Origin of the sequence: Streptomyces sp. NPDC021115 (assembly GCF_044333065.1) — a bacterium.
Classification (GTDB): domain Bacteria; phylum Actinomycetota; class Actinomycetes; order Streptomycetales; family Streptomycetaceae; genus Streptomyces.
Genome location: NZ_JBIRQF010000008.1, coordinates 223691 through 334929, shown reverse-complemented (window position 1 = coordinate 334929; position 111239 = coordinate 223691). Strand labels below are relative to the sequence as shown.

Sequence of the window (111239 nt, the reverse complement as noted above, 5' to 3'; positions counted from 1 at the left end):
TGCCGCTCCCATGGCATCGACCCGGTCACCGAGCCGATCCCGGTGGCCCCCGCCGCGCACTACGCCAGCGGCGGGGTGTGGACGGACCTGCGGGGGCGCACGACCGTCCCGGGTCTGTACGCGTGCGGCGAGACGGCCTGTACGGGCGTCCACGGCGCCAACCGGCTCGCCTCCAACTCGCTGCTGGAGGGCCTGGTCTTCGCCGAGCGCATCGCGGCCGACATCGCCGACCGGCCCTCCCCGCCGGAGCCCGCGCCCCCGCGCACGGCCCCCACTCCCGCACCAGGGCCCCTGCTCGCGCCCGAGGCGCGGCTCGCCGTCCAGCGCGTCATGACCACCGGCGCCGGGGTCCTCCGCTCCGCGACAAGCCTCGCCCGCGCCGCCGCGCAGCTGGACCGCGTCCGGGACGACGCCGTCGAGACGCTGCGCCGCAACGGCAAGACGGCCGAGCCCGGCGTCGAGAGCTGGGAGGCGACGAACCTCCTCCTCGTCGCCCGGGTCCTGGTGGCCGCCGCGCTCCGGCGCGAGGAGACCCGCGGCTGCCACTGGCGGGAGGACCGCCCCGACCGGGACGACGCGGCGTGGCGGCGGCACCTCCTGGTCACCCTCGCCCCCGACGGCTCGCTCGACGTCCGTACGACGGACTCCGCGGCGTTCCCCTCACCCACCACCCCACCCGAGACGGAGTCCCACCCGTGAGCAGCACCTCCGACGACCGCCAGCAGAGCCCCCCACGGCCCGTGGACCTTCCGCTGCTCCAGATCGGCGTCCCGGGCGGCGGCGAGGGCGGTGGCTGCGGCAGCGCCTGCGGCTGCGGCAGTGACGACGACGGCGCGTACGGGCTCGACCCGATGGAGTGCGGCCTCGACCCCGATCTGGCCCAGCTGCTGGCCGATGCCGGGCTCGACCCCGTCCAGGTCGAGGACATCGCGCACATGGCGATCGAGGAGGACCTCGACCAGGGCGTGGACGTGACGACCGTCGCGACCGTCCCCGAGGACGCCTTCGCCACCGGCGACTTCACGGCCCGTGAGGCGGGCACCGTGGCCGGGCTGCGGATCGCGGAGGCGATCCTGTCCGTCGTCTGTACGGACGAGTTCGAGGTCGAGCGGCACGTGGAGGACGGCGACCGGGTCGAGCCCGGCCAGAAGCTGCTGACCGTCCGCACGCGCACCCGCGACCTGCTCACCGGCGAGCGCAGCGCGCTCAACCTGCTGTGCCGTCTCTCCGGCATCGCGACCGCGACCCGCGCCTGGGCGGACGTGCTGGAGGGCACGAAGACGAAGGTCCGCGACACCCGTAAGACGACGCCGGGGCTGCGCGCCCTGGAGAAGTACGCGGTGCGCTGCGGCGGGGGAGTCAACCACCGCATGTCGCTGTCGGACGCGGCGCTCGTCAAGGACAACCACGTGGTCGCGGCGGGCGGCGTGGCGGAGGCGTTCGGCGCCGTCCGGGCCGAGTTCCCCGACCTGCCGATCGAAGTGGAGGTCGACACCCTCGACCAGATCCCGCCGGTCCTGGCGGCGGGCGCGGATCTGATCCTGCTGGACAACTTCACCCCGGAGCGCACCCGGGAGGCGGTCGGCCTGGTCGCGGGCCGGGCCGCGCTGGAGTCCTCGGGCCGCCTGACGCTCGCCAACGCCCGCGCGTACGCCGACACGGGCGTCGACTACCTGGCGGTCGGCGCGCTCACCCACTCGTCCCCGATCCTCGACATCGGCCTGGACCTGCGCGAGACGGGGTGACCGAGCGATGCTGCTGACCATCGGCCCGCCCGTCGCCCCGCCCACCACCCCAGAACTCGTCCTCTGCCGTGAGTCCGACCGGAGGCGGTGTCGCCCATGCTGCTGACCATCGATGTGGGAAACACCCACACCGTCCTCGGCCTCTTCGACGGCGAGGAGATCGTCGAGCACTGGCGGATCTCCACCGACGCCCGCCGCACCGCCGACGAACTGGCCGTCCTGCTCCAGGGCCTGATGGGGATGCATCCGCTGCTCGGCGAGGAGCTGGGCGACGGCATCGAGGGCATCTCCATCTGCTCCACCGTCCCCTCCGTCCTGCACGAGCTGCGCGAGGTCACCCGCCGCTACTACGGCGATGTGCCGTCCGTCCTGGTCGAGCCGGGCGTGAAGACCGGTGTGCCGATCCTCATGGACAACCCGAAGGAGGTCGGCGCCGACCGGATCATCAACGCCCTGGCGGCCGTCGAGCTGTACGAGGGCCCGTGTGTGGTCGTCGACTTCGGCACCGCGACGACGTTCGACGCGGTCAGCACGCGCGGTGAGTACGTGGGCGGGGTGATCGCGCCCGGTATCGAGATCTCGGTCGAGGCGCTGGGCGTCCGCGGTGCGCAGCTGCGCAAGATCGAGCTGGCCCGCCCGCGCAGCGTGATCGGGAAGAACACCGTGGAGGCCATGCAGTCCGGCATCCTCTACGGCTTCGCGGGCCAGGTCGACGGGATCGTCCGGCGCATGGCGCGTGAGCTGGCGAAGGACCCCGAGGAGGTGACGGTGATCGCCACCGGCGGTCTGGCCCCGATGGTGCTGGGCGAGGCATCGGTGATCGACGAGCACGAGCCCTGGCTCACCCTGATCGGCCTGCGGCTGGTCTACGAGCGCAACGTCGCGCGCGGCTGAGCGGCGCCGGGCGGTGCCGAGCGGGCCGTTCTCGTACTGATCGGGCCGTTCGGCGGCCGATCACGCCGAAAACACCGTTCACCTGCGAACTCGGCGCTATTGGCGGCATTACGAAACGAATTCCGCGCGCTCTTCCGCGCCCTGTTCATCACCCTGTTCATCGTCCCGTTCTTCGCGCCGGTCTTTCGACAGGGCGGCGGTGAGGCCACTCCAGCGACTGCCGAGCCGCAGTCGAGGAATGCCGTCCCGTCGAATTCGGGATCGACAAGCGGAACCCGCCCGGCCGCGGCTCGCCCCCCCCCGGGTGGGACTCCGGAGCGGCGGCGACCCCGCGCCCCGGCTCCCACCGCCGAATGGCCGCCCCCGCAACGCGCCGCACCGCCCGCCGCTCAGCGAAATTTGTCCGCTTAGCACTTAAAGTCCTCCCATGCCCACGCCCTATGGATCCCGCGGCGGAATGGCGTTCAGTGCGGATGAGCTGCGTGTGCTCCGACGCGCCCTCGCCATCGCCCTTCAACCCGAACCCGTCACTCCCCCCGGCCCCCTCGGCCCGGACCGGGCGGAGGAGGTCCAGGACTGTTTCCGGCTCGCCGAGGCCGTGGACGAGGCGGTCCGCGAGGGCGGGCGGCTGCGAGCGTTCCTGCTCGACGAGCTGGCCCGCTACCGCGCCGCTCTCCCCGGCGCCGCCGTCGGCTATCTGGGGCAGCTCGAGGGCGCCCTGGCCGCCGGTTACGAGCCGCTTCCGGAGGACCTGGCCGCGCTCCGCACGCTGTGCCGGGCCACCGTGTCGGACGGCGAGGCGACGCGCCGCCGCGCGCTGCTGAGCCACTGCGAGCGCCTGGCCGAGCGCTGCGTACGCGCCCGGCTCGCGACGCGCGCCGTGGCGGCCGCCCCGCCGCGTCCCCGCCCCGTGGAGGCCCGGCTGCGCGCCCTCCCGGGCGGCGTGCGGGCCGGAGCGGGGGCGGTCGCGGCCGGGCCGGTGCTGAAGGACGAGGAGCCGAAGCAGGAGCCGCGCAAGAAGCCCACTCCCGCCCCCGACCGCGGCGACCGCGAGGAGCCGAAGCGGCGTGAGCCGGGGCGTGGCACCCCGCGCCCGCAGCGGCCCGTGCCGACGCCCGCGGAGGTCTTCCCGCCCAAGCGCCGCCGCCCCTCCCCGCCGCCGGATGAGGAGTCCCGGCTCGGCCCGGGCGCCCGCCGCGGCGTCAGGCCCGGTGCCGGGCCCGGCGCGGGGGCCGACGCGGGCGCCGCGTAATCTGGGGGCATCGAGCAAAAGGAGGCCGATAGGGATGGATTACGTCTCCGCGCTGGTACCGCCCCTGGTGATGGCCGTGGCCTTCACCTTTCTGATCGTCACGATGATCAAGAGCCAGGGCGGCGCCAACAAGGCGAAGGAGGACCACCTCGTGGACGCGGCGCTCGCCCGAGCCGAGGCGGACCGCACGGCGTCGGCCGGTCAGGCACCGGGCCGCGACGCGACCTGACCCCCGGCCCCACGCCTTCACCCGCACGCCCCGGGATGCCACCCGCATCCCGGGGCGTGCGGCCTTTCGCCGTGCCCATCCCCCGACATTCGGTACATCTCCCACTATTATTCACATGTGCCTCGGCCATTGGGAGAGCTGGAAGACGCGGTCATGACGCGGGTGTGGAAGTGGAACCGCCCGGTCACGGTCCGAGAAGTCCTGGAAGACCTTCAGCGAGAACGCTCGATCGCCTACACGACGGTCATGACCGTAATGGACAACCTCCATCACAAGGGCTGGCTCCGCAGGGAGGTCCAAGGCCGCGCCTATCGATATGCCGCGGTCTCCACCCGGGCCGCCTACTCGGCCGCACTGATGAACGAAGCGTGGTCGACCAGTGACAACCCGGCAGCCGCTCTCGTCGCGTTCTTCGGGATGATGTCCGAAGAGCAGCGAGATGCACTGCGGGATGCCATGCGCGTCGCACAACTCGGCGAGCCCGGAGAGAGCGCCGGTGAGAACCCCGGTGAGTCGGGGGGATGAGCCGGGGCGATAGCGTCCGGCCATGTCCTCTGCACTATCAAAAGTAGTCACCGTCCGCCGCGCCCGGACCGGCGATGTACGGGCCGTGCGCCGGCTCATCGACTCCTACGTGGGCGATCGCATCCTGCTCGACAAAGCCACGGTGACCCTTTACGAGGACATCCAGGAGTTCTGGGTCGCGGAGCGGGACGAGGACGCTGAGGTCATTGGCTGCGGCGCACTCCACGTCATGTGGGAAGACCTCGCCGAGGTTCGTACTCTCGCGGTGGATCCCGCCCACAAGGGGAGTGGTGTAGGCCACCTGGTGCTCGACAAGCTGTTGCAGACGGCGCGCTGGCTCGGCGTCCGGCGCATTTTCTGCCTCACCTTCGAAGTCGACTTCTTCGTCAAGCACGGCTTCGTGGAGATCGGCGAGACGCCGGTCGACGGGGATGTCTACAGCGAGCTGCTGCGTTCCTATGACGAGGGCGTCGCCGAGTTCCTGGGTCTCGAACGGGTGAAGCCGAACACCCTTGGCAACAGCCGGATGCTTCTGCAACTGTGATCGCGGTGCCTATGTCCGAATCGCGCCCCTATCACATAGCTCCGGAACAGAGGGTTCCATCAGCCTTCCCGCTTGGTCGATCGGCCGAACCTTCCCGGAGGGTTTGTGTTTTTCCGGGAAAAGCGGTTTCCTATTCTCCCGTAGTGTAATTACCTGGGGGTGAGACATCAGCGGCTAACGCCGCACCCCCGAGCCCCCCGTTTTCCCTGAAAGGAACCCCATGGCACAGAAGGTTCAGGTCCTTCTTGTCGACGACCTCGACGGCGGCGAGGCGGACGAGACCGTGACGTTCGCGCTGGACGGCAAGAGCTACGAGATCGACCTCAACACGACCAACGCGGACAAGCTCCGGGATGCCCTGGAGCCGTTCACCAAGGGTGGCCGTCGCACCGGTGGCCGGGCTTCCGGTGGCCGTGGCAAGGCGCGCGCCGCGTCGGGCAGCGGTCAGGACACCGCGAAGATCCGCGCCTGGGCCAAGGAGAACGGCTACGAGGTCAACGACCGCGGCCGTGTTCCGGCGACCGTTCGTGAGGCGTACGAGAAGGCCAACGGCTGACCGCGTCACCCTTCCCCGGCCCGCCGCTGCCTGGGCAGTGGCCGGGCGCGCAGCAACCGGGCTCGGTGGCACTCCGTGGCCGCCGCACCCACGAGCCGCACGAGGTCGGGGGCGCCCCCATCGTCCCCGAAGCCGGTGACCGGCAGCGTCGGCTCCACCCCGCCCCCCGGCTCGGGAGGCCGCAGCCATACGGCGGCCTCCTGCGGGCACCGTCGGACGGATGTCCCTGGCGCCGCGGGTCCTCCGGGCGGAGGCCACGAGGCGGAGGGGCACGGAGCGGTGATCCGGCCGCCGGCGCCGAGTGCGGTCAGGTCCAGCGGAATCCCGCCCCACTCCAGCCAGTCGAGCAGCCCCGGCAGCTCGTCGGCGCCGCCCGCGGCCACCAGCAGCCGCATCCAGGGGCCCTCCACCGCGACCGGACCGGTCCGCGGTACGCGTCGCAGCAGCGCGAAACCGGCGGCGACCGGCAGCTCCAGTACGTCGAATGCCACCCCCGTGAGCAGTTCGACGGGACCGCTGCCGGTCGTCGGCCAGCTCAGCTCCCGCTCGTACCACCGCGCGCACTCCTGTGCGCCCCGCTCCCGCGGGCACGGTCCGGGGGCCGGGCGGTCCTCTGAGCGGCCGGACGGCGCCGCGGCGGTGGAGATCATGCCCAGAGAAACTGTCTCCCTCCCCGAAGGTTACGTCCCGTGCGCGGTCGACCGCGTGCTGTGAGCGTCCGGGGGCGTGCAGGGGTGGTGAACGGGCGCAAGGTTGTTCGCCCGTAGCGGAGGGAACCGGCCCGCCCGGCATGGAGTGTCCGTGCGTGCGGGTAAGACATCCCTAGTGGGAGGGACGGTCCGCGTGTCGGGAGAAAGGGGCGTTCGCCATCGGCGTACTGACGGTGGGCGTATATGCCTGGCCTGCGGGAACATCGTCTCGCACCATCGGGTTGGAGCAGTTGTCGGCTGTTCGGGCAGGAGGCCATCTGCTGTGTGCCCCGTGAGACTGGGGTCGATCCGGACGGTTGTCGGCAGTTGGAATGAGCTGTCCCGGGTTGCGGGACTAGCATGCGGAAGGACAGGGAGGGGATCGTCCCCGATCTTTCTGACCGCTCTGAGGAGCGATTAACGATGTTCGAGAGGTTCACCGACCGCGCGCGGCGGGTTGTCGTCCTGGCTCAGGAAGAAGCCCGGATGCTCAACCACAACTACATCGGCACCGAACACATTCTCCTGGGCCTGATCCACGAGGGTGAGGGTGTCGCCGCTAAGGCCCTGGAGAGCCTCGGGATTTCGCTCGAGGCGGTCCGCCAGCAGGTGGAGGAGATCATCGGCCAGGGCCAGCAGGCCCCGTCCGGGCACATCCCCTTCACCCCCCGTGCCAAGAAGGTCCTGGAGCTGTCGCTCCGCGAGGCCCTTCAGCTCGGCCACAACTACATCGGTACGGAGCACATCCTGCTCGGCCTGATCCGCGAGGGCGAGGGTGTCGCCGCCCAGGTCCTCGTGAAGCTGGGCGCCGATCTGAACCGGGTGCGGCAGCAGGTCATCCAGCTGCTCTCCGGCTACCAGGGCAAGGAAGCCGCCACGGCCGGCGGCCCGGCGGAGGGCACTCCCTCCACCTCGCTCGTCCTGGACCAGTTCGGCCGCAACCTCACGCAGGCCGCCCGCGAATCCAAGCTCGACCCGGTCATCGGGCGCGAGAAGGAGATCGAGCGGGTCATGCAGGTGCTTTCGCGCCGCACCAAGAACAACCCGGTCCTCATCGGCGAGCCCGGCGTCGGCAAGACGGCGGTCGTCGAGGGGCTGGCGCAGGCCATCGTCAAGGGCGAGGTGCCCGAGACCCTCAAGGACAAGCACCTCTACACCCTGGACCTGGGCGCCCTGGTCGCCGGTTCCCGGTACCGCGGTGACTTCGAGGAGCGCCTGAAGAAGGTCCTCAAGGAGATCCGCACCCGCGGCGACATCATCCTGTTCATCGACGAGCTCCACACCCTGGTGGGTGCGGGCGCCGCCGAGGGCGCGATCGACGCCGCGAGCATCCTCAAGCCGATGCTGGCGCGGGGCGAGCTCCAGACCATCGGCGCGACGACGCTCGACGAGTACCGCAAGTACCTGGAGAAGGACGCGGCCCTCGAGCGCCGCTTCCAGCCCATCCAGGTCGCCGAGCCGTCGCTGCCGCACACCATCGAGATCCTCAAGGGTCTGCGGGACCGGTACGAGGCGCACCACCGCGTCTCGATCACGGACTCGGCCCTGGTCGCGGCCGCCACCCTGGCCGACCGCTACATCTCGGACCGCTTCCTGCCGGACAAGGCGATCGACCTGATCGACGAGGCCGGTTCCCGGATGCGGATCCGCCGGATGACCGCGCCGCCGGACCTGCGCGAGTTCGACGAGAAGATCGCCGACGTGCGCCGGGAGAAGGAGTCCGCGATCGACTCGCAGGACTTCGAGATGGCCGCGGGCCTGCGCGACAAGGAGAAGCAGCTCCTGGCCGCGAAGGCGAAGCGGGAGAAGGAGTGGAAGGCCGGCGACATGGATGTCGTCGCCGAGGTCGACGAGGAGCTGATCGCCGAGGTCCTGGCCACGGCCACCGGCATCCCGGTCTTCAAGCTCACCGAGGAGGAGTCCTCCCGGCTGCTGCGCATGGAGGACGAGCTGCACAAGCGCGTCATCGGCCAGAAGGACGCCATCAAGGCGCTCTCGCAGGCCATCCGGCGCACGCGTGCGGGCCTCAAGGACCCGAAGCGCCCCGGCGGCTCCTTCATCTTCGCGGGCCCGTCCGGTGTCGGTAAGACCGAGCTGAGCAAGACTCTCGCCGAGTTCCTCTTCGGCGACGAGGACGCGATGATCTCGCTCGACATGTCGGAGTTCAGCGAGAAGCACACCGTCTCGCGGCTCTTCGGCTCCCCGCCCGGATACGTGGGCTACGAGGAGGGCGGCCAGCTCACCGAGAAGGTGCGCCGCAAGCCGTTCTCCGTGGTCCTCTTCGACGAGGTCGAGAAGGCCCACCCGGACATCTTCAACTCGCTGCTGCAGATCCTGGAGGACGGTCGGCTGACCGACTCCCAGGGCCGGGTCGTGGACTTCAAGAACACGGTCATCATCATGACCACCAACCTCGGCACCCGGGACATCTCCAAGGGCTTCAACCTGGGCTTCGCCGCCCAGGGCGATGTGAAGACCGGCTACGAGCGGATGAAGGCCAAGGTCAACGAGGAGCTGAAGCAGCACTTCCGCCCCGAGTTCCTGAACCGTGTCGACGACACCGTCGTCTTCCACCAGCTCACCGAGGAAGACATCATCCAGATCGTCGACCTCATGATCACCAAGGTGGACGAGCGGCTCAAGGACCGCGACATGGGCATCGAGCTCAGCGGTGACGCCAAGAAGCTGCTCGCCAAGCGGGGATACGACCCCGTGCTGGGTGCCCGGCCGCTGCGCCGGACCATTCAGCGGGAAATCGAGGACGTGCTCTCGGAGAAGATTCTCTTCGGCGAGCTGCGTCCGGGCCACATCGTGGTCGTGGACGTCGAGGGCGAGGGTGAAGAGAAGAAGTTCACCTTCCGCGGCGAGGAGAAGTCGGCGCTGCCGGACACCCCGCCGATCGAATCCGCCGCCGGTGGAGGCCCGAACCTGAGCAAGGACGCATAAGCGTCACCTTGTGAGCGGCTGAGGGGCCGCTGGACCGTATCGCACGGTCCGGCGGCCCCTTTTGCTGTGCTCACGGGTCCGCGGGCCTTCCCGGCCCCTCTGCGGCCCTTTCGAAAGGCTCGGGCAAAACTGGGCGGCGTTTCCCTTTCCGGGATAGCGCGTCCCGCCGGGGAGCCTTTGAGGGCGACGGCCCGCCGGGAGAGGGGGGAGAACGGGCGGCCCGTCGCAGGGCCGACCCTATGGCCGGGCGCTGAGGGATCGCTTATGGCGGGCTGAGTTCGGCGGTGGGCGGGGCGGTGGCGAAAAGGGGAGGCGTCGGGGCGAAGAGCCGGGGTAGCGTTCCCCGCATGGACTCATTCCTTCAGATCTACGGCTGACACGCCGCTCCCTCCGGCGCACCGGCGAGACCGCCGCTGCGCCGGTTCGCCGTGTCCCTTTCGCCGCAGACCTGAATCGAGTGATCTCTCATGTCACGATCTCGCACGCCTCGCCGCCGTGCCCATATCGCGATGGTCGGCATCCCCGCCATCAGCCATACGCTCCCCAGCCTGGAAATCATCCGGGAGCTGGTGGCGCGCGGTCACCGCGTGACGTACGCCAACGATTCCCATCTGGCCGACGTCATCTCGCCGACCGGTGCCGAGCTGGTCCCGTACGACTCGACCCTGCCCGTCGCCGACAACGACTGGCCCGAGGACCCCGTCGCCGCGATGACCGTCTTCCTGGACGACGCGATCCAGGCGCTGCCGCAGCTGCGCGCCGCGTACGACGACGACCCCGCCGACCTCTACCTGTACGACATCGGCGGGTACGCCGGGCGGGCCCTCGCCGAGGCGCAGGGGCGCCCGGCGGTGCAGCTCTCGCCGTCCTTCGTCGGGTGGAAGGGCTACGAGCAGGAGGTGGCGGCGCAGATCATGGCGCTGCCGGGGGCCGACGCGTACCAGGCGAAGTTCGCCGCGTGGCTGTCCGGCTGCGGGGCGGTCACCACCGATGTGAACGCCTTCTGCGGGCCGCCCGGGCGGGCCGTCGCCCTGATCCCCCGGGCCATGCAGCCGAACGCCGACCGGGTGGACGAGGAGGTGGTGACGTTCGTCGGGCCCTGCCTCGGCGACCGCGCGGACCAGGGCGGCTGGGAGCGCCCAGCGGAGGCCGAGAAGGTGCTGCTGGTCTCCCTGGGCTCGGCCTACACCCGGCAGCCCGGCTTCTACCGGGAATGCCTGGCCGCCTTCGGCGATCTGCCCGGATGGCATGTGGTGCTCCAGATCGGCCGCTACGTCGACCCGGCGGAGCTGGGGGAGATCCCGGCCCATGTCGAGGTGCACCGGTGGGTGCCGCAGCTGGCGATCCTGGAGCAGGCCGACGCGTTCGTCACCCACGCGGGGATGGGCGGCAGCGGCGAGGGCCTGTACTGCGGGCTGCCCATGATCGCCGTACCGCAGGGCGCCGAGCAGCCGATGAACGCCGACCGGCTGGTCGAACTGGGCGTGGCCCGCCGCGTCGACACGGCGGACGCGACCGCCGAGGTGCTGCGCGCCGCGCTGCTCGACCTGACCACGGACGCGGAGGTGGCCCGGCGGGCCGCCGAGCTGCGGGCACAGGTGCGGGCCGAGGGCGGCACGGCGCGGGCCGCGGATCTGATCGAGGAGATGATCGGGGAGATGCTGGGCTGAGGCCCTGGGACACGCCTGTGGCCCGGCCTTCGGGCCGGGCCACAGGCGCGGGGTCACTTCACGGCGGGGTCACTTCACGAGGGTGATGCGGTCCGCCTTCGGCGGATCCAGGGGCTTGGACGCCGACGAGTGCGCCCCCAGGTAGGCGTTCAGCGCCTCCAGGTCGGAGGCGCCGACGAGCTTGTTCTTGCCGTCCTTGAAGACGGGGAAGCCGTCGCCGCCGCCCGCGAGGAATTCGTTCATCGCGACGCGGTAGGTCCTGGCGGGATCGATCGGCTCACCGTTCAGCTTCACCGAGTCGGTGACGATCCGGTCCTTGCCGGACTTGGTCAGATCGAGGGTGTAGGTCAGGCCCTCGGAGACCTGGAGGATCTTGGGGGATGCCTCGTTGGAGCCGCTGACCTGCTGCTGGAGCGCGGTGATGAGCTGGGCTCCGGTCAGGTCGAGGACGTTCATCATGTTGGTGAAGGGCTGCACGGTGAACGCCTCGCCGTACGTCACGACCCCGTCGCCCTCGCTGCCGGACGCCTTGTAGGCGAGGTCGGAGCGGATGCCGCCGGGGTTCATCAGGGCGATCTGGGCGCCGCCCTTGCCGTCCGGGGCGAGCGCTTCGCGCTGGGCGTCGGTGATGACGTCGCCCAGCGGGGTCTCGTACGTCGCCGCGCCGCGCCCGTTGATGTCGGCGGAGACATAGCCGACGGGCTTGCTCGCGATGGGGGCGGCGAGCTTGTTCCAGCGGCCGATGAGGGAGGTCATGTCGGCGGCCTTGGACCGGTCGCGGTCCACGACGTGGTTCGCCGCGTGGGCGCCCTTCACCGTGGTGCGCACGATGTCGTCGGTGCGGCGGTCGTAGGTGAGGGTGGTGTCGGTGTAGAGGCGGCCGAAGGAGGCGGCGGAGGTGACGGTGCGCGGGGTGCCGGACGGGTCCGGGATCGTGCACGCGTACGCCTGGTGGGTGTGGCCGGTGACCAGGGCGTCGACCTTCGGGGTGATGTTCTTGGCGATGTCGACGATCGGGCCCGAGATGCCCTTGCCCGCGCCGCCGTTGTCGCAGTCGGCGTTGTACGCGGCGGAGGCGGGCAGCCCGCCCTCGTGGATGAGGGCGACGATCGACTTCACGCCCTTGCGCTGGAGCTCCTTGGCGTACTTGTTGATCGTCTCGACCTCGTCGTGGAACTCCAGGCCCTTGACGCCCTCGGCGGTGACGACGTCGGGCGTGCCCTCCAGGGTGACGCCGATGAAGCCGACCTTCACGCCCTTGTGGCGCCAGACGGTGTACGGCTTGAGGATCGGCTTGCCGGTCTTCTCGTCGGTGACGTTGGCGGCGAGATACGGGAAGTCGGCGCCGCGGAAGGTCTTGCCCTTCTCGTAGCAGCCTTCCTCGGGGTGGCAGCCGCCGTTCTGCATGCGCGTCAGCTCGGCGCGCCCCTCGTCGAACTCGTGGTTGCCGACGGAGGTGACGTCGAGGTCGAGCTTGTTGAGGGCTTCGATGGTCGGCTCGTCGTGGAAGAGGCCGGACATCAGCGGGCTCGCGCCGATCATGTCGCCGCCCGCGGCGGTGACGGAGTACTCGTGGCCCTTGCGGGCCTGGCGGAGCGCGGTGGCGAGGTATTCGGCGCCGCCCGCGGGGATGGTCTTCGTCGTGCCGTCCGGCTGGGCCTCGGTGACCGTCCCGGAGGAGCCCTGCGGGGGCTCCAGGTTGCCGTGCAGGTCGTTGAAGGACAGCAGCTGTACGTCGACGGTGCGGCCGGGCCGGTGCCGCTGGGCGTCGGCCCCCGCCGGGTTCGCGGCGGACAGTACCCCGGCAGCGGTGGCCAGCACGGCGACCGCCGTGGCCAACCGGCGTGCCGCCCCGCGCCGCCCAAGTCTCGCTGACATGTCGTCCCCTTGTGTGCCCCGTGGTGAGTGGTGGGCGGAAGCTTACGGTCAACGCGCGTAGCGGGGCAGGGGGATGGAGGTTACGAGCTGGTTGCCGGTGGTCGACTCCCGTACCCGAAGTTCCCGCCGGTGACGATCGGTCAGCCGGGTGACCCGCCGGGGACGGGGAGTCCGGCGGCTTGCCGGACAAGGGGGCGGTCGTAGGCTCGGTCCCATGGATGACGTGGTGAACGAAACGCCTGGTGCACGCCGGATCGAGGTGCTGGAGGAGCTGGCCCCCGACGTGGTGGAGGACGTGCTGCGGCTGATCGCCGAGTCCGCGCGCGCCGACGGGCAGCAGGCGGTGTCCGAGCAGGGGCGGCTCCAGCTGCGGGGGCGCCGGGAGGGGGTGCGCCATCTGGTGCTGCGCGAGCCCAGCGGGGAACTGGTCGGCTACGCACAGCTGGAGGACACCGACCCGGTGGAGGCCCCGGCCGCCGAGCTGGTGGTGCGTCCGGCGCACCGCGGCCGCGGGCACGGCCGCGCGCTGGGCGTGACGCTGCTGAGGGAGTCCGGGAAGCGGCTGCGGGTGTGGGCGCACGGCGGGCACGCCTCGGCGCGCCATCTGGCGCAGGTGCTGGGGCTGACCCTGTTCCGTGAGCTGCGGCAGATGCGGCGCCCGCTGGGGTCGCCGGACGAGCTGGGCATCCCGGAGCCCACGCTGCCGGAGGGCGTGACCGTACGGGCCTTCCGCCCGGGCGAGGACGACGCCGCCTGGCTGGCCGCGAACGCCGCCGCCTTCGCCCACCACCCTGAGCAGGGCTCGCTGACCCAGCGCGACCTGGACGACCGCAAGGGCGAGGTGTGGTTCGACCCCGCCGGGTTCTTCCTGGCCGAGCGCGCGGGCGAGATCGTCGGCTTCCACTGGACGAAGGAGCACGCCGAGGAGCGGCTGGGCGAGGTGTACGTGGTGGGGGTGCGGCCGGACGCGCAGGGCGGCGGCCTGGGCCGGGCGCTGACCGCGATCGGGCTGCGGCACCTGGCCGCGCGGGGGCTGCCGACCGCGATGCTGTACGTCGACGCGGACAATTTCGCCGCCGTGTCCGTCTACGACCGGCTCGGCTTCGTCACGCACGAGACGGATCTGATGTATCGCACCGAGACCTGAGGGCAGGGGGTACCCGGCGGGGGCCTACGGGAGGGGCGCCCGGGGCGGTCGGGACTCCTGCGGGTCGAGTCCCGATTTCCCAAACGCCATGTCTCCGTTACCGACGGTTCAATCTCGGTTGCAAGCATCACTGAATGCAGCCCGCTGTGCCCGATCCCTCGAACCGGAGGCTCCGTGCCGCTCCCGCGCCGCGTTCCGCCACGCCGCGTTCCGTCGCGGCGCGGAACAATGAGGTCATGAACGAGTCCAGCGGTCAGGCACCGGTCCACGTCCCGCAGCCCCAGCCCCAGCCGTCGGTCGGGTCCATCGCGGCGCACCGTCCGCACGCGGTCGCCTCCGCGCCCGTGCGGGCGCTGGATCCCGATCTGGACGCCGATCCGGACACGTACGAGGATGAGGGCGCCGGCACGGACCTGAGCGGTGCCGAGCTGCCCCAGAACCGGTTCCTGGACCGTGAGCGCAGCTGGCTGGCGTTCAACGAGCGGGTGCTGGAGCTGGCCGAGGACCCGGCGACCCCGCTGCTGGAGCGGGCGAACTTCCTCGCGATCTTCGCCAGCAACCTGGACGAGTTCTTCATGGTGCGGGTCGCGGGGCTCAAGCGGCGCATCGCGACCGGCGTGGCCACCCGCTCCGCCTCCGGGCTCCAGCCCCGGGAGGTGCTGGAGCTGATCTGGACCCGGTCCCGCGAGCTCATGGCCCGGCACGCCGCCTGCTACCAGCAGGACGTGGCCCCGGCGCTCGCGGAGGAGGGCATCCATCTGATCCGCTGGGCGGACCTCACGGAGAAGGAGCAGTCCCGCCTCTTCACCCTGTTCCGCCAGCAGATCTTCCCGGTGCTGACGCCGCTCGCGGTGGACCCGGCGCATCCGTTCCCGTACATCTCGGGTCTCTCGCTGAACCTCGCCGTGGTGGTCCGCAACCCGGTCAGCGGCCATGACCACTTCGCGCGGGTGAAGGTTCCGCCGCTGCTCTCCCGGTTCCTGGAGGCCTCCCCGCACCGGTACGTCCCGCTGGAGGACGTGATCGCGGCGCATCTGGAGGAGCTGTTCCCCGGCATGGAGGTGCTCGCGCACCACATGTTCCGGGTGACCCGCAACGAGGATCTGGAGGTCGAGGAGGACGACGCGGAGAACCTGCTCCAGGCGCTGGAGAAGGAGCTGCTGCGGCGCCGCTTCGGGCCTCCGGTGCGGCTGGAGGTCGAGGAGTCGATCGACCCGTACGTCCTCGATCTGCTCGTCCGCGAGCTGAAGGTCTCCGACGCCGAGGTGTATCCGCTGCCCGGCCCGCTCGACCTCACCGCGCTGTTCGACATAGCCGCGTCCGACCGGCCCGAGCTGAAGTACCCGAAGTTCGTCGCGGGCACCCATCGCGATCTGGCCGAGGTGGAGTCCGCCTCCGCGCCCGACATCTTCGCCGCGCTGCGCGAGCGCGATGTGCTGCTGCACCACCCGTACGACTCGTTCTCGACCTCCGTCCAGGCGTTCCTGGAGCAGGCCGCCGCCGACCCGGACGTCCTCGCGATCAAGCAGACGCTGTACCGGACGTCCGGCAAGTCGCCGATCGTCGACGCGCTCATCGACGCCGCCGAGTCCGGCAAGCAGGTGCTGGTGCTGGTCGAGATCAAGGCCAGGTTCGACGAGCAGGCCAACATCAAGTGGGCGCGCAAGCTGGAGGAGGCCGGGTGCCATGTGGTCTACGGCCTGGTCGGGCTGAAGACCCACTGCAAGCTGTCCCTGGTGGTCCGCCAGGAGGGCGACACGCTGCGCCGCTACGCCCACGTCGGCACCGGCAACTACCACCCCAAGACGGCCCGGCTGTACGAGGACCTGGGGCTGCTCACCGCCGACCCCAAGGTCGGCGCGGACCTCTCCGACCTGTTCAACCGGCTCAGCGGCTACTCGCGGCGCGAGAACTACCGGCGGCTGCTCGTCGCCCCCAGATCGCTGCGCGACGGGCTCGTCACCCGCATCAACAAGGAGATCACCCACCACCGGGCCGGGCGGCCCGCCTCCGTGCGGATCAAGGTCAACTCGATGGTGGACGAGGCCGTCGTCGACGCCCTCTACCGGGCGTCCCAGGCCGGGGTGCCGGTCGACATCTGGGTGCGCGGCATCTGCGCGCTGCGGCCGGGCGTCGAGGGGCTGTCGGAGAACATCCGGGTCCGCTCCATCCTGGGCCGGTTCCTCGAACACTCGCGCGTCTTCGCGTTCGGGAACGGCGGCGAGCCGGAGGTGTGGCTCGGCAGCGCCGACATGATGCACCGCAATCTGGACCGCCGCATCGAGGCGCTGGTGCGGGTCACGGACCCCGCCCACCGCGCCTCGCTCAACCGTCTGCTGGAGACCGGCATGTCCGATTCCACCTCCTCCTGGCACCTGGGCCCGGACGGCAGCTGGACCCGGCATGCGACGGACGCGGACGGCCAGCCGCTGCGGAACGTACAGGAGATGCTCATAGACGCCCGGAGGCGACGGCGTGGTTCAACGACATGACCTGCCGCTGGTCGGGGTTACCGGGGCCGCGGGGGTGCCCGGCACCTCGCCCCGCACCGCCGCCGCAGCCGTGGGTCCCGGGGGGTACGACATGACGAAGCGCGCGGCCGACCGGCTCCCGGAGCCGTCCGCCCCCGCGCCGGGGGAAGCCGGTGACGGCCGTGACGGCCCGGCCATCGAGGCTCCCGGCACCGCGGGCGAGGTGCTGTCGGCGTATCTGCACGCCCAGGCCGGGGACTTCCTGCGCAGCCTGCGGCTGCACGCCGAGAGCGGCGCCGACGTCGAGGAGGCGGCCGAGGCCGCCCGCCTGCTGCGCCGCGCCGCCCGCCGGATCAGCGGCGCGCTCTCCGTCTACCGCCCGATCACCGACACCGCCTGGTCCGACGAGCTGCGCGCCGAGCTGGCGTGGCTGTCGGGCACGCTGGCGCTGGAGCACGCGTACGCCGGGCGGCTGGCCCGGCTGCGCGACGCCCTGTACCGGCTCTCGGGCGCGGGGGGACCGCCGGACCGGGCGCCGCACGGGGACGCGGCGCCCGGGGAACCGGCGGCCGGTGGCGTGGATCCGGAGGCTGTGGGGGCCTCCGGGCCCACCACCCTCGCGGCCCGCACCGCGCGCGGTGGCGTCACGGCGGGGATCGACGGCCCGTCGCCCGCCGCCCCCCGCTCGTCCCGCACCACCCGCCGCAGCGTCTCCCTGGCCACCGGCACCCCGGACCCGGCCCGCAGGGGCCCGTCCCCGGAGGACCCGACGGCAGCGGGCGCCCGCACGACGCGGTCCCGGGGCGAGGAGGCGCCCCGCCGCCCGTACGAGGGGTACGAGGAGCGGAACGACGACGGCACGCCGGAGGCCCCCGCCGGGCCGAACGGCACGGGCCCGGGCTCGGGCGCGCCGGGCTGGGATGCCGCGGGTGCGGCGGGGTCCGCCGACGGTACGGACGCGCCGGGGCAGGGCGGCCGGGCTGCGGGAGCCGGTGCGGATGCCGCGTGGCCGGTGCCCGGAGCCGGGGGCGACGGCGCAGGCGACCCGGGTGTGCCAGGCCGCGGGCCCGCCGTGGAGGCCGCCGGTGCGGTCAGTGCGGGCGGCGCGGGTGCGCCGGGCAGCGGTGCGGCCGGGAGCGCGGGTACAGGCGATACGGATGCGGTCGGAGCCGAGTCCGCGGGGGCTGCCGGGCAGGCGTCCGGGCGGGGGGCCAAGGGTGGTCGGGCCGGGCGTACGCGGGGCGCGGAGGCGGCCCGTGGCCGGGGTCGGGGCGGCGGCGCCCCGGAGGAACGCACGGCGGGGCATCAGCGGGCCGGGGACGCGGAGGAGGCCCGGGGCGGGGCGCTGACCGTGGGGGCCGCCCGCGCCGGGGCGTTGCTGGAACGTCAGCTCACCCTGGCCCGGACCCGGGCCCACACCGCCGCGCTCCAGGCGCTCGGCTCGTCCCGCTTCCACGCGGTCGCCGACACCGTGGCGCTGCTCGCCTCCGAGGTGCCGCTCGACGAGGCGACCGCCGGGCGGCCCGCAGAGCAGGTGCTGCCGCCGCTCGCCGAGCTGGCCAATCGGCGGCTGTTCGAGGCGGTGGAGGCGCTTCCGCTGGGCCGTTCGGGGCATCCGTACAACGCGGAGGCGCTGGTCCACGGGCTTGCCGCGACGCCTGCCGCCGATTCGCCGCCCGCCAGCGACCGGCAGGACGCGCCCTGGCACCAGGTGCGGCGGCTGGTGCGGATGCGGCGGTACGCGCTGGAGGTGCTGGACCTGATGGCAGCGCCCCCGGCGCTGAACGCGCAGCCGGACGCGGAACCGTCCCAGGCCACCCGGCTGCAGGCCGCCGGGCAGGCGCTGGAGCGGCACCGTGACGCCGCCGAGGCTGCCGCGGCGGCCGCGGCAGCGGCCCGTACGCCGCGGATCGCCCCGGCGACGGCGTACGCGCTCGGCGTGCTGCACGCCGATCAGCGGCACGAGGTGGAGGCGGCCCGGTTCGCGTTCGGCCGGATGTGGCGGCGGGTCGTGGGCCGGACCTCCTGAGGACGGACAGACGCCAGGGGAGGCGGGACGGCCGGATGAGCCAGGGTGAACCCCGGGACGACTCCCGGGAGGATGTGACGACGACCGTGCGGGCGGCGGGCTGCGTGCTGTGGCGGCACACCCCGCGCGACGCACGGCCCACCGGGCGGGACGGCGGGCTGGAGATCGCCCTCGTCCACCGCCCCCGGTACGACGACTGGTCGCACCCCAAGGGCAAGCTCAAGCGCGGCGAGGACGCGCTGCACTGCGCGGTGCGCGAGGTGGTGGAGGAGACCGGCATGGGCTGCACGCCCGGCGCGGAGCTGCCCACCCTCCACTACGACGCCAGGGGCCGCCCGAAGGAGGTCCGCTACTGGGCCGCAGAGGCGGTCCCCGACGAGGCGTTCGTGCCGAACCGGGAGGTCGACCGGCTGCTCTGGCTGCCCCCTGAGGCGGCCCGCAGCCGCCTCACCTACGACCACGACCGCACGCTCGTGGACGCGCTGCTCACCGCGCTCGACCCGTCCTGACCCTGACGCGTCAGCGCCGCCGGAGCGGCTTGTCGGCGAGGGACGGCGGTACGTAGTAGCTGTCCGCCCGGTTGAGGTCGGTGCCCGGCGGCACGATCTCGTCGATCCGGTCCAGTACGTCCGCGCTCAGCTCCACCTCGGAACCGGCGAGCAGGTCGTCCAACTGCTCCATCGTGCGCGGCCCGATGATGACCGAGGTGATGGCGGGGTGCGCCCGTACGAAGGCGACGGCCAGGTGCGGCAGGGAGAGCCCGGCGTCGGAGGCCAGCTTGCTCAGCTCCCCGACGGCTTCGAGCTTCCGGGCGTTCTCCGGCAGCGACGGGTCGAACTTGAACCGCTCCAGCGACGCCCGGCCGCCCGCCAGGTCGATGTCGGACGCCTTCGTATAGCGCCCTGTGAGCCAGCCCGCCGAGAGCGGGCCCCAGCTCAGTACGCCCATCCCGTACTTCTGCGCGGTCGGCAGCACCGCCGCCTCCACGCTCCGCGCCAGGATCGAGTACGGCGGCTGCTCGGTGCGGAACCGGACGTGGCCGCGCCGCTCGGACACCCACTGGGCCTCCACGATCTGCTCGGCCGGGAAGGTGGACGACCCGACGGCCAGCACCTTGCCCGCCCGGACCAGGTCGGACAGGACGGCCAGCGTCTCGTCGACGTCGGTCGTCGGGTCGGGGCGGTGGATCTGGTAGAGGTCGATGTAGTCCGTGCCGAGGCGGCGCAGGCTGTTCTCGATCTCGCGGGTGATCCAGCGGCGGGAGTTGCCGCTGTGGTTGTCGTCGTCGCCCATCGAGCCATGGGCCTTGGTCGCCAGGACGACGTCCTCGCGGCGCCCCTTGAGGGCCTTGCCGACGATCTCCTCCGACTCGCCCGCCGAGTAGATGTCGGCGGTGTCGACGAAGTTGATGCCCGCGTCGAGGGCGCGGTGGATGATCCGTACCGAGTCGTCGTGGTCGCGGTTCCCCTGGACGCCGAACATCATCGCGCCCAGGGCGTATTCGCTGACCGAGATGCCGGTGCCGCCGAGAATCCTGCGCTTCATGGGTATGCCTCCCGCTGAGTGGTTCCGGTGGGACTGGACACAGCCTCTGTTCGCGACGAGTACCGGACCAGGCCCGACCCAACCTGGGTCTGCCGGAACCACCCGGGATGTCCGCCGGACAACCGGATAATGGACCGATGGGCCATTCCGAACCGGAGATCAAGGCGTTCCTCAAGGCGCGGCGCGCCGCGCTCGACCCGGCCGAGGTGGGGCTGCCGGAGGGCGTCGTACGGCGCCGGGTGCGCGGGCTGCGCCGCGAGGAGGTCGCGCAGCGCGCCGGGATCAGCGTCGACTACTACACCCGTATCGAACAGGGGCGCGCCCCGGCCGTCTCGGACTCCGTCGTGGACGGCCTGGCGCGGGCGCTGCGGCTGACCCCGTCCGAGCACACCTATCTGCGCAACATCACCCTGCCGCGGCGGCCCGTCCGCGCGGAGGCGGACCCGCGCCCGCGCGTGCGGCCGGAGATCCTCCGGCTGCTGGAGGCGATGGACGGCCGGATCCCGGCCTTCGTCTTCGGCCCGGGCATGGACGTCCTGGCCTGGAACCGGCTCGGCGGCCGCATCGGCATCGACTTCGACACGCTTCCTGAGGACGAGCGCAACGGCGCCTTCCTGATCTTCTTCGACCCCCGGGCGCGCGAGCTGCACCCGAACTGGGACGAGGTCGCCGACGACACCGTGGCCTCCCTCCGCGCCGAGATCGGCCGCACCCCGGGCAACGCGCGGCTGTGCCGGGTCGTGCACCGGCTACGGGAGCGGAGCGAGGAATTCCGGTGGCGCTGGGAGGCGCAGGCTGTGCAGGAGCGGACGCGCGGTACGAAGCGCTACCGGCACCCGGAGGTGGGGGATCTGGTGGTGGCGTACGAGGCGCTCGTCCTCCCGGGCGATCCGGGGCAGACGCTGTGCACGTACACGACGGAGAAGGATTCCGCGTCGGAGCGGGCGCTGCGGGCCCTGGCGGCGGGGCTGGAGGCGGAGGTGGGCGTGGGGGCGCGAGCCTGAGCCTCGCGCCCCCGGCCGTCACACCGCCGCGCCGCCGCCCCGCGTGCCCGCCACGTCGGGGCCCTCTTCCCCGTCTTCCACGTACTCCTCGCTGATCTCCTTCGGCCCGAACGGCCACACCTTCTCCGCCCGCGCCCACAGCACGAACGCCACACACCCCGCGGCGACCCACGCGAGGGACCATTCGATGGGGTGCCGCCCGGGGGAGTTCTTGTCCGCGTAGCCGTAGATGACCAGCCAGCCCACCAGCGCCACCACGCTCGGCAGCGGATAGAGCCACATCCGGTACGGCCGCCGCAGCGTCGGCTGGCGGCGCCGCAGCACGGTGACGGCGAGGACCTGGGCCAGCGCCTGCACGATCACCATGACGGTCGTCAGCAGCTGGATGAGCGTGGCGAGGTCGGTGTGGCGGCCGATGAGGAATCCGACCGCGGTCACCACCCCCATCGTCGCCAGCCCCAGCACCGGGAAGCGGTGCCGCGGGTGGAGCGTGCCGTACGGGCGGAAGAAGACGCGCTCGCGCGCCGCGTCGTACGGCACCCGCGAGCCGCCCAGCAGCCCGGCGAAGACGGACGCGAAGGCGGTGACGAGGATGAGGACGGTGACGACGTTCGCCGCGGTCTTCCCCCAGGTCTCCTCCAGCACGGCCGAGGCGACCGACTGGGACGCCACCGAGCCCGGGTCGAGCATCTGGTGCCAGTCGACGACGCCGAGCGTGCCGATCTGGAGCAGCAGATAGATGCCCATGATGCCGAGGATGGACGCGACGATCGCGCGCGGCAGGGTGCGGCCGGGGTCCTTGATCTCGGCGCCCATGTACGCGGCCGTGTTGTAGCCGAGGTAGTCGTAGATGCCGATGGTGAGCCCGGCCGCGAACCCGGTCCAGAAGTGGCCGCTGCCCAGGTCGAAGGCGTGCGCGGGGTACGTGAACGCCTGGCTGGCGTCGAAGTGGCTGAACGCGGCGGCGATCACCAGCACCACCGAGGCGATCATCACGCACCACATCACGGCCGTGATCCGCGCGATGTGCTCGACCCCGCGCCACAGCAACCCGACGACGAGTGCGATGACGCCGAGTCCGACCAGATCGCCCTGCGTCTGGCTCATGCCGTGCCACAGATAGCCCAGGTACTGCACGAGGCCGACCACGCCCGTGGACATGATCAGCGGGATGAACAGCATCGCCGTCCACACGAAGAGGAACGGCATGAGCTTGCCGCTGCGGTACTGGAACGCCTGGCGCAGATAGACGTAACTGCCCCCGGCCCCGGGCAGCGAGGCGCCCAGCTCCGCCCAGATCAGCCCGTCGGCGAGGGCCAGCACGGCGCCCGCGACGAACCCGACGACGGCCTGCGGCCCGCCGAAGGCGGCGACCATGAGTGGGATGGTGACGAACGGCCCGATGCCGCACATCTGGCTCATGTTGATGGCGGTGGCCTGGAAGAGGCCGATGCGGCGGACGAAGCCGCCCTCGGTGCCGGACATGTCCACCTCCGTGGGATGGATTAAGTTAAGGAGCCTTACTTGATGCCGTCAAGGGTCCGGAAGACAACCGGGAGGCGCCGCGATGACCGATGTATCCGATGACGCCCCCCGCGACGGCGACGAGCCGCCCCGGCACGGCGCCCGCCCCTGGAACCGCCAGCGGCTGCGCAGCAACAACGAACGCCTCCTCCTCGCCCGCCTCCGCGCCGAAGGGCCCGCATCCCGCGCCCAGCTCGCCCGCGACACGGGCCTGTCCAAGCCGACCGTCTCCACCGCGCTCGCCGCCCTGGCGGAGGCGGGGCTCGTCCGGGAGGCGGGCCGTCAGGCGCCGCCGGAGCGGGGGCGGGTCGCGGTGCTGTACGAACCGGACCCCACCGCCGGGTACGTCCTCGGCCTGGACATCGGCCGCTCCTGGCTGCGGGTGGCCGCCGCCGACCTCGACGGGACCGTCGTCGCCCGCTCCGACGTCCGTAACCGCGGCCGCAGCGCCGCCGCCATGGCCGACCTCACCGTCGCCGCCGCCCGCCGGGTCGTCGCGGACGCCGGGGTCGACCCGGCGCTGGTCGCGCACACGGTCGTAGGCGCGCCCGGCGTGTACGACCCGGAGCGGCGCCGGGTGCGGTACGCCGTGAACCTGCCCGGCTGGGGGCGGGCTGGCCTGCTGGACCGGATGCGCGAGGAACTGGGCACGCCGCTGTCCGTCCACAACGACGCCAACCTGGCCGCGCTGGGCGAGTACACCTTCGGCGCGGGCAGGGGCAGCAGGCTCTTCGTCTTCGTCATGGTCGGCACGGGCCTGGGCATGGGCGTCGTCGCCGACGGCCGCCTCTTCACGGGCGCGCACGGCGCGGCGGGGGAGATCGGCTTCCTGCCGGCGCTGCCGAACGGCGGGCGGGAGGGCGAGCGGGACCTGGAGGACGCGGTGGCGGGCGGCGCGGTCGTCCGGGCCGCGCGCGACCTGGGCATGGCCCACCCCGGATCGGCCAAGGACGTCTTCGACGCGGCGCGGGAAGGCGTCGAACCGGCGGTGGCGGCCGTACGGCAGGAGGCGGAACGGCTGGCCCACGTGATCGCCGCCGTCGCCGCCGTACTCGACCCGGACCTGGTGGTCCTGGGCGGCGGCCTCGGCGGCGGCGCCGACCTGCTGCTGCCCCCGGTGACCACGACCCTCCACCGGATCGGCCCCCTCCGCCCACGGGTACGCGCCAGCACCCTCGGCGACGACGCGGTCCTGCTGGGCGCGGTGGCGACGGCGACGGAAGAGGCCCGCGAACACGTCTTCACCCGCTCCCGCGAATCCCCCTGACCCGCCCGGCGCCCACCCGCCCGGCGCGAGCGCTCACGCCCCGCGCGGGGCAAGCGCCTCCCAGCGCACCGTCAGCTCGCCCTGCCGCCAGCGCCGGGGCGAGTCCGTCAGGGGCCAGCCCGCCGCGCGCAGCGCCTCGGCGCTGCGGATCCACCGCTGCCGGGCGCCGAGCGTCGCGTAGGGGGCGGCCGCGGCCCAGGCGCGGTCGAAGTCGCGGAGGAAGGTGTGCACAGGTTCGCCCGGCACGTTGTGGTGGATGAGCGCCTTCGGGAGCCGTTCGGCCAGGTCGGAGGGGCGTTCCAGGGCGCCGAGCCGGGCGGCGAAGGTCACCGTGCGGGGGCCCGCCGGGCCGAGCGCGACCCAGACGTGCCGCCGCCCGATCTCGTCGCAGGTCCCCTCCACCAGCACGCCCCCCGGCGCCAGCCGCGCGCACAGCCGCCGCCACACCCCGGCGACCTCGTCCTCGTCGTACTGCCGCAGCACATTGGCCGCCCGTATGAGCACGGGCCGTACCCCGCCCGGCAGCGGCACCTCGAAGCCGCCGTGGGCGAAGGCGAGCCCGTCCCGTTCGTACGGCCGCGCGGCGGCGACCCGCGCCGGGTCGATCTCGACCCCGACCACGCGGGCCCCGGGCCGTACGGTCCGCAGCCGGTCCAGCAGCTCGACGGCGGTCCAGGGCGCCGCGCCGTACCCGAGGTCGACGGCCACGGCCGTCTCCACCCGCCGCAGCGCGGTGCCGTGGGTGGCGGCGATCCAGCGGTCCATGCGCCGCAGCCGGTTGGGGTTGGTGGTCCCGCGCGTGGCCGAGCCGATGGGGCGGATCGGCGGAGGCACACGGGCGGACATGGCCAGCAGCCTATGCGCTGCGTGGCCGCCCTCTGACCACGCGTCGCCCCCTCCGGCACGCCCCCGAACGTCACACTTTGGCAAAGCGGAAATAGGAATGGCCGGTTCCGGTGTTGTGGGCTGAACGGGGAAGGAGCAAGGGAAGCCCGCCCAAGCCGCCCCCGTAAGGAGGTATCGCGCGGTGAGCCAGCACGCGTCCCGGCTCGGCGGCCTGCGTGGCCGCTCCCATACGCCCTTCGGCGGCCCGCCCCACCAGCGCCTTCGGCGCATCACGCACGCCCGGCGCCCGCGCCGGATCGCGATGCTCAGCGTGCACACCTCGCCGCTGCACCAGCCGGGCACCGGCGACGCGGGCGGCATGAACGTCTACATCGTCGAGCTGGCCCGCCGCCTCGCGGCCATCGACATCGAGGTGGAGATCTTCACGCGGGCCACCACCGGCACGCTCCCCCCGACCGTCGAGCTGACGCCTGGCGTCCTCGTACGGCATGTGGACGCGGGCCCGTACGAGGGGCTGGCCAAGGAGGAGCTCCCGGCGCAGCTGTGCGCGTTCACGCACGGGGTGATGCAGGCGTGGGCCGGTCACCGGCCCGGCTACTACGACCTCGTCCACTCCCACTACTGGCTCTCCGGCCACGTCGGCTGGCTGGCCGCCGAGCGGTGGGGGGTGCCGCTGGTGCACGCCATGCACACCATGGCCAAGGTCAAGAACGCCGCGCTCGCCGCCGGTGACACCCCCGAACCGGCTGCCCGCGTCATCGGCGAGCAGCAGATCGTCCGCGCCGCCGACCGGCTGATCGCCAACACCGCCGACGAGGCGGAGGAACTGGTGCGCCACTACGAGGCGGACCGCGACCTGGTCGCCGTCGTCCACCCCGGCGTGAACCTGGACCGCTTCCGCCCCGCCGACGGCCGCGCCGCCGCCCGGGCCCGGCTCGGGCTGCCGCCCGACGCGCTGATACCGCTCTTCGCGGGCCGCATACAGCCGCTGAAGGCCCCCGACATACTGCTGCACGCGGTCGCGCACCTGCTGGAGGAGCGGCCCTCGCTGCGTGAGCGGATCGTCGTCCCCGTGGTGGGCGGACCCAGCGGCACCGGCCTCGCGAAGCCCGAGCGGCTGCACAAGCTCGCCGCGCGCCTCGGCATCGGCGACGTCGTCCGCTTCCAGCCGCCGGTCGCGCAGGACCAGCTGGCGGACTGGTACCGGGCGGCCTCGGTGCTGGTGATGCCGTCGTACAGCGAGTCGTTCGGCCTGGTCGCGGTGGAGGCCCAGGCCTGCGGCACCCCGGTGGTCGCGGCCTCGGTGGGCGGCCTCCCGGTGGCGGTACGGGACGGGGTCAGCGGCACCCTGGTCGACGGCCACGACCCCCGCGACTACGCCCGCGCCCTGCGCCCCTTCGCCGACGACCCGACCCGCGCCACCCGCATGGGCGCGGCCGCCGCCGACCACGCCCAGTCCTTCGGCTGGGACACGGCCGCGGCGGCCACGGCGGAGGTGTACACGGACGCGATGCGCGAGCGGCGCCCCCTGCGCTCGGCCCAAGGCTGACGTGGTGGCTGAGGCCGTGCACGGACGCGCCGCGCGAGCGCCGTCCCCTACGATCGGCGCATGGCTGACACCACCCCCCAGGCCGACCCCCGCACCGTCATCGAGCGGACGCTGAACGACGCCGAGCTGGAGTGGGAGAGCCCGCAGGACGGCACGTACGTCGTCACCCTCCCCGGCACCCGCAAGCTGTCGACGACCTGCTCCCTGCGGGTCGGCCGCCACTCGCTCTCCATCAACGCCTTCGTCGTCCGCCACCCGGACGAGAACCACGAGGCGGTGCACCGCTGGCTGCTGGAGCGCAACACCCGCCTGTACGGGGTCAGTTACGCCATCGACCAGCTCGGCGACATCTACCTGGTGGGCCGCCTCCCCCTCGCCTCCGTCACCCCGGACGAACTCGACCGCCTGCTGGGCACCGTCCTGGAGAACGCGGACGGCAGCTTCAACACCCTCCTGGAGATGGGCTTCGCGACCGCGATCCGCAAGGAATACGCCTGGCGCACCTCCCGCGGTGAATCCACCCGCAACCTGGAGGCGTTCGCCCACCTGACCCGCGACGTGGCGGCCGAGTGACACCCCTGCTCCGGCTCGACGGCGTCAGCCGTTCCTACGGCGACCGTGAGGTGCTGCGCTCGGTCACGCTGGACGTCGCGCCGGGGGAGTGCGTGGCGCTCACCGGTGACAACGGCTCCGGCAAGTCGACCCTGCTGAGGCTCGCTTCGGGACGGGAGCGGCCGACGTCGGGGAGGGCGCTGTTCGACGGTGCGCCGATCGACGAGGACGACCCCGTCGCCCGCGCCCGCGTCGCCACGGTGATGGACCCCGGCGCCCACTACCCCGACCTGACCGCGCGCGAGCACCTCATGCTGGTGGCGCTGGCCCATGGGCTCGGCGACGGGGCGGAGGCGGCGGTGGAAGCGGTGCTGGAGGAACACCATCTGGCCGGTCACGCGGACGTGCTGCCCGCGGCGCTGTCGTCGGGGCAGACCCAGGCGCTGCTGCTGGCCGCCGCCTTCGTACGCCCGCACGACCTGCTCGTCCTGGACGAGCCCGAACAGCGCCTGGACGGCCGGGCCCGGGGCGAGCTGGCGCGTCGGCTGGCCGCCCACCGGGACCGCGGGACCGCGATCCTGCTGGCCACGCACCACGAGGCGCTGGCGACGGTCGCCGACCGGGTGCTCATGCTCGACGGCGGGATACCGGTGGCGGCGCGGGGCGGCGGGTAGTGGACGCCGACCCGGCACTGCGACGGGAGCCGGATCCCGTACCCGGGGGCATGACCGACACCGCCGCCGAGACGCTGGCCTATCTGGGCGCCCTGCGGCGTGACGCCCGGTGGGAGAAGCGCAAGAGCGGCGCGTTCGCGCTCTACGCCGTCGCGTTGGTCGGGGTGGCCTGGGGCGTGCCGCTGCTCGTCTCGGCCGCCCGAGCGGGCCGCGCCGACGGGCCCCGCGGCCCGCTGGCCGCACATGTCCTGACCAGCCTGCCGCTGACCGTACCGACAGTGGTGGCGCTGGTCGTCCTGCTGATGGCGCGCGGCGCGGTGTGGCGCGGGCCGGTCCTCCTCGATCTGCCGACCGTCTCGTGGCTGCTGCCCGCCCCGCTGTCGCGCGCGCCCCTGCTCCTGCCCCGGCTGATGACGTCCGCGCTGGTGGCGGGGGCGGTCGGGGCGTTCGCCGGTGGTGTGCTCGGCTTCCTGGTGTACGCCGCTGGCGCCCCGTCCTGGCCCGCGGTGACCGCGGCCGGGGCGTGGGCGGGCGCGACAGCCGTGCTCACCGGCACCGCGGCGGGCGCCGTCGTGGAGCGCCGGGACCGGCTGATGGCCCGGCAAGGCGCCCGGATCTTCGGTGCGGCCGGTGCGGTCCTCGCTCTCCTGGCAGCGGTCGCGGCGGTGTCGGTGGTGCGGGGGCGGCACGGCTCCCCGCTCGACGCCGTGTTCCTGTGGTCGGGCCCGTGGGGCTGGGCCGCGCAGCCGCTGGTCGCGGCCGCCGGTGAGCCGGTGCCCGGCTGGGCGGTGGGTGCCCTGCTGTCGGCCGTCTTCGTGCTCGTCGCGCTGCTGTGCGCCCGCCGGGAAGCGGCTGGCATCTCACAGGCGGCCCTGCGGTTGCGGGCGACCGTGGCCTCCCAGCTCGGCGCGTCGCTGTTCGCGCTGGACCTGCGGCAGGCGAAGGCGGGGCTCCCCTCGCTGCGGGAACGCGGCTCGCGGCCCGTCCTGCGGCTGCCGATGCCACGCCACCGCCCGCTCGTCATCCCCTGGCGGGACGCGACCGGGCTGCTGCGTACTCCGGGCCGGCTGGGCTGGGCCGCGGGGTGGACCGCCACCGCCGTGGGGCTGACCGCTGCCGCCCCCGTGCTGCGCGACCGGTCCCAGGCCGTGGCCGCGGTCGGGGCACTGGCGGCCGGTTATCTCGCCGCGGCCCAGCTCACCGAGCCCGCGCGCCGGGAGAGCGACGACGTCCGCCGGTCCGCGAACCTGCCCTACCCGGCCCGGTCCCTCGCCCTGTGGCACGCGCTCGTGCCCGGCCTCCTGCTCCTCGCCGGGACAGCCATGTGCGGTGCGGCCGCCGCGCTCGGCGGCTGGGGGAGGCCGGGTCTCGCGGTGCTCATCGCCTGTGCCCCGGCGCTGGTGTCGGCGGCGCTGGTCAGCTCGTACCGGGGCGCCGTCCCGCCGCACATCCTGCTCGGGGCCGAGGCCCCGATGGGCAACACGGGCGCCCTGCAGGCCGCCGTCTGGTATCTGCGCGGGCCGCTCGCCGCCCTGGCGCTGACGGCCCCGGTGCTCGTGGCGGTCACCCGGAGCGGCGACCTCCACGCGGCGCAGCTCGGCTGGCTGTTGCTGGTCGGCGCGGCGGGTCTGCGGTGGGCCGGGACGTCGGCCCACCGGCTGTACACGCGCTGACCCTCTTCCGCGCCCGTTGCTGCCGTGGCATGCTCACGCCGTCGCTCATCTGAACGGCGTTCACATCCATGGAAGGTGTGGGCCTCATGGACAGGGAAAACGACACACGCGCACTCCTCGGCAGACGTACCGTCCTCGGCGCCGCGGCGGGTGCGGTCGCGGGGACCGCGGTGGGGGCGGCCCCCGCCGCGGCAGCCGGAGGGTCGACGGAGCTGTGGCGCGAGTTCCGCGCCGATCCGTATCGGCATCCGCAGATCCCCTACGTCGGCCGCGCCGGGTTCCGGGGCGGGCGCGCGGAGCTGCCCCGGTATCCGGTCGCCGCCGATGTGCGGCGTTACGGCGCCCGGCCCGACGGGTCGGCCGACGCCGCGCCCGCGATCAACCGGGCCATCGAGGCGGTTGGGCGGCGCGGCGGGGGCACGGTGGTGGTGCCGCCCGGGACGTACCGCGTCGACGGCGTCATCCGCATCGGCTACGACAACGTCGTACTGCGCGGCGCGGGCAGCGGGCGGACCACGCTGTACGCGACCCGCAACCTCACGGAGCTTATCGGTCCTTACGGCAGCCGGTACGGCGGCACCAAGTCGTCCTGGTCCTGGGCCGGTGGCCTCATCTGGGTGTGCCCGGACGCCCGCTGGCGGTCCCTCACCGACGCGATCAGGGCCCAGGCGTGGCCGTTCGAGGGCTGGACCGGCAACCGGCGCGACGAGTGGCGCACGCTGGCCGCCGTCGACCGCCCGGCCCGGCGCGGCGACTGGACCGTGCCCGTCGAGAGCACCGCCGCCCTCCGGCGCGGCGACCGGGTGCTGCTCCAGCTCGCGGACGACGGCGCGCACACCCTGCTCCGGCACATGGCCGGGGACGTCGAGGGCGCCGCCGGGTATCCGTGGGCCGACAAGACCAAGCTGACCTCGTACGTCCCGTACGAATGGCCGTGCCGCATCACCGCTGTCGACCGGCGCCGCCGCCGGGTGACGCTGGACCGTCCGCTGCCGCTCGACGCCCGGCCCGCCTGGCAGCCGCGGTTCACCACCCTGACCCGGCCCGTGACCGGCTCCGGGGTCGAGGGGATCACCCTCGACGTGGTGGAGACCCCGCAGGCGCAGCATCTGCTCGACAAGGGCTACAACGGCGTCGCGCTCCAGTGCGCTTGGGACTGCTGGGTCGACGACGTGACCGTCAACAACGTCGACAACGGCTTCCTGCTCGTCGCCGCGAAGGCGTGCACCCTGCGCCGGGTGACCGTCTCGGGGCGCGGCAGCCACCATCCGTACTGCTGCCGCGAGGGCTCGCACGACAACCTGGTCGAGGACTTCGTCCTCGCGCGGCGCACCGTGCCCGCGCCCGCCGGGACCCAGCTGCACGGCATCAACGTGGAGGGGCTGTCCAGCTACAACGTCTGGTCGCGCGGCCGGATGGAGATGGGCACCTTCGACACCCACCGCGGCATGCCGTTCGCCGACGTCCGCACGCAGATCACCCTCGACAACACCGGCGCGCACGGCGGCGACGCGACCGCGGGCCCGCTGTACGGCGCCCGGTTCACCCACTGGAACGTCACTGTCACCAATCAGCGCGCGGGCTGTGTCCGGATCGACGACGTCGCCCCGTACAGCGCGACGGTCGGCATCAGCGAGGTCCGGGAGTCCGGCCAGATCGACGTCCCCGATTTCGAGGGGCCGCTGCACTCCCGTATCGAGTCCTACGGCCACCCCGAGGCCGTCCATCCGCGCAATCTGTACGAGGCCCAGCGCGCCCTGCGCTGAAATCTCCCGCCCCGCGGTGAAGAAAACCGCCCCCCGATGACTCTCCCTGGTGAACCGGCACCGACAGCCGGGAACCATACGAGGGAGACGAGCGGTGCTCATGGACAATCCGTGGCTCACGGTGGCAACGGTCGTGACAGTGGGGGTGCTACGGCTGATGGGGGATGTCGTCCGCTGGCTGGCGGCGCGCTCGGGCGAACGCGTCCGGGCGCGCATGCTGGTCGAGATGCTGGACAGGTCGGAGCCGGGCACGGTGCTCACCGACCGCCGCGCCGACGGCGCCGCGGTCACCGTGCACCGAGGGGGCGGCCATGACTGATACGGCCGAGGAAGCCGCGCGGGGCGAGGAGTTCGACGCGTTCTACGCCCGTACGTACCCGGTGCTCGCCGCCCGCGCCGTGATGCGCAGCGGCAACCGGCAGAACGCCGAGGACGCGGTCCAGGAGGCGTACATCGAGGCGATGCGCCGCTGGCCGCACGTCAGGACGTGCGCCTCGCCCGAGGCGTGGGTGGACACCACCATGCGCCGCAAGCTCTCGCGCGACGGGCGGCGCTGGTGGTTCCGCTGGAAGCCGGTCGAGCTGACCGTCCCGGCCGCCACGACCGCCACCGTGGAGGAGACCGCGGAGGCACTGGCCGTGCTGCGCGCGCTCGGCACCCTGCCGCCGCGCCAGCGCCAGGTGGTGGTGATGCACTCGCTGGAGGGCATGAGCTACGCGGAGATCTCCGCCGAACTCGGCATCTCCACCGGCAGCGTCGGCAGCAACCTCCACAAGGCCCGCGCCCGGCTCACCCTGCTGCTCGACCTCTCCCCGGATGTCCGCCCCGACAGCGAGCACCTGTTTTCCCTCGACGAGCTGGACCCGGTGTGCGGGGCGCTGCGCGGCGCCGCCGCATGGCTGCGCGACGGCCTGGGCGCCGACCGTCACGTCGCCCGGCAGCGGCGGGGGCTGGCTGCCCGGCAGGGGCCGGGATGATCGCCGCCGCCCGCGCCGCGCTCGCCCTCGCCCTGCTGGCCGGTTTCTACGTACTCGTCGCGACCGTGGCCCTGCTGTGGGTGGCCACCCTGGTGATCGCGGTGTGGAGCGCCGGAGAGCCGACCGCCACGACGCCCCCGACCAGCGTCATCACGCTGTGCGCCGCGCTCGCGCCGGTCGTCGCCGCCCTGCTCTGGGCCGTGATCCGCACCGCCCGGCCCGCCGCCCCGCGCCCCGACGCGGTGACGGTGTCCCGGCGCGGGGCGCCCGCGCTGTGGGCCGTGGTCGAGGAGCTGGCGGACGCCGTGGGTACCCGGCCGCCCGACCGCGTCCGGCTGACCGCCGACGTCAACGCGTCCGTCACCGACGACGCCCCGTTCCTCGGCCTGGCCCCCGGTGGCCGCACGCTCTACCTCGGCCTGCCCCTCCTCATGGGCCTGACCCCCGCCGAACTGCGCGCCGTCCTCGCCCATGAACTGGGCCACTTCTCCCGCCGCCACGGCCGCTTCGGCGTCCTCGCCCACCGCGGTACGGCAGGGCTCCTCGCCGCACGGCAGGCGATCGTGGAGGCGGCGACCGCCAACAACCTGGTCCGGATGTACGCGGGCGGCCCCCTGCTCCTCCTCCGCCTCTACGCCCGGGTGTTCGCCGGGCTCACCCGCCCGGTCCGGCGGCGGCAGGAGCTGGAAGCCGACCGTGAGGCCGCCCGGGCTGCCGGACCCGGCGCCGTCGCCGACGCGCTGCGCGCCGCGCTCGCGCTCGAAGCGGCGTGGCGGGAGTTCACCGCGGTCCATCTCACGCCCATGCGCCGGGCGTACGGATGCGTACCGGACGACCCGTTCCGCGCCTTCGGGCACATGGTGGACGCGCCCGAGTTACGGGAACCCCTGGCCGCCCTGCGCGCCCGCGCCACCGAACACCGAGCCGACCCCGACGACCCCCACCCCGACCTGGCCACCCGCCTGGCCCGGCTGGCCCGCCTCCCCGAGGGCTCGCCGCCGCCCGCCGACCCGGTCTCCGTACCGTCGCGGTACGCGGCCCGGCTGGCCCGTACGGCGGGGTCGCCGGACGCGGTGCCCATGCCGTGGCGGGACTGGCTCGGCCTCCTCGCCGAACACCGGGCGACCCGGGTCCTGGCGCCGCTGGCGAAGGCGGTCCGTACGGTCGAACGCGCCGAGTCGGACACGCACACCGGCGGCGTGGTGCCCAACGACCTGACGCTCCACCGGGTGTTACGCCTGCTGGACAGCGGCCGCCGCATGCCGCTCGCCCGCGCCCTGGGCGGCGCCCTCCCGCCGTCGGAGGACGCCGAACGGGACCCACTCGGCCCGCTGTCCGCCGCCCTGGCCACCCTCATCGGGGCGCGGCTCGTCGCGAACGGCACCGCGTACTGGGCGATGAACTGGACCGGGCCCGGCATCCTCGTCCCGCCCGAGGGCACCGCGCCCGACGACATCCGGGACTGGGCCGACGCCGCCGTACGACAGCCCGGCCAGACCCGGCGGCTCGGCCTGCACCTGGCCGCCCTGGGAGTGGACGAACACGCCCCGCTGCGCCCACCCCGAACCCTCACGCCCCGAACCCTCACGCCCCGGAACCTCCCGGACCCAGCCCCCGACAGCCCGCCCGAGATCAGCATCGCCCCCGCGATACCCGAGCCCGCCCGGCGGCGTATCACCGCGGTCCGGGCGCTGGCCCTGACCGTGCTGCTCGGGCTGACGGGGGTGTCGTACGCGGTGTGGGCGAACCGCGACGATCCCCGCTACCCGAGGATTCCCGCCACCGCCGTAACCCCCTGGAACCAGCCGGGTAACGGCCTCACCCAGCCCCCGTACTCCCCGCTCCTGCCGAACCCCTACCCGACTTCGTACCCGACTTCGTACCCGACTTCGTACCCGACTTCGTACCCGACCTCGTATCCGGCCGGTGCGCTCCCGACGGCGCCGCCGCCGTGGCGTACGGCGATCCCGCGCCCGAGCCTCGACATCGCCCCGCTCCTGCCCCGGTCCACACCCTGACCCACCCGGCGGGACGTCACGCGGCCGCCACCCCCGCCGCCTCCTCCGCGCGGGCACCGTCCACCTTCGCCCCCGTCCCTTCATCGCCCCGCAGCCGCCGCCCCAGCACCCCGTAGCCGACCGCGGCCACCGTGCCCACCACCGCGCTCGCCGCCCACAGCGTGGCCGCCCCGAAGCGGTCGATCACCGCGCCGCCCGCCAGCGGCGCGGTCAGCGAGGCGAGCGACCACGCCAGCACGTACATCCCCTGGTAGCGGCCCCGCCCATGGGCCGGTGAGAGCCGGGCCACCAGTCCCATCTGGGTCGGCGAGCTGATGATCTCGCCGAGCGTCCAGACGGCCACGGCCAGCGCGTACATGCCCACCGACCCGGCGAAGGCGGTCAGCCCGAATCCGTACCCGGTCAGCAGCGCGGCGATGACCAGCAGCCGCGTCGGGTCCCGGTGCTCGATGAACCGCGTGACAGGGATCTGGAGCACCACGATCAGCACCCCGTTGGTCGCGATCGCGAGCCCGAAGTCCGCGCTGGACAGACCGTCCGCGCCCATGGCCACCGGCAGCGCGACGTAGCCCTGCTGGAAGAGGGTCGCGACGAGGTACGTCAGCGCCACCACGGCCATGAACCGCCGGTCCCGCAGCACCGCCCCGAGCCCGACCCCCTTCCCGTCCGCCCCGCGCCCCGCGTCCTGCCCCTGCGGACGGGACTCCGGCAGCTTGACGAAGACGATCAGCGCGGTCAGCAGCGTCATGCCCGCGTCGGCGAGGAACAGCGTGAGATAGCCGTTCCGGGCGATCAGCCCCGCCGCCATCGCGGAGAAGGCGAAGCCCAGGTTGATGGCCCAGTAGTTGAGCGAGAACGCGCGCACCCGGTCCTCCGGGGCGACGATGTCGGCCATCATCGCCTGCACCGCCGGCCGTGACGCGTTGGCGGCCATGCCCACCAGAAGGGCCATGACCGCGATCGCCACCGGATCCCTTACGAAGCCGAGCAGGGCGACCGTCACCGCGGTGGACACCTGCGCCACCAGCAGCGTCGGCCGCCGCCCCAGCCGGTCGGTGAGCACCCCCGCGACCACCGCCGAAACCGCTCCGCCCAGCCCGTGCAGCGCCCCGACCAGCCCGGCGAACGTGGCCGAGTAACCCCGTTCGACTGTCAGATACATGGCAAGAAACGTCGCCACGAACCCGCCCAGCCGGTTCACCAGCGTGGACGTCCACAGCCACCAGAACGCCCGGGGCAGCCCCGACACGCTCTCCTTCGCGGCCTCTCTCAACCGAGCAACGGACATCGCAACCCCCCACGGATGAGCGCCCTCATGTAAGAGGCGCAAGCGGCATCCGCAACTTACTCACCCCCCGCTCCGGACCGCCACTCAATTGACCAGGTCCGTCAATCAACCGCCTCCGACCGGTCCAGTAGGCTCGACCGCATGGCCGACGCACCGTACAAGCTGATCCTCCTCCGCCACGGCGAGAGCGAGTGGAACGCGAAGAACCTGTTCACCGGCTGGGTGGACGTCAACCTCAACGAGAAGGGCGAGAAGGAGGCAGTCCGCGGCGGTGAGCTGCTCAGCGACGCCGGCCTGCTCCCCGACGTGGTTCACACCTCCGTCCAGAAGCGCGCCATCCGCACCGCGCAGCTCGCCCTGGAGTCCGCCGAGCGCCACTGGATCCCGGTCCGCCGCAGCTGGCGCCTCAACGAGCGCCACTACGGCGCCCTCCAGGGCAAGGACAAGGCCCAGACCCTCGCCGAGTTCGGCGAGGAGCAGTTCATGCTGTGGCGCCGCTCGTACGACACCCCGCCGCCCCCGCTCGAGGACGGCGCCGAGTGGTCCCAGAGCGCCGACCCGCGCTACGCCACCATCCCCCCGGAGCTGCGCCCCCGCACCGAGTGCCTCAAGGACGTCGTCGTCCGCATGCTCCCGTACTGGTACGACGCCATCGTCCCCGACCTCCTGTCCGGCCACACGGTCCTCGTCGCAGCCCACGGCAACTCCCTGCGCGCCCTGGTCAAGCACCTCGACGGCGTCTCCGACGCCGACATCGCGGGCCTCAACATCCCCACCGGCATCCCGCTCTCCTACGAGCTCGACGCCGACTTCCGCCCCACCAACCCGGGCGGCACCTACCTCGACCCGGAGGCCGCGAAGGCCGCGATCGAGGCGGTCAAGAACCAGGGCAAGAAGAAGTAACCCGAGCCGAAGAGCCCCCTACCTGCTGTTTTTCTGCCAGGAGGGGGCTCTTCCGTGTGCCTGGGCCGTCGCCGTTCAGATGCGGCGAACCCTCTTCTCGACGGACAGCAGGAGACCCGCCGGGATGGCGACGGTCGGTTCGACGCCGACGTGCATGGCCAGGATCACCCCGCTGACACAGATGAGGACGATGTGCAGCTCGTGGGGGATGAGCTCGATACGCAGGCCTCGACGTGGCACGATGGGGTCCTCCGTGGGACGCATTACTTCTCCTATAGCGCGGGGAATAAGTGCACCGACGGGGTGAGGGGTCGCTCATAGCCGTGAGCGGCCCCTCTTGATCCCTCGACGGCTTAGTGGACTTTAGCGGCTGCCTGGTGCCCCCACAAATCCGCAGCCCAAAGCCTCGCCTTTATCGAGTTATGCAACGCTGTGAGTCTGGCCCTCGCGTATGTGCTCACCTGCGCGCCCAGCCTCCAATGCGACTCTTAAAGCTATACATCGGTGGACGGATTGAGTTCCTGGCGCCTACCCGGCCGGGCGGACGGGCGGGCGCCCACACCGGCCGACCAGGTGCCCGCCCGGCCACCCAGCCGACCGGCCGCCCGGCCGGGCTCCTGAGGCTCAGACTGAATCACGGTTCGTAGGAGATTCACGGATGGTGATTCCATGTCGGAGTCGATGAGGTCGCGAAACATGAACTTTCCAGCCTGGGTGAAAGTTCACGGATGGTGATTGCAAATGTTGGCGCCGATGAATTGGTGAAGTAGGAAATTTCCGTGCTGGCGCCATGGATTCACGGATGGTGATTTCATGTTGGAGTCGATGAAGGGACTACACCGAACTTTCCTCGCCGGGTGCAATGTTCATAGGAATCCTGAATCACACGAAGACGGCGGCCACGGCCTTACGAGTGCGCTCCTGGCTGGATGGCATGAGGTGCGCGTACACGCGGAGCGTCAGGCCCGGGTCCGAGTGGCCGAGGTACTCGGCGAGGGCCTTGATGCTCTCTCCGGCGTCCAAGAACACGGACGCGTAGAAGTGGCGTAGCGCGTGCATGCCGTTCTCGCGGGACTCCGCGTACGGCTGACCTCGCTCGGGCACCGGGATGACCCCGGCCGTGGCCAGCGCCGGTTTCCACGCCTCCTCGTTGAGCGACGTACGCCAGACGTGCCCACCACGCGGCCCAGTGAAGATCAGTCGCTTGGCCACCGGGGGACCGTCGGCCACCTTCCACGGCAACGTGATCTCGACCGGCGGAAACCGCTTCATGTGCTCCTGGAGCGCGTCGGCGACTGGCCCGGGCAGCGGTACGTCCCGGAGCTTGCCGCCCTTGGGTGGGGCGAACACGGCCTTGCTGCGGCTCAGCTTCAGTTGCTGGACCACGTGGAGCGTGTCCGACTCGAAATCGATCGCGTCGACGGCCACGCCCAGGATCTCGCCCTGAAGGAGCCCGCAGCCGCCGCCCAGGTCGACCATGGCCTGATAGCGCTCCGGCATGGCGGCCCGGACAGCGAAGAGTCGTTCCGGCGTCCACGGGATCACACGCTTCGTGTCGACGGTCGGCGGCCGGACCGAGCGGGCGGCGCACGGGTTCCGGGGAAGGTGTCCGTCGTCCACGGCCGCACTCAGGGCGGCACGCACGTTGGAGTAGATCGTCCGCGCGTACGACCCCCGGCCGCCGTTCTCCTGGAGCTGACGCACCCAGTCCCGGATGTGCGCGGGCTGGAAGGAACCGAGCGGACGCGCGCCCAGATGCGGGAAGGCATGCAACCGAAGCTGCGACTCCATCGAGGCTTGCGTGTTCGGATCGGCTCCCTGGGCGGCCACCCAGCGCCTCGGCATACTGCTGAAAGGTGATCCGAGCGGCGCGGGGGTCGATGTACTGCCCCCGCGCCATGTCCGCCTCGACGTGGGCGAGCCACTGATCGGCAAGCCGTTTCTGTCGGTCGGGGAAGCTCTTGGACTTCTCCGTACCGTCCGGACCGACGTAGCGAGCGCGGTAACGGAGCCCGGATCCGTACCGCTCCGTCTTGACCTTGCGCACCTTCCCGTCCGGACCGGTCTCGGTTCTGTACCAGCGATCTTGGATGTGCCCGGCCATCAGGCGGCAACCCCTTCCCGCAGGGACTCGACCCAGGCCCGGACGTCCACGGGGTCGAAGCGCAGATGTCGGCTGACCCGGAAGCCGCGCGGACCGGTGCGCTTCCGGCGCCACTGGTAGACCGTCTCGACGCTGGGCAGGTCGAACATCTCCACCAGGTCCTCAGGAGTCAGGTACCGCGTTTGCAAGGCGCGCGACTCGGCGGTCACTTCTGCGACAGCGCAACGTCGGCTAGCCATGGGTGGGCTCTCCTGCTGTTCCAGGGGCGGGGGTGAGGGTGGCGGTGAGCCATTCCCCGGCGGGGGTGAGGCCGGTTCCGGCGTAGGCCCAGTGGGCGAGGACGAGGGTGGTCTCGTCCTGCTCCAGCTCGGCGGCGGCAGCTTGGGCACGTCGCCAGGCGGCGCGGGCGTCGCGGAGTGCGCCGAGGGTGGTGGAGTAGCGGCGGGATTTGGTGGAGAAGTGGCCCCGGAAGCCGAGCATGTGAGCCCAGGCGCGGAGCCGGAGGTGTTCCAGGTCCTTCCGCGCACCGAGCGCTCAAGCCGTGCGGATGAGCCGCCGGGCATGGTCGGTGATGTCGAGGTGGGCCACTTCGGCGATGAGCCGTATGGGCCGGTCCAGGGCTCCGGTCGCGGTCTCGGCGCCCTTGGTGGCGTACTTGGCGATGTACGCGGCCACGGCACGGTCGGTCAGCTCCTGGCCGCCGTTGAAGTCGGCGCCCTTGATGGGCCGTACGTCGAGCTCGTCACCGAAGGCGAACGTGTGGGCCCGTCCGTCGATGACCGGTCCGGCAACCTGGGCCTTTGGCGTGGCTGCGCGGATGGCGTCGGTCAGCAGCTCGACCGTGGCCCAGGCCGGAGGCGGGGTGTCGCCACCGCCGGGGCCGTCGATGCGGATGACGGCGTGGAAGTGGACGGCGCCGCGCTTCTGGTAGTCGGCGACCTTGGCGAAGGAGAGCCGGGCGTGGTTGCGGAGTGCTCGCTGGCTGAGTCCGGCCCGCTTGGCGACCTCGCGCCGCAGGTAGATCGAGAAGCGCCGCCAGAGCATGCCCGCGTGGGCGTTCCAGAGCACCCCTGTCGGGCGAATGCGTGTCCGACTGCATCCTTACCCGGGCCGCCGAGATGGATCAGTTCCTCACCACGGTGAGGGCCCTGCAGTGCACGACGCGGCTTCAGCCGCCGCGCGGCCCGCTCTCCTGTCCAGGAGGAGGGCCTGCCCCAATGGCGGTTCCCACTGTTTAGCTACGCCGCGGGCCAGTCGTCGGGGCCGCCGCCTTGCCAGTCGATCAGGGTCGGGTCGTCGACGGGGGTGTCCTCGGCGGTCAGGCCCGCGTGGGTCAGGAGGTGGCGGAGTTCGTCGGGGTTCACCACGACCCCTACGTCCTCGCCGTCGATCCGCACGCGGCGGCGGCCGTCGAGGGGTTCCTCGACGACCACGCGGGGCCGGGCGGGGGTCTCATCGTTCATACGACCAGATTCGCCGCAGTGGCCGTCCTCCGCACGTCGACGGGGATGAGAGGGGCCCGGGACCGTTCGCCGGTCCCGGGCCCCTCTGACGCTCTCAGCCGCAGTTGCCGCCGCACGAGCAGGAGCCGCCGTTCTGGCAGCCGCAGCTGCAGCCCGGGCCGCAGCCGCAGGCGGCGACGGGGTGGGTGGGGTGGTGGGGTTCGGGACGGGTGGTGTCCGCCATGAGTCGTCTCCTCGGGAGGGATCGCCTGCTGCTCATGGTCCCGGTCCACGGCCCGCCCACAGGGGCGCATCGACGGCGCGCGGAGGCACGTCGCCGATGCGCCACCGCCCCGGACGGGGCGGCTCAGGCCTCCTGGGCGGCGTTCGAGGCCACCTCGTCCGCGTGCTCGCCGGTGACCAGGTAGATGACGCGCTTGGCGACCGACACCGCGTGGTCCGCGAACCGCTCGTAGTAGCGGCCCAGCAGGGTGACGTCGACGGCCGTCTCGATGCCGTGCTTCCAGCGGTCGTCCATCAGGTGCTGGAAGAGGGTGCGGTGCAGCAGGTCCATCGCGTCGTCGTCCTGCTCCAGCTGCGCGGCGAGGTCGATGTCCTTGGTGACGATGACCTCGGCCGCCTTCGCCATCAGCCGCTGCGCGAGCTGGCCCATCTCCAGGATGGTGGCGTGGAGGTCGCCCGGTACGGCGTTGTCCGGGAAGCGGAGCCGGGTGAGCTTGGCGACGTGCTGGGCCAGGTCGCCGGAGCGTTCGAGGTCGGCGCTCATGCGCAGGCTGGTGACGACGATCCGCAGATCGGTGGCGACCGGCTGCTGCCGGGCGAGGAGGGTTATCGCCCGGTTCTCCAGGTCGCGCTGGAGGTCGTCGACCTTCTCATCGGCGGCTATGACGCTCTCGGCGAGCTTCAGGTCCGCGTCCAGGATGGATGTGGTGGCGCGGCCGATGGCCGAACCGACGAGCCGGGCCATATCGACCAGGCCCTCCCCGATCGAATCCAGCTCCTCGTGGTACGCGTCGCGCATCACTGACCTTCTCTCACTGACTCTCGCTGACGGATCTTCGCTCTACGTGGACTCGTGTGCCCCACCCTGCCACGTTCGGCTCGGAACGCGTCCGGCTCGGCGCCCCTCGGTGAACCAGCCCGAACGTCCAGGTGAACTCTCGGCAACGTCCCCCACGCCACCCCGTGCGGCACCCGGCCGGTGGGGCGTCGGGAGTGAACCGGCGCCGTACCCCCGGTGAACTCTCGGCAACGTCTGTTCGAGAGGTCCCATGCGGGGCTGTGGGGGCCGGTCCCCGCCCGCATAACCTGGATGCATGAACGTGAACGCGGCGATCGCCGCAGTGGCGGCGCTCGCCGGGTTGTGCACCGGTGTCATCGCCATGCTGGCGTTCCGCTGGAGCGAGCGCGAACAGGCGAAGCCTACGCGCTCATCGCTGCACACCGATGCCGCCCTGCCGCCCGGCGTGGACACCGTGCTCTCGGTACTGCGTTCCTCGGCCGTCGTCCTCGATGAGGCGGACGCCGTCGTCAAGGCCAGCTCGGCCGCGTACGCACTGGGACTCGTGCGCGGCGGCAAGCTCGCCGTCGAGCCGATGCTCGGGATGGCCCGCGACACCCGGCGCGACGGCGAGATCCGGCAGATCGAGCTGGACCTGCCGCGGCGCGGCACCGGCCGGGGCGACGCCCTCGCCGTGTCCGCCAGAGTGGCCCCGCTCGGCTCCCGGCTGGTCCTGCTGCTGGTCGAGGACCTGACCGAGGCCCGCCGGATCGAGGCCGTACGGCGCGACTTCGTCGCGAACGTGAGCCATGAGCTGAAGACCCCGGTCGGCGCGCTCTCCCTGCTCTCCGAGGCCGTCATGGACGCGTCGGACGACCCGGAGGCGGTCAGCCGCTTCGCGGGCCGGATGCAGGTCGAGGCGACCCGGCTGTCCAGCCTCGTCCAGGAGCTGATCGACCTCTCCCGGGTCCAGAACGACGACCCGCTGGAGGACGCCGAGCCGGTCCGGGTGGACGAGCTGGTCGCCGAGGCCATCGACCGCTGCCGCCACCAGGCGGGTACGAAGCAGATCACGATGGCCACCGGCGGCACCGCCGACCTGCGGGTGTGGGGCAACCGCGGCCAGCTGGCCGCCGCCCTCGGCAACCTCGTCGAGAACGCGGTCAACTACAGCCCGGCCCGCACCCGCGTCGGCATCGCGGCCCGCCGCATCCCCGCGACGGGCGGCGATCTGATCGAGGTCGCCGTGACCGACCAGGGCATCGGCATCTCGGAGAAGGACCGCGAGCGGATCTTCGAGCGGTTCTACCGGGTCGACCCGGCCCGCTCGCGGCAGACGGGAGGGACCGGCCTCGGTCTCGCCATCGTCAAGCACGTGGCCGCCTCGCACGGCGGGGAGGTCACGGTGTGGAGCGCTGAGGGACAGGGCTCCACCTTCACCCTGAGGCTCCCGGAAGCCGGTGCGGCGCGGGACCGGGACCGACCGGCCGGTGGGCCGGGCGAGCCGTACGATTCCGGATCCGACCTCGATGGTGAGGACGGCGAACGACCGTACGAGACCTTCACCAACGAACAACTTTCTGCTCCGGAGGTCCTTCCGTGACCCGAGTTCTGGTCGTCGAGGACGAGGAATCGTTCAGCGACGCGCTGTCGTACATGCTCCGCAAGGAGGGATTCGAGGTCGCCATCGCGGCAACGGGGCCCGAGGGGCTCGACGAGTTCGAGCGGAACGGCGCCGATCTGGTGCTGCTCGACCTGATGCTGCCGGGGCTGCCCGGTACGGAGGTGTGCCGCCAGCTGCGCGGCCGCTCCAACGTCCCGGTGATCATGGTGACCGCCAAGGACAGCGAGATCGACAAGGTCGTCGGCCTGGAGATAGGGGCCGACGACTACGTGACCAAGCCCTTCTCGTCGCGGGAGCTGGTGGCCCGGATCAGGGCCGTACTGCGCCGCCGCGGCGAGCCGGAGGAGGTCACCCCCGCGGCCCTGGAGGCGGGCCCGGTCCGGATGGACGTGGACCGGCACGTGGTCACGGTCGGCGGCGGCAAGGTGGACCTCCCGCTGAAGGAGTTCGACCTGCTGGAGATGCTGCTGCGCAACGCGGGCCGGGTGCTGACCCGGATGCAGCTGATCGACCGCGTGTGGGGTGCGGACTACGTGGGCGACACGAAGACGCTCGACGTCCACGTCAAGCGCCTGCGAGCCAAGATCGAGCCGGACCCGGGTGCGCCGCGCTACCTGGTGACGGTGCGCGGCCTGGGCTACAAGTTCGAGCCGTAAACGGGCCCAGTACGTTCGCGTACCCCAGTACGTACGCGGCCGGGCCGTGAACCGGCCTCAGCCGTGACGGCGCGGCTCACCACGACGCGAGGGCGGCCCCGGGACTCCGGGGCCGCCCTCGCGCGTGCTCAGCGCTCAGCGCTCAGTGCTGGCCGTTCGGCGTCGGCTCGCCGGAGGCGACGCCGTTGTTCTGGCCGCTGCCCGGCTTGTTGCTCGCCGAGCCGGAGGCGGCGTCCGACGGCTTGCCGCCCGGCGTCTGGTCGCCCGGCTTCGCCGACGGGCCGCCGGAGGGCGTACCGCCGCGCGTGGCGGACGGGGCCGGGGTCGGCAGCTCGGACGGGCCCCAGCCCTTGAAGTAGCTCGTCGCGGGCACCACGAACGCCGTGATCGGCACGTTGCCGGTCGAGCTGAGGTCGAAGACGATCCGCTGGGCGTCGCCGTCCCGGGCGGCCTCGCGGCCGTCGGGGACGACGGCGGAGGCGTTGCCCGCGCCGCCGAGGGCGACGGAGCCGCCGGCCGGAACGACGATCTTGCTGGCACCCTTGGCCGCGCCCTTGGCCGGGTGCAGCTTCGCCGTCGCCTTCGCGTCGGGCAGCGTGACGGCCGTGATGGTCTCGTCCCGGTCGCCGTTGTTGAAGATCCGGGCCGTGACCACGGCCGGGCCCTTCGCCGTCCGGTCGGGCTGGGTCACCACGGTGGCGTTCTGGATCTTGATATCGCCGACGGACGTCGCGGCGTTGTCGGGCTTGACCTCCAGCGTCTGTGCGTCGTTCCCGGCTCCGCAGGCGGAGAGCGGGGCGACCGAGACCACGATGGCGGCTGCGGCGAGGGCGCCGCGTCGAAGGCTGCTGCTCACGGCGGCGGCATCTCCTAGGACGAGGTAACGAGGTAAAAGTTGGATCAGCGCGCTTAGGTTACCGATCCGCCCTTCTGCCCCCGCACCCGACCCGCCTCCCGGGGCGCCACACCCGCCCCGCACGTCCTCGGCGACGCTTCCGCGACCACCCTGAATATCGGTTCGGTGACAGATCGGGGAGATTATCGGTAAGGAATCCGTGGACGTCGGAAAAATTGATCACGGCCTTGACCACAGATGTCTCACAGGCATGATCAGTACGGCCGTGATCAATTCGGGAATCGGGGCCGGATCTGTCGCTCCTCGGCCGAACGGAGTAGCGGAAGTCCATCGACAGGACTCCGGCAAAACGGGACGTACGGCCACCCGCATGATGTTCTCAGGGCATGTATCGGACAGGTTTCAAGCCGCCCGGACAACCGCTCCCACCTGCGAATACCCGGTTCCGCCTGCCGTGCCCAGCACGTCCCGACCGCTGTTGTCAAGCCCCGAGATATGCCCTGACCTGCGAAAACGCCATTCAGAAGAAGGCGTTCACGTGTTACCCTGGATAGCCACGGAAGGGGTACCTGTCACATGACGTTCAAGGTTGGCGACACCGTGGTCTATCCCCATCACGGGGCCGCGCTGATCGAGGCCATCGAAACTCGTCAGATCAAAGGCGTGGACAAGACCTACTTGGTGCTGAAGGTTGCTCAGGGTGACCTGACGGTTCGTGTGCCGGCGGACAATGCGGAGTTCGTCGGTGTGCGTGATGTGGTCGGCCAGGACGGGCTGGACCGGGTCTTCGAGGTGCTGCGCGCACCGTATGCGGAAGAGCCCACGAACTGGTCCCGTCGCTACAAGGCAAATCTCGAGAAGCTCGCCTCCGGTGATGTGATCAAGGTTGCCGAGGTCGTGCGTGATCTGTGGCGCCGAGAGCGCGAGCGCGGTCTGTCCGCCGGCGAGAAGCGCATGCTCGCCAAGGCGCGCCAGATCCTGGTGAGCGAGCTCGCCCTCGCCGAGAGCACCAATGAGGACAAGGCCGAGGCCCTGCTGGATGAGGTACTCGCGTCCTGACACATAAATGCCGCGGTGCCCGAGTGATTCAGACCTGCTCCTCGTAAGGAAGTCTGTTCGCCGGGCGCTGCGGCATGTGCGCACACAGGGCACCTCAGCCCACCACATCGAAGCCCATGGCGCAAGACCGTTTGTGGTGTCGCTGTTTGTGCCGCACCTGTTGGTGGTGCCACCTGCTGTTGTGGTGCCACGTGCTGTGGTGATGCCTGTTGTGATGCAAGGTGTGCCGGGCCCGGGCAGCTGGCTCGACCAGTCGTCACGGAAGGGGCCGGTCGGGGCATCGCGCCCGGCACGCTGTGGCCATACCCATTTCGGCCGAGGAAGCAAACCTGAACGCCAACGCAAAGTCCGTAACCCCGTCCGCAGACGGGCCCGAGCGCCCCGCCCGCACCGCCGCTGTGATTCCCGCGGCGGGCCGCGGCGTGCGGCTGGGCCCGGGCGCCCCCAAGGCGCTGCGCCCGCTGAGCGGCACGCCGATGCTCGTACACGCCGTCCGGGCGATGGCCGGATCCCGCGCCGTCTCGCTGGTCGTCGTTGTCGCCCCGCCGGACGGGGCCGACGAGGTCCAGCGGCTGCTCGACGCGTATCCGCTCACCGGGACGACGGAGGTGGTCGTCGTCCCCGGCGGTGAGACCCGGCAGGATTCGGTGCGCCTCGGCCTGGCCGCCGTCCCCGAAAGCGTCACGACGGTGCTGGTGCACGACGCGGCGCGCCCGCTCGTCCCCGTCGACACGGTGGACGCGGTCGTCGCCGCCGTACGGGACGGGTCGCCCGCCGTCGTACCGGCCCTGCCGGTGACCGACACCGTCAAGCGGGTCGAGCCGCGCACCGGCGACCGGGCCGGTGAGCCCGAGCCTGTCGTCGGCACCCCCGAGCGCGCCCTGCTGCGCGCCGTCCAGACCCCGCAGGGCTTCGACCGGGCCACGCTCGCCGCCGCGCACGAGAAGATCGTCCTGGAGGGCGACGGCGCGACGGACGACGCGGGCATGGTGGAGCGGATGGGCGTCGAGGTCGTGGTCGTGCCCGGCCACGAGGAGGCGTTCAAGGTGACCCGGCCGCTGGATCTGGTGCTGGCCGAGGCGGTTCTCGCGCGCAGGAGGGCGAACGATGGCTTCTGAGCAGCAGTCCGTGCTGCCCCTGGTGGGCATCGGCACGGATGTGCACGCCTTCGAGCGGGGGCGCGAGCTGTGGTGCGCGGGTCTGTTGTGGGAGAGCGCGGAGGGTGACGAGTACGGCCTGGCCGGGCACTCCGACGGTGACGTGGCCGCGCACGCCGCCTGCGACGCGCTGTTCTCGGCCGCGGGCCTCGGCGACCTCGGCGCCCACTTCGGCACCGACCGCCCCGAGTGGTCCGGCGCGTCCGGGGTGACGCTGCTGGCGGAGGCGGCCCGGATCGTGCGGGCGGCGGGCTTCGAGATCGGCAATGTGGCGATCCAGGTGATCGGTGTCCGCCCGAAGATCGGCAAGCGCCGCGACGAGGCGGTGAAGGCGCTCTCGTCAGCGGTCGACGCGCCGGTCTCGGTGTCCGGTACGACGACGGACGGGCTGGGGCTGACCGGCCGGGCCGAGGGGCTGGCGGCGGTGGCGACCGCGCTGGTGGTCCGGCGCTGATTCTCGGCGCGGACTCTCCGCCGTACGGGCCGTTCCGCGCCCGGAAGCGAGGGCCCCTGACGGTGTGTGGGGTACGGATCGGGTAACCCGTATCCGTACCCCGTCCGTACCACTGCCCAGCTCAGCGCAGGAAAGCTGGCGTGAGGAAAGGAAGCACCCCGTGGCCACCACCCTCTCCGACGACCTCAAGCGCGTCCTCGACACCCGGGTCTTCGTCATCGTCGGCACCACCCAGCCCGACGGCAGCCCTCAGCTGTCACCGGTGTGGGTGAAGCGCGACGGTGACGAGCTGCTGTTCTCGACCACCATGGGGCGTCGGAAGCAGAAGAACATCGACCGCGACCCCCGCGTCACGGTCCTCGTGCAGCCCGCGGACGCGCCGTACACGTACGCCGAGATCCGCGGCACGGCGAGCTACACCACCGAGGGCGGCCAGGCGCTGATCGACGACCTGTCGCAGAAGTACGCGGGCAAGAAGTACGCCGACTTCAACCCGGCCTCCGCCCAGGACGACGAGCGCATCGTCGTGCGGATCACGCCCCGCAAGGTCGTCGGCAGCCTCTGAGGGCCACCCCGGGCCGGGTGGAGTGTCACGCTTCTGTGTCCCCGCGGCCGACGGGTCGCGGGGCACTGCCGGGTTCCGACTACCCTTGACGCGTGACTATTCGCCTGTACGACACCGGTGCCCGGCAGATCCGTGACTTCTCCCCGCTCGCGCCGGGCTGTGTCTCGATCTACCTGTGCGGCGCGACCGTGCAGGCTGCCCCGCACATCGGGCACATCAGGTCGGGCCTCAACTTCGACATCATGCGCCGCTGGTTCGCACACCGCGGCTATGACGTCACGTTTGTCCGTAATGTCACGGACATCGACGACAAGATCATCGCCAAGTCGGCCGAGCAGGGCCGCCCGTGGTGGTCGATCGGCTACGCGAACGAGCGCGCGTTCACCAGCGCGTACGACGTCCTCGGCTGCCTGCCCCCGACCTACGAGCCGCGGGCGACCGGTCACATCCCCGAGATGATCGAGATGATGCGGGGCCTGATCGACCGTGGCCACGCGTACGCGGCCGAGGGCAACGTCTACTTCGATGTGCGCTCGTACCCCGAGTACCTCCGGCTCTCCAACCAGGACCTCGACGGGCTGCGCCAGCCCAGCGGCGAGGGCGAGACCGGCAAGCGCGATCCGCGCGACTTCGCCATGTGGAAGGCGGCCAAGCCCGGCGAGCCCAGCTGGGAGACCCCGTGGGGGCCCGGCCGCCCCGGCTGGCACCTGGAGTGCTCGGCGATGGCGCACAAGTACCTGGGCAGCGCCTTCGACATCCACGGCGGCGGCGTCGACCTGATCTTCCCGCACCATGAGAACGAGATCGCGCAGGCCAAGGGGTTCGGCGACGACTTCGCCACGTACTGGGTGCACAACGCGTGGGTCACCATGAGCGGCGAGAAGATGAGCAAGTCGCTCGGCAACTCCGTGCTGGTCTCCGAGATGGTCAAGCGCTGGCGCCCCATCGTGCTCCGCTACTACCTGGGCACCCCGCACTACCGCTCCATGATCGAGTACAGCGAGGAGGCGCTGCGCGAGGCGGAGTCCGCCTTCGCGCGCATCGAGGGCTTCATCCAGCGGGTCGTGGAGAAGGCGGGGACCGTCGAGCCCGCGGCCGATGTGCCGCCCGCGTTCGCGGAGGCGATGGACGACGACCTCGGGGTGCCGCAGGCGCTCGCGATCGTCCACACCACCGTCCGCCAGGGCAACTCCGCCCTCACCGCCGACGACAAGGATGCGGCGGTCGCGCGGCTGGCCGAGGTGCGGGCCATGCTTGGCGTGCTGGGCCTGGACCCGCTCGACGAGCACTGGTCGGGCGGCGCTGACCGCGGCGAGGATCTGCACGGCGTGGTCGACTCGCTCGTCCGGCTGGTCCTGGAGCAGCGGCAGGCCGCGCGCAGCCGCAAGGACTACGCGACGGCGGACGCGATCCGCGACCAGCTCCAGCAGTCGGGGCTGGTCATCGAGGACACCCCGTCCGGGCCGCGCTGGGAGCTGGGCACCCGCTGACCTCCCACGTTGTGCCGCCCGCCGAGCCGGGCGGCACACTGGTGACCGTACATACGACCGTAGAGGCGTGTGACGTTCGACGTTTTCCGTTGCCGTTGCCGTTTGCCGAGCAGCGCTGAGCAGTGAAGAGACAGGTGACATTCATGGCCGGCAACAGCCAGCGCAGGAACCGCCGTACCAGTAACAAGAAGGGCGCGACGGTCGGCAGCGGCGGCAAGCGGCGCCGGGGTCTGGAGGGCAAGGGCCCCACCCCGCCCGCCGAGGCGCGCAAGGGACACGCCAAGCAGCGCATCGCCAACGCCCGCGCCCGGCAGACCGCCAAGCGCCCGGCCCCGCGCCGCGGCGGCGGCAAGGGCACGAACGAGCTGGTGGTGGGCCGTAACCCGGTGGTCGAGGCGCTGCGCGAGGGCGTCCCGGCGAACACGCTGTACGTGCAGCAGTTCATCGACAGCGACGACCGGGTGCGCGAGGCGCTGAAGATCGCGGCCGACCGCGGCGGCATCCACCTCATGGAGGCGCCGAAGGCCGAGCTGGACCGGATGACGAACGGCCTCAACCACCAGGGCCTGGTGCTCCAGGTCCCGCCGTACGAGTACGCCCACCCCGAGGACCTGAGCGCGGCCGCCTTCGACGAGGGCGAGGACCCGCTGATCGTCGCCCTCGACGGCGTCACCGACCCGCGCAACCTGGGCGCCGTGGTGCGGTCCGTCTCCGCGTTCGGCGGCCACGGCGTGGTCGTACCGGAGCGGCGCGCGGCCGGGATGACCGCCGGCGCCTGGAAGACCTCCGCGGGCACCGCCGCCCGCACCCCGGTGGCGCGCGCCACCAATCTGACCCGGGCGCTGGAGTCGTACCAGAAGGCCGGTCTCACGGTCGTCGGCCTCGCGGCGGACGGCGAGACGGAGCTCCAGGACCTGGAGGCGCTGGACGGTCCGGTCGTGATCGTCGTCGGCAGCGAGGGCAAGGGCCTGTCCCGACTGGTCGGCGAGACCTGCGACTTCCGGGTCCGCATCCCGATGCCGGGCGGCGCGGAGTCGCTCAACGCGGGTGTCGCGGCGGGCGTGGTGCTGTACGAGGCGGCGCGCCGCCGGTCCTGACGCGACGGCCGTACCCCGTCCCGCGCGGCGCGGGGGGCGGGGTACGCATAGGGGTACGGACTGGCATGCGTACCCGTCCCGGACGATCTTGACGGTCCCCCGACAGATCACACCGTCCCCGGCAGTGTCTTTCCCGCCGGTCACTCGGTTAGTTGAGCGTGGAGACCAGAAAATTCCGCACGCCCATGGCGGGCGGCGCGCGGGGATTCGAGGACGAACCGCAGCTGACCATGGCCAAGGTGCCGTGCGATCCTGCGAAGGTCGCCGTCAATCCCCCCAGCTTCCGGGTGCAGCTCGCCTCCCCGGTCGTGAGCGGCGCGCTCGCGGACACGGCCCGGCTCGCCGGTATCGGGACCGGGGCCGCGCCCCGGCGCCGCCCGCCCGTGGTGTGGAGCGGCCGCACCCGCCCCGGCGGGGACACGGCGGCGACCCGACTGCTCCAGGCCGTGCGGTACTCCGAAACCGTGGACGGCCCCGGCTCCGGGCCCGGCTCCGAGGACGTCGGCACCACGCAGGTGCTGCCGCGGGTCACCCTCGACGACGGCCGGCCCACGGTCGCCGGGCCGCCCAGCGTCATCGGGCCGCGCAACCCGCACCGGCGGGGCCCGTCGCCGGAGGCCGGGCGTCCGCCGCGGCCGCGGGAGTCGGACGCCACCCACCACACCGGCCCGACGCCCCGCGTCCCCCGGCCCCATGCGCCCCATCAGACCCGGCAGATGCCCCAGACCCCGCGGGTCCCGCAGACCCACCGGGCTCCGACGCCCCAGGTCCCGCGCCCGCGGCGCCCCTCCGACCAGGTGCGGCACGCGTATTACCCCGACCGCCGGATGAACCTGGGCGTCGTCCTCCTCCCGCTCCGGATCTTCCTCGGCTTCATCTCCGTCTACGCGGGCATGGGCAAGCTCTCCGACCCCGTCTACTTCGACGGCGGCGAGCGCGGCTCGATGGTCACCTGGCTCCAGTCCCTGCACCCCTGGCCGATCGCCGAACCGCTGCGCGACCTCGCCCTGGAACACCCGGTGGGCGCCGGGCTGACCGTGGCGTTCCTCCAGATCGTCGTCGGCGTGCTCACCGTCCTCGGGCTGTGGCAGCGGCTCGCGGCCTGCGTCGGCGCGGTGCTGTCCGCCGCGCTGATCCTCACGGTGAGCTGGCGCACCGTACCGGTCTACGACGCGCCCGACATCATCTACCTCGCCGCCTGGAGCCCGTTGATCATCGCGGGCGCCCCCGTGTACTCGGCCGACGCCCGCCTCGCGGGCGAGGCCTGGCGGCGGCTCGGCCCGCGCGTCGAACTGTGGGCGCTGCGGCGGCGGGTGCTGCGCCGCGGCACCGTCATGGCGATGGTGGTGGCCGGGCTCACCCTGCTGCTCGGTTCGATGATCGGCGGCGCCGTACGGTCCTCGGAGACGGTCCGGGCGCCCGAGCCGCGCGAGGTGCCGAGGAACAGCCTCCCCGGTTCGCCGCTGCCCCGGAAGTCCGGGACCAGCCCGCGCGGCGGGGTGGGCGGCACGGTGGAGACGCCCGGATCGCCGTCGCCCCGCACCCCGTTGGGCCGTCGGACCCCCTCCGCCTCGCCGTCGGCGTCCGCCACCTCGGACCGGCCCAGCGCGACGGGTTCGGCGAGCGGCACCGGCGCCCCCGGCCAGGCGCGTCGCGGCCACCGTACGGCGCCCCGTACGCCGGGCCGCCCCGAGGCCCCGATGACACCACCGGACACGCCCGCCCTCGGCGGCACGGGCGGCGCGAACCTGGGCGGCACGAGCGGGGAGGGCGGCGGCACGGGCGGCGGCGCCCCGGCGGCCGAGTCCTACGACCAGGGCGAACCGGCGCAGGAGGAGGCCGCGTTGGGCGGCCTCCTGGGCTGAGGGCGCCCGCTCCGTACGTACGCGCGTACGCGCAAGAGCCCTCCGCGCGCTGCCATCGCGGCGCGTGCGGAGGGCTCTTACCCGTACGGGGGGCTCAATCGTGCAGGGGGCGCACCGGCGTTGACTCCAGTGAGCCGCGACCGGACGGCGGGGGGCCCGCGGAGAGTTCCTTGGCGGCCTCGGTGAGGTCCTTGGCGGTGTCGATGGCCCGCCAGTACGCCCCGTGGGGCAGCGGAAACCCGGCCAGCCGCCGCTCCCGGGCGAGCCGCGGGAACGTCGTACGCTCATGGTCGCCGCGTCCCGGCAGCATCGCCGTGAAGGTGGCGGAGAAGACGTACACGCCCGCGTTGATGAGGTACGGGGAGGGCGGCGACTCGATGAAGTCGAGGACGTGACCGAACTCGTCCGTCTCCACCGCCCCCCAGGGGATGCGCGGCCGGGCCAGCGCGAGCGTCGCGACGGCGTCGCGTTCATGGTGGAAGTCGGCCATCTCCCGCAGCGAGAAGCGGGTCCAGATGTCGCCGTTGGTGGCGTACCAGGGCTGATCGGGGTGGGGGAGCCGGGCGGCGGCGAACTTCAGGCCACCGCCGCGGCCGAGCGGTTCCTTCTCCACGACGGTCGTCACGCGCAGCGGCAGTTCGGCCGACTCCAGCCAGTCCTGGAGGACGGCGGCGAGATGGCCGCAGGAGACGACCGCGTCGGTGACCCCCTCGGCGGCCAGCCAGGCCAGCTGATGGCCGATGATCGGGGTCCCGGTGCCCGGGATCTCGACCATCGGCTTGGGGCGGTCGTCGGTGTACGGACGCAGCCGCGAGCCCTGGCCCCCGGCCAGGACGACGGCCTGCGTGGGGCGCGGGGCGTGCGGGTGGTGAGAGTGGTGCGGCCCGGGCCTGTCGAGGTCATCGGTCATGGGTCGCACCATATGCGGTGGCGCGGTGACCGCAGCGGGACCCGATGCCGGAGCCGGGGCGCGGTCAGCGGTACGCCTGGGTGATCCCGGACGCGAACGAGGTGTCGCAGACGGGACGGGCGAAGCCCTGGGCCCGGTTCGTACCGCCGTACTTGGCGACCGCGGCGCGGCCGAGCGCACGGGCGATGTCCGCGCAGTGCCGGGCCAGCGAGGGCCGCTCGTTCGTGGCGGCCTGGAGGTGGGTGAGGGCCACCCCCGGGTCCTTCTCCTGCAACTCCGCGAGCAGCCGGTCGCGCAGCAGCTCGTGCGGCGCGCGGTGGACGGCGCGGGTGGAGGCGCGGTCGGAGGAGGCGGTGAGGATCTGCGACTCGGCGCTCGGCGAGGCCCACGGGACGCGGGTGACGGCGAGCGTTCCGGAGAGGACGAGCACGACGGGGAGGACGAGCGCGAGGGTTCTGCCGATACGGCGGGCTGCGGTGTTCACGGGAGGGATCGTAGCGAGGAGCGATGATTTGGCGACATTGAGTCACCATGCCGGGTGATGGAAACCCGTTTCTGCGTGTGGGTGTGTTGACGAACAGGATCGAAAAGTCCGCAATGTCGGGGAATTTATCGACAACACCACAACGCCGCTGTCGTGGTTCCCCACGAGAAAGGCGCCGCCGCCGCGATGCGGCAGACGACGCCTCCCCTCAAACCCTGATCTCAGCGATGTCAGTCGCTGAGCCGCTCCCCGGTGGAGGTGGAGAACACGTGGGCCTCGCCCGGCTGCGGCACGACGTGCAGCTGCGCGCCCTTCTCCGGCACCTGGCGGCTGCCGACCCGGATGACCAGGTCCTTGCTCTCGCCGCCGACCTCGGCCGAACCGAAGACGTACGCGTCCGCGCCCGTCTCCTCGACGACGTTGACGGTGATCGCGAGACCGGCCGGGGCGTCGTCGGCCGCCTTCGACAGCGACTTCGCCGCCGCGCCGTTGCCCTCCACCACGTCGAAGTGCTCGGGCCGGACACCCACGGTGACCGTACGGTCGCCCTTGTCCGCCGCGGCGGCCAGCGCCTCGCGGTTCACCGGCACCACGCTGTTGCCGAACTTCACGCCGCCGTCGGTGATCGGCACCTCGACCAGGTTCATCGCGGGCGACCCGATGAAGCCCGCCACGAAGAGGTTCGCGGGCCGGTCGTACATGTTGCGCGGGGTGTCGACCTGCTGGAGCAGCCCGTCCTTGAGGACGGCCACCCGGTCGCCCATGGTCATGGCCTCGACCTGGTCGTGGGTGACGTACACCGTCGTGATCCCGAGCCGCCGCTGGAGGCTCGCGATCTGCGTACGGGTCTGCACGCGCAGCTTCGCGTCGAGGTTCGACAGCGGCTCGTCCATCAGGAACACCTGCGGCTCCCGCACGATGGCCCGCCCCATCGCCACCCGCTGCCGCTGACCACCGGACAGCGCCTTCGGCTTGCGCTCCAGGTACTCGGTGAGGTCGAGGATCTTCGCCGCGTCCTCGACCTTCTGCCGGATCTCGGTCTTGTTGACCCCGGCGATCTTGAGCGCGAAGCCCATGTTCTGCGCGACGGTCATGTGCGGGTACAGCGCGTAGTTCTGGAACACCATGGCGATGTCCCGGTCCTTCGGCGGCAGGTGCGTCACGTCGCGGTCGCCGATCCGGATCGCCCCGCCGTTGACGTCCTCCAGCCCCGCGAGCATCCGCAGCGACGTGGACTTCCCACAGCCCGAGGGGCCGACCAGAACGAGGAATTCGCCGTCTTCGATGCCGATGTCGAGCTGATCGACGGCGGGCTTTTCGGTGCCCGGGTAGATCCGGGTCGCCTTGTCATACGTGACCGTGGCCATGGTGATCTGGTCCCTTCACCGGCAGGAACGTGCCGGACGATCCGAGTAAAGGTAGGGGTCTAGTCCACTGCAGGTGGATTGGCGTGACGCTATACCGCCCACCCCCACCCTGTCTCTACTCCGGACACGAGAATTTTCGAACGGAGCACCCCGGTGTGGTGGGTACACTGCTGGGGACGCCGACTTAGCTCAGCTGGTAGAGCACCGCTCTTGTAAAGCGAAGGTCGTCGGTTCGAACCCGACAGTCGGCTCTGTGCGCGAGCTGCGAGAACGCCCCGGACGGTCTGCCGTCCGGGGCTTCTGACATCTCCGGCTGACATCGATCACCGTGAGTGCTGCGGCGGTGACATGCTGAGCCCTGTGCTGGCGATAGAGGGGTGGGCTCATGCGGTGGACCGTCCATGGTGAGCGGCAGATCTACAGCAACCCGTGGGTGAACCTGTGGCTCGTGGACGTCCAGCAGCCCGATGGGCGCCGCTGGGAGCACCACGTGGTGCGGATGCGGCACCTGGCCGTCGCCGCAGTGGTCGATGAGCAGAAGCGGGTGCTGATGATGTGGCGGCATCGCTTCGTCACCGACACCTGGGGCTGGGAGCTGCCCATGGGTCTCATCGAGCCCGACGAGACCCCGGAGCAGGCCGCCGCGCGTGAGGTCGAGGAGGAGACGGGCTGGCGGGTGGAGGCGGTCAAGCCTCTGGTGTACGCCCAGCCCGCGAACGGCATCACCGACTCCGAGCACCACGTCTTCCGCGCCGACGGCGCCACGTACGCCGGTCCGCCGACCGAGCAGAACGAGTCGGACCGCATCGAGTGGATCCCGCTCGCGGAGATCCGCGGGATGATCGACCGCCGCGAGATCGTCAGCAGCGGCAGCCTGGTCGGCCTGCTGTACCTGCTCCTGGACGAGGCCACCAGGCCCACTGCCTAGCGCAGCACCTCACGCATGCGCTGCTCGAACCTGATCACCGGTGCTTCGCGCGAGTACGGAGTCAGCCGACGGTGGAACTCGTGGATGTGCCCCACGACGCGGGGTGAGTCGATGACGGCGGTGAGGTCGAGCGCGATCCCCGCGCTGTCGCAGGCGCCGGCGAGTTTGCCCTGCTCGAGCTGAGCGCTGGCCAGCCAGAAGGCATGAAGCGCCCGACCGCGCTGCCGGGACGCCGTCTCACGACGCAGCCCCTCGGCGATCAGAGGCTCCGCCTGCTGTGCCTCGCCGAGCCGGGCCAAGGCGATACCCGCGTCAACGAGAAGCTTGGCCTCGTCGAAGTAGCGAACCCAGGAGGGGGCTTCGTCTTCTCGACCCCGCGCGAGCTCATACGCGTCGCGGGAGCGGCTGATGGCCCCATGGCAGGCGGAGGCATCGCGACTTCTCGCCAGAACGCGGAATATTGTCATTTGTTTCGATTGTCGCAGTTCGCGGTTCTTCTGATCCCCAGAGCATCCCCGTGCGCTGTTGGGGTCGCAGGGCCGTGGCGCCGTTCCAAGGAGAAAGCGATGCATCTAGCCGACCCGACCGACCCGACAGGTGTACCTGCACGGCGTGGTCCGAGGCTGAGAGGGAGCGGGACCTGGGCGTGGCTGCGGGCGTGCGTGGCGGGGCTGGCCGTGCTGGCGGGACTGGCCCTGCCGACCGTTTCCTCATCCCCTGCCTGGGCCGTCCCCTCCCCTGACGCGTACGTCAGCAACTTCAACTCGAACGACGTGTCGGTGATCGATACCGCGACCAACGCCGTCGTGGCCACCATCCCCGTCGGCAATGGCCCAGAGGGCATCGCGATCACCCCGGACGGCAAGCGGGTATACGTCGCCAACCGCGGCGCGAACAGCGTGTCGGTGATCGGTACCGCCACCAATACCGTCGTCGCCACCGTTCCCGTCGGCACCGCCCCGGGCGGCGTCGCGATCACGCCGAACGGTCGGCGTGCCTACGTCACCAACTTCACCTCGAACAGTGTGTCGGTGATCTATACGGTCACCAACGCCGTCGTCGGCAACCCCATCCCCGTCGGCAGCGGCCCGGTCAATATCGACATCACTCCGGGGAAGGGCAAGCCCCACAAGCCGAATAAGCACCATAAGCCGCACAAGCACCACAAGACCCACAAGCCCGAGAAACTGAAGAAGCCCGGCCACCACGGATGACGGCAAGGAAGGTCCTGCTCGGGCGGCTGACGAAGGTCGTCGGTTGTAGCTGACCCGCTCGAATGCCCCGGACGGTGTCCTGTCCGGGGCATTCGAGCGGGTTACCCCTGGTAGCTGATGCCTCGCGCCCTCCAGGACCGATTCGCGCGGGACGTTCTTGGCCGGGCGCGGCGTTCTTTCGTCGGAACGCACCAGCAGGTGCAGTGCCCGCAGCGGGTTCGTACCGTCTGCCGCCAGGTATCCGGCCGGGTATCCGGTGAGTGCCCGGCCCCGTGGGGTGCGGAAGCGAATTAGATTCCTCTTTTCGGGGCTTTGGCACGCCTGGGCTCGGCGAATGACCTTGGTGTGGGAACAGGTGATCGTTCACTCGGTGGATCCGGTGGCCTTGGGGCAGTAGTGGGCCGAGGCTCTTGGTTGGGTTGTGGTGCACTCCTCCGAGGCCGACGGCATCAGTGAGAACTGAGGGGTGGGGGCGGTCGGTCACGCGCCTGCTCGGGTGAGGGACCAGCAGGCCCACACGATCACGGCCAGCGGCGCCACGATCGCCACCGCACCGAGCGTGATGCCGGTCCAGGCCCGGCGGCGGTAGGCCGCTTCGTCGCCCCGCGTTTCCCGCAGGGTGATGGTGCCCGAGACGACCGCGCAGATCCCGAGGGGCAGGAAGAGCGCGAAGAGCATGGATCGGGTCTGCTGCGAAGCGCCGGATGGCAGCAGCCAGGGGCAGGCGACCGCCGCGAGGGCGGCGGCGCCCAGTACCGATGACGTCGTGCCTGTCATCTTCATGGCTTCAGATCCCCCTTGAGCGGCCGGGCTTGGTCCTCGGCAGATGTGGTGGAGGTTAGACAGCGGTGGGGTGCTCCACCTGAGCACGGCTACTCAGATCGGCTGAGTGGACGGAGCGGCCCGCTGGCCCGCGCCCCCGTAAAGCAGGTGCCCTCGGTCGAGGGGCGGCGTAATGTGTGCTCCTGGTTATTGGCTATTACCTGCTGGGGAGGGCCCGATGGTCGCGGACATGGTCAGGATCTGGGTGGCGGGGTGGGCTGTGTCCCGGGGGACTCCTCCGCCGGTCGAGAAGCCCTGGGGGTTCTACGTCGAGGTGGCCGACAGCGACCACGCGGTGGGGCACCATGTTCTGCCCGAGACCGAGGAGGCGTTGGTGCGCCGCGCGGCGCGTTCGGTGTCGGTGCCGCGGACGTGGCTCAAGATGCCCGCGGAGCCGGGGGAGGTCGAGCCTTGGCTGTCCGGCGGGTGGGTGGTGGCCTGGGAGGAGACCGGGCATTTGATGGCCGTCGATCTGGTGGCCACGCGCCCGGTCGCGCCCGAGGGGTACACCGCGATCGCGGAGACCACTGGAGCCGTCACGTATCTGCGGGTGCTGGACGCGGCGGGTGAGCTGGCGGCCAAGGGGCAGATGACGGTCCTTGGGGAGGCCGTGGTCGTGGACAAGGTGCTGACCGACGAAGCCCACCGGCGGCGCGGGCTGGGCCGGTTCGTGATGCGTACGCTCGCCGACCGCGCCCTGGACGGGGGCGCGGTCCTGGGCGTGCTCGGCGCGTCCGACGACGGGCGTGCGCTGTACGAGACGCTGGGGTGGAAGAAGCACGCGACGTTGGCGGAGTGCGTCTACCGGGGTTGAGGGCGGGGGCGTCAGCCGAGCCGCAGCAGCAGGGCGGCGAGTTCGAGCGGCGTGGTGATCATGCAGTCGTGGCCGGTCGGCAGCTCCCATACCTGGGCCGGGGTGCCGTTGGGCTGGGTCGGGGGCACGGGGCGGCGGGTGGGGCCTCCCGCTTCACCGGCTACGCAGTGGATGTGCGTCCGGGGGATCGCCTGCACGGCCGGGTGGTCCAGGTGGACCGGTTGCTGGAGGCAGCGCACCGGCTGGTCCGACAGCATCGTACGCAGCCACGCCACGTCCGCCGGGTCGGTAACGCCGAACAGGCCGGCGGGCGGGGGCAGTTCGGGGAAGGGCGGGATGCGCCAGCCGCTGTCGGACTGCGCTGCGAGGTCGATGAGGCTCTGGGTCACGGGCATGATGTCGGCCGCGGTCTCGCCGTGCTCCGGGACCATCGCGTCGAGGTAGACGAGATGTCCGATCCGGTCCGGGATCTGGTTGGCGGCGGAGGAGATGACCAGACCGGCGTAGCTGTGGCCGACGAGTATCACCTCGGTGAGGTCTTGTTCGGTGATCAGCTCGACGATGTCGGTGACGTGGGTGTCGAGCCCCACGTCGGGGCCGAGCAGATGCGCCTTGTCGCCGTAGCCGGTCAGGGATGGGGTGAGGACTCGGTGTCCGGCGGATGTCAGCGATGGGACTACCCGTTCCCAGCATCGGCCGCTGTGCCAGGCGCCGTGGACCAGCAGATACGTTGACATGAGGGTGCTCCTTGTCGGGGTGGTGAGGAGGAGTGGCGGTGTCACGGTGCCGTCCGGGCTCCGGGGCGGGCCAGGGCTCCCGTGGTCCTGGGGGTGACAGGGCCAGGCACACCGCGAGGGGGCGCCTTACAGTCGGGACATGAGCGACGGTCCGAACCCGCTGGGCCAATTCGTGCGCGCCCGCCGCGAGCTCGTCACGCCTGAACAGGCCGGTATCCCCGCCTTCGGGCCGCGTCGGGTACCGGGTCTGCGGCGGGAGGAGGTCGCGATGCTCGCGGGCATCAGCGCCGACTACTACCTGCGGCTGGAGCAAGGCCGCGACCGCAACCCCTCCGCGCAGGTACTGGAATCCCTTGCCCGGGTGCTGCGGCTCGACGACGACGCTACGGCGCATCTGTTGCGGCTCGGCGCCGGCAGACCCCGACGGCGTCGGGAACGGGCCCCGGAGGAGATCGTTCCGGAGGGCATCGGCAAGCTCGTCGGCACGCTGCCGCTGCCCGCGTACGTCGAGGGCCGCTGCTTCGACGTACTCGCCGCCAACGCGTTGGCGACCGCGCTGTCGCCGCGGCTGGTGGCGGGGGCCAACCGGTTGCGGGACCTGTTTCTCGACCCCGCCGAGCAGGCCCTCTATCCGGACTGGGAGAACGCCACCGCCGGGCTGGTCGCCGGATTCCGCGAGTCCGTCGGCACCTACACGGACGACCCCCGGTTCATCGAGCTGGTCGGCGAACTCTCGCTCGCCAGCCCGCGCTTCAGCCGACTCTGGGCCCGTCACGATGTGCGGGTGTGCGAGGGCGCGCCCCTGCGCATCGATCACCCTCAGGTCGGCGGGCTGCTCCTGAACCGCGAGAGGTTGGGGGTCGGCGGTACGGCCGGGCAGATGCTCGTCGTCCATCACCCGGACCCGGGCGGCGACAGCGCCGACAAGCTGGCGCTCCTCGCCTCCGCCGTGCGGACGCCGACACGTTGAAAGGAGTCAGTCGTGGCGGGCGCCGTGGAGGATGTTCTCCCGGCCCCAGGCGCCGAGCGGGGCCAGGGCCTCGTTGAGCGAGGTGCCGCGCGGGGTCAGCGAGTACTCGACGCGCGGCGGGACCTCGTCGTACACCTCGCGGTGCACGATGCCGTCCAGCTCCAGCTCCCGCAGCTGGTCGGTGAGCACCTTCTCGGTGATCCCGGGCAGCCCCCTGCGCAGTTCGCCGAAGCGGTGCGGGCGGACGTCGAGGGCCCAGAGGATCAGGACTTTCCACTTGCCGCCGATCACATCCATCGCGGCGTCGATACCGCATTCGTACGAGCCCGGTCTGCGCGTGGTCCGCATGCCCGCCCCCTCCACCTCGTCGCTTACCTCGGGGTAACTACCCACTTCACAGTGGGTACTTGAGTATCCCAGTGCACGGCGACGAGCCTGGGCCGCATGACACATGACACGAAGAGGATCACCGTGCTCGGCCTCGGCGCGATGGGTGCCGCGATGGCTCGGGCGTGGCTGTACGCGGGGTACGAGGTGACCGTCTGGAACCGCACCGCGAGCCGTGCCGAGCCGCTGGCCGCCGAGGGGGCGACGGTGGCGGCGACGGCTGGTGAAGCGGTGGCCGGGGGCGGGCTGGTGGTGGTCTGCCTGCTCGACGACGCCTCGGTGGGGCTCGTGCTCGACGGGGTCGGACTGGGTGGCAAGGACCTGGTCAACGTCACCACGAGCACGCCCGGACAGGCGCGGGAGCGGGCGGAGTGGGCGGGCGCGCGCGGCGCGCGTTATCTGGACGGCGGGGTCATGGCCGTGCCGCCGATGATCGGGGTCGCGGATTCCGGTGCGTACGTCTTCTACAGCGGGTCGCCCGAGCTGTTCGCGGCCCACCGCGACGCGCTGGCCGTCCCGGCGGCCACCCGGTACGTCGGCGCGGACCCCGGGTCGGCCGCGCTGCACGATGTGGCGCTGCTGAGCGCCATGACCGGCATGTTCGCCGGGGTGTCGCACGCCTTCGCGCTGATGCGCGCCGATGCGGGGGAGTTCGTACCGCGGGAGTTCGCGGCGCTGCTCATCGAATGGCTCACCGCCATGGCCCCGTACGCGAACGGGGTCGCCACGCACCTGGAGACCGGCGACTACACCCTGGGCGTGACGTCGAACCTCGCCATGATGGTGGAGGGCAACGGGACGCTGCTGCGTACGGCTGCGGAGCAGGGCGTCAGCGCGGAGTTGCTGAGCCCCTTCATGGGGTTGATGGAACGCCGCCTCGCCGCGGGACACGGCGACGAGGGCACCACGGGGGTGATCGATCTCCTGCTGCGCTGATGGGGGAGCAGGTCAGGCCGCGCGGCCGAACGAGCGGAGTCGGGTGAACGAGGACTCCAGCCCGCGCTTCAGCAGGCGCGCCGCCGGGCGTTCCACGAAGCGGTGCACCAGCCAGGCCAGGACCAGGAAGCCCGCGATGACGAGGGCGATGAGCAGACGGGGGTCCATGGTGTCGTGCAGCCGGTTGATCAGCGCCACGCCCGCGACGTAGTGCATCAGGTAGAGCGGGTACGTCAGACAGCCCGCGGTGACCAGCCACTTCCAGCGGATGCGGTCGGTGTAGCCGAGCGCGACGGCCACCATGACGAGCAGGAACACCGTGAAGATCACGACGGCGCCGCGCCAGCTGGAGACGTCCTCGTACGCGACCCGCATCGCCAGCTCGCGCTGGCCCATCAGCCACGCCATGGCGAGGATGCCCCAGAGCAGCAGGTCCTGGCCGAAGCGGTGCATGAGGTAGAGGGCGAGGCCCGCGATGAAGTACCAGGCGCCGCTCGGGTCGGCCGCCAGGACCAGCAGCGGGAACTTGGACACCGGCGCGAGCATCGCGGCCGCGCCCCATGCGCAGCAGAAGACGACGACCCTGCGGTAGGTCAGGCCCATGGCGACCACGACCATGAAGAGGAGGTAGAACCTCAGCTCCGACCAGAGGGTCCAGTAGACGATGTCGACGTCCGGCACGTTGGAGCCCGACTGGAGCATGGTGAAGTTGAGCAGGATGTCCCGCCCGGGGGGCCGCTCCCATACGCCCGGAAGGGCGATCATGGCGGCGGTGGTGAAGGCGATGCCCACCCAGTACGCGGGGTAGAGGCGGATCACGCGCGAGACGAAGAAGTCCTTCGGGGTGCGGCCCCAGCACGACATGCAGATGACGAAGCCGCTGATGACGAAGAAGATCTCCACGCCGATCCAGCCGAAGGACGCGAAGTGGAACAGCGTGGGCATGATCTCGGAGGCCGGACGGTCCCAGATCGCGTTGCCAGGCTGATTGGCCCGGTTGGTCCCGGCGTAGTGGTGCACGGCCACCATGAGCGCGGCGACGAGACGGATGCCGTCGATGACGTACAGCCGGGGGCGGGCCCGCGGGACGGTGAGGACTCTACGGGCCGGGCTACGGGCCGGGGCCGTTCGGGCCGGGGCCGCCTCCCGCGGCGGCGGGGTGCTGCTCGCGCGCTCGGCCACGGCGACGCCACCGTGTCCGGGGGAGTCGACGGTCGGGGGAAGCGGCTGCTGAAACCTGCCCTGCATCAGACCTGCGTCATCCTCACGAGGGGGAAACGGCGGAACCTCGGGCGCGACGGCCACGGACGCCTCACGCTACGTCCCTCGCAACCCGTCAGAGCCGGACAGACGGCGGCAATTCGGATGGCGCGGTGCCGTCGTTCCAGAAACTCTCCTGGATGCGCCGCGCAGTGTTCTCCGGCGCTTCACTCGCTCCGCCGGAGCGGGGCCCACCGGGCGTGGGTGCGGTCGGTTCTGGCGTGAGTGGGCGGAGAGGCGTCAAGGGCGGGCGGTTGTGGTCCGAGATGGTGCCTCATTGATCGATAGAGGTCAGAGGCGCGTGGTGGGTGGAGTGCGGGCGTAGGCTCGCGCACGGCGATCGCTTGATGGTGTGTCAGGAGATTTGGTGATGACCGTGCAGTCCTCTGGCCAGGACGGGCCCCTGATCCCGATGCCGGTACTTACCCCGTCGGCGCTGCGCGCCGCAGTCGCTCAGATCGCCCCCGGGGAGTTGCCGACCTTCGTCGAGCATCTGGACCGGGCGGTCGAGCAGGCCGCCCGGAACGGCACGATCGCTCCGTTGCGTACCTTCCTGCAGTGGTGGGGCGAGTTCGTCGCGATCCAGCGCTACCCGGCCCGTGCCGCGCGGCTGCGGGAGCTGGAGGTCGTGGCGGAGGAGGCGACGGACCGGGAGTCGCTGGGGTCTGCGCTGGCCGAGATGCGGCAGATCATGGACGCGGCACACCGGGAGACGCCCGCCGTGGGGCGGTAGCCGCGCGGCCGAAAAGGCTTGTGGGCGGGGGAGTGTAGGGGGAATCGGCGGGCGGGGTGGGGGCTTTTGTGCACTCCTGACGAACGCAGTTTTTTGCAGCAGGCAAAGTTTAGTGTTTCGCGTACTCCCAGCACCCCCACCAGGAGGCACGATGACAACGCATGGGCGCAGTAGTCACGGAGCGTCGAACCGCAGCCGCATGATCGCCGTGGGGGTCGCCCTGACGGCGGTGGTCGCGGGGGCGGGGATCTGGGTGTCCCAGGCGGACAGCGGGGGAAGCCAGTCCGTGACGGACAGCGGGATGCCGTCCGCGCAGGGTGGTGTGGGAGCCGCCGCGGCGGGCGCGCAGGCGGCGAATTCGGGGCCGATGAGTGAGCTGGACAAGACGTTCCTGGTCAAGGTCCGGCAGGCCGGGCTGTGGGAGATCCCGGCCGGGCGGATGGCGCAGAGCCAGGCGTCGAGCGAGGCGATCAAGCGGGCCGGGATGCATCTGCTCGAGGGGCACAGCAAGCTCGACCAGCTGGTGCGCGAGGACGCGAAGGCGCTGTCCTCGTCCATACCGGATGAGGCCTCGGCCGAACAGCAGGAGTGGGTCCAGCAGTTGAAGGCCGCCGACGGCGAGAAGTTCGACCAGCTCTTCGTGGATCTGCTGCGCGCCTCGCACGGGAAGATCTTCATCACCATCGGCGAGGTCCGCGCCGCCACCAAGAATCATCTGGTCCGGCGGCTGGCACAGGTGACCAACGATACCGTGATGGACCACATGACGGTGTTGGAGGACACCGGGTTGGTGACGGACGCGGTGCTGGACGATGTCGGGGCCAGCGTGCCGAAGTAGTGCGCGGGGTGGCTTTTCCCCCACCCCGCCCCTTCCCGAAACCGGGGGCAAGCCCCCGGCCCCCGATGCGGGGCTCCGCCCCGGGGCCGGTGCGGGCGCCGGGTGGGGTGTTGCGCAGTCCCGGGTGCCGGTGGTCGGCTCAGGGGCGGGGGGCATTGGGTCAGGGGACATGCGGTCAGCCTCCGACTTCAACCTTGGTTCAGGTCAAGGGGGCGGGGAGTCACACGCGGGGGTAGCGGGACTGGAGGTCCCAGACGGCCGGGTTGTCGCCCAGGCCCTCGTGCATATCGGTGAGGTCGGCGATCAGGTCCTGGAGGAAGTCGCGGGCCTCACGGCGCAGTGCGGAGTGCTGGAAGGTCAGCGGCGCCTCTTCGAGCGGCACCCAGTCGGCGGTGATGTCCACCCAGCCGAAGCGGCGCTCGAAGAGCATGCGGTCGGTCGACTCGGTGAAGTCCAGCTCCTCGTGGAGGCGCCGGGCGGACCGGCTGCCGAGCGGGTCGCGGTCGAGCCGTTCCACGATGTCGCACAGCGCCCAGGCGAAGTCGAGCACCGGAACCCATCCCCAGGCTGTGGACAGTTCGCGGTCGGCCGCGGTGTCGGCGAGATAGACGTCGCCGCAGAACAGATCGTGGCGCAGCGCGCGCACGTCCGCGCTCCGGTAGTCCGTCTGCGGCGGGTCCGGGAAGCGGCGGGAGAGGGAGTAGCCCAGGTCGATCACGGGGTCGATGGTGTCATGGGGGATCGGGCCCGTACGGGGGAGGGCGCCGCGGGCCGGGTGGGGCCCGCGGCGCCGCCGTTCGAACCGTTCAGTGCCCGCGGCGCCGCCGTTCGAACCGTTCAGTGCCCGCGGCGCCCCCGCTCGAACCGCTCAGTGGCCGCGCGCGATCCACTCGTCCAGGTGCGGCGCCTCGTCCGCGATCAGCGTCGGGTCGCCGTGTCCGGTGCGGACGACGGTCTGCGGGGGCAGGGCGAACAGCCGCTCCCGGATGGACTCGATGATCGTCTCGAACGAGGAGTACGAGCGCCCGGTGGCGCCCGGGCCGCCCTGGAAGAGGGTGTCCCCGGAGAACACGGTGGTCAGGGCGGGGGCGTGCAGACAGACCGCGCCGGGGGAGTGGCCGGGGGTGTGCAGGACGCGCAGCTGCGTACCGCCGACGGTCAGCACGTCGCCGTCGGCCAGCGGCTTGTCCGGGGCGCGGTCGGGGTGGCGCATCCGCCACAGCACCTCGTCGTCGGGGTGCAGCAGGATCGGGGCGCCGGTGCGGTCGGCGAGGGCCGGGGCTGCGTCGATGTGGTCGTCGTGGCCGTGGGTGCAGATGATGCCGAGCAGTCGGCGGTCGCCGATGGCCTCGGCGATCGCGTCCGCGTCGTGGGCTGCGTCGATGACGTACACCTCGTGGTCGTCGCCGACGAGCCAGACGTTGTTGTCGACGTCCCAGGTGCCGCCGTCCAGCGAGAAGGTGCCGGAGGTGACCAGATGGTCGATGCGTACGGGGGGAGGGGTCATCGCGGTGTCACCACCAGGGGTCATCAGAGCATCACCACCGAGCGCAGGACGTCGCCACGGTGCATCTTGTCGAACGCCGCCTCGATGTCGTCGAGCCCGATGGTCTCGCTGACGAAGGCGTCGAGGTCGAGCCGTCCCTGCTGGTAGAGGTCGATCAGCAGGGGGAAGTCGCGGGACGGCAGACAGTCCCCGTACCAGGAGGACTTGAGGGCGCCGCCGCGTCCGAAGACGTCGATCAGCGGCAGCTCCAGCTTCATGTCCGGGGTGGGCACGCCGACCAGGACGACGGTCCCGGCCAGGTCACGGGCGTAGAACGCCTGCCGGTACGTCTCGGGGCGGCCGACCGCCTCGATCACCACGTCCGCGCCGTTGCCGTCGGTGAGTTCGCGGACGGCCTCGACCACGTCGGTGTTCTTGCCGTTGACGGTGTGGGTGGCGCCGAGCGAGCGGGCCTGCTCCAGCTTCCGGTCGTCCACGTCCACCGCGATGATCTTCGCGGCCCCGGCGAGCCGGGAACCGGCGATCGAGGCGCCGCCGACTCCGCCGCAGCCGATGACCGCGACCGCGTCGCCGCGGCCGACGTTGCCGGTGTTGATGGCGGCGCCGATTCCGGCCATGATCCCGCAGCCGAGCAGCCCCGCGGCGGCCGGCGAGGCGGCCGGGTCGACCTTGGTGCACTGACCGGCCGCGACCAGCGTCTTCTCGGCGAACGCGCCGATGCCGAGCGCCGGGGACAGGGCGGTGCCGTCGGTGAGCGTCATGGGCTGGGACGCGTTGTGCGTGGCGAAGCAGTACCAGGGGCGGCCGCGGCGACAGGCCCGGCACTGGCCGCACACCGCGCGCCAGTTGAGGATGACGTAGTCGCCGGGGGCCACCTCGGTGACGCCGTCCCCGACGGACTCCACGACGCCCGCCGCCTCGTGCCCGAGGAGGAACGGGAACTCGTCGTTGATGCCGCCTTCCCGGTAGTGAAGATCGGTGTGGCAGACGCCGCACGCCTGGACCTTCACCACCGCCTCGCCGGGTCCGGGGTCCGGCACCACGATCGTCTCGATCCGGACCTGTTCGCCTCTGCCGGGGGCCACCACGCCGCGTACGTGTTGAGTCATGGGAGCAGCGTAAGGGCCGATCAGCGGCTACGGCAGGAACTCCGGGCGACCGGACAAAGCGCGCATCGGGCCGCACCGGCGTCGCCGGTGCGGCCCGTTCCGCTTACTTCACTTCAGGTCTGCTCCGCGTCGTACGTCACTTCACGTTGATCGCGGTCCAGGTGGCGGCGACCGTGTTGTACTCGGTGCTGCTCGCCCCGTACAGGTCGCGCGCGGCGTTGAGGGTCGCGGTGCGGGCCTGGGCGTACTTGCTGGTGGAGGTGAGGTACGTGGTCAGGGCCTTGTACCAGATCTTGATGGCCTTGTCCCGGCCGATGCCGGTGATCTTCGAGCCGTCGTACGTCGGGCTGTTGTAGCTCACGCCGTTGATGGTCTTCGCGCCGCTGCCCTCGGACAGCAGGTAGAAGAAGTGGTTGGCGGGCCCGGAGGAGTAGTGGACGTCGACGTTGCCGAGGGTCGAGGACCAGTAGTCCTTGGAGGCGCCGTCCTTGCTCGGCTTGTCCTGGTAGCGCAGCGGGGTGCCGTCGCCGTTGATGTTGATCTTCTCGCCGATGAGGTAGTCACCGGGGTCGGAGGAGTTGCCGGAGTAGAACTCCACGGCGGTGGCCATGATGTCCGAGGTGGCCTCGTTGAGGCCCCCGGACTCGCCGCTGTAGTTGAGGTTGGCGGTGGCGGCGGTGACGCCGTGGCTCATCTCGTGGCCGGCCACGTCCATCGCGGTGAGCGGGTTGGAGTTGCCGGAGCCGTCGCCGTAGGTCATGCAGAAGCAGGAGTCCTGCCAGAAGGCGTTGACGTAGCTGTTGCCGTAGTGGACGCGGGAGTACGAGCCCACGCCGTTGTTCTTGATGCCGTTGCGGCCCAGGAAGTTCTTGTAGAAGTCCCAGGTCTCGGCGGCGCCGTAGTGCGCGTCGACCCCGGCGGTCTGGCGGCCGCCGCCCCAGACGTCGTCGGCGTCGGTGTAGAGGGTGCCGGTGCCCGACGAACCCTGGTTCAGGTCGTACGTCTTGTGGTTGCCGCGGGTGGCGTCGGTGAGGCTGTAGGTCGAACCGCTCTTGGTGGTGCCGAGGGTGACCGTGCCGCTGTACTTGCTGGTGCCGGTGCCGGTCTCGACGGCCTCGTTCTCGGCCAGCTTCTTGCCGGTCGCGGCGTCGGTGATGACGTGCAGCTCGCTGGGCGTGCCGTCCTTCTGGGTGCCGGTGACGACGGTCTCCCAGGCCAGCACGGGCTTGCCGCTCTCGGCCCAGACCACCTTGCGCGGCGACTTGGCCTTCTCGCCGGAGTCGGACGCGGTCGCGGCCTTCAGCGCGGCCTTGGAGGCGGCGGAGGCGGACACCGCGGCGTCCGTGCCGGACACGGCTATCTTCGCGCTGGTCGCCTTGGTGACGGTGCGGGCGCCGCTGGGCTTCTCGTGGACGACCAGGTCGCCGCCGAGGACGGGCAGCCCGTCGTAGGTGCGCTCGTAGCGGGTGTGCACGGTTCCGTCGGCGTCCTTGATGACGTCGCGGACGAGGAGCTTCTCCTTGGCCCCGAGCCCCAGGTGGTCGGCCTGGGCGGAGGCATCGGCCTGCGCCGCCTTGATGGAGGCGGTGCGCTCCGCGGGGGTCAGCTGGAGCGCGGTCGCGCCCGCCTCCCGGGAGTTGTCCGGCTGGGCGGTGGCCGAGCCGGTCTGGACGCCGATGACGACCATGGCGGCGGAGGCGACGAACGCCGCCGCGCGGATGGCCTGCTTGCGGGGAGAGGAAGCGTGAGGTCTCACTCGGTCTCCTTGCTGAGGGGCCGCGGGATCGCGGCCCGTGTAGGGGGTGCGGACAGCCGTGGGTGGACTGCCCGGTCGAGCAGGAGTGGTGCGTGAGGTGCACATGCGAACCAGGGCCTACCGCGGAGTCAGGTGCCTCACGTGGCGAGCCGAGCAGAGATTGTCATCGAACGATTCGTTCTGACAGGTGCGTAACAAGAATTTGACCGTTCGTTATTCAAGCAGGGCAAATTTCGGTCACTCAGGCATAGCGGGGAAATGTCTGGTTGATAAACGGTTGTCGTGAAAAACGGCGAGGGCCGCCCCCTTGAGTGGGGGCGGCCCTCGCCGCGTGCAGCGCTGACGCGCTGGGAACCTCAGACGTTGACGCCGAAGTCCTGCGCGATGCCGACCAGGCCCGAGGCGTAGCCCTGGCCGACGGCGCGGAACTTCCACTCCGCGCCGTTGCGGTACAGCTCGCCGAAGACCATGGCGGTCTCGGTGGCGGCGTCCTCGCTCAGGTCGTAGCGGGCGATCTCGGTGCCACCGGCCTGGTTGACGATACGGATGAACGCGTTCCGCACCTGGCCGAAGTTCTGGCTGCGCGACTCGGCGTCGTAGATCGAGACCGGGAAGACGATCTTCTCGATGTCGGCGGGCAGGGCCGCCAGGTTGACGTTGATCTGCTCGTCGTCGCCCTCGCCCTGACCGGTCACGTTGTCACCGGTGTGGACGATGGACTGGTCCGGGGTCGCCTTGTTGTTGAAGAACACGAAGTGCTGGTCGGAGTAGACCTTGCCGTTCGTGTTGACGGCGATGGCGCTCGCGTCCAGGTCGAAGTCGGTGCCCGTGGTGGTGCGGACGTCCCAGCCGAGGCCGACCGTGACGGCGGTCAGGCCCGGTGCCTCCTTGGTGAGCGAGACGTTGCCGCCCTTGGACAGGCTTACAGCCATGGGGAGTCCCTTTCGTGGTCTCGATGGTTCCAGGCGGCGGGCTTCGTCCTTGTGGCTTCGGGCGAAGTCGCCGTCATCCTCCACAACGCCGTCAGGGCACCGGCAGGTTCCAGGAACCTTTACTTTCTTTGCCAAACCCTGATGGGGGTCTCCCGGCGGCCCCTCGCCCCCGGAGAACCCGCGCCTCCCGGGCCCCGGCAAAACGGGATGACGGCACGGGGGTCGGCAGGTGACCATGGAGCCATGTCCGGGCCCCATGTCATCCGCGGTTCGGTCTCCCTGCCGGAGGCCGAGCTGATCTGGCGTTTCTCCCGGTCGTCCGGGCCCGGCGGACAGCACGTCAATACGAGCGACACCGCCGTCGAGCTCCGCTTCGACCTCGCCGCCACCGACGCGCTGCCGCCGGTGTGGAAGGAGCGCGCGCTGGAGCGGCTGGCCGCGCGGCTGGTCGACGGGGTGCTGACCGTACGGGCGTCCGAGCACCGTTCCCAGTGGCGCAACCGCGAGACGGCCGCCGTCCGGCTCGCCTCGCTGCTCGCGGAGGCGAGCGCGCCGCCGCCCAGGCCGCGCCGCAAGACCCGCATCCCGCGCGGCATCAACGAGCGGCGGCTGCGGGAGAAGAAGCGGCGGGGCGACACCAAGCGCGGCCGTTCGGGCCGCGACTGGGGCTGAGTCCGGCCTCGTCGGCCGGACTATTCGAGCGTGCGGTAGCGGCCGCGGTAGTACATCAGCGGTCCGCCCTCCGTGCTCGGCGTCGTCGCCGCCAGCACCCGGCCGACGACCAGGTTGTGGTCCCCGGCCGTCACCCGCTGCTCGGTGTGGCACTCAAGCGTTGCCAGCGCGCCGGTGACCAGCGGAGCGCCCGACGCCGCACCGCGGGTCACCGGCATGTCCGCGAACAGCAGCCGGTCGCTGATGCGCCCCTTCATGGCGAATCGTCCCGCTGTGGTCCGCTGACTCTCCGACAGCACCGACACCGCCCAGAGCGGCTGTCGTTCGAGCAGCTCGTCCAGTCGGGAGCCGTTGCGAACGCTCACCATCACGAGCGGCGGGTCAAGTGACACCGACATGAAAGCGGTGGCCGTCATACCGACGTCCTCGCCGCTCGGCCCCTCTTCCGGGTCGTGCGCGGTCACCAGCACCACGCCCGCCGCGAGTCGCGACAGGGCGGCGCGGAAGTCGTCCTCACTCACCCCACCAGCATGCGGGACGGCGGGCCCGGCCGGGTCGGCGGGAGGGGCGGGGGCGGAAGGCGTCGTCTGGAACACGTTCTACACGCTAGCCGCGACGCACCCACCGCACATCGGGCCACCGGACCACTGCGGACGTAGGTCTCGGGCCGTAGGCGGCCCGCTTGCGGAATTTGCTTATCGAAAAAGTAGGAGCGCTCCCACGCGGTGCTGATGGGCCACGAACACGGTCTGTGACATGAGTCACAGCAGCCAGTAATTGTTGACCCTGTGTACCGGGTGGGCAGCTCGCTGTGATTCAGTGGCCGTTGGCAATCGGACGACAAAGGAAGCCAGGAGTTGCTGTCGAGGTCTCGGGGGAGTGCGAGCGATGGAGGCCGAGTCGGAGCCCTATATCCGCCTTGCGACCCTGCGACAGCTGCATCAGGTGGTCGCCGACCTGAACACCGCGCGCAGTCTCGCCGACACGCTTCAGACCGTCGCTGACGGCGTCATAGCCGGGCTCGGCTACGAGCTGTCGGCCGTCAACCTGGTCCGCCCTGACGGTGATCTCGTGGTCGCCGCCGTGGGCGGCAGCGCGGGCGCCGAGGCGCTGATGGCCGGGCGGGTCGGCTCCCGCGCCTCCTGGGACCGCAGGCTGTCGATGGGCGACCGCTGGGGCGATCTGCGCTTCATCCCGCACACCGAGGGCTGGGTCCTCGACGATGACGACGTGCCGCAGTGGCACACCCCGGGTCCCGCGCCCCGCTTCGCCGACGAGTGGCACCCCATGGACCGCCTGCTCGCGCCCCTGTACGCGGCGGGCGCCTCCGGCGGCGAGCTGATAGGCGTGCTCTCCGTCGACAAACCGCGCAATGGGCGCCGCCCCGGCGCATGGGGACGCGAGGCGTTGCAGATGTACGCCTTCCATGCCGCCATCGCGATCGGAAACGCCCGGCTGCGCGGCAACATGCAGCGGGCCCTGCTGCGCCTGGAGCGCGAGCAGCAGGCCCTCCGGGCCAGTGAGGAATCCTTCCGCCAGGCGTTCGAATATGCCCCCAGCGGCATGGCCATCGCCGAGATGGGCGGCGATCAGCACGGTCATCTGCTGCGCACCAACGACGCCCTGTGCCGCCTGCTGGGCCGCCCCGCCTCGGCGATGCGCCGCTACTCGTTCGCCGACCTCGTCCACCCCGAGGACATCGGCACCCTGCTGCGCACCTCCCACGAGGGCGGCCGCTCCGAGCTGCGGCTCGCCCGCCGGGACGGCTCGTTCGTCTGGGTTTCGCTGCGCAACTCGGTGGTCGCCGACGCCGCCGACGGGCCGCGCTTCCTGCTCACCCACGTCGAGGACATCGAGGAGCGCAAGCGCCATGAGCTGGCCCTCGCCCACCGCGCCAGCCATGACTCGCTGACCGGCCTGCCCAACAGCGCCGAGCTGCGCGCCCGCCTCGGCGGCAGGCTGTGCGCCCATCCGCCGCCGGGCGGCCGTGCGGAGTTCACCGACGGGCCGCAAGGGGACGGGCCGCAGGGGGCGGGCGCCGCGGAGGCCGGCGACGCGGCGACGCTGGCCGCGGGCGGCTTCGTGTACGGCTTCGACCAGTTCGAGAGCTTCGGCTCGCCGCCCCCGCCCGCCGCGGGCGGCGTCCCGTTCGACCACCATGTGCACACCTTCGCGCCCAACGAGGACGACGACGTCGACGACGGCCACAAGGGGCTCGCGGTCCTCTTCTGCGACCTCGACGGCTTCAAGTCGATCAACGACCGGTTCGGCCACCACGCGGGTGACGCGGTCCTCATCGAGGTCGCCCGCCGCCTCACCAGCGGGGTGCGGGACGGCGACACCGTCGCCCGGCTCGGCGGTGACGAGTTCGTCGTCCTCGCCGACGGCCTCGGCCGGGCGGACGCCAAGGACCTGGCCGTCCGGCTGCGCAACGCGATCCTGCCGCCCATCCGGGTCGACGGCCGCGCGGTGCGGGTGGGGGCCAGTTTCGGGATCGGCTGGGCGGGCTGCGGCATGTCGGCCGAGGAGGTCCTGCACTCCGCCGACCAGCGCATGTACGTCGAGAAGCGGTCCCGCTCGAAGGAGCGCAGACGGGCCGGGTGAGGGCCGGGCGGGCCGCGTCAGGGACGGGCGGCAGCCTGCCCCGCTCCGATCGGGGTACGCTGCGTCGATGCGGCCCTGCCGCCGACAGTGAACCGATCATGAATATTGGCCATCCGGACAGCCCACGCCCTTCTTAGGCCCTGTCGGCCCTGATATGAGCTGTCGTGGCGCGTACGCACACCTGAGCGCCGATGGCCATATGCATAGGGGAGTGACCAGGGATGACGGCCGGCAACAACGGCTCGGACACACCGGAGAACGACGACCCGTTCGCCTATCTGTACCGCTCGGAGGGCGATCAGGGCGGGCAGGGCGGCCAGGGTGGCCAGTCGGGCTCCGCCCGCACCGGTGGGTACGGCTACCCCGGTCCGGCCGGCCGACAGCAGCCGGGGGTGCCCCGCACCTCGTACAACCACGTCCGCGCGGTCGGCGAGCGCAACTACGGCCAGCAGATCCCGAACCAGCAGCCGCAGGGTTACGGGCAGCAGGGCCAGCAGGGCTACGGCCAGCAGGGTCAGCAGGGGTACGGCCAGCAGAACGCCCACTACGCCGCCCCCGAGACGCTGCCCGGCGGCAACGGCCCCCGCCAGTCCGCCCCCGCCCCGCGCGGTGGCGGCCGCGGCCCCAACAGCCGGGGGCTGCTGATCGGCGCCGTCGCCGTGGTGGCGGTGGTCGTCGTCGGCATCGGTGTCGCGATGCTCACCAACGGCGGGGACGACAAGAAGGACCAGGGCGACCAGGCGGGCGGCAAGCCCACGTCGGCGTCCAGCGTCGAGCCCAGCGAGAAGCCGGGGCCCTCCAAGAAGCCCGGCGGGAAGCTGCCCAAGGAGGACGCGGCCAACATGTCGCTCGGCGGCGGCGCGGCCCCGGCGAGCGACATCAAGGGCGCCAAGGGCGAGGGCGGCCGTTACGTCGGCGGCCTCAACAGCCCGGGCTCCTCGGCGACCTGGGACGTGGACGTCAACCAGGCCAAGGCGTACAAGCTGTACGTGCGCTACGGCGTGCCCGGCGAGGACCAGTCCCTCTCGCTGAAGATCAACGGCAAGAAGTCGGCCCGGCCGATCAGCATGAAGAACTTCTCGAACGCGCCCAAGGGCGACTACGAGAAGGGCTGGACGTACTCGTGGTCCATCGTCCAGCTCAGCCAGGGCAGCAACACGATCACCCTGTCCTGCGACGACGGTGACAAGTGCGACGTCAACCTCGACCAGATGTGGCTGAAGAGGGGCTGACGACGGTATGCGCGGGGCGGCGGCGCTCCCTCAGGCCGCCGTCGGGTGCTCGGTGACCTCGACCCGGTCCAGCAGCTCCGCGTAGACCGCCGGGTCGAACTCGCCCGCCGCCGGGGCCCGTACGGCCGCCGCCGACAGCGCCACCGCGCGCGCCATCCGCTCGGGCCAGGACACCCCGTCCACCAGACCGGACAGCAGCCCCGCCACCGCCGCGTCCCCGGCGCCCGTCGGATTGCCCGTCAGGCGCTCCGGCGGGGTCGCGCGCCAGGCGCCCTGGGCGGTGATCGCGAGTAGCCCGTCCGCGCCGAGCGAGGCGGCCACCGCGCGCGCCCCGCGCCGCCGGGCGTCGCGCGCGGCGCGCAGCGGCTCGGTGGAGCCGGTGAGCCCGGCCAGCTCCTCGGCGTTGGGCTTGACGATGTCGGGGCGGGCGGCGACGCCGCGGCGCAGCGGTTCGCCGCTGGTGTCCAGCAGGGTGGGCACGCCCGCGTTCCGGGCCTCGCGGATGAGCTGGGCGTACGTACCGACGGGCACACCGGGCGGCAGGCTGCCGCACAGCGCGACCACCGACGCCTCGCGCAGCAGCCCGGCGTAGGCGTCCATGAAGGCGGCCCACTCGGCGGCGGTGACGGCCGGTCCGGCCTCGTTGAACTGGGTGGTGTCGCCCGGCGCGGTGTCGACGACGCCGAGGGTGCGCCGGGTGGTCCCGGCGATCGGCACCAGCGCGTCGGTGATGGCCGTATCCGTACGGGCGTCCGTGGCCAGCAGCTCGCGGACCACCGTGCCGGTCACCCCTCCGGCGAAGCCGGTGACGGTGGTGGGGTGGCCGAGTGCGGCGAGGACGCGCGCGACGTTGATGCCCTTGCCGCCGGGCCGTTCGGTGACCTCGGTCACGCGGTGGCTGGCGTGGGGGCGCAGTCTGGGCACCCGGTAGGTGATGTCGAGGGCGGTGTTGAGCGTGACCGTCAGGATCACCCGGCATCTCCTCTCCCGTCCCCCCGCCGGACGGAGATTCCTGTGCTGCATGCGTGTGGCTGGGTGCCGAGCGGCGCCCGCGCGTGAGCGATCATGCCAAAGGCTCGGCGCCCGGCCCACCCTTTTGGGATGACCGGGACGCCCAATCATGGCGCGAAATCGGCCAATTCGGGGTCAGCGGGGCGTGACGGCGGCGACGCGCGGGGTCAGCGGGGCGCGGGGCTGGAGGGGGTGCTTCTATCCGGGGTCGACCACCCAGCCGCCGCGCCGCATCACGCCGCGCAGCCGGAAGTCGGCGTCGAGGACGACGAGGTCCGCGTCCTTGCCCGCCTCCAGCGACCCCACCCGGTCCGCAAGACCCAGCACCCGCGCGGGGGTCGTGGACAGCGCCCGGACCGCCTGCTCCACGCCGAGCCCGTCGACCGTGACGGCGCGCCGGAAGGCGTGGTCGAGGGTGAGGGTGGAGCCCGCGATGGAACCGGCCGTCGGGCCGTCACTGATCCGCGCCACACCGTCCTTGACCTCGACCTCCATCGGGCCGAGCGGATAGCGGCCGTCGCTCATGCCCGCCGCGCCCATCGCGTCGGTGATGAAGGCGACCCGGTCCGCGCCCGCGCGCCGGAAGGCCAGCTGGAGCACGGCGGGGTGCAGATGCGTCCCGTCGTTGATCAGCTCGACGGTGACCCGCTCGTCCTCCAGCAGCGCGGCCACCGGGCCCGGCTCGCGGTGCAGCAGCGACGGCATCGCGTTGAACAGGTGGGTCGCCACGCTCGCGCCCGCCTCCACGGCCTCCCGGGTCGCCTCGTACGCCGAGTCGGTGTGGCCGATCGCTGCCAGCACGCCGCTGTCGGCCAGCAGCCGTACGGATTCCAGCCCGCCCGGCAGCTCGGGCGCGAGCGTCATCATGCGCGCGGTGCCGCGCGCCGCGTCGATCAGCTTGCGCACGTCCGCCGGGTCGGGGTCGCGCAGCAGCGACGGCTGGTGGGCGCCGCAGCGGTGCGGGGAGATGAACGGCCCCTCGAAGTGGATGCCCGCCAGCTCTCCCTCCTCGGCCAGCTCGGAGAGCACCGCCGCCTGCCGGGCGAGGTCGTCCAGGTCGCCGGTGACGGTGGAGGCGAGCATCGTGGTGGTGCCGTGCGCGCGGTGCGTCGCGATGACGGTCAGCGCCTCCTCGGCGGTGCCCGTGGAGAACGAGGCTCCGCCGCCGCCGTGGAGGTGCAGATCGACGAAGCCGGGGACGATCCAGCAGCCGGACAGGTCCCGTACGGCATCGCCCTCGTTCAGGGGCGCGCCCGTGGCCGTATCGGCGATGCGGGTGCCCTCGACCGTCAGCCGTCCGTCCGTGACGACCCCGGACGGCAGCACCACCCGGGCGCCGTTGAGAACCGTTCGCTGGACCATCAGCCGGATACCTCCGTGGACTGCGCGGACCGCGCATGGGGTGAGGGGGACGTGGGCGACTGCTCGGAGTGCGGAGACCGGGTGGCGGCGAGATCCCAGGCGAGCAGTCCCGCGCCCAGGCAGCCCGCGGTGTCCCCGAGGGCCGCGGGGACGATGCGGGGGAGCGACTGGAAGGTGATCCGCTCCTCGATGCCCGCGCGCAGCGGGGCGAACAGGGTCTCCCCGGCCTCGGCGAGCCCGCCGCCGATGATCAGCAGCTCGGGGTCCAGCAGGGTGAGGGCGGTGACCAGGCCGTCGGCGAGCGCGCCGGTCGCCTCCCGCCACACCGCCACGGCCCGCGGGTCGCCGGACTTGACGGCCTTGGCGCAGTCGGCCGCGTCCGCGCCGGGCCCGCCGCCCGCCGCCGCCCAGGCCCGGCCCACCGCGGCGGCGGAGGCCAGCGTCTCCAGACAGCCGGACTGGCCGCAGCCGCACGGGGTGCCGCCGGGCCGTACGACGATGTGGCCGATCTCGCCGGAGTCGCCGTGCGCCCCCGGTTCGAGACGGCCCTCGATGCCGATGGCGCCCGCGATCCCGGTGCCCACCGACACGAACAGGAACCGGTCGGCGCCCCGGCCCGCCCCCAGCCGCCCTTCGGCCAGCCCGCCCGTCCGCACGTCGTGCCCGAGCGCGACCGGGACGCCGCCCAGCCGCTCGGACAGCAGCGCGCGCAGCGGTACGTCGCGCCAGCCGAGGTTGGCGGCGAAGACGGCGACGCCGCGCTCCTGGTCCAGTACGCCGGGCACGCCGACCCCGGCGGCCGCGGCCGGTTCGCCGAACCGCCGCTCGCCGAGGTCGCGCAGCTCGGCGGCGAAGTCGAGGATCGCGGCGACCACGGCCTCGGGTCCGTGCTCCCGCCCGGTGGGCCGCCTGGCCTCGTGCAGGAGTGTCCGGTCCGCCCCGACCAGAGCGGCCTTCATGCCGGTGCCGCCCACATCGAGGGCGATGACGTGTCTCACGGGGACAGTCTCCCGCGATCCACCATGAGAGGTCTAGTCCACTCGCCGGGCGGTTCTCCGCCGCAGGTAAGCGAGTTGTGAGGGAGTGACGCATCCCACGTAGACGCGTGCGATACGGCTGACCTGGCAAGAAGGGGGCCGATACCGAAGCGATACGCCCATGGTGTAGACCTTGTGGAGGTTTGCAAGGCAGACTCGCTCGACCTTCGCGAAAGTATCCGTGGAGGATGAATCAAGCCATAGGGTGGGGAAAAGCAGTGCAGCGGCGACGGTTCTTGAGTCTGACGACGGCTGGGGCCGCGACGGCGATGGCGATGCCCACGCTTTCGGCGTGCGGCAGCGACAGCTCCGGATCGGACGAGAACGTCCTGAAGGTGATCGCGGCGGACTACGGTGACAGCGCCGAGAACACCTCCCAGAAGTACTGGGACAAGCTGGCCCGGGCCTTCGAGGCCAAGCACAGCGGTATTACGGTCGACGCCAAGGTCTACAGCTGGACCGAAGTCGACAAGAAGGTCGCCGACATGGTCAAGGACGGCGAAAGCCCGGACATCGCGCAGATCGGCGCGTACGCCGACTACGCCGACGCGGGCAAGCTCTACCGCGCCGACCAGATGCTCTCCATCCCCACCCAGGCGTCGTTCATCACGTCGATCGCCCAGGCGGGCGAGGTCAGCCGGGTGCTGTACGGGCTGCCCTTCGTCTCCAGCGCCCGGCTGCTCTTCTACAACAAGAAGCTGTTCGACGAGGCGGGCATATCCTCCGCCCCGACCAGCTGGTCCGAGCTGAAGGACGCCGCGCGGCAGCTCAAGGCGTCCGGGGTGAAGATCCCGTACGGGTTTCCGCTCGGCCCCGAGGAGTCCCAGGCCGAAACGCTGATGTGGATGCTCAGCGGCGGAGGCGGCTACACCGACTCCAACGGCAGCTACACCATCGACTCCACCGCCAACATCGAGACGTTCGAGTGGCTGCGCGACGAACTGGTCGGCGCGGGGCTGACCGGCTCGCGCTCCCCGGCCCGCACCAACCGCCAGGACGTCTTCAACGCCTTCACGCGCGGCGAGGTCGGCATGCTCAACGGCCACCCCACCCTGATGCAGCAGGCGTCCCGCCACGACATCGACTACGCCACCGCCCCGCTGCCCGGCCGCCACGGCAAGTCGACCTCGACGATGGGCGTCGCCGACTGGCTCATGGCCTTCAAGGCGAACGGCAAGCGCAAGCAGATCGGCGAGTTCCTGGACTTCGTCTACCAGGACCAGAACGTGCTCGACTTCGCCGACCAGTACGACCTGCTGCCGGTCACCACCTCCGTATCCGCGACGATGCGCCATGAGAAGGAACACAAGAAGCTGTGGCGCTTCCTCGACCAGATGGACAGAGCCCAGTTCTATCCGGCGGACAAGACCTCATGGGCGAGCATCAGCACGATGATCAAGAAGAAGATCGGCGCGACGGTGACCAAGGGCGGCGACCCGGCGAGCGTCCTCGGCGAGATCCAGCGCGCGGCGGACGCGATGGAGACGACCAAGTCGTGACGGCCGAAGAACTCTCCGAACAGGACCTGGCCGTCCTCGCCGTCGAGCGCGGCGGCTGGCCGGGCCCCGGCGCCAAGGAGCGGGCCATACGGGAACGGCTCGGCATCACCCCGACCCGCTACTACCAGCTGCTCAACGCCCTGCTGGACGACCCGCGCGCGCTGGAGCACGACCCGGTGACGGTGAACCGGCTGCGGCGCGTGCGCGACGAGCGGCGCGAACGCCGCTGAGCGCTTTGCCGTTGGTACGGGTGCCGGTGAGCGGGGGCGGGTAGGGTCGGCCGCATGGGCAGCCACCCCCTCCCCGTACCCGCCACCGCCGCCGGACGCGAGGGCCTCGCCGCCCTCCTGGAGCGGCCCGAACGGGCCGTCGTCGGCGTCGACTTCGACGGCACCCTCGCCGACATCGTCCCCGACCCCGACCAGGCCCGCGCCCACCCCGGCGCGGTCGCGGCCCTCGCCGCGCTGGGCCCCCGGCTGCGCTCCCTCGCGGTGATCACCGGCCGCCCGGCCGACGTCGCCGTCCGCTACGGCGGCTTCGCGGACAGCGGCGCCCCGGCCAGCCTCGTCGTCCTCGGCCTGTACGGCGCCGAGCGCTGGGACGCGTCCAGCCGCGCCGTCCGGGCCCCCGAACCCCACCCCGGCATCGCCGCCGTCCGCGCCGAACTGCCGGGCGTCCTGGCGGCGAACGGCGCCTGGCACGGCACCTGGACCGAGGACAAGGGCCGCGCCGTCGCCGTCCACACCCGCCGCACCGAGGACCCCCAGGCCGCCTTCGACCAACTCCACGCCCCGCTGCACGCGCTGGCCGAGCGTCACGGCCTGATCGTCGAACCGGGCCGTCTGGTGCTGGAGCTGCGCCCGCCGGGCATGGACAAGGGCGTCGCCCTGCGGGAGTACGTCCGCGAGACCTCCGCGGGCGCGGTGCTCTACGCGGGCGACGACCTCGGCGACCTGGCCGCGTTCGCGGCGGTGGAGCGGCTGCGGGAGGAGGGGGTGCCGGGGCTGCTGGTGTGCAGCGGCAGCACGGAGGTGACAGCCCTGGCGGACCGCGCCGACCTGGTCGTCGACGGCCCGGCCGGGGTGGTGGCCCTACTGGAGGCGTTGGCGGAGGCGCTGCGCTGAGCCCCGCCGCGCGGCGGAGCCGCATATCGGGTGCCGCGGGGGGCTAGTCCTGCTGTAGTGCTCGTAGCTGGGTCAGGAACCAGTCGCGGGGTGGGAGGGCCGTTGCCGCCGCTGCCAGGCGCTTCGTGCGGTCCGCCCGTTCGGCGTCCGGGGTGCGCAGGGCCTCGTCGAGGGCTCGGGCGGTGGCCTCCACGTCGTACGGGTTCACCGTCACCGCGTCGGCGCCCAGCTCCTCGTACGCCCCCGCCTCCCGCGACAGCACCAGCACGCAGCCGCGCTCGGAGACGACCGGGACCTCCTTGGCGACCAGGTTCATCCCGTCCCGGATGGGGTTGACGAGGGCCACGTCGGCCAGCCGGTAGGCGGCAAGGGAGCGGGCGAAGTCGTCCTTCACATGGAGCGCGACCGGCTGCCAGCCCTCCGTTCCGTACTCCGCGTTGATCTCCTCGGCGAGCACCCGCACCCGCTCGGTGTAGTCGCGGTAGACGGCGAGGTCCTGGCGCGACGGATAGGCGAAGGCCACGTGGACCACGCGCTCGCGCCACTCGGGGCGGGTCTCCAGCAGCAGGCGGTAGGCCAGCAGCCCGCGCACGATGTTCTTGGACAGCTCGGTGCGATCCACCCGGACGATCGTCTTCCGGCCGCCGGGGCCGATCTGCTCGCGCAGGGCCGCCAGCCGCTCGTCCACGTCGGCCGCGCGCGACCGCTCCCGCAGGAAGTCGGCGTCGGCGCCGAGGCCGTGCACCCCGAGCCGGGTCTCGCGGCCCTCGAAGCGCACGCCGGCCGCGGAGCCGTCGGTGCCCCGGACGATCTCCGCGCCGAGCACCGCCGCACAGCAGTCGGCGAACGCGGCGGCCCACCGCCCGGTGAGGAAGGCGGCGCGGTCGCCGCCGAGGATGCCGCGCAGCACGCCCGCCGCGACGTCGTCCGGCAGCAGCCGGTAGTAGTCCGGGGGCGCCCAGGGCGTATGCGAGAAGTGGCCGATCCGCAGGTCGGGGCGGCGCGCCCGGAGCAGCCCGGGGACCAGCGCCAGGTGGTAGTCCTGCACCAGCACGACCGCGCCCTCGGCCGCCTCCTGGGCGAGCGCGTCGGCGAAGGCCGCGTTGTACGCCTCGTACGCCGCCCACTGGGCGCGGAACTCCGCGTCGAAGACCGGCTCGACGGGGGTCTGGTAGAGCAGGTGGTGGACGAACCACAGCACCGAGTTCGCGACGCCGTTGTACGCGGCGGCGAAGACGTCGGGCGCGATGTCCAGCATCCGGACCTGCTGGCCGCCGGTGTGGTCGGCGGGCAGATGGCCCGCCCGGGCGCGCCGCGCCGCCTCGCGGTCGCCGTCGCCGAGCGCGGCGCACACCCAGACCGCGCCCGCGTCGGGCCCGATCGCGCTCAGCCCGGAGACCAGCCCGCCGCCCCCGCGCTTGGGGGTGAGCGAACCGTCCTCACCCAGCGCGTACGAGACCGGGCCGCGGTTGGACGCGACGAGGATCGGTGCGCTGCGCTCAACGGCCATGTCGCGAGCCTAGCCATCGGGCACCCGGCGCAAACGTACGTACGGTTTGTTCTGCCCGCGAGGGTTACGCCGCGCGCCGCTCCGCGTATTCGGGGATCTCGATCATCGGCGGCCGCTCCTCCGTGTCCACCGCCGTCGTCCGCGGCTCGAAGCCGTTCTCGCCGCGCTCGAACTGGGTCAGCCGCGGCCGCACCAGATGGCCGCGGGCCAGCCGCAGCTGCGCGGTGCGGTAGATCGCCGCGGCCATCCGGCCGAGCGCCTTGCCGTCCTGGTGCCGGTGCTTGCGCACGCCGATGTCGACCTGGGCGAGGGCGTCGAGCCCGACCGTGTGCAGCGCGTCGACGAGCAGGCCCAGCTCGACCCCGTACCCGACGGGGAACGGCAGCCGCTCCAGCAGCGAGCGCCGGGCCGCGTACTCGCCGCCCAGCGGCTGGACGAACCCGGCCAGCTGCGGCCAGTGCAGGTTGAGCAGCGGCCGGGCGACCAGCTCGGTGACCCGGCCGCCCTGGCCCTCGGCCTCCCGCAGCGGCCGGTCGTACATGCCCTTGACCAGCTGCACCCCGGGGTCGGTGAGCAGTGGGCCGACGATCCCGGAGACGAAGCGCGCGTCGAATTCGCGCAGGTCGGCGTCGATGAAGCAGACGATGTCGCCGTCGGTCGCCAGCAGCGACCGCCACAGCACCTCGCCCTTGCCGGGCAGCGCTGGCAGCCGCGGCAGCAGCGCGTCGCGGTGCACCACGGTCGCCCCGGCGGCCGCGGCGACCTCGGCGGTGCGGTCCGTGGAGCCGGAGTCCAGCACCACCAGCTCGTCGACCAGCGGCATGGCCTCGGTCATCAGCTCGCGGCGGATCGCGGCGGCGATCTCGCCGACGGTCGCCTCCTCGTTCAGCGCGGGCAGCACCACACTGACGCTGGTCGCCGCGTGGCGCTTCGCGGCCAGCAGGCGGTCCAGCGGACGGTCGTCGGCCGACCAGGAGCGGCGCTCCAGCCAGCGCTCCACCTCATCCAGCACCTGTTTTGTCTCCCTGCTGTGATCGCCGGTGATGTCGCTCGGCGTGATCGTTGTGATCCATCTCGCGGTTCGGACGGCTGGCTCAACCCTCAGGGCCGTCGGTTACAGTCTTGAACAACGCACGTGACCTCCGTATGTCGGGGCCACGGTGCGGACAAATGCCCCGGGTCCGGCCCGGTGGCCATACCGCTCATCCAGAGGGGCAGAGGGAACGGCCCGTTGAAGCCCCGGCAACCCTCCAGCTGGTCTCGCGTCCTGTAGCGAGGCTCCCAGCTCGGGAAGGTGCCAATTCCGTCTCGTGGCGAAATGCGTCCCGAGGAAGATGAGGAGAAAGGGCCTCGCCTCCATGGCTGTGCAATCTGTCGAAAGCTCAACCACTTCCGCTGCCGCTTTCGGCCCCGCCGTCGCCCTGTCCTGCCGCGAGTGCGGTGAGCGCTTCGACCTCGGCCCGATCTTCGCGTGCGGGTCGTGTTTCGGGCCGCTGGAGGTGGCGTACGAGCTTCCCAGCGGCGACCCGGAGGGGCTGCGCAAGCAGATCGAGGCCGGTCCGGACAACATCTGGCGCTATGCGCCGCTGCTGCCCGTCCCCGCCGACGTGGCCACCCTCCCCAGCCTGAGCCCGGGCTTCACCCAGCTCGTCAAGGCCGACCGGCTCGCCCGTGAGCTGGGCGTGACCGGCGAGCTGCACGTCAAGGACGACTCCGGCAACCCGACCCACTCCTTCAAGGACCGGGTCGTCGCCATCGCCGTCCAGGCGGCCCGCACCTTCGGCTTCACCACCCTGTCCTGCTCCTCCACCGGCAACCTGGCCGGCGCGGTGGGCGCCGCGGCCGCCCGTTCCGGCTTCCGCTCGTGCGTCTTCATCCCGCACGACCTGGAGGCGGGCAAGGTCGTCATGGCCGCCGTCTACGGCGGTGACCTGGTCGGCATCGAGGGCACGTACGACGACGTCAACCGCTTCTGCAGCGAGCTGATCGGCGACCCGGCGGGTGAGGGCTGGGGCTTCGTCAACGTCAACCTGCGGCCGTACTACGGCGAGGGCTCCAAGACCCTGGCGTACGAGATCTGCGAGCAGCTCGGCTGGCGGCTGCCGGATCAGATCGTCATCCCGATCGCCTCCGGCTCCCAGCTCACCAAGATCGACAAGGGGCTCAAGGAGCTGATCAAGCTCGGTCTGGTCGAGGACAAGCCGTACAAGATCTTCGGTGCCCAGGCCGAGGGCTGCTCCCCGGTCTCCGCCGCCTTCAAGGCGGGCCACGACGTGGTGCGCCCGCAGAAGCCGAACACCATCGCCAAGTCGCTGGCCATCGGCAACCCGGCGGACGGCCCGTACGTCCTCGACATCGCGCGCCGCACCGGCGGGGCGGTCGAGGACGTCACCGACGAGCAGGTGGTCGACGCGATCAAGCTGCTCGCCCGCACCGAGGGGATCTTCGCGGAGACCGCGGGCGGCGTGACCGTCGGCGTGACCAAGAAGCTGATCGAGGACGGGCTGCTCGACCCGTCCCTGACGACCGTCGTCCTCAACACCGGCGACGGCCTCAAGACCCTCGACGCGGTGGCCCCCACCACGGGCCCCTCCGCCATCATCCGCCCCACCCTTGACTCGTTCCGAGAGGCTGGCCTCGCATGAGCGTCAACGTCCGAATCCCGACCATCCTGCGTACCTACACCGGCGGCCAGGCCGAGGTCAGTGCCGAGGGCGCGACCCTCGCCGAGGTCCTGGCGGACCTGGAGAAGAACCACACGGGCATCGCGGCCCGCGTCCTGGACGACACCGGCAAGCTGCGCCGCTTCGTGAACGTCTACGTCAACGACGACGACGTGCGGTTCGCCGAGGGCCTGGGCACGGCCACGCCGGACGGCTCCGGGGTGTCGATCATCCCCGCGGTCGCGGGTGGCTGCTGACGCCCCATCACCCCGCTCACCTCTGGAAATCGCCCCGTCCCGGAAGAACCGGACGGGGCGATTCCGTGTGTGGAATCGCGATAGAGTTGCCCCGCTTCCCCAGCGGCCCCCGGGCTACCTCATCGGCCCCGGCGCCGGAACCGCATATGAGAACTCGTCAACTTGTGCGCAAAGTGTGTGCGCGATTTGTCGGGTTAGTGCCCTGTGCCCCGCCAGGTTTGCCCGAACTTCACAGGAATTCTCCACTTATTCCCGATCAGCCGTGCCCAGAATTCTCGTCCAATTGACCTGTTGCAGAGGGCGTTGGGACGGATACATTCAGCGGCGGTCGACGCGTTCCGGCGCACACCCCCCTCGACTCGGGGGGTGAGGTCTGACCCGGGTCCGCGGAGTGCGGTCCTGCGCAAGGGCCAGCAATAGGGGAGTTAGGAATGGCTCAGGGCACCGTCAAGTGGTTCAACGCGGAGAAGGGGTACGGCTTCATCGCGGTCGACGGTGGTGCGGACGTGTTCGTCCACTACAGTGCGATCCAGATGGACGGTTACCGCACCCTCGAGGAAGGCCAGCGGGTCGAGTTCGAGATCTCGCAGGGCCAGAAGGGCCCGCAGGCGGACATGGTCCGCGTGGCCGTAGGCTGACGCGCCGAACGCGAGGCAGCTGACTGAAGTTCCGGAGGGCCCGTACCCCGTGGGGGACGGGCCCTCCGGCATGTCCCCGGCCCTCGTTCCCGTCGCTCTCCTGTGGCTCTCCCATCCCTCCCCTGTGGCTCCCTTGACGTCCATCGGGCGCTTGCACTCTCATGGGGCGAGTGCTAATTATTGCGTTAGCACTCTGAAGGTGAGAGTGACAGAAGGATCGGGTCGGTGAGGCTCGCCGACGCCGCGCGGGGCAAGGAACCGCACGGCAGGCAGGCCGTCCGTCGCGGGCGCCAGGCGCGGTCCGGAGCAATCCACCCCGTCTTGGGAGGACCACTTCACATGGCCAAGATCATCGCGTTCGACGAGGAGGCGCGGCGCGGCCTCGAGCGCGGGATGAACCAGCTCGCCGACGCCGTCAAGGTCACCCTCGGCCCCAAGGGCCGCAACGTCGTCCTCGAGAAGAAGTGGGGCGCCCCCACGATCACCAACGATGGTGTGTCCATCGCCAAGGAGATCGAACTCGAGGACGCGTACGAGAAGATCGGCGCCGAGCTGGTCAAGGAGGTCGCGAAGAAGACGGACGACGTCGCCGGTGACGGCACGACGACCGCGACCGTCCTCGCCCAGGCGCTGGTCAAGGAGGGCCTGCGGAACGTTGCCGCGGGCGCCAACCCGATGGCCCTCAAGCGCGGCATCGAGAAGGCCGTCGAGGCCGTCTCCGCCCAGCTGCTCGAGCAGGCCAAGGACGTGGAGACCAAGGAGCAGATCGCCTCCACCGCCTCCATCTCCGCCGCCGACACCCAGATCGGCGAGCTCATCGCCGAGGCCATGGACAAGGTCGGCAAGGAAGGCGTCATCACCGTCGAGGAGTCGCAGACCTTCGGGCTCGAGCTCGAGCTCACCGAGGGCATGCGCTTCGACAAGGGCTACATCTCCCCGTACTTCGCGACGGACATGGAGCGCATGGAGTCGTCGCTCGACGACCCGTACATCCTGATCGTCAACTCGAAGATCACCAGCGTGAAGGACCTCCTCCCGCTGCTCGAGAAGGTCATGCAGTCCGGCAAGCCGCTGCTGATCATCGCCGAGGACATCGAGGGCGAGGCGCTGGCGACCCTGGTCGTCAACAAGATCCGTGGCACCTTCAAGTCCGTCGCCGTCAAGGCCCCGGGCTTCGGTGACCGCCGCAAGGCCATGCTCGGCGACATCGCCATCCTCACCGGTGGCACCGTCATCTCCGAGGAGGTCGGCCTCAAGCTGGAGAACGCCGGTCTCGACCTGCTCGGCCGCGCCCGCAAGGTCACCGTCACCAAGGACGAGACCACCATCGTGGACGGCGCCGGCGACACCGACCAGGTGCAGGGCCGCGTCAACCAGATCCGCGCCGAGATCGAGAACTCGGACTCGGACTACGACCGCGAGAAGCTCCAGGAGCGCCTGGCGAAGCTGGCCGGCGGCGTGGCCGTCATCAAGGCCGGTGCCGCGACCGAGGTCGAGCTGAAGGAGCGCAAGCACCGCATCGAGGACGCGGTGCGCAACGCCAAGGCCGCCGTCGAGGAGGGCATCGTCGCCGGTGGTGGCGTGGCCCTGCTCCAGACCGTCTCGGTCTTCGAGAAGCTGGAGCTCGAGGGCGACGAGGCCACCGGTGCCCAGGCCGTGCGCCTGGCCCTGGAGGCCCCGCTCAAGCAGATCGCCGTGAACGCCGGTCTCGAGGGCGGCGTCGTGGTGGAGAAGGTGCGCAACCTGACCCCGGGCCACGGCCTCAACGCCGCGACCGGTGAGTACATCGACCTGATCGCCGAGGGCATCATCGACCCGGCCAAGGTCACGCGCTCCGCGCTCCAGAACGCCGCGTCGATCGCCGCGCTGTTCCTCACCACCGAGGCCGTCATCGCCGACAAGCCCGAGAAGGCCGCTCCGGCGGGCGCCCCGGGTGGCATGCCGGGCGGTGACATGGACTTCTGACCGTCCTCGGCGCCCCGCGCGCCGGTCGGTCGAACCGTCCACTGACGACGGCGGGGCGGCACCCTTTCTCCCAGGGGTGCCGCCCCGCCGCCGTGTTCGTGCCGTTACGTGTCCGCCGCTTCGAGGGCGGCCCTGAGGTGCCCGTTCGCCTCGCCGAGCAGCTTCTCGGCGGTGGGCGCGTCCACGCCGCCGAGGATCGTCAGGATGGCGTTCTTGGCCTCCCAGCCGGTGGCCGTCAGCGCGCTCTCGATCTGCTCGTCCGGGGCGCCGGTGGCCAGAGAAACGATACGGCGGGTGCGGGCCCGCAGCTTCTCGTTCGAGGCGCGCACGTCGACCATCAGATTCCCGAAGGTCTTGCCCAGCCGGATCATGGTGATGGTCGAGATCATGTTGAGGACGAGCTTCTGCGCCGTACCCGCCTTGAGCCGGGTGGAGCCGGTCAGCAGCTCCGGTCCGACGACGACCTCGATGCCGTGGTCGGCGGCCGCGGCGAGCGCCGAGTCCGCGTTGCACGACAGCCCGACGGTGAGCGCCCCCCGGCGGCGGGCGTGCTCGACGGCGCCCACGGCGTACGGGGTGCGGCCCGAGGCCGAGACGCCCACGACCGCGTCCCGGGGGCCGACCCCGATCCGGTCCAGGTCCTCGGCGGCCAGCTCCGCGCTGTCCTCCGCGCCCTCCGCGGACGACACCACGGCGGTCTCCCCGCCCGCGATCAGGCCGACCACCCGGTCCGGCCGGGCGTTGAAGGTGGGCGGGCACTCGCTCGCGTCCAGCACCCCGAGCCGCCCCGCGGTGCCCGCGCCCGCGTACACCAGCCGCCCGCCGTCGGCCATGCGCGCGGCGATGCCGTCGATGGCGGCGGCGATCCGGGGCAGCTGGGCGGCGACGGCGGCGGGGACCCCGGCGTCCTCGGCGTTCATGATGCGGGCGATCTCGACGGTGTCGAGCCGGTCGATCTCGGCGAGTTCGGGGCGGAACGCCTCGGTGGTCAGGGTCTCCAGCTGGGCGCGGAGCTGCATCTCGTGCTGCTCTTGTCGCTGTTTCTCTTGCTGCTGATCGGCGGCGGAAGTCATGGCGAGACGGCTCTTTCCTGCGTGAGCGTGACGGTGGGGGATGGCAGCGACGGCGCCGGGGCGCCGGTCGCTCTCAGCGGTGGCTTCTCAGCGGTGGCCGGGGCGGGGGTCGTGCCGGTGCGCGAGGGCCTCGTACGAGGCGGACAGGGCGGGCGCCGCGCTCTCGTACGTGCGCTGCGCCACGCCTATGAACAGGCAGTCCACCACCAGCAGCTGGCTGGTGCGGCTGGACATGGCCGCCGGGCGCAGCTCGCTCTCGCGCGCGGTGGAGGTGGTGAGGACGAGGTCCGCGTACTGCGCGACCTCGCCGTCCGGGCGGCCGGTGATCGCGATGGTGGTCGCCCCGCGCTCGAAGGCGACGCGCAACGGCTCGATGACGTCCGTCGTACGCCCCGAATGGGTGATCGCGAGCGCGACGTCGCGGGAGTGCAGCTGGACGGCGTTGGTGACGGCCAGGTGCGGATCGGCGTGCGCGTGCGCGATCAGGCCGATCCGCAGCAGCTTCTGGACCAGGTCCTGGGCGACCAGGTTGGACGCGCCGATGCCGTACACGTCGGTCCGGCGGGCGGCGGCGACCGCGGCGACCGCGGCCTCGACCTGGCCGGTGTCGAGTCCCGCGGCGGTGTCGGCCAGACACTGCTGCTCCTCCTGGGCGAGCTTGGCGATCACGTCGCCGATCGGGTCGTCGACCGCGATGTCCGCCGTCACGGCCGGGGCCCGGCCCGCCGCCTGCTGCGCGGCGAGCGCGGCGAGCGCGAGGCGCAGATCGCGGTATCCGGGGTAGCCGAGCAACCGGGAGGTGCGGACAACGGTGGCCTCGCTGGTCCCCGTACGCTCGGCGAGTCCGGTGACGGTGAGCGCGGCGCAGCCCGCCGGGTCGCTCGCTACGGCCTCGGCGACGCGCTGCATCGAGCGGGTCATGGACGGGCCCAGGGTGCGGACCTTCGCCGCGAGGGCGGCGGGGGCGGGCACGGCGGGGTCGGTGAGGGGAGTGAAAGTTTCCTTCAACTTGCTACTCACATCTGAAAACTATTTCCGGCCACGAGGCCCGTCAAGACTGCGCGCAGATGCCCTTACGGACGCTGGAAGGGCGGCGCGCCGAAGCAAAGGTGACAATGGGACCCATGAAGCTCGAACATGCACTGCACGCGGCACGGGCGCTCGTCCTGGCCGACCTCGCGGCGGGAGACGTCGCCCAGGCCGACATCGTCTCGCTCGTCGAGGACGCCATCGCGCACCGCCGCTGGTGGGTCGAGCAGTGGCCGGAAGGCGTGGCGTACGTGTCCGGTCTGGTCGCCCAGGACGTCCAGGACGCCCTGCTGGAACGCTACGGCCGCTGGCCCCTGTGCCCGGTCTGCACCACGGGCGGCGACCTCCACGCCCTCGACGTCGAACCCGAACTGGGTCCCGACCCGCACTGGGTCTGCGGCAAGACGGCGGTGGCGGTGGCCCGCGTCGGCTCGCTGGGGGCCACCCTCTGATGGCCGTACTGATCGACCCGCCCTCGTGGCCGGGCCACGGCCGCATGTGGTCCCACCTGGTGAGCGACGTCTCGTACGACGAACTCCATGCCTTCGCCACCCGCATCGGCGCCCCGCGCCGCGGCTTCGACCGCGACCATTACGACGTCCCGAGCGACCTGTACGCGCGGGCGGTGCGGGCGGGGGCGGAGGAGGTCGGCAGCAAGGAGCTGCTGCGGCGCCTCACGGCGGCGGGCCTGCGCCGCCGCCGGGGGCGTGAGCGCTCCGGCATGTGAGCGCTCCGGCATGTGAGCGCTCGGCACGGCCGGGCTACGGTTCGATCAGGCCGACGCGGATCGCGTAACGGGTCAGCTCCAGCCGGTCCTTCAGACCGAGTTTCTGCAGCAGGTTGGCGCGGTGGCGTTCGACGGTCTTGACGCTGATGACGAGCAGTTCGGCGATCTGCTGTGAGCTGTGCCCCTCGGCGACCAGCTTGAGGATCTCCTCCTCGCGGCCGGTGATGGGCCGTTCGGGGATGTCCTCGCCCTCCCTGAGCCGGCCCAGGTAGTTGCGGATGAGGGCGTTGACGGCACCGGGATAGAGGAAGGGCTCGCCGCGCATGGTGGCACGGCATGCCTCGACGAGGTCGCGGTCGGCGACGGACTTCAGGACGTAGCCGGAGGCCCCGGCCGCCAGCGCCTCGAAGAAGTACTGCTCGTTGTCGTACATGGTCAGGATCAGGATGCGCGTCTCCGGTCGGCTGCGGGCCAGTTCACGGGCGGCCTGGAGCCCGGTCAGCCGGGGCATGGCGATATCGAGGATCGCCAGGTCCGGCCCGTGGGCCCGGGCGGCCTCGACCGCCTCGGCGCCGTCTCCGGCCTCGGCGACGACGGTGAGGTCGGGCTCGCTCTCGAGGATGAGCCGGACCCCGCGGCGGACCAGCGCGTGGTCGTCGGCGAGGAGGATGCGGGTGGGGGACGCCTCGGGCATGGTCACTGGCTCCGGTGGGGGCGGGGACGGTCAGGGGCGCTGGCTCCGGTGGGGGCGGGGACCGTCAGGGTCACGGCGGTGCCGCCTCCCGGGGCGGGCCCGAGGGCGAGCTCGGCGCCGATGAGCAGGGCGCGTTCGCGCATGCCGCGGATGCCGGCGCCCTCGCTGGTGTCCAGGTCCCGGCCCCGACCGTCGTCGCGGACGCGCAGTTCGACACCCGCGGGGGTGCGGGTGAGGGCCAGGTCCACGCGGCGGGCGTCGGCGTGGCGCGCGGCGTTGGTCAGGCTTTCCTGGGAGACGCGGTAGAGGACGAGTTCGGTCTGGTCGTCCAGCGGCGGCAGATCGCCGGCGATGCGGTGGTGTACGACCAGGGTGGTGCTGGTGAACTCGTTGGTGAGCGCCTTCAGGGCGCTGGTCAGGCCCAGTTCCTCCAGGACGCCGGGGCGTAGCCGTCGGGCGATGCGGCGGATCTCGTCCAGGCTGGTGCGCGTGGTCTCCTGGACCTGGCGCAGGTCGTCGCGTATGCCGGGCGGCGCGTGACCCGCGACGCTCTTGAGTTCGAGCAGGACGGCGGTGAGGCTCTGGCCGATCTCGTCGTGGAGTTCCTGGGCGATCCGGTGACGTTCGGCTTCCTGGGCGGACAGGGCGCGGGCGGCGCTGGTGGCGCGTTCGGCCTCCAGCCGGTCGAGCATGGCGTTGAACGTCATGATCAGCTCGGCGACATCGCCTTGCCCGCCCACGGCGGGCCGCTGTCCGGGGCGCAGCAGGTCGGCGGTGGTCATGGCGCGGGTGAGCCGTTTCAGCGGAGTGAGGCCGATGCGTACCAGCACGCCGTTGGCGATCAGCATCACGCCCAGCCCCCCGGTGAGGACGGCGGCCTCGGTGAGCAGGACCGGGGTGGAGACGGTGACCGGTCCGAGCAGCAGCGCGGCGGCCGCGATCAGCACCACGGCGTTGAGCAGGAAGATCCGCCAGAACAAGGACACTCCGTGCCGCCTCTCTCCTGGTGGTCCCGTGGCCCGGTAGCCGTCTCTTCTCTATCACCACCCCGGTCGGCCCCGCCCGATCCGTTGGGCGGGTTTGTCCTGGCCGGGGCCGGGATGAGGGTCGGTCACCGGCGGAAATGGGTGTCGGCACCGATGGTGGGGCGTACGCGTGCGATGTGATCGTTGGCAGCGACGCCCCCGGAAGGCCGCCCCGGAAAGCCGCCCCCCTGGTGGGAGGAGGAGCGATGGGAGGAGGAGCGATGGCAGAGCCCGGAGACACTCCGCTGTACGAACTCGAGGAGCGGACGGCGCGCCGCGACCCGCGCTTCGCCCATGACCCGGGGGCGGGACGGCCACGTCGGCCACGTCGGCCGCCTCGGTCACGGAGGTACCGGCGTGCGGTGGCGTGGTCGCTGCTGGTCGTCTCCCTGTCGATGCAGGTGGCGGGGATGCTGCTGCCCGAGGGCCTGCTGCTCGCGGCGGGCCTGGTCATGGCGGGTACGGTCACGCGGCTGTTCGTGACCCCGCACGGGCACCGGCCGGACCGGCTCTGGCCCCGGTTGCCGCTGCGTCCGCAGGGCGACGACGGGCGACGGTGAACGCCCCTTGGCGACCCAACCGCCCCTCGACCAAGAACGACCGCCCCTTGACGAAGGAGGACGCATCCACCCCGCTCGACGCGACACCCCGCCCTTCCGCCCGCCGACGAAGGTGGTGACCCGTGGGACACGCTGACACCCTGCTCGCCCTCGGCGGCGCCTTCCTCGCCGCCGCTTTCCTCGCCCGCCTGGGCAGCCGGATCGGGCTTCCGACCATCCCGCTGTTCATGCTCGCCGGGATTCTGCTGGGCCCGCACACCCCGGGGCTGGTCCTGGTCGAGAACGCGCACGACTTCGAAATGCTCTCCGCCCTGGGGCTGGTGCTGCTGCTGTTCTACCTGGGGCTGGAGTTCCACCTCGACGACCTCAGGAGCGGCGGTCGGCGTCTGCTGGCCGCGGGCGGCATCTACTTGCTGCTGAACGTCGGCGCCGGCCTCGGGTTCGGATTCGCCCTCGGCTGGGGCGCCCGGGAAGCCCTGGTGCTCGCGGGCGTGCTGGGCATCTCGTCCTCCGCGATCGTCACCAAGATCCTGATCGACCTGGGTCGTATCTCCCATCCCGAGACGCGCCTGATCCTGGGCGTCATCGTGGTGGAGGACATCTTCCTGGCGCTCTACCTGGCCGCGCTCCAGCCCGTCATCAGCGGAGCCCAGGGCGTCCAGGAGACGGTCCTCCAGGCGGGCAAGGCCTTCGGGTTCCTGCTGGCGCTGGCGGCCGCGGCCCGCTACGGCACCCGGCTGGTCGGTCGTATGATCATGGTCCGCGACAACGAACTGCTGGTCATCAGCTTCCTCGGCACCGCGGTCCTCGTCGCCGGGGTCTCCGAAGTCCTCGGGGTCGCGGACGCCATCGGCGCCTTCATGGCCGGGCTGATCCTGGCGGGAACCCCCTCCGGACCGCGTATCCGCGAGCTGGTGCACCCGTTGCGCGACGCCTTCGCCGCCATCTTCTTCTTCGCCTTCGGGCTGGCCATCGACCCCGGGGACATCGCGTCCGTCGCCGGCCCGGTGGCCGCCGCGGCGGCGCTGACCATCGTGATGAACGTCGTCGCCGGACTGCTCGTGGCGCGCGTCTACCGCTACGGGCCCGATCCCGCCGCCGAGATCGCGACCACGCTCCTGGCGCGCGGGGAGTTCGCCCTGATCCTGGCCTCCATGGCGACCAGTGCCGGACTCGACGCCCGGCTGGCCCCGTTCATCGCCGGTTACGTCCTCGTCCTCGCGGTCCTCGGCCCGGTCGTCGCCGGGCGCGCGCACCTGCTCGCCCGCGGCCTGCGGTCGGCGCGCGCCGCCCTGTCCGGCCGTCGTCCGGCCCTCGCGCCCACGGCCGACGGCTCGTACGCCGCCCCGCGCGGCGATCCGTACGCTGCCGCTGCCCCGGGCCGCGATCCGGCGGTCGTCCCTCCGGCACCGGACTCGCCCTGCGCCACCGGCGGCCGGGCCCCCGGCGCCGAGGCCCGGCCGCCGGGGTGACGTCGACGCCTGCTGGGCGCTGGGGCCTACCGGGTCCGCGAAGGCGACGACGGCAAGGACTCCGCGGCGGACGAGGAGCCGGCCGCCGGCGAGGTCGCGATGACGCGGGACGCGCCCCTCCGGTGCAGTCGTGCCGCGACCGCCGTCGTCGCCACGCCCGTACCGGCGAGCGCGGCGCCCGTCCAGGCCACGGCCGGATAGCCCCAGCCCGCGTCGATGACCAGACCGCCGAGCCAGGGGCCCACCGTGTTGCCGATGTTGAACGCGGACGTGGTGGTCGCGCCCGCGAGCGTGGGCGCGGCGTTCGCGACGTTGAACATGCGGGCGTTGAGCGCGGGCGCGGTGAAGAAGGCGGTGAAGCCGAGCAGCAGCGCCAGGCCCACGGCCGCGACCGGGCTGTGCGCGGTGAGAGCGAGGACGCTCAGCACCACCGTCGAGGCGGTGATGCCGCCGTACATCGTCCCGAACAGGTGCGCGTCCGCGATCCGCCCGCCGACCATCGTGCCGATCAGCGCACCGACCCCGAACAGCGCCAGCACAGTCGGCACCCAGCTCTCGTCCAGCCCCGCCACGTCCGTGAGCAGCGGCCCGAGGTACGAGAACAGGCAGAACACCGCGCCCCCGCTCAGCGCGGTGGTGACCAGCGCGAGCCAGACCTGACGGTCGCGGTAGATCCGCAACTCGCCCCGCAGCCGCGGCCGGTCGTCCCCGGTCGGCACCTCCGTACGCGGTACGAGCGCGATCACCCCGATCAGCCCCAGCACCGACAGCCCGGCCACCGCCCAGAAGGCCGCCCGCCACCCGGCGTGCTGCCCCAGGAACGCCCCGGCCGGAACCCCCGCGATGTTCGCGACGCTGAGCCCGCCGACCATCACCGCCATGGCCCGCGCCCGCGCGTTCACCGGTACCAACGACACGGCCACCGACGCCCCCACGGCCCAGAACCCGGCACACGCGAGCGCGCTCACCACCCGCGACGCGAACAGCACCCCGTACGACGGCGCCACCGCCCCCGCGACCTGCCCGAGCCCGAACACGGCGAGCAACGCGATCAACGTCGTCCGCCGAGGCAGTCGCAGGGTGGCCGCCGCCAGCACCGGCGCCCCGACCACCATCCCGATGGCGAACGCCGATATCAGCAGCCCGGCCGTGGGGATCGTCACCCCCATGTCCCGGGCGACGGGTTGCAGCAGCCCGGACAGCATGAATTCGGAGGTTCCGAGGGCGAAGACGGACAGGCCAAGGACATAAACGGCGATGGGCATGCCCGTTCCAACATCGCAGGTGGGCACGTCATTCCTGACCACGGAACGGGCCTGTCGGCGGCGGTTGGTAGAAAGAGCGCGCAACGGGCCGGCGCCGACTTCGCCGCCGGCCGCCGTACGAGCCCGGAGTCCTCCGCCTTGACCATCTCGCACATCACGGAACTGCACGGCCTGCCCGTCTTCGACTTCCCCCGCCCGGACGAGGGCGAGAAGCCCTTACCGGAGGCGGAGACGGTCGCGTGGAGACTCTCCCGGCACGACGGCGAGGAGGACATCGACGACTGCTGGGAGCGTTTCCTCGACACCGTCGACCCGGCGCGCGTCCGCGCCCTCGTCTTCGGCCAGGGCGCGTACGGCTCCGAACTCGACTACAGCGGCTTCGACGCGGCCGACCAGCTCGCTGCCGCGAAGGACCGCCTCACCGGTCTCGACGCCCTCTACCTCGCCGACCTGGAATTCGAGGAGTGCGAGCTGTCCTGGATCGTCCAGGGCGACGTCTCCCCGATCCTGGCCGCGTACCCGCGCCTGAGGGAACTGGGAGTCCGCGGCTCGGGCGGCGGCTACGGCGACGAGCCGGGCCTGGAATTCCCGCCGCTGCGCCACGAGGGCCTGTGCACGCTCCGCCTGGAGAACGGCGGCCTGCCCGGCGCGGTCGTCCGCGGCATAGCCTCCTCCGACTTGCCCCACCTGGAACACCTGGACCTGTGGTTCGGCGTCGAAGACTATGGTCGCGACGCCACGGTGCACGACCTCGCCCCCATCCTGAACGGCGGCCGCCTGCCCGCCCTGCGCCACCTCGGCCTGCGGAACGCCGACATCCAGGACGAGCTGGCCGCCGCCGTGGCCACCGCCCCCGTCGTCGCCCAGCTCACCTCCCTGTCCCTGGGGTTGGGCGCCCTGTCCGACGCGGGTGCCGAGTCGCTGCTGCACGGCCAGCCCCTCACTCATCTGAAGCGGCTCGACCTGCGCCACCACTTCCTGTCGGACGCGATGATGCGGCGCGTCCGGGACGCCCTCGAACCGTCCGGTGTCACGGTCGACCTCCCCGAGTCGGAAGGGATCGACGAGGACGACGCGGACGACGAGGCCGGAGGCCGGTACGTGGCCGCCAGTGAATGACGCGGCTCCGCTACCCGGGCCGCCGTTCGGGATGATCCTTGTTCAACACGTTCGCCCAGACCCACGGCACCGTCCCGGTCCGCGATTCCAAGGACCCGCACGGCCCGGACGGCGGCCTCGTCGGCTCAGGGGGCGAGTGTGGCCCGGAGCTGGTTGAGCCCCTCCACGGCCCAGTGGCGGCCATTGGGCAGTTGGTCGACGCGGCGCCAGCGCCAGGTCGTAATCATTGCCAAGATGAGGAGCCGGGACTGCTCGACCAGATCCTGGTTCGCCCCTGGATAGTGCTCACAGGCTTCATTGGCCGACGGCAGCACGTGCCCCTCAGCGCTCGGGGCGAGGCTATGGGCGAGGTCGAACTCGACTGGGCCCCGGCAGCAGGTTCCGAGGTCGACGAAGAGCAGCCCACTCCGCGTGCTCAGCACGTTTCCCAGATGCGGTTCGCCGTGCAGCAGCTGTTCACCGGAACCGCCTTCGCTGACCGCCGTGCTCAAGCGGTCGAGTGCGTCGGCGAGGAGCTCGCGGTCGTCGCTGCCCAGATCTGGGGTCTGCTCCCTGTCGGCGACACACGTCTGCGCTCCCGCGACGCGGTCCATGAAGTGCGGAGCGGCCACATCAATGCGGCGCAGTCCGTCATGGAGCCGGAAGAGTGTCTGCGCATACCCGGCCGCCGCAAGGTCCGAGGGGGCTGCCGGTTCGTAGTAGGTCCACAGCGTGATGACGAAACCATCCTGCTCGTAGACGCGTGGCTCCACCCGAGGCTCAAGCGCACCCACCGGAGCATCGGCCTCGGAGAGGCGGCGGCCGATCTCCAGCTCGAACTGAGCGCCGTCGCGATGCGCCGACGGTGAGACTCGAGCGATGACATCGCATGGGATCAGCCGCACCACGACGCGGTCGGAGTTGTTGATGACCACCGCATCGTCGGCCTGAAGGCCCAGCGCGGTAGCAGCCGTCCTCCCGGCCTCAACTGCGCGACGGACTTCCGATGCCTCCAACCGTCCTCCCTCAATCTTGAGTACACGTCCGGCGACGACAACGCGCGGCTTCGCCGCGCCCCACGCCCATGATCCACGCACCATGCTGCTTCTCTGCGTCCCCGGAGTCGTGGACACGATCGAGAAGCACGCCGGGGAAGGGGGCTTGCACTTCGTCAACTACCAGAACCAGATCGTGCCGTGGTGACGTAGCCGGTCCGCCAGCGGGCGGTACAGGTTACGCGCCCAGCAGCTCCAGCTCCGTGGTCATGTTGTGGCGGGCCGGCTGCTCCCAGCGCTCATGGCCGATCGGGGTGCGGAACAGGCAGGGCAGGCCCAGGAGGTGGCGGAGGACGTTCGCGCGGCCTTCGCGGAAGGTGTCGTCGGGGACGAAGGCGTACTCCTCGCGGACCGCCGCCGCGTACGCGCTGTAGTCCTCGGGTGAGCCCGCCAGTACGGCCAGGTCGGCGTCGCAGAGGACCTCGCCGTTGGTGTCGCCCTCGGCGGGGTCGTGGTCGGCGGTGAGGCGGACGAGGCGGGCGGTCTCGGCTACGCGGGACTCCGGGACGCCTGCCTCGGGGAGGGCGCGTTCGGCGAGGCGGGCGCTGCGCTCCTCGTTGGTCGAGCGGTCGGGGAGGTAGACCGCGTCGTGGAACCAGGCGGCGAGGCGGATCGCGTCGGGGTCGGGGGCCTCGGTGTGCTCCAGCAGCTCGTCGACCCTGTCCAGGACCGCGATCAGGTGGTCGGTGGTGTGGTAGCGGCGCTGGGGTTCGGCCCAGCGGGAGAGGAGGTCGTGGCCGTAGGGGGCCGGATCGGGGGTGGTGGTGTCGCGGGCGCTGTCGAGGAGGAGCGTCCAGCGGCTGAGGAGCGCGGGGTGGTCGGACATGGGCCCATTCTGTGGGGTGAGGATTGCGGGGGAAGGGGGGTGTGGCAAGCTGTACGGCATGTCTAGACCAATTCTCGAGGTTATCGCCCTCCATCCGGAGGACGCGATCGCGGCAGAGGCCGGAGGGGCGGACCGTCTTGAGCTGGTCACCGATATGGCCGCCGATGGGCTGACGCCCTCCCGGGAGACCTTCGCCGCCGTCCGTTCGGCGGTGGATCTGCCGGTGCGGGTGATGCTCCGGGCCTGCGACGGGTTCGCGGCGGGGGACGCCGCGGCCGTCGACGCGTTGTGCCGCAAGGCCGCCGGGCTGCAGGCGGAGGGGGCGGACGAGTTCGTACTCGGCTTCCTCGCCGCCGACGGTCTGGCCGACCTGAACGCCATCGCCGCGTTGGTCGAGGTCATCGGCGCCGGGCCGGGGGTGGACGAGAGCCGCTGGACCTTCCACCGGGCCATCGACCGCGCCGCCGACCGCGACGCGCTCCGTCGGCAGCTGGCCGGGCTTCCCGGCCTGGACACGTTCCTCACCGCCGGTTCCGCCCATGGCGTCGACCACGGGCTGCCGGTCCTCCGGGCCGAGGCCGCCCGTGCCGGGGTGACGGGGTACGAGGCGCGGATCATGGTCGGGGGAGGGCTTCGCCTCGACCACCTTCCCGAGCTGCGCGCCGCCGGTGTCACCGCCTTCCACATCGGCAGCGCGGCCCGGCGCGGCGGATGGCAAGGCCCGGTGGACGCGGCCGCCGTCGGGCAGTGGCGGCTTGCGCTCGATGCGCCGGTGCCGGTGGGTTGAGTTGGCGGTGCGAGTGGGTTGAGCGGCCCGTTCGGGGGCGCGCCCGGTGTGGTCGGCGATGGCGGGGAGGGGCCGGGGCCGGACCCGCCCCGCCGTCCGTGGGGTTACGCCAGCCGTTCCGGCAAGGGGGCCGCGTGGATCACCGTCAGGCCTGAGACCGCCCTGGTCAGGGCTACGTAGAGGCGGCGCAGGCCCGTGCGTTCGTCGGGTTCGCCGTCGACCACGGCGGCCGGTTCGTCCAGGACCACGTAGTCGTACTCCAGGCCCTTCGCCAGCGTCGCGGGCACCAGGGTCAGGCGGGCCTCGGGGCTGGTCTCCTCGCCGGGGGTGAGGTGGGTCAGCCCGGCGGCGTCGAGGGCGGCGGCCAGGACGGGGATGCGGGCGTCGGCCGCGATCAGGCCGATGGAGCCCTCGTGGGTCAGGGCCTCGTGGCAGGCGGTGATGACCGCCGTGGTCAGGTCGGCCGGGTCGACGGCCCGTACGGAGAAGTCGCCCGCCGCCTCGCGGATCGAGGTGGCCTCGGACAGGCCGGGCGCGATGGCGGGGAGCAGCCGGGAGGCGTACGCGATCACCTCGCGCGGCACGCGGAAGCCCTGGGTCAGCTCCTCGACGGCGGAGCCGGGCTTGCCGAGGTGGGTGAGGGCCTCGTCCCAGCTGTCGGTGGCCCAGGGGGTGGTGCCCTGGGCGAGGTCGCCGAGGATGGTGGCGGAGCCGGTGGTGCAGCGGCGGCCGACGGCGCGGTACTGCATGGGGGACAGGTCCTGCGCCTCGTCGAGGACCACATGGCCGAGGGAGTGGGTCCGTTCGATGAGGTCGGCGGCCTCGTCGACGAGCACCGCGTCCGGCGGGGACCACTTCGCGGACTTCACGCTGCGCGGCGGCTTGGTCCACAGGAGGGACTTCTGCTCGTCGGCGGTGAGGACGCCGTCGGCGTGGGCGGCCAGGAAGTCGGCGTCGGAGAGCAGCCGCAGCACGAGTTTCGCGGGGTCGACGGGCGGCCAGATGGCCTTGACGGCCGCCTTCACGGCGGGGTTGCGGGCCACCGCGTCCTGCACGCGGTCGTCGGGGGCCTCGCCCGCCTGCTCCATGCGGACGAGCACGGCGTGCGCGATGCGCTGCGGCAGGGCGTCGCGGGCCGCGCCGTAGCGGATGTCGCGGGCCAGCAGCTCCTGCACGGTCTCCTCGATCTCGTACGCCGGTACCCGCCAGCGGCGCGAGCCGCGGACCACGACGCACGGTTCGGTGGGCGGGGTGACGTGCGCGCGCAGGGCCCGGCGCAGCACCTCGGCCATGCGGGCGTCGCCCTTGATACGGGCCACGTCGGCGGAGTCCGCGCCGCGCACCTCGACGCCCGTGGCGGGGCGCGCCACCAGGTCCTCGACGGTGGCCTGGGCGACCTGCAACTCGCCCAGCGCGGGGAGCACTTGCTCGATGTAGTGGAGGAAGGAGCGGTTCGGGCCGATGACGAGGGTGCCGGAACGGGCCAGCCGCTCCCGGTGGGCGTAGAGCAGATACGCGACCCGGTGCAGGCCGACCGCCGTCTTCCCGGTACCCGGCGCCCCCTGGACACAGACGGTGCCGCTGATTCCGGCGCGGACGATCTCGTCCTGTTCGGGCTGGATCGTCGCGACGATGTCCCGCATGGGGCCGACGCGCGGCCGTTCGATCTCGGTCTGGAGCAGCTTGCTGGTCTGCTCCGCCTCGGATGGGTCGCTGAGCGCTTCGTCCTCGTACGCGGTCAACTCGCCGCCGGTGTAGCCGAAGCGGCGGCGCAGTCCGACGTCCATGGGCGTCTTCTTGGACGCCTGGTAGAAGGGCTGCGAGACGGGAGCGCGCCAGTCGATGACCATGGGGTCGCCGTCGGCGTCGTGTACGTGGCGGCGGCCGATGTAGAAGGACTCGCCCTCGGCACCCTCCGCGGCCTCCGCGCCCGGCGCGTGCAGATAGTCGAGGCGGCCGAAGAAGAGCGGGGTGTGGGAGAGGTCGGCGAGGGCCTTGATGCGCTCGCCGACCTGGTGGTGCAGGGCCGCGGCGTTGACCCAGTTCGCGGCGACGTCGCGGAGGTCGAGGGCTTCGACGTCGGCGCGCATGGCGCGCAGCGCGGCGCGGGACGCGGTGAGGTGGGCGCGCTCCCGCGCGAGGGGGTCGGTCAAGGGTCCTGGCTGGTCAGGGGCGTGCGAGGGCACGGCGTAGCCTCCGGCGGGTACACGAAGCAGAGTTGCGGTACGTACGAGATACCGCCCGGTTTCCGTCCGGGCGGCGGCTCTCCCCATCGGGAGGCGGCAAGACGGGGGATTGTAGCCAGCGGGTGTACGGGCCGCGAATGATTTACGTCGGCTTCGGGTTCAGGCGGAGTCGGCGATGCGGGGCGGCGTCAGACGTCCTCGTCCGCGAGCAGCGCGCTCGCGTCCACGATCCGGTACGCGTACCCCTGCTCGGCCAGGAACCGCTGGCGGTGCGCGGCGAAGTCCTGGTCGATGGTGTCGCGCGCGACGACCGAGTAGAAGACCGCGGGGTGGCCGTCGGCCTTCGGCCGCAGCACCCGGCCGAGCCGCTGGGCCTCCTCCTGGCGGGAGCCGAAGGTGCCGGACACCTGGATGGCGACGGTGGCCTCGGGCAGGTCGATGGAGAAGTTGGCGACCTTCGACACGACGAGGACGGACAGCTCGCCCTCCCGGAAGGCGTCGAACAGCTTCTCGCGCTGCGCGTTCGTCGTCTCGCCCTTGATGACGGGCGCGTCCAGATGCTCGCCCAGCTCGTCCAGCTGGTCGATGTACTGGCCGATGACCAGCGTCTGCTGCCCCTTGTGCTTGGCCACCAGCGCCTCGGTGATCCGCTGCTTGGAGGCGGTGGTGGCGCAGTAGCGGTACTTCTCCTCGGTCTCGGCGGTCGCGTACGCCAGCCGCTCGGTCTCGGTGAGGTTGACGCGGACCTCGACGCAGTCGGCGGGCGCGATGTAGCCCTGCGCCTCGATCTCCTTCCAGGGCGCGTCGAAGCGCTTGGGGCCGATGAGCGAGAAGACGTCGGACTCGCGGCCGTCCTCCCGTACGAGCGTGGCGGTCAGGCCGAGACGGCGGCGCGCCTGGAGGTCGGCGGTGAACTTGAAGACCGGGGCGGGCAGCAGATGCACCTCGTCGTAGATGATCAGCCCCCAGTCGCGGGAGTCGAACAGCTCCAGATGCGGATAGATGCCCTTCCGCTTGGTGGTGAGCACCTGGTACGTGGCGATGGTGATCGGGCGGATCTCCTTCCTCGTACCGCTGTACTCGCCGATCTCCTCCTCGGTGAGGGAGGTGCGGCGCACCAGCTCGTGCTTCCACTGGCGGGCCGAGACCGTATTGGTGACCAGGATGAGGGTGGTCGACTTGGCGGTGGCCATCGCACCCGCCCCGACCAGCGTCTTCCCCGCCCCACAGGGCAGGACGACGACGCCCGAGCCGCCGTGCCAGAAGCCCTCGACGGCCTGCTTCTGGTACGGGCGCAGCGCCCAGTCCTCCTCGCACAGCTCGATGGCGTGCGCCTCGCCGTCCACGTAACCGGCCAGGTCCTCGGCGGGCCAGCCCAGCTTGAGCAGCGTCTGCTTGATCTGACCGCGCTCGGAGGGGTGGACGACGACGGTGTCCGGGTCGATACGGGAGCCGACCAGCGGCTGGATCCGCTTCGACCGCAGGATCTCCTCCAGCACGGGACGGTCACTGGTCTCCAGGACCAGCCCGTGGGTGGGGTGCTTGAGGAGGCGCAGCCGCCCGTAGCGGGCCATCGTCTCGGCGACGTCGACGAGCAGGGCGTGCGGTACGGGGTAGCGGGAGTACGCGACGAGCGCGTCCACGACCTGCTCGGCGTCATGCCCGGCCGCGCGCGCGTTCCACAGACCGAGTGGGGTCACGCGATAGGTGTGGATGTGCTCCGGCGCACGCTCCAGCTCGGCGAAGGGCGCGATCGCGCGGCGGCATGCTTCCGCCTGCTCGTGGTCGACCTCGAGCAGGAGCGTCTTGTCGCTCTGGACGATGAGCGGTCCGTTCACGCGCCGGAGTCCCTTCTACGTGTCGCCGGGGCCAAAGACCCAGTGTCCCTCATCGGCCGGGTATGGCGGAGGGCCACAGGGATACTCCGCACGGCCGGGGGCAAGCGGGGTCACAGACAGGAGGGACGCAACGAGGGTGGGAGGTAGGTCCCTGTGATCAGCATCGCTGGGTGGGAGATCCGGCGGACGATGAAGGGCGCGATGACGAAGGGCGCGATGACGAAGAGGACGGCGGCGAAGAGTGCGCCTTCCAAGGGCGCGAAGAGTGCGCCTACGAAGACCACGAAGACCACGAAGACCACGAAGACCGCGCCCGCGAAGAGTGCGCCCAAGAGTACGAAGAGTGCGCCTACGAAGAGTGCGCCTACGAAGGGCGCGGCGAAGAAGAAGGCGACGTCCGGCACGGCCGCCAAGAAGACCGGAAGCGGGGCCGGGGCCGCGAAGGTGGCGGCGGCCGAACGGAAGCCGCAGGGCGGCTCGCCCGCCCCCGCGGCGGCGGCCGCCGGGTCCCCGCCCCTCCAGCGTGACTCGCTGGGCTCCCGCGCCGCGCGGGTGCTGGTGATGCTGCTGGCGTTCGTCTGCATGGTCGGGTTCGCGGCGGCGCTCGCCAAGGCCACGCTCGTGCCGCAGCCGGGGTCCAGCGATCTCGTACACACCAATCTGCACCCGGGCGATTCGCTGCGCGCCTACCTCGACCAGCCCGCCATCCGGGACACGGTGAAGCAGATCGGCGGCAATGTGCTGCTCGGCGCGCCCTTCGGCGTGCTGCTGCCGATGCTCGTGCCGAAGGCGCGGGGCGCGGTGCGGGTGGTGCTGGTGACGTCGCTGGTGATGGTGCTGGTCGAGGTCGCACAGGGTGCGATCGTCGAGGGCCGGGCCTTCGACATCGACGACGTCATCCTGAACACGACGGGCGCGCTGCTCGGCTACGTCCTGATCGGCCGCCGCCTCGGTCATGCCCTGCACCCGCGGCGCCACCACTGGTGGCAGCGGCGGCGCGGCTCCTCCTCCGACACCGCCGCCTAGGCGCCCGCGTCGTCGGCGAGTTCCGCGACCCCCGTGATGCGGTGGAGGGGGTACGTGCGGACCTCGTCGGCGGTGTGGTCGTACGCGGTGACATAGCCGCCCTCGACGCGGACCGGGGCGATGACGCGCTGGCTGGCGGCGCCGTCCGCGTTGACGTAGCCGATCCAGACGGCGGAGCCGGTGAGGGCCGCGGCCTGCATGGTGGCGAGGGTGTCGGCGGAGGTGGTGCGCGGGAGACGGTCGCCGGTGGTCGCGGTGGCTGTGCCGGCGTTGGCCGGGGGCTTGTGGGGTGCGGTCGCGGCGAGGTCACCGGCGCGGATGGCGCGTACCGCGGCGCCCAGCAGGGTGGCGTCCGGGACGGGCGGACCGTCCGGGACCGGGGCGGGCGGCGTACGGGGCGGGGTGCGCTGGGCCTCGGCGCGGGTGACCAGGACGTCGCCCTCGGCGGATTCGGCGGCCGGTGCGTATCCCATGGCGCGCAAGCCCTCCAGCAGCGCGTCCGGCGGTGCCTGGGCGGCCAGCACGGTCGGGGCGAGACGGCGCAGGCGCAGGCCCGCGGAGCGGCGGTCGGCGAGGATCTCGGCGAGCAGGGTCTCGTCGTCGCAGCGCAGATAGGCGGAGGCCGCGCCGATGCGGAGGTGGCCGTGTTTACGGGCGACGTCGTCGATCAGGTAGGTGAGGGGCTGCGGCACGGGCGTGCGGGAGTGCGCGGCAAGGAAGGTGTGCAGGTCGTCGGCGGCCTGCCCGGCGTCGAGCGCGCGGCGTACGGAGGCGGGGGTGAAGCGGTAGACGGTCGCCCCGCCCTTGGACTCGACCTCGGCGAGGATGCCGAGCGCGTCGGCGAGCGGCCGCTCCAGCGGGCCGGGGGCGACGGCGGTCAGGTCGGCCTGGAGGAGGACGTGGTCGAGGGGTTCGGGGAGGAGCGGCGCGAGGAGCCGCCCCGCCTCGTCGGCGAGCGCGGCGGCCTCGGCGGGGGTTGTGGCGGCGGGGGCCTCGGTTTTCCCGGCTGTTCCGGCTGCGTCGGTGGCTTCGGCCGCTTCGGCCGCCGGGCCCAGGAGCGCGCGGCCGTGAGACGAGAGCGCGGCGCGGCCGGTGATGCCGAGCAGTTCGGCCTCGCCGAGGGTCCAGCGCGCCAGCCGTGACCGCAGATCGTCCCTGGTGGCGGGGGTGGTCGGCCCTGCGGCCCCGGTGGTTCCCGCAGAGCCGTCGGCCCCGGTTCCGACGGATGCCGTAACCCCGGCGGCTCCGCTAACCCCAGCGGCCCAGGTTCCGGCGGAACCAGCGGCTGCGGTTCCCGCGGCCCCGGCAGACCGTGCGGCCCCGGACTCGGTGTCCTTGGCACCCCCGGTTCCGGTGGTCCTGCCTCCCGTGGGGCTCGTGAGCCCAGCAGCTCCGGCACCCCTGGTCCACGCAGAGCCCGCGGCTCCGGCGCCCTTGGCGCCCGCCGCGCCCGTCGCGCCCGCCGGGGCTCGATGGGAGGGGCGTTCCCAGTGGAGGCGGGTCAGGAGGGCGTTGGGGTCGGGGGCGGTGCCCGGGGGGAGGGTGGCGAGGAGTTCCAGGGCTCGGCGGCGGACCTCGGGGGCCGGGGAGCGGTCGAGGTCGGCGCCGAGGGCGGAGAGGGTGCGGCCCCGGTTGTCGCGGCCGCCGACCAGGCCCGACGTACGGGTCGCGGCGAGCCAGGCGGTGGCGAGCGCGGCCCAGCGTTGTTCGGCGGGCAGCCGCAGCCAGTCGTCGTACGCGGGGGTGGGCGCGTACCGCTCGTCGGTCTCGCCGTCGGAGGCCACCAGCCCGGCCGCGTACGCCAGCTCGATCCAGAACGCGGCGATCGGCTCGGAGACGTCGAGCGCGACGGCGGTCCGCTTGAGGTCGCGCACGCTCAGCCCGCCCGCGCGCAGCACCGGCGGTCCGGCGCTCTCCCACTCGCCCAGCAGCTCCTCGACGGTGGCCAGCGCGGTGAACGCCTGTCCCGCCGCCGCTTTGTCCACAGCCTGTGGATCGTGCTGCGCGGCGGACGCCAGCGGCGGGGCCACCGGCTCGGGCGCGCGATGGGCATGGCCGCCGCGCAGGTGCAGGGCGACCTCGCGGGGGAGGACGACGTTGCGCGGCCCGGACGGCAGCAGCAGGCCGCGGTCCAGCAGCCAGGCGACGGGCGGTGTGGGTGAGGCGACGGACACCTCCCCGTACGGCGGACCCCAGGTCAGCCTGGCGAGCACGGCGGCCGCGTCGTCGGGCGCGTCGGCGAGCAGCGCGCCCATCCGGTCGCGGTCGTTGAACAGCCCGGTCAACGCGGCGACGGCCGTCACCGGATCGTGGGTGGCCGACAGCCCGGCCGCCGTCAGCAGCTCCTGGAGCCGCCCCGGCGACATCCCCGCCGTGGCCTCGTGCACGGTGGGCCCGAGCCCGGTCGGGGAGGGGGAGGCGGGGGACGGGGCGAGCAGTTCGCGGGCGGTACGGACCAGGCGCAGCCGGTCGTCCCCGCCCCAGACCAGCGCCTGCGCGCGCAGCGTGGCGACGGCGCGGGGAAGTTCGGCGGCGATCCGGTCGCGGAGCGCGGTTGCGTCGGCCGCATCGGCCGCGTCGCCCGTCATCAGCGCGCTCAGCGTCTCGTACGGACACGGGTCCGGCGCGACCGCCAGGGCTTCGGCGGTCTGGAGGGCGAAGCGGTCGAGCCGTTCCACCGCCCGTACGACCGAGGCGCGGGTGCCCGCGCGGGTGGCGAGCTGCGTGAGGTCGCCCGGGACGGGGGACAGCAGGTCGGGGCGGGCGCGCAACAGGGCGGCGAGGGCTTCGTCGGGGCGCGTGCGCAGCTCCTCGGCCAGGGTGCGGGGGGCAGCGCGGCCGCTGGCGTCTGGGCCGGTCCCTGCGGTCACGCATGCCTCCCGATTACGCGAGCTGCTCATTCGATCCACAGTACCCGGGGGTGCCGGGGGCCCGGGGGTGCGGCGGAATCCGGCCTCCGCACGGTACCGTCGGTGCCGTCTGGCACGCCGACCATGCGCATTTCTCAGGGGTCTTGGTGGGGATCGAGAGCGAAAAGCTCGTCTACGACTATCTGAGCCGCGTCGGGGACCTGGCTCAGCAGCAGGGTCTGCCGTCCGGTGAACGGATGCGGCTGGTCTCCGGGCTGCGGGCCGACATCGACCACCGGCGGTCGACGGGCGGTACGGACAGCCCGGCCGGTGTGAAGCGGATTCTGGCCAAGCTGGGCACGCCCGCCGAGGTGGTCGCGTCGGCGGGCGGCCGGGCGCCCGCCGGGGATGACGCCCCGCAGGGCGGCTCGGGCAGCTCCGGCGGCTCCGGTGCCGAGCAGGGCAGCGGAGGTACGCGGACCTCGGGCGCGGCGCGAGCGGCGCGCGACAAGCTGGCCGGGCTCGCCGCACGCACCGGGCTCAGCAACAAGGTGCCCTCGCCGCGCGACCCCAACAGCGCGGGCGGTACGGGGGACGACACCCCCGTCTCCCTCGCCAAGCACATGCCCGTGACCCCCGAGGCGCCCGAGACGGCCAAGAAGACCCCCGGCCGTTCGTCTACCGCCGCGTCGCCGCCCCATCTGGCGAGTCCGGACGAGTTGGGCCCGCGCGAGTCGAACCCCGACTGGTGGCACGTGGAGCCGGGCCCGTTCGCCCAGCCCGAGCACCCGGACGGCCAGCTCGGCTTCGTCGAGGGCTTCGTCGGCGGCATCGAGCTGCCCGAACTGCTCGGCAGCGGCAAGACGGTCGAGCAGGAGCAGCAGGAACAGCGGGAGCGGCAGGAGCGGGAGAAGCGGGAGACCGAGGAGCGGGCGGCGGCGGAGGGGGCCGAAGCGGACACCGGCGCGAAGGAGGGCTCGGCGCGTCGGCGCGGGGTGCTGCGCCGCGCCGTGTTCGGCCCCGGCAAGTCCGCCGAGGCGGAGGCCGCCCGGGCGGGTTGGGTGGCGGGGCTCAGCCCGGTGCTGCTGCTTGCGATCGGGCTGCTCGTCGCGGGCGCCGTGCTGGGCAACATCGTGCTGCTCGCGTTCGGCTGGGTGCTCACGTACGCCTCCGGCAAGCTGTCCCGCGCCGAGGCGAAGTGGGCGGTGCTGGGCATGCCAGGACTGGTGGCGGCCGGGGCGATGGTCTGGCTGTGGGGCCGGATCAACGACAAGTGGGGCGACCGGATCCCGGAGAACGGGATGAAGGACGTGCTCACCGAGACCTGGCCGGTGGTCGTGCGCGGCGCGGCCGTCGCCACGGTGCTCTTCCTGGTGTGGCGGGCCCGCCGCCGCGGCCGGAGCGGCTAGCGGCGTTCCGCCGTCAGCGACGCGTCGTTGCCCGCCGAATTCTCCACCGCCGTGTCCTCCGTCTCCGCCGTACGTCCCGCCTGCCACGGCGCGCCCGGGACGACGAGGGGGCTGCCCGTCACCGGGTCCGGTACGACGACCGACTCCAGCCCGAACACCTCCCGCACCAGCTCCGCCGTGACCACCTCCGACGGGCGCCCGCGCGCGACGATGCGCCCCTCCTTCATCGCGATCAGGTGGTCCGCGTACCGCGCAGCCTGGTTGAGGTCGTGCAGGACGGCCACCACCGTGCGGCCGCGCTCGTGGTTGAGCTGGCGGACCAGGTCCAGCACCTCCACCTGGTGGGCGATGTCCAGATAGGTCGTCGGCTCGTCCAGCAGGAGCAGTCCGGTCTCCTGCGCGAGCGCCATCGCGATCCAGACGCGCTGCCGCTGGCCGCCGGACAGCTCGTCGACCAGCCGGTCGGCGAGCGCCGTCACGTCTGTACGCTCCATCGCGTCGCCGACCGCGCGCTCGTCCTCGTCGGACCACTGCTGCCACCAGTGCTGATGCGGTTGGCGGCCGCGGGAGACGAGGTCGGCGACGGTGATCGCGTCGGGCGCGACCGGGGTCTGCGGGAGGAGCCCGACCGACTGGGCGATCTTCTTGGTGGGAATGCGGGCGAGGTCCGTCCCGTCGAGGAGGACGGCGCCGCCGCGCGGCTTGAGGAGGCGGCCGAGGGCGCGCAGCAGGGTGGACTTGCCGCAGGCGTTGGGGCCGACGATGACCGTGACCTCGCCGTCGGGTATCACCAGGTCGAGGCCGTCCACGACGGTCCGGTCCTCGTAGGCGAGGGTCAGTTCGCGGGCCGCGAGCCGACCGGCGGCGGCTTCGGAAGCGGCGCGGGAAGCGGTGGGGGATGCGGTCATGCCGTGGTGCCTCCGTTGCGGCTGCCGCGTCCGCGTCCGCCGGACGTCAGCAGCAGGTAGATCAGATACGGGGCGCCGACCGCTGCGGTCAGCACCCCCACCGGCAGTTCGGTCGGCGCGAACAGCTTGCGCGCCAGCAGATCGGCGGCGACGACGATGAACGCGCCGGTCAGCGCCGAGCACAGGAGCGGGATCTGCGCGGTACGGGTCATCCGGCGGGCGATCTGCGGGGCGAGCAGCGCCACGAAGTCGACCGGGCCCGCCGCGCCCGTCGCCATCGCGGCGAGGACGATGCCCAGGGTCGCGAGACCGAGCCGTACCCGGCCGAGCCGTACGCCCAGCGCGGTCGCCGTGTCGTCGTCCATCGAGACGGTGCGCTGCGCCCGCGCCGCCCACAGCACGGCGGGCAGCAGCAACAGCAGCGCCCAGCCGAGCGGGATGGCCTCCTCCCAGCCGCGCCCGTTGAGGGAACCGGTCATCCACACCTTGGCCTGCTGGGCGACGAGGTAGTCGCCCTTGGTGAGGAAGAGCTGGGTGATGGAGCGGAGCGCGACGGCGAACCCGATGCCGATGAGGACGAAGCGGGTCGCCTGGAGCCCGCCGCGCCAGGCGAACACGTAGACGAGGGCGGCGGCGGCCAGGCCGCCCGCGACGGAGACGTACGGCAGCAGGCTGAACGCCGTCACGCCGTACGTCATCGCCCCGACGGTGACCGCGCTCGCGCCCTGGGTGACGCCGATGATGTCGGGGCTGGCGAGCGGGTTGCGGGCCACGGTCTGGATGAGCGCGCCCGCGATGCCGAAGGCGGCGCCGACCAGCAGGCCGAGGGTCATACGGGGGAGCCGGAGGGTGCCGACGACCAGGTCGTTCGGGGTGGGCTGCCCGATGCCGTACTGGGTGTGCAGGACGGCCCGTACGGCATCGGCGGGCGCGATGAGGCTTTCGCCGAGGCACAGGTACGCGACGGACACGGCCGCCGTGGCGACGGCCAGCGCGAGGGCGACGACGGCCGCCCGGCGGTGCAGCAGGAACGAGGCGCGGCGGCCGGTGCGGAGGAGGCCGTAGCCGAAGGGGCGGGCGGTCTTTTCCACGATGCTGGTATTGGCCCGGCTCATGCCGTCACCGTCCTGCGCCGCACCAGCGTGACCAGGAACGGAACGCCGATCAGGGCCGTCATGACGCCCGCCGGGACCTCGCTCGGCGGGAAGACGAGTCGGCCCACCACGTCCGATATCAGCAGCATCACCGGGCCGATCAGGGCGGCCATCGGGAGGACCCAGCGGTGGTCCGTCCCCACGACCCCGCGAGCGAGGTGCGGGACGGCGAGGCCGACGAACGCGATCGGGCCCGCGGCGGCGACGCCGACGCCGGTGAGGACCGTCGCGCCGAGGCCCGCGAGGACCCGTACGACCGCGATGTTCTGGCCGAGCCCCTTCGCGACGTCCTCGCCGAGCGCCAGCGCGTCCAGGCCGCGGGCGGCCGCGGCCACCAGCACCGTGCCCACCAGCAGGAACGGCCAGATCTGGCCGACGATCTCGGCGTCGCGCCCCGCGAGCGAGCCGATCTGCCAGAACCGGAACTCGTCCAGCGCGGCGGCCTTCGTCGTCAGCACGCCCGAGGTGATCGACACCAGCAGGGCGTTGACGGCGGCCCCGGCGAGCGCGAGCTTGACCGGGCTCGCCCCGCCCCGGCCGCCGGAGGCGATGGCGTAGACGGCGATGGAGGCGAGGCCCGCGCCCGCGAAGGCGAACCACACGTACCCGGTGAGCGTGTGCACCCCGGCGAAGGCGATCGCGAGCACGACCCCCACCGAGGCGCCCTGGCTGACGCCGAGCACACCGGGGTCGGCGATCGGGTTGCGGGTGACGCCCTGCATCACGGTGCCCGCCATGGCGAGCGCCGCGCCGACCATCAGGCCGACGACCGTGCGCGGCAGCCGCAGCGACCGCACGATGTCGGCGGCGTCGCTCGTGCCCCCGTGCAGCAGCGCGTCCAGCACCTGACTGGGCGCGATCTGGCGGCTGCCGAGGGCGAGGCTGAGCAGCACCGCGAAGAGGAGGGCGACGACGGCCGCGGCCGTCCACACGATGCGGCGCCGGACCAATGCGGCTCTGGGACTTCGGCTGGTCCGGTCGGCAGACATCGCTTCCGTTCGATCGTTCGGTTCTCGCGCGTGAGGTCGACGCAGGTAAGGCGACGCTTAGTGTATGCATGGGCCAGGCACAATGACGGGCATGGCTTCGCACCTCGCACCGAGCACCCCCACCCTGACCGTCGGCTTCGACCTCGACATGACCCTCATCGACTCGCGCCCCGGCATCAAGGCCGCCTACGAGGAGTTGTCCGCCCGGACCGGAGCCCCCATCGACGCCGAACTCGCCATCACCCGGCTCGGCCCGCCGCTGGAGCAGGAGCTGGCGCACTGGTTCCCGGACGAGCGGATCCAGGAGATGGGTGACCTGTACCGGTCGCTGTACCCGGAGTTCGCGATCGCCCCGACCCTCGCCATGCGCGGCGCCCGGGAGGCGATAGCGGCGGTGCAGCGGGCGGGCGGCCGCGCCATCGTCGTCACGGCGAAGCACG

The 111239-nt window shown here is 72.0% G+C and carries 106 protein-coding genes, 1 tRNA gene, 3 pseudogenes and 1 riboswitch (2 of these 111 running past the window's edge); of the genes and pseudogenes, 62 read left to right on the top strand and 48 right to left on the bottom strand.

Going from position 1 to position 111239, the window contains the following annotated elements; translation table 11 throughout:
* From ACH4TL_RS25790 to ACH4TL_RS25755, 8 genes are all read left to right on the top strand, one after another.
* Positions 1-699 carry the 3' end of an L-aspartate oxidase gene (locus tag ACH4TL_RS25790; protein WP_398318854.1) on the top strand. The gene continues 1035 nt to the left of window position 1, outside the view, so 699 of the gene's 1734 nt are visible here — the last part of the coding sequence; its start codon lies off the left edge, out of view; it ends in the stop codon at positions 697-699.
* Positions 696-1745, top strand: coding sequence for a carboxylating nicotinate-nucleotide diphosphorylase (gene nadC / locus ACH4TL_RS25785; protein ID WP_398318857.1), 1050 nt, complete (start codon positions 696-698; stop codon positions 1743-1745). Before ACH4TL_RS25790 ends, nadC begins: the two co-directional genes overlap by 4 nt.
* A 96-nt stretch (positions 1746-1841) precedes the next feature.
* Positions 1842-2639 (top strand): type III pantothenate kinase, encoded by a 798-nt coding sequence (locus ACH4TL_RS25780; protein WP_398318860.1) that lies wholly within the window; start codon positions 1842-1844, stop codon positions 2637-2639.
* 427 nt (positions 2640-3066) lie between these two features.
* Positions 3067-3891 carry a hypothetical protein gene (locus tag ACH4TL_RS25775; RefSeq protein WP_398318863.1) on the top strand — a complete coding sequence of 275 codons (825 nt, stop codon included), beginning with the start codon at positions 3067-3069 and terminating at the stop codon, positions 3889-3891.
* Between the two features lie 34 nt (positions 3892-3925).
* Positions 3926-4120: a hypothetical protein gene (locus ACH4TL_RS25770; RefSeq protein ID WP_398305054.1), complete on the top strand. Its 195-nt coding sequence runs from the start codon at positions 3926-3928 to the stop codon at positions 4118-4120.
* A 117-nt stretch (positions 4121-4237) separates the two neighbouring features.
* A complete protein-coding gene (locus tag ACH4TL_RS25765) occupies positions 4238-4645 on the top strand; it encodes a BlaI/MecI/CopY family transcriptional regulator (RefSeq protein ID WP_398318866.1) in 408 nt (135 codons plus the stop codon).
* Between the two features lie 22 nt (positions 4646-4667).
* Positions 4668-5189, top strand: a complete 522-nt coding sequence (locus tag ACH4TL_RS25760; RefSeq protein WP_398318869.1) for an amino-acid N-acetyltransferase — start codon at positions 4668-4670, stop codon at positions 5187-5189.
* Positions 5190-5409: 220 nt separating this feature from the next.
* Positions 5410-5745: an Lsr2 family protein gene (locus tag ACH4TL_RS25755; RefSeq protein ID WP_398318872.1), complete on the top strand. Its 336-nt coding sequence runs from the start codon at positions 5410-5412 to the stop codon at positions 5743-5745.
* A gap of 5 nt (positions 5746-5750) precedes the next feature.
* Here the strand turns inward: ACH4TL_RS25755 and ACH4TL_RS25750 are convergent, their stop codons facing one another.
* A complete protein-coding gene (locus ACH4TL_RS25750) occupies positions 5751-6395 on the bottom strand; it encodes an SCO3374 family protein (RefSeq protein WP_398318874.1) in 645 nt (214 codons plus the stop codon).
* A gap of 462 nt (positions 6396-6857) precedes the next feature.
* Between ACH4TL_RS25750 and ACH4TL_RS25745 the strand changes: the two genes are divergently transcribed.
* Together ACH4TL_RS25745 and ACH4TL_RS25740 are read left to right on the top strand one after the other, a co-directional pair.
* Positions 6858-9380 carry an ATP-dependent Clp protease ATP-binding subunit gene (locus ACH4TL_RS25745; protein ID WP_398318877.1) on the top strand — a complete coding sequence of 841 codons (2523 nt, stop codon included), beginning with the start codon at positions 6858-6860 and terminating at the stop codon, positions 9378-9380.
* Between the two features lie 467 nt (positions 9381-9847).
* Complete coding sequence (locus ACH4TL_RS25740; RefSeq protein WP_398318880.1) at positions 9848-11050, top strand: macrolide family glycosyltransferase; 1203 nt, start codon at positions 9848-9850, stop codon at positions 11048-11050.
* 69 nt (positions 11051-11119) lie between these two features.
* On the opposite strand, the gene ACH4TL_RS25735 is transcribed toward ACH4TL_RS25740, so the two are convergent.
* Positions 11120-12928 (bottom strand): bifunctional metallophosphatase/5'-nucleotidase, encoded by a 1809-nt coding sequence (locus ACH4TL_RS25735; protein WP_398318883.1) that lies wholly within the window; start codon positions 12926-12928, stop codon positions 11120-11122.
* 214 nt (positions 12929-13142) lie between these two features.
* Here ACH4TL_RS25735 and mshD point away from each other — a divergent pair, with 214 nt between their 5' ends.
* From mshD to ACH4TL_RS25710, 5 genes and pseudogenes are all read left to right on the top strand, one after another.
* A complete protein-coding gene (mshD, locus tag ACH4TL_RS25730) occupies positions 13143-14075 on the top strand; it encodes a mycothiol synthase (protein ID WP_398318886.1) in 933 nt (310 codons plus the stop codon).
* Between the two features lie 236 nt (positions 14076-14311).
* Entirely contained in the window at positions 14312-16567 is a 2256-nt protein-coding gene (locus ACH4TL_RS25725) for an RNA degradosome polyphosphate kinase (protein WP_398318889.1), read from the top strand.
* A gap of 91 nt (positions 16568-16658) precedes the next feature.
* A pseudogene (locus tag ACH4TL_RS25720) lies at positions 16659-17039 on the top strand (CHAD domain-containing protein); the annotation flags it as partial.
* A gap of 519 nt (positions 17040-17558) precedes the next feature.
* Positions 17559-18575 carry a hypothetical protein gene (locus ACH4TL_RS25715; protein ID WP_398319692.1) on the top strand — a complete coding sequence of 339 codons (1017 nt, stop codon included), beginning with the start codon at positions 17559-17561 and terminating at the stop codon, positions 18573-18575.
* 35 nt (positions 18576-18610) lie between these two features.
* A complete protein-coding gene (locus ACH4TL_RS25710) occupies positions 18611-19084 on the top strand; it encodes an NUDIX hydrolase (RefSeq protein ID WP_398318892.1) in 474 nt (157 codons plus the stop codon).
* A gap of 10 nt (positions 19085-19094) precedes the next feature.
* Here the strand turns inward: ACH4TL_RS25710 and ACH4TL_RS25705 are convergent, their stop codons facing one another.
* Positions 19095-20120 (bottom strand): aldo/keto reductase, encoded by a 1026-nt coding sequence (locus ACH4TL_RS25705; RefSeq protein WP_398318895.1) that lies wholly within the window; start codon positions 20118-20120, stop codon positions 19095-19097.
* Between the two features lie 137 nt (positions 20121-20257).
* Here ACH4TL_RS25705 and ACH4TL_RS25700 point away from each other — a divergent pair, with 137 nt between their 5' ends.
* Positions 20258-21124 carry a helix-turn-helix transcriptional regulator gene (locus tag ACH4TL_RS25700; RefSeq protein WP_398318898.1) on the top strand — a complete coding sequence of 289 codons (867 nt, stop codon included), beginning with the start codon at positions 20258-20260 and terminating at the stop codon, positions 21122-21124.
* Between the two features lie 18 nt (positions 21125-21142).
* Here ACH4TL_RS25700 and ACH4TL_RS25695 read toward each other — a convergent pair whose 3' ends face one another.
* Positions 21143-22609 (bottom strand): APC family permease, encoded by a 1467-nt coding sequence (locus ACH4TL_RS25695; protein ID WP_398318901.1) that lies wholly within the window; start codon positions 22607-22609, stop codon positions 21143-21145.
* An 82-nt stretch (positions 22610-22691) separates the two neighbouring features.
* On the opposite strand from ACH4TL_RS25695, the gene ACH4TL_RS25690 reads away from it, so the two are divergent.
* Positions 22692-23915, top strand: coding sequence for an ROK family protein (locus tag ACH4TL_RS25690; RefSeq protein WP_398318904.1), 1224 nt, complete (start codon positions 22692-22694; stop codon positions 23913-23915).
* A gap of 33 nt (positions 23916-23948) precedes the next feature.
* Here ACH4TL_RS25690 and ACH4TL_RS25685 read toward each other — a convergent pair whose 3' ends face one another.
* Positions 23949-24761 (bottom strand): class I SAM-dependent methyltransferase, encoded by an 813-nt coding sequence (locus ACH4TL_RS25685; RefSeq protein WP_398318907.1) that lies wholly within the window; start codon positions 24759-24761, stop codon positions 23949-23951.
* Between the two features lie 181 nt (positions 24762-24942).
* Between ACH4TL_RS25685 and mshA the strand changes: the two genes are divergently transcribed.
* From mshA to ACH4TL_RS25645, 8 genes are all read left to right on the top strand, one after another.
* Positions 24943-26310 carry a D-inositol-3-phosphate glycosyltransferase gene (gene mshA / locus ACH4TL_RS25680; RefSeq protein ID WP_398318910.1) on the top strand — a complete coding sequence of 456 codons (1368 nt, stop codon included), beginning with the start codon at positions 24943-24945 and terminating at the stop codon, positions 26308-26310.
* Positions 26311-26370: 60 nt separating this feature from the next.
* Positions 26371-26883 (top strand): YbjN domain-containing protein, encoded by a 513-nt coding sequence (locus ACH4TL_RS25675; protein ID WP_398318913.1) that lies wholly within the window; start codon positions 26371-26373, stop codon positions 26881-26883.
* Positions 26880-27536 carry an ATP-binding cassette domain-containing protein gene (locus ACH4TL_RS25670; protein WP_398318916.1) on the top strand — a complete coding sequence of 219 codons (657 nt, stop codon included), beginning with the start codon at positions 26880-26882 and terminating at the stop codon, positions 27534-27536. The genes ACH4TL_RS25675 and ACH4TL_RS25670 overlap by 4 nt, the downstream gene beginning before the upstream one ends.
* Positions 27537-27586: 50 nt before the next feature.
* Complete coding sequence (locus tag ACH4TL_RS25665) at positions 27587-29209, top strand: DUF6297 family protein (RefSeq protein ID WP_398318919.1); 1623 nt, start codon at positions 27587-27589, stop codon at positions 29207-29209.
* An 86-nt stretch (positions 29210-29295) separates the two neighbouring features.
* Entirely contained in the window at positions 29296-30975 is a 1680-nt protein-coding gene (locus tag ACH4TL_RS25660) for a glycoside hydrolase family 55 protein (protein ID WP_398318922.1), read from the top strand.
* 100 nt (positions 30976-31075) lie between these two features.
* The gene (locus ACH4TL_RS25655) at positions 31076-31294 is read left to right on the top strand and encodes a hypothetical protein (protein WP_398318925.1); all 219 of its coding nucleotides are present in this window, start codon (positions 31076-31078) and stop codon (positions 31292-31294) included.
* Positions 31287-31952 carry an RNA polymerase sigma factor gene (locus tag ACH4TL_RS25650; RefSeq protein WP_398318928.1) on the top strand — a complete coding sequence of 222 codons (666 nt, stop codon included), beginning with the start codon at positions 31287-31289 and terminating at the stop codon, positions 31950-31952. The genes ACH4TL_RS25655 and ACH4TL_RS25650 overlap by 8 nt, the downstream gene beginning before the upstream one ends.
* The gene (locus tag ACH4TL_RS25645) at positions 31949-33970 is read left to right on the top strand and encodes a M48 family metalloprotease (RefSeq protein ID WP_398318931.1); all 2022 of its coding nucleotides are present in this window, start codon (positions 31949-31951) and stop codon (positions 33968-33970) included. Before ACH4TL_RS25650 ends, ACH4TL_RS25645 begins: the two co-directional genes overlap by 4 nt.
* 16 nt (positions 33971-33986) lie before the next feature.
* Here ACH4TL_RS25645 and ACH4TL_RS25640 read toward each other — a convergent pair whose 3' ends face one another.
* Positions 33987-35258, bottom strand: a complete 1272-nt coding sequence (locus ACH4TL_RS25640) for an MDR family MFS transporter (protein ID WP_398318934.1) — start codon at positions 35256-35258, stop codon at positions 33987-33989.
* Between the two features lie 141 nt (positions 35259-35399).
* On the opposite strand from ACH4TL_RS25640, the gene ACH4TL_RS25635 reads away from it, so the two are divergent.
* Entirely contained in the window at positions 35400-36161 is a 762-nt protein-coding gene (locus ACH4TL_RS25635) for a phosphoglyceromutase (protein ID WP_398318937.1), read from the top strand.
* A 75-nt stretch (positions 36162-36236) separates the two neighbouring features.
* On the opposite strand, the gene ACH4TL_RS25630 is transcribed toward ACH4TL_RS25635, so the two are convergent.
* The 7 genes and pseudogenes from ACH4TL_RS25630 to phoU all read right to left on the bottom strand — a co-directional run bounded on the left by ACH4TL_RS25630 (position 36237) and on the right by phoU (position 40749).
* Positions 36237-36401: a hypothetical protein gene (locus tag ACH4TL_RS25630; protein ID WP_398318940.1), complete on the bottom strand. Its 165-nt coding sequence runs from the start codon at positions 36399-36401 to the stop codon at positions 36237-36239.
* A 642-nt stretch (positions 36402-37043) separates the two neighbouring features.
* A pseudogene (locus tag ACH4TL_RS25625) lies at positions 37044-38265 on the bottom strand (tyrosine-type recombinase/integrase).
* On the bottom strand, positions 38265-38504 hold the full coding sequence (locus ACH4TL_RS25620) for a helix-turn-helix transcriptional regulator (RefSeq protein WP_398318943.1): 240 nt from the start codon (positions 38502-38504) through the stop codon (positions 38265-38267). Before ACH4TL_RS25620 ends, ACH4TL_RS25625 begins: the two are co-directional and overlap by 1 nt.
* Positions 38497-39333, bottom strand: a pseudogene (locus ACH4TL_RS25615) (replication initiator); the annotation flags it as partial. The gene ACH4TL_RS25620 and the pseudogene ACH4TL_RS25615, both read right to left, overlap by 8 nt.
* A gap of 170 nt (positions 39334-39503) precedes the next feature.
* Entirely contained in the window at positions 39504-39728 is a 225-nt protein-coding gene (locus tag ACH4TL_RS25610; RefSeq protein WP_398318946.1) for a hypothetical protein, read from the bottom strand.
* A 94-nt stretch (positions 39729-39822) separates the two neighbouring features.
* The gene (locus tag ACH4TL_RS25605; protein ID WP_398318949.1) at positions 39823-39951 is read right to left on the bottom strand and encodes a hypothetical protein; all 129 of its coding nucleotides are present in this window, start codon (positions 39949-39951) and stop codon (positions 39823-39825) included.
* Positions 39952-40074: 123 nt separating this feature from the next.
* Positions 40075-40749: a phosphate signaling complex protein PhoU gene (phoU, locus tag ACH4TL_RS25600; protein WP_398318952.1), complete on the bottom strand. Its 675-nt coding sequence runs from the start codon at positions 40747-40749 to the stop codon at positions 40075-40077.
* Positions 40750-41044: 295 nt separating this feature from the next.
* On the opposite strand from phoU, the gene ACH4TL_RS25595 reads away from it, so the two are divergent.
* Both ACH4TL_RS25595 and ACH4TL_RS25590 read left to right on the top strand, forming a co-directional pair.
* Entirely contained in the window at positions 41045-42331 is a 1287-nt protein-coding gene (locus ACH4TL_RS25595) for a sensor histidine kinase (RefSeq protein WP_398318955.1), read from the top strand.
* Positions 42328-43008, top strand: a complete 681-nt coding sequence (locus ACH4TL_RS25590; RefSeq protein ID WP_009716928.1) for a response regulator transcription factor — start codon at positions 42328-42330, stop codon at positions 43006-43008. Before ACH4TL_RS25595 ends, ACH4TL_RS25590 begins: the two co-directional genes overlap by 4 nt.
* A gap of 142 nt (positions 43009-43150) precedes the next feature.
* On the opposite strand, the gene ACH4TL_RS25585 is transcribed toward ACH4TL_RS25590, so the two are convergent.
* Positions 43151-43864 (bottom strand): DUF461 domain-containing protein, encoded by a 714-nt coding sequence (locus tag ACH4TL_RS25585; RefSeq protein ID WP_398318958.1) that lies wholly within the window; start codon positions 43862-43864, stop codon positions 43151-43153.
* A 576-nt stretch (positions 43865-44440) separates the two neighbouring features.
* On the opposite strand from ACH4TL_RS25585, the gene ACH4TL_RS25580 reads away from it, so the two are divergent.
* The 7 genes from ACH4TL_RS25580 to ACH4TL_RS25550 all read left to right on the top strand — a co-directional run bounded on the left by ACH4TL_RS25580 (position 44441) and on the right by ACH4TL_RS25550 (position 51551).
* The gene (locus ACH4TL_RS25580) at positions 44441-44923 is read left to right on the top strand and encodes a CarD family transcriptional regulator (RefSeq protein ID WP_009716930.1); all 483 of its coding nucleotides are present in this window, start codon (positions 44441-44443) and stop codon (positions 44921-44923) included.
* A 329-nt stretch (positions 44924-45252) separates the two neighbouring features.
* Positions 45253-46041 carry a 2-C-methyl-D-erythritol 4-phosphate cytidylyltransferase gene (gene ispD, locus ACH4TL_RS25575; RefSeq protein WP_398319695.1) on the top strand — a complete coding sequence of 263 codons (789 nt, stop codon included), beginning with the start codon at positions 45253-45255 and terminating at the stop codon, positions 46039-46041.
* The gene (gene ispF, locus ACH4TL_RS25570) at positions 46031-46534 is read left to right on the top strand and encodes a 2-C-methyl-D-erythritol 2,4-cyclodiphosphate synthase (RefSeq protein WP_398318961.1); all 504 of its coding nucleotides are present in this window, start codon (positions 46031-46033) and stop codon (positions 46532-46534) included. The genes ispD and ispF overlap by 11 nt, the downstream gene beginning before the upstream one ends.
* A gap of 160 nt (positions 46535-46694) precedes the next feature.
* Positions 46695-47099, top strand: coding sequence for a PPOX class F420-dependent oxidoreductase (locus ACH4TL_RS25565; RefSeq protein WP_398318964.1), 405 nt, complete (start codon positions 46695-46697; stop codon positions 47097-47099).
* A gap of 92 nt (positions 47100-47191) precedes the next feature.
* Positions 47192-48589, top strand: coding sequence for a cysteine--tRNA ligase (gene cysS, locus ACH4TL_RS25560; RefSeq protein WP_398318967.1), 1398 nt, complete (start codon positions 47192-47194; stop codon positions 48587-48589).
* A gap of 143 nt (positions 48590-48732) precedes the next feature.
* On the top strand, positions 48733-49686 hold the full coding sequence (gene rlmB, locus ACH4TL_RS25555) for a 23S rRNA (guanosine(2251)-2'-O)-methyltransferase RlmB (RefSeq protein ID WP_398318970.1): 954 nt from the start codon (positions 48733-48735) through the stop codon (positions 49684-49686).
* A 185-nt stretch (positions 49687-49871) separates the two neighbouring features.
* On the top strand, positions 49872-51551 hold the full coding sequence (locus ACH4TL_RS25550) for a DoxX family membrane protein (RefSeq protein WP_398319698.1): 1680 nt from the start codon (positions 49872-49874) through the stop codon (positions 51549-51551).
* Positions 51552-51645: 94 nt separating this feature from the next.
* On the opposite strand, the gene ACH4TL_RS25545 is transcribed toward ACH4TL_RS25550, so the two are convergent.
* From ACH4TL_RS25545 to ACH4TL_RS25535, 3 genes are all read right to left on the bottom strand, one after another.
* Positions 51646-52461: an NDP-sugar synthase gene (locus tag ACH4TL_RS25545; RefSeq protein ID WP_398318972.1), complete on the bottom strand. Its 816-nt coding sequence runs from the start codon at positions 52459-52461 to the stop codon at positions 51646-51648.
* Between the two features lie 64 nt (positions 52462-52525).
* Positions 52526-52945, bottom strand: coding sequence for a hypothetical protein (locus ACH4TL_RS25540; protein WP_398318974.1), 420 nt, complete (start codon positions 52943-52945; stop codon positions 52526-52528).
* Between the two features lie 230 nt (positions 52946-53175).
* On the bottom strand, positions 53176-54312 hold the full coding sequence (locus ACH4TL_RS25535; RefSeq protein WP_398318976.1) for an ABC transporter ATP-binding protein: 1137 nt from the start codon (positions 54310-54312) through the stop codon (positions 53176-53178).
* Positions 54313-54490: 178 nt separating this feature from the next.
* Between ACH4TL_RS25535 and ACH4TL_RS25530 the strand changes: the two genes are divergently transcribed.
* Positions 54491-54563: transfer RNA gene (locus ACH4TL_RS25530), tRNA-Thr, on the top strand.
* 134 nt (positions 54564-54697) lie between these two features.
* Positions 54698-55240 (top strand): NUDIX hydrolase, encoded by a 543-nt coding sequence (locus tag ACH4TL_RS25525; RefSeq protein ID WP_398318979.1) that lies wholly within the window; start codon positions 54698-54700, stop codon positions 55238-55240.
* Here the strand turns inward: ACH4TL_RS25525 and ACH4TL_RS25520 are convergent.
* Positions 55237-55707 (bottom strand): hypothetical protein, encoded by a 471-nt coding sequence (locus tag ACH4TL_RS25520; RefSeq protein WP_398318982.1) that lies wholly within the window; start codon positions 55705-55707, stop codon positions 55237-55239. The genes ACH4TL_RS25525 and ACH4TL_RS25520 overlap by 4 nt on opposite strands.
* 195 nt (positions 55708-55902) lie before the next feature.
* On the opposite strand from ACH4TL_RS25520, the gene ACH4TL_RS25515 reads away from it, so the two are divergent.
* Positions 55903-56454 (top strand): YncE family protein, encoded by a 552-nt coding sequence (locus tag ACH4TL_RS25515; RefSeq protein WP_398318985.1) that lies wholly within the window; start codon positions 55903-55905, stop codon positions 56452-56454.
* Positions 56455-56934: 480 nt separating this feature from the next.
* Here ACH4TL_RS25515 and ACH4TL_RS25510 read toward each other — a convergent pair whose 3' ends face one another.
* Entirely contained in the window at positions 56935-57237 is a 303-nt protein-coding gene (locus tag ACH4TL_RS25510) for a hypothetical protein (RefSeq protein ID WP_398318988.1), read from the bottom strand.
* 217 nt (positions 57238-57454) lie between these two features.
* On the opposite strand from ACH4TL_RS25510, the gene ACH4TL_RS25505 reads away from it, so the two are divergent.
* Positions 57455-58090: a GNAT family N-acetyltransferase gene (locus tag ACH4TL_RS25505; protein ID WP_398425341.1), complete on the top strand. Its 636-nt coding sequence runs from the start codon at positions 57455-57457 to the stop codon at positions 58088-58090.
* Between the two features lie 11 nt (positions 58091-58101).
* Here ACH4TL_RS25505 and ACH4TL_RS25500 read toward each other — a convergent pair whose 3' ends face one another.
* Positions 58102-58827 (bottom strand): alpha/beta fold hydrolase, encoded by a 726-nt coding sequence (locus tag ACH4TL_RS25500; RefSeq protein ID WP_398318994.1) that lies wholly within the window; start codon positions 58825-58827, stop codon positions 58102-58104.
* Positions 58828-58966: 139 nt separating this feature from the next.
* On the opposite strand from ACH4TL_RS25500, the gene ACH4TL_RS25495 reads away from it, so the two are divergent.
* The gene (locus ACH4TL_RS25495) at positions 58967-59797 is read left to right on the top strand and encodes a helix-turn-helix domain-containing protein (RefSeq protein WP_398318997.1); all 831 of its coding nucleotides are present in this window, start codon (positions 58967-58969) and stop codon (positions 59795-59797) included.
* A gap of 6 nt (positions 59798-59803) precedes the next feature.
* Here the strand turns inward: ACH4TL_RS25495 and ACH4TL_RS25490 are convergent, their stop codons facing one another.
* Complete coding sequence (locus tag ACH4TL_RS25490; protein ID WP_398319000.1) at positions 59804-60145, bottom strand: winged helix-turn-helix transcriptional regulator; 342 nt, start codon at positions 60143-60145, stop codon at positions 59804-59806.
* Between the two features lie 96 nt (positions 60146-60241).
* Here ACH4TL_RS25490 and ACH4TL_RS25485 point away from each other — a divergent pair, with 96 nt between their 5' ends.
* Positions 60242-61120: an NAD(P)-dependent oxidoreductase gene (locus ACH4TL_RS25485; RefSeq protein ID WP_398319003.1), complete on the top strand. Its 879-nt coding sequence runs from the start codon at positions 60242-60244 to the stop codon at positions 61118-61120.
* A gap of 12 nt (positions 61121-61132) precedes the next feature.
* Here the strand turns inward: ACH4TL_RS25485 and ACH4TL_RS25480 are convergent, their stop codons facing one another.
* Positions 61133-62368, bottom strand: coding sequence for an acyltransferase family protein (locus ACH4TL_RS25480; protein ID WP_398319006.1), 1236 nt, complete (start codon positions 62366-62368; stop codon positions 61133-61135).
* 382 nt (positions 62369-62750) lie between these two features.
* Between ACH4TL_RS25480 and ACH4TL_RS25475 the strand changes: the two genes are divergently transcribed.
* The gene (locus ACH4TL_RS25475) at positions 62751-63113 is read left to right on the top strand and encodes a DUF6247 family protein (protein WP_398319009.1); all 363 of its coding nucleotides are present in this window, start codon (positions 62751-62753) and stop codon (positions 63111-63113) included.
* Positions 63114-63287: 174 nt separating this feature from the next.
* Here the strand turns inward: ACH4TL_RS25475 and ACH4TL_RS25470 are convergent, their stop codons facing one another.
* Positions 63288-63497, bottom strand: coding sequence for a hypothetical protein (locus ACH4TL_RS25470; protein ID WP_398319012.1), 210 nt, complete (start codon positions 63495-63497; stop codon positions 63288-63290).
* Between ACH4TL_RS25470 and ACH4TL_RS25465 the strand changes: the two genes are divergently transcribed.
* Positions 63481-63951: a DUF4142 domain-containing protein gene (locus ACH4TL_RS25465; RefSeq protein ID WP_398319015.1), complete on the top strand. Its 471-nt coding sequence runs from the start codon at positions 63481-63483 to the stop codon at positions 63949-63951. The two genes, ACH4TL_RS25470 and ACH4TL_RS25465, sit on opposite strands and share 17 nt — an antisense overlap.
* A 220-nt stretch (positions 63952-64171) precedes the next feature.
* Here the strand turns inward: ACH4TL_RS25465 and ACH4TL_RS25460 are convergent, their stop codons facing one another.
* The 5 genes from ACH4TL_RS25460 to ACH4TL_RS25440 all read right to left on the bottom strand — a co-directional run bounded on the left by ACH4TL_RS25460 (position 64172) and on the right by ACH4TL_RS25440 (position 69255).
* On the bottom strand, positions 64172-64669 hold the full coding sequence (locus ACH4TL_RS25460; RefSeq protein WP_398319018.1) for a hypothetical protein: 498 nt from the start codon (positions 64667-64669) through the stop codon (positions 64172-64174).
* Between the two features lie 150 nt (positions 64670-64819).
* The gene (locus ACH4TL_RS25455; RefSeq protein WP_398319021.1) at positions 64820-65458 is read right to left on the bottom strand and encodes an MBL fold metallo-hydrolase; all 639 of its coding nucleotides are present in this window, start codon (positions 65456-65458) and stop codon (positions 64820-64822) included.
* 23 nt (positions 65459-65481) lie between these two features.
* Positions 65482-66567: an S-(hydroxymethyl)mycothiol dehydrogenase gene (locus ACH4TL_RS25450; protein ID WP_398319024.1), complete on the bottom strand. Its 1086-nt coding sequence runs from the start codon at positions 66565-66567 to the stop codon at positions 65482-65484.
* A 136-nt stretch (positions 66568-66703) separates the two neighbouring features.
* Complete coding sequence (locus tag ACH4TL_RS25445) at positions 66704-68323, bottom strand: M4 family metallopeptidase (RefSeq protein ID WP_398319027.1); 1620 nt, start codon at positions 68321-68323, stop codon at positions 66704-66706.
* A gap of 356 nt (positions 68324-68679) precedes the next feature.
* A complete protein-coding gene (locus ACH4TL_RS25440) occupies positions 68680-69255 on the bottom strand; it encodes a TerD family protein (protein ID WP_398319030.1) in 576 nt (191 codons plus the stop codon).
* 243 nt (positions 69256-69498) lie between these two features.
* Here ACH4TL_RS25440 and arfB point away from each other — a divergent pair, with 243 nt between their 5' ends.
* Positions 69499-69927: an alternative ribosome rescue aminoacyl-tRNA hydrolase ArfB gene (gene arfB / locus ACH4TL_RS25435; RefSeq protein ID WP_398319033.1), complete on the top strand. Its 429-nt coding sequence runs from the start codon at positions 69499-69501 to the stop codon at positions 69925-69927.
* 20 nt (positions 69928-69947) lie between these two features.
* On the opposite strand, the gene ACH4TL_RS25430 is transcribed toward arfB, so the two are convergent.
* Entirely contained in the window at positions 69948-70523 is a 576-nt protein-coding gene (locus ACH4TL_RS25430) for a flavin reductase family protein (RefSeq protein WP_398319036.1), read from the bottom strand.
* Positions 70524-70815: 292 nt separating this feature from the next.
* Here ACH4TL_RS25430 and cdgB point away from each other — a divergent pair, with 292 nt between their 5' ends.
* Positions 70816-72531: a diguanylate cyclase CdgB gene (gene cdgB, locus ACH4TL_RS25425; protein WP_398319039.1), complete on the top strand. Its 1716-nt coding sequence runs from the start codon at positions 70816-70818 to the stop codon at positions 72529-72531.
* 221 nt (positions 72532-72752) lie between these two features.
* Positions 72753-73763, top strand: a complete 1011-nt coding sequence (locus tag ACH4TL_RS25420; protein WP_398319042.1) for a carbohydrate-binding protein — start codon at positions 72753-72755, stop codon at positions 73761-73763.
* 30 nt (positions 73764-73793) lie between these two features.
* On the opposite strand, the gene ACH4TL_RS25415 is transcribed toward ACH4TL_RS25420, so the two are convergent.
* The 3 genes from ACH4TL_RS25415 to ACH4TL_RS25405 all read right to left on the bottom strand — a co-directional run bounded on the left by ACH4TL_RS25415 (position 73794) and on the right by ACH4TL_RS25405 (position 77134).
* The gene (locus ACH4TL_RS25415) at positions 73794-74735 is read right to left on the bottom strand and encodes a 1-phosphofructokinase family hexose kinase (protein ID WP_398319045.1); all 942 of its coding nucleotides are present in this window, start codon (positions 74733-74735) and stop codon (positions 73794-73796) included.
* A 237-nt stretch (positions 74736-74972) separates the two neighbouring features.
* Complete coding sequence (gene nagA, locus ACH4TL_RS25410; protein ID WP_398319048.1) at positions 74973-76136, bottom strand: N-acetylglucosamine-6-phosphate deacetylase; 1164 nt, start codon at positions 76134-76136, stop codon at positions 74973-74975.
* Positions 76136-77134, bottom strand: a complete 999-nt coding sequence (locus ACH4TL_RS25405) for an ROK family protein (protein ID WP_398319051.1) — start codon at positions 77132-77134, stop codon at positions 76136-76138. Before ACH4TL_RS25405 ends, nagA begins: the two co-directional genes overlap by 1 nt.
* A 308-nt stretch (positions 77135-77442) precedes the next feature.
* On the opposite strand from ACH4TL_RS25405, the gene ACH4TL_RS25400 reads away from it, so the two are divergent.
* The 3 genes from ACH4TL_RS25400 to otsB are packed head-to-tail and all read left to right on the top strand — an operon-like array spanning position 77443 to position 79796.
* Complete coding sequence (locus tag ACH4TL_RS25400) at positions 77443-78672, top strand: extracellular solute-binding protein (RefSeq protein WP_398319701.1); 1230 nt, start codon at positions 77443-77445, stop codon at positions 78670-78672.
* Complete coding sequence (locus ACH4TL_RS25395; RefSeq protein WP_398319054.1) at positions 78669-78902, top strand: DUF3263 domain-containing protein; 234 nt, start codon at positions 78669-78671, stop codon at positions 78900-78902. Before ACH4TL_RS25400 ends, ACH4TL_RS25395 begins: the two co-directional genes overlap by 4 nt.
* A 54-nt stretch (positions 78903-78956) precedes the next feature.
* Entirely contained in the window at positions 78957-79796 is an 840-nt protein-coding gene (otsB, locus tag ACH4TL_RS25390) for a trehalose-phosphatase (RefSeq protein ID WP_398319057.1), read from the top strand.
* 43 nt (positions 79797-79839) lie between these two features.
* Here otsB and ACH4TL_RS25385 read toward each other — a convergent pair whose 3' ends face one another.
* Both ACH4TL_RS25385 and ACH4TL_RS25380 read right to left on the bottom strand, forming a co-directional pair.
* On the bottom strand, positions 79840-81306 hold the full coding sequence (locus tag ACH4TL_RS25385; protein ID WP_398319060.1) for a trehalose-6-phosphate synthase: 1467 nt from the start codon (positions 81304-81306) through the stop codon (positions 79840-79842).
* Between the two features lie 64 nt (positions 81307-81370).
* Complete coding sequence (locus ACH4TL_RS25380; RefSeq protein ID WP_398319063.1) at positions 81371-82318, bottom strand: glucosyl-3-phosphoglycerate synthase; 948 nt, start codon at positions 82316-82318, stop codon at positions 81371-81373.
* A 187-nt stretch (positions 82319-82505) separates the two neighbouring features.
* A riboswitch (SAM riboswitch) is annotated at positions 82506-82647 on the top strand.
* Positions 82648-82664: 17 nt separating this feature from the next.
* On the opposite strand from ACH4TL_RS25380, the gene thrC reads away from it, so the two are divergent.
* From thrC to groL, 4 genes are all read left to right on the top strand, one after another.
* Positions 82665-83951 carry a threonine synthase gene (thrC, locus tag ACH4TL_RS25375; RefSeq protein WP_398319066.1) on the top strand — a complete coding sequence of 429 codons (1287 nt, stop codon included), beginning with the start codon at positions 82665-82667 and terminating at the stop codon, positions 83949-83951.
* On the top strand, positions 83948-84226 hold the full coding sequence (locus tag ACH4TL_RS25370) for a MoaD/ThiS family protein (protein ID WP_398319069.1): 279 nt from the start codon (positions 83948-83950) through the stop codon (positions 84224-84226). The genes thrC and ACH4TL_RS25370 overlap by 4 nt, the downstream gene beginning before the upstream one ends.
* A gap of 431 nt (positions 84227-84657) precedes the next feature.
* Entirely contained in the window at positions 84658-84864 is a 207-nt protein-coding gene (locus ACH4TL_RS25365; protein ID WP_009716982.1) for a cold-shock protein, read from the top strand.
* 339 nt (positions 84865-85203) lie between these two features.
* The gene (gene groL / locus ACH4TL_RS25360; RefSeq protein ID WP_398319072.1) at positions 85204-86829 is read left to right on the top strand and encodes a chaperonin GroEL; all 1626 of its coding nucleotides are present in this window, start codon (positions 85204-85206) and stop codon (positions 86827-86829) included.
* A gap of 104 nt (positions 86830-86933) precedes the next feature.
* Here groL and murQ read toward each other — a convergent pair whose 3' ends face one another.
* On the bottom strand, positions 86934-87902 hold the full coding sequence (gene murQ, locus ACH4TL_RS25355; RefSeq protein WP_398319075.1) for an N-acetylmuramic acid 6-phosphate etherase: 969 nt from the start codon (positions 87900-87902) through the stop codon (positions 86934-86936).
* 87 nt (positions 87903-87989) lie between these two features.
* Complete coding sequence (locus ACH4TL_RS25350) at positions 87990-88922, bottom strand: MurR/RpiR family transcriptional regulator (RefSeq protein WP_398319078.1); 933 nt, start codon at positions 88920-88922, stop codon at positions 87990-87992.
* Positions 88923-89026: 104 nt separating this feature from the next.
* Here ACH4TL_RS25350 and ACH4TL_RS25345 point away from each other — a divergent pair, with 104 nt between their 5' ends.
* Positions 89027-89383, top strand: coding sequence for a hypothetical protein (locus ACH4TL_RS25345; RefSeq protein ID WP_398319081.1), 357 nt, complete (start codon positions 89027-89029; stop codon positions 89381-89383).
* Positions 89383-89658 carry a DUF4031 domain-containing protein gene (locus ACH4TL_RS25340; protein ID WP_398319084.1) on the top strand — a complete coding sequence of 92 codons (276 nt, stop codon included), beginning with the start codon at positions 89383-89385 and terminating at the stop codon, positions 89656-89658. The genes ACH4TL_RS25345 and ACH4TL_RS25340 overlap by 1 nt, the downstream gene beginning before the upstream one ends.
* Before the next feature lie 34 nt (positions 89659-89692).
* Here the strand turns inward: ACH4TL_RS25340 and ACH4TL_RS25335 are convergent, their stop codons facing one another.
* Both ACH4TL_RS25335 and ACH4TL_RS25330 read right to left on the bottom strand, forming a co-directional pair.
* Complete coding sequence (locus ACH4TL_RS25335; RefSeq protein WP_398319087.1) at positions 89693-90352, bottom strand: response regulator; 660 nt, start codon at positions 90350-90352, stop codon at positions 89693-89695.
* A gap of 2 nt (positions 90353-90354) precedes the next feature.
* A complete protein-coding gene (locus tag ACH4TL_RS25330; protein WP_398319090.1) occupies positions 90355-91338 on the bottom strand; it encodes a histidine kinase in 984 nt (327 codons plus the stop codon).
* 260 nt (positions 91339-91598) lie between these two features.
* On the opposite strand from ACH4TL_RS25330, the gene ACH4TL_RS25325 reads away from it, so the two are divergent.
* The gene (locus ACH4TL_RS25325; RefSeq protein WP_398319093.1) at positions 91599-91937 is read left to right on the top strand and encodes a DUF3040 domain-containing protein; all 339 of its coding nucleotides are present in this window, start codon (positions 91599-91601) and stop codon (positions 91935-91937) included.
* Positions 91938-92059: 122 nt separating this feature from the next.
* Positions 92060-93409: a cation:proton antiporter gene (locus tag ACH4TL_RS25320; RefSeq protein WP_398319096.1), complete on the top strand. Its 1350-nt coding sequence runs from the start codon at positions 92060-92062 to the stop codon at positions 93407-93409.
* Between the two features lie 26 nt (positions 93410-93435).
* Here ACH4TL_RS25320 and ACH4TL_RS25315 read toward each other — a convergent pair whose 3' ends face one another.
* Positions 93436-94674, bottom strand: coding sequence for a Cmx/CmrA family chloramphenicol efflux MFS transporter (locus ACH4TL_RS25315; RefSeq protein ID WP_398319099.1), 1239 nt, complete (start codon positions 94672-94674; stop codon positions 93436-93438).
* Positions 94675-94812: 138 nt separating this feature from the next.
* Between ACH4TL_RS25315 and ACH4TL_RS25310 the strand changes: the two genes are divergently transcribed.
* A complete protein-coding gene (locus ACH4TL_RS25310; RefSeq protein WP_398319102.1) occupies positions 94813-95793 on the top strand; it encodes an STM4015 family protein in 981 nt (326 codons plus the stop codon).
* A gap of 125 nt (positions 95794-95918) precedes the next feature.
* Here the strand turns inward: ACH4TL_RS25310 and ACH4TL_RS25305 are convergent, their stop codons facing one another.
* Together ACH4TL_RS25305 and ACH4TL_RS25300 are read right to left on the bottom strand one after the other, a co-directional pair.
* Complete coding sequence (locus ACH4TL_RS25305) at positions 95919-96788, bottom strand: phosphotransferase enzyme family protein (RefSeq protein WP_398319105.1); 870 nt, start codon at positions 96786-96788, stop codon at positions 95919-95921.
* 217 nt (positions 96789-97005) lie between these two features.
* Entirely contained in the window at positions 97006-97653 is a 648-nt protein-coding gene (locus ACH4TL_RS25300) for a hypothetical protein (RefSeq protein WP_398319108.1), read from the bottom strand.
* 58 nt (positions 97654-97711) lie between these two features.
* Between ACH4TL_RS25300 and ACH4TL_RS25295 the strand changes: the two genes are divergently transcribed.
* On the top strand, positions 97712-98440 hold the full coding sequence (locus ACH4TL_RS25295) for a copper homeostasis protein CutC (protein WP_398319111.1): 729 nt from the start codon (positions 97712-97714) through the stop codon (positions 98438-98440).
* Between the two features lie 104 nt (positions 98441-98544).
* Here ACH4TL_RS25295 and ACH4TL_RS25290 read toward each other — a convergent pair whose 3' ends face one another.
* The 3 genes from ACH4TL_RS25290 to ACH4TL_RS25280 all read right to left on the bottom strand — a co-directional run bounded on the left by ACH4TL_RS25290 (position 98545) and on the right by ACH4TL_RS25280 (position 102868).
* Entirely contained in the window at positions 98545-100626 is a 2082-nt protein-coding gene (locus ACH4TL_RS25290) for a HelD family protein (protein WP_398319114.1), read from the bottom strand.
* 188 nt (positions 100627-100814) lie between these two features.
* Positions 100815-102464, bottom strand: a complete 1650-nt coding sequence (locus ACH4TL_RS25285; protein ID WP_398319117.1) for a DNA repair helicase XPB — start codon at positions 102462-102464, stop codon at positions 100815-100817.
* Between the two features lie 110 nt (positions 102465-102574).
* Positions 102575-102868, bottom strand: coding sequence for a hypothetical protein (locus ACH4TL_RS25280; RefSeq protein ID WP_398319120.1), 294 nt, complete (start codon positions 102866-102868; stop codon positions 102575-102577).
* 40 nt (positions 102869-102908) lie between these two features.
* Here ACH4TL_RS25280 and ACH4TL_RS25275 point away from each other — a divergent pair, with 40 nt between their 5' ends.
* Positions 102909-103490 (top strand): VanZ family protein, encoded by a 582-nt coding sequence (locus ACH4TL_RS25275; protein ID WP_398319123.1) that lies wholly within the window; start codon positions 102909-102911, stop codon positions 103488-103490.
* Here ACH4TL_RS25275 and ACH4TL_RS25270 read toward each other — a convergent pair.
* A complete protein-coding gene (locus ACH4TL_RS25270; RefSeq protein WP_398319126.1) occupies positions 103487-106390 on the bottom strand; it encodes a helicase-associated domain-containing protein in 2904 nt (967 codons plus the stop codon). The genes ACH4TL_RS25275 and ACH4TL_RS25270 overlap by 4 nt on opposite strands.
* A gap of 116 nt (positions 106391-106506) precedes the next feature.
* On the opposite strand from ACH4TL_RS25270, the gene ACH4TL_RS25265 reads away from it, so the two are divergent.
* On the top strand, positions 106507-107748 hold the full coding sequence (locus tag ACH4TL_RS25265; protein ID WP_398319129.1) for a hypothetical protein: 1242 nt from the start codon (positions 106507-106509) through the stop codon (positions 107746-107748).
* On the opposite strand, the gene ACH4TL_RS25260 is transcribed toward ACH4TL_RS25265, so the two are convergent.
* The 3 genes from ACH4TL_RS25260 to ACH4TL_RS25250 are packed head-to-tail and all read right to left on the bottom strand — an operon-like array spanning position 107745 to position 110799.
* Positions 107745-108656 (bottom strand): ABC transporter ATP-binding protein, encoded by a 912-nt coding sequence (locus tag ACH4TL_RS25260; RefSeq protein WP_398319132.1) that lies wholly within the window; start codon positions 108654-108656, stop codon positions 107745-107747. The genes ACH4TL_RS25265 and ACH4TL_RS25260 overlap by 4 nt on opposite strands.
* Positions 108653-109771: a FecCD family ABC transporter permease gene (locus ACH4TL_RS25255; protein ID WP_398319135.1), complete on the bottom strand. Its 1119-nt coding sequence runs from the start codon at positions 109769-109771 to the stop codon at positions 108653-108655. The genes ACH4TL_RS25260 and ACH4TL_RS25255 overlap by 4 nt, the downstream gene beginning before the upstream one ends.
* On the bottom strand, positions 109768-110799 hold the full coding sequence (locus tag ACH4TL_RS25250; RefSeq protein WP_398319138.1) for a FecCD family ABC transporter permease: 1032 nt from the start codon (positions 110797-110799) through the stop codon (positions 109768-109770). The genes ACH4TL_RS25255 and ACH4TL_RS25250 overlap by 4 nt, the downstream gene beginning before the upstream one ends.
* A gap of 82 nt (positions 110800-110881) precedes the next feature.
* Between ACH4TL_RS25250 and ACH4TL_RS25245 the strand changes: the two genes are divergently transcribed.
* Positions 110882-111239, top strand: the 5' portion of a protein-coding gene (locus ACH4TL_RS25245) for an HAD family hydrolase (RefSeq protein WP_398319141.1). 287 nt of this gene lie beyond the right edge of the window; 358 of the gene's 645 nt are visible here — the first part of the coding sequence; the start codon lies at positions 110882-110884; its stop codon lies beyond the right edge, outside the window.

Excerpts from the sequence above, each read along its gene's own strand:
- ACH4TL_RS25725 (WP_398318889.1), top strand. The coding sequence starts at position 14,312 with ATGAACGAGTCCAGCGGTCAGGCACCGGTCCACGTCCCGCAGCCCCAG.
- ACH4TL_RS25690 (WP_398318904.1), top strand. The coding sequence starts at position 22,692 with ATGACCGATGTATCCGATGACGCCCCCCGCGACGGCGACGAGCCGCCC.
- ACH4TL_RS25695 (WP_398318901.1), bottom strand. The coding sequence starts at position 22,609 with ATGTCCGGCACCGAGGGCGGCTTCGTCCGCCGCATCGGCCTCTTCCAG.
- ACH4TL_RS25440 (WP_398319030.1), bottom strand. The coding sequence starts at position 69,255 with ATGGCTGTAAGCCTGTCCAAGGGCGGCAACGTCTCGCTCACCAAGGAG.
- ACH4TL_RS25735 (WP_398318883.1), bottom strand. The coding sequence starts at position 12,928 with ATGTCAGCGAGACTTGGGCGGCGCGGGGCGGCACGCCGGTTGGCCACG.
- ACH4TL_RS25650 (WP_398318928.1), top strand. The coding sequence starts at position 31,287 with ATGACTGATACGGCCGAGGAAGCCGCGCGGGGCGAGGAGTTCGACGCG.
- ACH4TL_RS25685 (WP_398318907.1), bottom strand. The coding sequence starts at position 24,761 with ATGTCCGCCCGTGTGCCTCCGCCGATCCGCCCCATCGGCTCGGCCACG.
- ACH4TL_RS25705 (WP_398318895.1), bottom strand. The coding sequence starts at position 20,120 with ATGAAGCGCAGGATTCTCGGCGGCACCGGCATCTCGGTCAGCGAATAC.
- ACH4TL_RS25510 (WP_398318988.1), bottom strand. The coding sequence starts at position 57,237 with ATGAAGATGACAGGCACGACGTCATCGGTACTGGGCGCCGCCGCCCTC.
- ACH4TL_RS25700 (WP_398318898.1), top strand. The coding sequence starts at position 20,258 with ATGGGCCATTCCGAACCGGAGATCAAGGCGTTCCTCAAGGCGCGGCGC.
- ACH4TL_RS25480 (WP_398319006.1), bottom strand. The coding sequence starts at position 62,368 with ATGCAGGGCAGGTTTCAGCAGCCGCTTCCCCCGACCGTCGACTCCCCC.
- ACH4TL_RS25455 (WP_398319021.1), bottom strand. The coding sequence starts at position 65,458 with ATGACCCCTCCCCCCGTACGCATCGACCATCTGGTCACCTCCGGCACC.
- otsB (WP_398319057.1), top strand. The coding sequence starts at position 78,957 with ATGGGCAGCCACCCCCTCCCCGTACCCGCCACCGCCGCCGGACGCGAG.
- ACH4TL_RS25450 (WP_398319024.1), bottom strand. The coding sequence starts at position 66,567 with ATGACTCAACACGTACGCGGCGTGGTGGCCCCCGGCAGAGGCGAACAG.
- ACH4TL_RS25775 (WP_398318863.1), top strand. The coding sequence starts at position 3,067 with ATGCCCACGCCCTATGGATCCCGCGGCGGAATGGCGTTCAGTGCGGAT.
- ACH4TL_RS25255 (WP_398319135.1), bottom strand. The coding sequence starts at position 109,771 with ATGAGCCGGGCCAATACCAGCATCGTGGAAAAGACCGCCCGCCCCTTC.
- ACH4TL_RS25620 (WP_398318943.1), bottom strand. The coding sequence starts at position 38,504 with ATGGCTAGCCGACGTTGCGCTGTCGCAGAAGTGACCGCCGAGTCGCGC.
- ACH4TL_RS25595 (WP_398318955.1), top strand. The coding sequence starts at position 41,045 with ATGAACGTGAACGCGGCGATCGCCGCAGTGGCGGCGCTCGCCGGGTTG.
- ACH4TL_RS25500 (WP_398318994.1), bottom strand. The coding sequence starts at position 58,827 with ATGTCAACGTATCTGCTGGTCCACGGCGCCTGGCACAGCGGCCGATGC.
- ACH4TL_RS25760 (WP_398318869.1), top strand. The coding sequence starts at position 4,668 with ATGTCCTCTGCACTATCAAAAGTAGTCACCGTCCGCCGCGCCCGGACC.
- ACH4TL_RS25770 (WP_398305054.1), top strand. The coding sequence starts at position 3,926 with ATGGATTACGTCTCCGCGCTGGTACCGCCCCTGGTGATGGCCGTGGCC.
- ACH4TL_RS25465 (WP_398319015.1), top strand. The coding sequence starts at position 63,481 with ATGAGTGAGCTGGACAAGACGTTCCTGGTCAAGGTCCGGCAGGCCGGG.
- ACH4TL_RS25485 (WP_398319003.1), top strand. The coding sequence starts at position 60,242 with ATGACACATGACACGAAGAGGATCACCGTGCTCGGCCTCGGCGCGATG.
- ACH4TL_RS25365 (WP_009716982.1), top strand. The coding sequence starts at position 84,658 with ATGGCTCAGGGCACCGTCAAGTGGTTCAACGCGGAGAAGGGGTACGGC.
- ACH4TL_RS25335 (WP_398319087.1), bottom strand. The coding sequence starts at position 90,352 with ATGCCCGAGGCGTCCCCCACCCGCATCCTCCTCGCCGACGACCACGCG.
- ACH4TL_RS25610 (WP_398318946.1), bottom strand. The coding sequence starts at position 39,728 with ATGAACGATGAGACCCCCGCCCGGCCCCGCGTGGTCGTCGAGGAACCC.
- ACH4TL_RS25710 (WP_398318892.1), top strand. The coding sequence starts at position 18,611 with ATGAGCCAGGGTGAACCCCGGGACGACTCCCGGGAGGATGTGACGACG.
- ACH4TL_RS25270 (WP_398319126.1), bottom strand. The coding sequence starts at position 106,390 with ATGAGCAGCTCGCGTAATCGGGAGGCATGCGTGACCGCAGGGACCGGC.
- ACH4TL_RS25300 (WP_398319108.1), bottom strand. The coding sequence starts at position 97,653 with ATGTCCGACCACCCCGCGCTCCTCAGCCGCTGGACGCTCCTCCTCGAC.
- ACH4TL_RS25675 (WP_398318913.1), top strand. The coding sequence starts at position 26,371 with ATGGCTGACACCACCCCCCAGGCCGACCCCCGCACCGTCATCGAGCGG.
- ACH4TL_RS25260 (WP_398319132.1), bottom strand. The coding sequence starts at position 108,656 with ATGACCGCATCCCCCACCGCTTCCCGCGCCGCTTCCGAAGCCGCCGCC.
- ACH4TL_RS25520 (WP_398318982.1), bottom strand. The coding sequence starts at position 55,707 with ATGACAATATTCCGCGTTCTGGCGAGAAGTCGCGATGCCTCCGCCTGC.
- ACH4TL_RS25740 (WP_398318880.1), top strand. The coding sequence starts at position 9,848 with ATGTCACGATCTCGCACGCCTCGCCGCCGTGCCCATATCGCGATGGTC.
- ACH4TL_RS25385 (WP_398319060.1), bottom strand. The coding sequence starts at position 81,306 with ATGGCCGTTGAGCGCAGCGCACCGATCCTCGTCGCGTCCAACCGCGGC.
- ACH4TL_RS25535 (WP_398318976.1), bottom strand. The coding sequence starts at position 54,312 with ATGGCCACGGTCACGTATGACAAGGCGACCCGGATCTACCCGGGCACC.
- ACH4TL_RS25315 (WP_398319099.1), bottom strand. The coding sequence starts at position 94,674 with ATGCCCATCGCCGTTTATGTCCTTGGCCTGTCCGTCTTCGCCCTCGGA.
- ACH4TL_RS25745 (WP_398318877.1), top strand. The coding sequence starts at position 6,858 with ATGTTCGAGAGGTTCACCGACCGCGCGCGGCGGGTTGTCGTCCTGGCT.
- ACH4TL_RS25660 (WP_398318922.1), top strand. The coding sequence starts at position 29,296 with ATGGACAGGGAAAACGACACACGCGCACTCCTCGGCAGACGTACCGTC.
- ACH4TL_RS25475 (WP_398319009.1), top strand. The coding sequence starts at position 62,751 with ATGACCGTGCAGTCCTCTGGCCAGGACGGGCCCCTGATCCCGATGCCG.
- murQ (WP_398319075.1), bottom strand. The coding sequence starts at position 87,902 with ATGACTTCCGCCGCCGATCAGCAGCAAGAGAAACAGCGACAAGAGCAG.
- arfB (WP_398319033.1), top strand. The coding sequence starts at position 69,499 with ATGTCCGGGCCCCATGTCATCCGCGGTTCGGTCTCCCTGCCGGAGGCC.
- ACH4TL_RS25505 (WP_398425341.1), top strand. The coding sequence starts at position 57,455 with ATGGTCGCGGACATGGTCAGGATCTGGGTGGCGGGGTGGGCTGTGTCC.
- ACH4TL_RS25780 (WP_398318860.1), top strand. The coding sequence starts at position 1,842 with ATGCTGCTGACCATCGATGTGGGAAACACCCACACCGTCCTCGGCCTC.
- ACH4TL_RS25655 (WP_398318925.1), top strand. The coding sequence starts at position 31,076 with ATGGACAATCCGTGGCTCACGGTGGCAACGGTCGTGACAGTGGGGGTG.
- ACH4TL_RS25645 (WP_398318931.1), top strand. The coding sequence starts at position 31,949 with ATGATCGCCGCCGCCCGCGCCGCGCTCGCCCTCGCCCTGCTGGCCGGT.
- nagA (WP_398319048.1), bottom strand. The coding sequence starts at position 76,136 with ATGGTCCAGCGAACGGTTCTCAACGGCGCCCGGGTGGTGCTGCCGTCC.
- ACH4TL_RS25665 (WP_398318919.1), top strand. The coding sequence starts at position 27,587 with ATGACCGACACCGCCGCCGAGACGCTGGCCTATCTGGGCGCCCTGCGG.
- ACH4TL_RS25400 (WP_398319701.1), top strand. The coding sequence starts at position 77,443 with ATGGCGATGCCCACGCTTTCGGCGTGCGGCAGCGACAGCTCCGGATCG.
- ACH4TL_RS25635 (WP_398318937.1), top strand. The coding sequence starts at position 35,400 with ATGGCCGACGCACCGTACAAGCTGATCCTCCTCCGCCACGGCGAGAGC.
- groL (WP_398319072.1), top strand. The coding sequence starts at position 85,204 with ATGGCCAAGATCATCGCGTTCGACGAGGAGGCGCGGCGCGGCCTCGAG.
- thrC (WP_398319066.1), top strand. The coding sequence starts at position 82,665 with ATGGCTGTGCAATCTGTCGAAAGCTCAACCACTTCCGCTGCCGCTTTC.
- ACH4TL_RS25490 (WP_398319000.1), bottom strand. The coding sequence starts at position 60,145 with ATGCGGACCACGCGCAGACCGGGCTCGTACGAATGCGGTATCGACGCC.
- ACH4TL_RS25750 (WP_398318874.1), bottom strand. The coding sequence starts at position 6,395 with ATGATCTCCACCGCCGCGGCGCCGTCCGGCCGCTCAGAGGACCGCCCG.
- ACH4TL_RS25525 (WP_398318979.1), top strand. The coding sequence starts at position 54,698 with ATGCGGTGGACCGTCCATGGTGAGCGGCAGATCTACAGCAACCCGTGG.
- ACH4TL_RS25545 (WP_398318972.1), bottom strand. The coding sequence starts at position 52,461 with ATGACCGATGACCTCGACAGGCCCGGGCCGCACCACTCTCACCACCCG.
- ACH4TL_RS25250 (WP_398319138.1), bottom strand. The coding sequence starts at position 110,799 with ATGTCTGCCGACCGGACCAGCCGAAGTCCCAGAGCCGCATTGGTCCGG.
- mshD (WP_398318886.1), top strand. The coding sequence starts at position 13,143 with ATGGATGACGTGGTGAACGAAACGCCTGGTGCACGCCGGATCGAGGTG.
- ACH4TL_RS25495 (WP_398318997.1), top strand. The coding sequence starts at position 58,967 with ATGAGCGACGGTCCGAACCCGCTGGGCCAATTCGTGCGCGCCCGCCGC.
- rlmB (WP_398318970.1), top strand. The coding sequence starts at position 48,733 with ATGGCCGGCAACAGCCAGCGCAGGAACCGCCGTACCAGTAACAAGAAG.
- ACH4TL_RS25295 (WP_398319111.1), top strand. The coding sequence starts at position 97,712 with ATGTCTAGACCAATTCTCGAGGTTATCGCCCTCCATCCGGAGGACGCG.
- ACH4TL_RS25640 (WP_398318934.1), bottom strand. The coding sequence starts at position 35,258 with ATGTCCGTTGCTCGGTTGAGAGAGGCCGCGAAGGAGAGCGTGTCGGGG.
- ACH4TL_RS25580 (WP_009716930.1), top strand. The coding sequence starts at position 44,441 with ATGACGTTCAAGGTTGGCGACACCGTGGTCTATCCCCATCACGGGGCC.
- cdgB (WP_398319039.1), top strand. The coding sequence starts at position 70,816 with ATGGAGGCCGAGTCGGAGCCCTATATCCGCCTTGCGACCCTGCGACAG.
- ACH4TL_RS25420 (WP_398319042.1), top strand. The coding sequence starts at position 72,753 with ATGACGGCCGGCAACAACGGCTCGGACACACCGGAGAACGACGACCCG.
- ACH4TL_RS25605 (WP_398318949.1), bottom strand. The coding sequence starts at position 39,951 with ATGGCGGACACCACCCGTCCCGAACCCCACCACCCCACCCACCCCGTC.
- ACH4TL_RS25340 (WP_398319084.1), top strand. The coding sequence starts at position 89,383 with ATGGCCGTACTGATCGACCCGCCCTCGTGGCCGGGCCACGGCCGCATG.
- ACH4TL_RS25345 (WP_398319081.1), top strand. The coding sequence starts at position 89,027 with ATGAAGCTCGAACATGCACTGCACGCGGCACGGGCGCTCGTCCTGGCC.
- phoU (WP_398318952.1), bottom strand. The coding sequence starts at position 40,749 with ATGCGCGACGCGTACCACGAGGAGCTGGATTCGATCGGGGAGGGCCTG.
- ACH4TL_RS25325 (WP_398319093.1), top strand. The coding sequence starts at position 91,599 with ATGGCAGAGCCCGGAGACACTCCGCTGTACGAACTCGAGGAGCGGACG.
- ACH4TL_RS25550 (WP_398319698.1), top strand. The coding sequence starts at position 49,872 with ATGGCGGGCGGCGCGCGGGGATTCGAGGACGAACCGCAGCTGACCATG.
- ACH4TL_RS25755 (WP_398318872.1), top strand. The coding sequence starts at position 5,410 with ATGGCACAGAAGGTTCAGGTCCTTCTTGTCGACGACCTCGACGGCGGC.
- ispF (WP_398318961.1), top strand. The coding sequence starts at position 46,031 with ATGGCTTCTGAGCAGCAGTCCGTGCTGCCCCTGGTGGGCATCGGCACG.
- ACH4TL_RS25370 (WP_398319069.1), top strand. The coding sequence starts at position 83,948 with ATGAGCGTCAACGTCCGAATCCCGACCATCCTGCGTACCTACACCGGC.